Annotated in this window: 129 protein-coding genes, 1 tRNA gene and 2 pseudogenes (2 of these 132 cut by a window edge); 66 read left to right on the top strand and 66 right to left on the bottom strand. The window is 30.6% G+C overall.

Annotated features, from left to right (window positions below; genetic code table 11):
- The 4 genes in view from cas3 to cas2 are tightly spaced (at most 3 nt apart) and all read left to right on the top strand, a layout consistent with a single transcriptional unit that may run on beyond the window.
- Positions 1-1105, top strand: the 3' end of a protein-coding gene (gene cas3, locus ACY3JJ_RS03330; RefSeq protein WP_463092375.1) for a CRISPR-associated helicase Cas3'. 1253 nt of this gene lie to the left of the window's left edge; 1105 of the gene's 2358 nt are visible here — the last part of the coding sequence; its start codon lies beyond the left edge, outside the window; its stop codon occupies positions 1103-1105.
- Positions 1106-1108: 3 nt separating this feature from the next.
- Positions 1109-1600, top strand: a complete 492-nt coding sequence (gene cas4, locus ACY3JJ_RS03325) for a CRISPR-associated protein Cas4 (protein WP_463092374.1) — start codon at positions 1109-1111, stop codon at positions 1598-1600.
- A complete protein-coding gene (gene cas1b, locus ACY3JJ_RS03320; protein ID WP_463092373.1) occupies positions 1597-2592 on the top strand; it encodes a type I-B CRISPR-associated endonuclease Cas1b in 996 nt (331 codons plus the stop codon). The genes cas4 and cas1b overlap by 4 nt, the downstream gene beginning before the upstream one ends.
- Complete coding sequence (cas2, locus tag ACY3JJ_RS03315; RefSeq protein ID WP_463092372.1) at positions 2593-2856, top strand: CRISPR-associated endonuclease Cas2; 264 nt, start codon at positions 2593-2595, stop codon at positions 2854-2856. It begins immediately after the preceding gene.
- On the opposite strand, the gene folK is transcribed toward cas2, so the two are convergent.
- The 4 genes from folK to queD are packed head-to-tail and all read right to left on the bottom strand — an operon-like array spanning position 2851 to position 5611.
- Positions 2851-3306 carry a 2-amino-4-hydroxy-6-hydroxymethyldihydropteridine diphosphokinase gene (folK, locus tag ACY3JJ_RS03310; protein WP_463092371.1) on the bottom strand — a complete coding sequence of 152 codons (456 nt, stop codon included), beginning with the start codon at positions 3304-3306 and terminating at the stop codon, positions 2851-2853. The two genes, cas2 and folK, sit on opposite strands and share 6 nt — an antisense overlap.
- Positions 3288-4478 carry a dihydropteroate synthase gene (gene folP, locus ACY3JJ_RS03305; RefSeq protein ID WP_463092370.1) on the bottom strand — a complete coding sequence of 397 codons (1191 nt, stop codon included), beginning with the start codon at positions 4476-4478 and terminating at the stop codon, positions 3288-3290. The genes folK and folP overlap by 19 nt, the downstream gene beginning before the upstream one ends.
- On the bottom strand, positions 4462-5262 hold the full coding sequence (gene folE2 / locus ACY3JJ_RS03300; protein ID WP_463092369.1) for a GTP cyclohydrolase FolE2: 801 nt from the start codon (positions 5260-5262) through the stop codon (positions 4462-4464). The genes folP and folE2 overlap by 17 nt, the downstream gene beginning before the upstream one ends.
- Positions 5255-5611 (bottom strand): 6-carboxytetrahydropterin synthase QueD, encoded by a 357-nt coding sequence (queD, locus tag ACY3JJ_RS03295; protein ID WP_463092368.1) that lies wholly within the window; start codon positions 5609-5611, stop codon positions 5255-5257. Before queD ends, folE2 begins: the two co-directional genes overlap by 8 nt.
- Before the next feature lie 605 nt (positions 5612-6216).
- On the opposite strand from queD, the gene ACY3JJ_RS03290 reads away from it, so the two are divergent.
- The 11 genes from ACY3JJ_RS03290 (at position 6217) to ACY3JJ_RS03240 (ending at position 16122) form a co-directional block, all read left to right on the top strand.
- A complete protein-coding gene (locus tag ACY3JJ_RS03290; RefSeq protein WP_463092367.1) occupies positions 6217-6588 on the top strand; it encodes a YkvA family protein in 372 nt (123 codons plus the stop codon).
- Positions 6589-6661: 73 nt separating this feature from the next.
- A complete protein-coding gene (gene crn3, locus ACY3JJ_RS03285) occupies positions 6662-6970 on the top strand; it encodes a CRISPR-associated ring nuclease Crn3/Csx3 (protein WP_463092366.1) in 309 nt (102 codons plus the stop codon).
- A 2-nt stretch (positions 6971-6972) separates the two neighbouring features.
- A complete protein-coding gene (gene cas10, locus ACY3JJ_RS03280) occupies positions 6973-9417 on the top strand; it encodes a type III-A CRISPR-associated protein Cas10/Csm1 (RefSeq protein WP_463092365.1) in 2445 nt (814 codons plus the stop codon).
- Positions 9414-9854, top strand: coding sequence for a type III-A CRISPR-associated protein Csm2 (csm2, locus tag ACY3JJ_RS03275; protein WP_463082600.1), 441 nt, complete (start codon positions 9414-9416; stop codon positions 9852-9854). Before cas10 ends, csm2 begins: the two co-directional genes overlap by 4 nt.
- 17 nt (positions 9855-9871) lie before the next feature.
- Complete coding sequence (gene csm3 / locus ACY3JJ_RS03270) at positions 9872-10633, top strand: type III-A CRISPR-associated RAMP protein Csm3 (RefSeq protein ID WP_463092364.1); 762 nt, start codon at positions 9872-9874, stop codon at positions 10631-10633.
- Positions 10623-11648: a type III-A CRISPR-associated RAMP protein Csm4 gene (csm4, locus tag ACY3JJ_RS03265; RefSeq protein WP_463092363.1), complete on the top strand. Its 1026-nt coding sequence runs from the start codon at positions 10623-10625 to the stop codon at positions 11646-11648. The genes csm3 and csm4 overlap by 11 nt, the downstream gene beginning before the upstream one ends.
- A 15-nt stretch (positions 11649-11663) precedes the next feature.
- Entirely contained in the window at positions 11664-12716 is a 1053-nt protein-coding gene (gene csm5, locus ACY3JJ_RS03260) for a type III-A CRISPR-associated RAMP protein Csm5 (RefSeq protein ID WP_463092362.1), read from the top strand.
- On the top strand, positions 12709-13503 hold the full coding sequence (locus ACY3JJ_RS03255; RefSeq protein ID WP_463092361.1) for a hypothetical protein: 795 nt from the start codon (positions 12709-12711) through the stop codon (positions 13501-13503). Before csm5 ends, ACY3JJ_RS03255 begins: the two co-directional genes overlap by 8 nt.
- A 9-nt stretch (positions 13504-13512) precedes the next feature.
- A complete protein-coding gene (locus tag ACY3JJ_RS03250) occupies positions 13513-14010 on the top strand; it encodes a TM1812 family CRISPR-associated protein (protein ID WP_463092360.1) in 498 nt (165 codons plus the stop codon).
- A 4-nt stretch (positions 14011-14014) separates the two neighbouring features.
- Complete coding sequence (csx2, locus tag ACY3JJ_RS03245) at positions 14015-15193, top strand: TIGR02221 family CRISPR-associated protein (protein WP_463092359.1); 1179 nt, start codon at positions 14015-14017, stop codon at positions 15191-15193.
- Positions 15194-15252: 59 nt separating this feature from the next.
- A complete protein-coding gene (locus ACY3JJ_RS03240; protein ID WP_463092358.1) occupies positions 15253-16122 on the top strand; it encodes a damage-control phosphatase ARMT1 family protein in 870 nt (289 codons plus the stop codon).
- On the opposite strand, the gene ACY3JJ_RS03235 is transcribed toward ACY3JJ_RS03240, so the two are convergent.
- On the bottom strand, positions 16106-16693 hold the full coding sequence (locus ACY3JJ_RS03235) for a hypothetical protein (RefSeq protein ID WP_463092357.1): 588 nt from the start codon (positions 16691-16693) through the stop codon (positions 16106-16108). The two genes, ACY3JJ_RS03240 and ACY3JJ_RS03235, sit on opposite strands and share 17 nt — an antisense overlap.
- A 96-nt stretch (positions 16694-16789) precedes the next feature.
- Here ACY3JJ_RS03235 and ACY3JJ_RS03230 point away from each other — a divergent pair, with 96 nt between their 5' ends.
- The 3 genes from ACY3JJ_RS03230 to ACY3JJ_RS03220 all read left to right on the top strand — a co-directional run bounded on the left by ACY3JJ_RS03230 (position 16790) and on the right by ACY3JJ_RS03220 (position 21584).
- Positions 16790-19870 (top strand): M6 family metalloprotease domain-containing protein, encoded by a 3081-nt coding sequence (locus ACY3JJ_RS03230; RefSeq protein WP_463092356.1) that lies wholly within the window; start codon positions 16790-16792, stop codon positions 19868-19870.
- A 40-nt stretch (positions 19871-19910) separates the two neighbouring features.
- Positions 19911-20780 carry a PorV/PorQ family protein gene (locus ACY3JJ_RS03225; RefSeq protein WP_463092355.1) on the top strand — a complete coding sequence of 290 codons (870 nt, stop codon included), beginning with the start codon at positions 19911-19913 and terminating at the stop codon, positions 20778-20780.
- Positions 20781-20885: 105 nt separating this feature from the next.
- Positions 20886-21584 (top strand): SOS response-associated peptidase, encoded by a 699-nt coding sequence (locus tag ACY3JJ_RS03220; protein ID WP_463092354.1) that lies wholly within the window; start codon positions 20886-20888, stop codon positions 21582-21584.
- Here ACY3JJ_RS03220 and ACY3JJ_RS03215 read toward each other — a convergent pair.
- From ACY3JJ_RS03215 to ACY3JJ_RS03205, 3 genes are read right to left on the bottom strand one after another with little or no spacing between them, the layout of a single operon-like run.
- A complete protein-coding gene (locus tag ACY3JJ_RS03215) occupies positions 21581-22342 on the bottom strand; it encodes an alpha/beta hydrolase (protein ID WP_463092353.1) in 762 nt (253 codons plus the stop codon). The two genes, ACY3JJ_RS03220 and ACY3JJ_RS03215, sit on opposite strands and share 4 nt — an antisense overlap.
- 28 nt (positions 22343-22370) lie before the next feature.
- Entirely contained in the window at positions 22371-25295 is a 2925-nt protein-coding gene (locus tag ACY3JJ_RS03210) for an SLBB domain-containing protein (protein WP_463092352.1), read from the bottom strand.
- 11 nt (positions 25296-25306) lie between these two features.
- Entirely contained in the window at positions 25307-26740 is a 1434-nt protein-coding gene (locus ACY3JJ_RS03205; protein ID WP_463092351.1) for an SLBB domain-containing protein, read from the bottom strand.
- A gap of 710 nt (positions 26741-27450) precedes the next feature.
- Between ACY3JJ_RS03205 and ACY3JJ_RS03200 the strand changes: the two genes are divergently transcribed.
- Together ACY3JJ_RS03200 and hepT (ACY3JJ_RS03195) are read left to right on the top strand one after the other, a co-directional pair.
- Positions 27451-27891, top strand: coding sequence for a nucleotidyltransferase domain-containing protein (locus tag ACY3JJ_RS03200; protein WP_463092350.1), 441 nt, complete (start codon positions 27451-27453; stop codon positions 27889-27891).
- Positions 27888-28313, top strand: a complete 426-nt coding sequence (gene hepT, locus ACY3JJ_RS03195; protein WP_463092349.1) for a type VII toxin-antitoxin system HepT family RNase toxin — start codon at positions 27888-27890, stop codon at positions 28311-28313. The genes ACY3JJ_RS03200 and hepT (ACY3JJ_RS03195) overlap by 4 nt, the downstream gene beginning before the upstream one ends.
- 160 nt (positions 28314-28473) lie before the next feature.
- Here the strand turns inward: hepT (ACY3JJ_RS03195) and ACY3JJ_RS03190 are convergent, their stop codons facing one another.
- The 5 genes from ACY3JJ_RS03190 to ACY3JJ_RS03170 all read right to left on the bottom strand — a co-directional run bounded on the left by ACY3JJ_RS03190 (position 28474) and on the right by ACY3JJ_RS03170 (position 30138).
- Positions 28474-28704 carry a toxin-antitoxin system TumE family protein gene (locus ACY3JJ_RS03190; protein WP_463092348.1) on the bottom strand — a complete coding sequence of 77 codons (231 nt, stop codon included), beginning with the start codon at positions 28702-28704 and terminating at the stop codon, positions 28474-28476.
- Positions 28685-28825, bottom strand: coding sequence for a hypothetical protein (locus ACY3JJ_RS03185; protein WP_463092347.1), 141 nt, complete (start codon positions 28823-28825; stop codon positions 28685-28687). The genes ACY3JJ_RS03190 and ACY3JJ_RS03185 overlap by 20 nt, the downstream gene beginning before the upstream one ends.
- Before the next feature lie 60 nt (positions 28826-28885).
- Positions 28886-29188 carry a hypothetical protein gene (locus ACY3JJ_RS03180; RefSeq protein ID WP_463092346.1) on the bottom strand — a complete coding sequence of 101 codons (303 nt, stop codon included), beginning with the start codon at positions 29186-29188 and terminating at the stop codon, positions 28886-28888.
- A 351-nt stretch (positions 29189-29539) separates the two neighbouring features.
- Entirely contained in the window at positions 29540-29878 is a 339-nt protein-coding gene (locus ACY3JJ_RS03175) for a hypothetical protein (RefSeq protein WP_463082620.1), read from the bottom strand.
- Positions 29875-30138, bottom strand: coding sequence for a hypothetical protein (locus ACY3JJ_RS03170; protein ID WP_463082621.1), 264 nt, complete (start codon positions 30136-30138; stop codon positions 29875-29877). The genes ACY3JJ_RS03175 and ACY3JJ_RS03170 overlap by 4 nt, the downstream gene beginning before the upstream one ends.
- A 423-nt stretch (positions 30139-30561) precedes the next feature.
- On the opposite strand from ACY3JJ_RS03170, the pseudogene ACY3JJ_RS03165 reads away from it, so the two are divergent.
- Together ACY3JJ_RS03165 and ACY3JJ_RS03160 are read left to right on the top strand one after the other, a co-directional pair.
- Positions 30562-31011, top strand: a pseudogene (locus tag ACY3JJ_RS03165) (DUF4143 domain-containing protein); the annotation flags it as partial.
- Between the two features lie 25 nt (positions 31012-31036).
- A complete protein-coding gene (locus ACY3JJ_RS03160) occupies positions 31037-31159 on the top strand; it encodes a hypothetical protein (protein ID WP_463092345.1) in 123 nt (40 codons plus the stop codon).
- A 3-nt stretch (positions 31160-31162) separates the two neighbouring features.
- Here the strand turns inward: ACY3JJ_RS03160 and ACY3JJ_RS03155 are convergent, their stop codons facing one another.
- The 16 genes from ACY3JJ_RS03155 to ACY3JJ_RS03080 form a co-directional block, all read right to left on the bottom strand.
- Positions 31163-31300 carry a DegT/DnrJ/EryC1/StrS family aminotransferase gene (locus ACY3JJ_RS03155; protein ID WP_463092344.1) on the bottom strand — a complete coding sequence of 46 codons (138 nt, stop codon included), beginning with the start codon at positions 31298-31300 and terminating at the stop codon, positions 31163-31165.
- Between the two features lie 3 nt (positions 31301-31303).
- The gene (locus tag ACY3JJ_RS03150) at positions 31304-31900 is read right to left on the bottom strand and encodes a sugar transferase (protein ID WP_463082628.1); all 597 of its coding nucleotides are present in this window, start codon (positions 31898-31900) and stop codon (positions 31304-31306) included.
- Entirely contained in the window at positions 31897-33054 is a 1158-nt protein-coding gene (locus ACY3JJ_RS03145) for a DegT/DnrJ/EryC1/StrS family aminotransferase (RefSeq protein ID WP_463092343.1), read from the bottom strand. The genes ACY3JJ_RS03150 and ACY3JJ_RS03145 overlap by 4 nt, the downstream gene beginning before the upstream one ends.
- A gap of 41 nt (positions 33055-33095) precedes the next feature.
- The gene (locus ACY3JJ_RS03140) at positions 33096-33320 is read right to left on the bottom strand and encodes a hypothetical protein (protein WP_463092342.1); all 225 of its coding nucleotides are present in this window, start codon (positions 33318-33320) and stop codon (positions 33096-33098) included.
- 263 nt (positions 33321-33583) lie between these two features.
- Positions 33584-34819 (bottom strand): glycosyltransferase family 4 protein, encoded by a 1236-nt coding sequence (locus ACY3JJ_RS03135; RefSeq protein ID WP_463092341.1) that lies wholly within the window; start codon positions 34817-34819, stop codon positions 33584-33586.
- A 123-nt stretch (positions 34820-34942) separates the two neighbouring features.
- Complete coding sequence (locus ACY3JJ_RS03130; RefSeq protein ID WP_463092340.1) at positions 34943-36082, bottom strand: glycosyltransferase family 4 protein; 1140 nt, start codon at positions 36080-36082, stop codon at positions 34943-34945.
- Positions 36036-37418: an O-antigen ligase family protein gene (locus ACY3JJ_RS03125; RefSeq protein WP_463092339.1), complete on the bottom strand. Its 1383-nt coding sequence runs from the start codon at positions 37416-37418 to the stop codon at positions 36036-36038. The genes ACY3JJ_RS03130 and ACY3JJ_RS03125 overlap by 47 nt, the downstream gene beginning before the upstream one ends.
- Before the next feature lie 14 nt (positions 37419-37432).
- Positions 37433-38020: an acyltransferase gene (locus ACY3JJ_RS03120; protein ID WP_463092338.1), complete on the bottom strand. Its 588-nt coding sequence runs from the start codon at positions 38018-38020 to the stop codon at positions 37433-37435.
- A gap of 17 nt (positions 38021-38037) precedes the next feature.
- Positions 38038-39015 carry a Gfo/Idh/MocA family protein gene (locus ACY3JJ_RS03115; protein WP_463092337.1) on the bottom strand — a complete coding sequence of 326 codons (978 nt, stop codon included), beginning with the start codon at positions 39013-39015 and terminating at the stop codon, positions 38038-38040.
- 15 nt (positions 39016-39030) lie between these two features.
- Complete coding sequence (locus ACY3JJ_RS03110; protein WP_463092336.1) at positions 39031-39300, bottom strand: hypothetical protein; 270 nt, start codon at positions 39298-39300, stop codon at positions 39031-39033.
- Positions 39301-39460: 160 nt separating this feature from the next.
- Entirely contained in the window at positions 39461-39586 is a 126-nt protein-coding gene (locus ACY3JJ_RS03105; protein ID WP_463092335.1) for a hypothetical protein, read from the bottom strand.
- A 30-nt stretch (positions 39587-39616) separates the two neighbouring features.
- Entirely contained in the window at positions 39617-40909 is a 1293-nt protein-coding gene (locus tag ACY3JJ_RS03100; protein WP_463092334.1) for a nucleotide sugar dehydrogenase, read from the bottom strand.
- Positions 40910-40938: 29 nt separating this feature from the next.
- Positions 40939-41322 carry a type VII toxin-antitoxin system HepT family RNase toxin gene (gene hepT, locus ACY3JJ_RS03095; RefSeq protein WP_463092333.1) on the bottom strand — a complete coding sequence of 128 codons (384 nt, stop codon included), beginning with the start codon at positions 41320-41322 and terminating at the stop codon, positions 40939-40941.
- Positions 41304-41759 (bottom strand): type VII toxin-antitoxin system MntA family adenylyltransferase antitoxin, encoded by a 456-nt coding sequence (gene mntA / locus ACY3JJ_RS03090; RefSeq protein WP_463092332.1) that lies wholly within the window; start codon positions 41757-41759, stop codon positions 41304-41306. The genes hepT (ACY3JJ_RS03095) and mntA (ACY3JJ_RS03090) overlap by 19 nt, the downstream gene beginning before the upstream one ends.
- A 9-nt stretch (positions 41760-41768) precedes the next feature.
- Positions 41769-42842, bottom strand: coding sequence for a non-hydrolyzing UDP-N-acetylglucosamine 2-epimerase (gene wecB / locus ACY3JJ_RS03085; protein ID WP_463092331.1), 1074 nt, complete (start codon positions 42840-42842; stop codon positions 41769-41771).
- A 228-nt stretch (positions 42843-43070) separates the two neighbouring features.
- Positions 43071-44783, bottom strand: a complete 1713-nt coding sequence (locus ACY3JJ_RS03080) for a polysaccharide biosynthesis protein (RefSeq protein WP_463092330.1) — start codon at positions 44781-44783, stop codon at positions 43071-43073.
- A gap of 367 nt (positions 44784-45150) precedes the next feature.
- On the opposite strand from ACY3JJ_RS03080, the gene ACY3JJ_RS03075 reads away from it, so the two are divergent.
- Entirely contained in the window at positions 45151-45828 is a 678-nt protein-coding gene (locus ACY3JJ_RS03075) for a peroxiredoxin (RefSeq protein ID WP_463092329.1), read from the top strand.
- Between the two features lie 43 nt (positions 45829-45871).
- On the opposite strand, the gene ACY3JJ_RS03070 is transcribed toward ACY3JJ_RS03075, so the two are convergent.
- A complete protein-coding gene (locus ACY3JJ_RS03070) occupies positions 45872-47041 on the bottom strand; it encodes an MFS transporter (protein ID WP_463092328.1) in 1170 nt (389 codons plus the stop codon).
- 78 nt (positions 47042-47119) lie between these two features.
- Here ACY3JJ_RS03070 and ACY3JJ_RS03065 point away from each other — a divergent pair, with 78 nt between their 5' ends.
- The gene (locus tag ACY3JJ_RS03065; RefSeq protein ID WP_463082647.1) at positions 47120-47584 is read left to right on the top strand and encodes a DinB family protein; all 465 of its coding nucleotides are present in this window, start codon (positions 47120-47122) and stop codon (positions 47582-47584) included.
- A gap of 224 nt (positions 47585-47808) precedes the next feature.
- Here the strand turns inward: ACY3JJ_RS03065 and ACY3JJ_RS03060 are convergent, their stop codons facing one another.
- From ACY3JJ_RS03060 to murJ, 4 genes are all read right to left on the bottom strand, one after another.
- Positions 47809-49605 carry an ABC transporter ATP-binding protein gene (locus ACY3JJ_RS03060; RefSeq protein WP_463092327.1) on the bottom strand — a complete coding sequence of 599 codons (1797 nt, stop codon included), beginning with the start codon at positions 49603-49605 and terminating at the stop codon, positions 47809-47811.
- A 2-nt stretch (positions 49606-49607) separates the two neighbouring features.
- Positions 49608-51338, bottom strand: a complete 1731-nt coding sequence (locus ACY3JJ_RS03055; RefSeq protein WP_463092326.1) for an ABC transporter ATP-binding protein — start codon at positions 51336-51338, stop codon at positions 49608-49610.
- 149 nt (positions 51339-51487) lie between these two features.
- Positions 51488-52888: a metallophosphoesterase family protein gene (locus ACY3JJ_RS03050; RefSeq protein WP_463092325.1), complete on the bottom strand. Its 1401-nt coding sequence runs from the start codon at positions 52886-52888 to the stop codon at positions 51488-51490.
- Between the two features lie 120 nt (positions 52889-53008).
- Positions 53009-54616, bottom strand: coding sequence for a murein biosynthesis integral membrane protein MurJ (murJ, locus tag ACY3JJ_RS03045; RefSeq protein WP_463092324.1), 1608 nt, complete (start codon positions 54614-54616; stop codon positions 53009-53011).
- A 129-nt stretch (positions 54617-54745) separates the two neighbouring features.
- Here murJ and ACY3JJ_RS03040 point away from each other — a divergent pair, with 129 nt between their 5' ends.
- The 3 genes from ACY3JJ_RS03040 to ACY3JJ_RS03030 are packed head-to-tail and all read left to right on the top strand — an operon-like array spanning position 54746 to position 56950.
- Positions 54746-55660, top strand: a complete 915-nt coding sequence (locus ACY3JJ_RS03040) for an ABC transporter substrate-binding protein (protein ID WP_463092323.1) — start codon at positions 54746-54748, stop codon at positions 55658-55660.
- Positions 55638-56375, top strand: a complete 738-nt coding sequence (locus ACY3JJ_RS03035) for an ABC transporter permease (protein ID WP_463092322.1) — start codon at positions 55638-55640, stop codon at positions 56373-56375. Before ACY3JJ_RS03040 ends, ACY3JJ_RS03035 begins: the two co-directional genes overlap by 23 nt.
- Positions 56372-56950 (top strand): ATP-binding cassette domain-containing protein, encoded by a 579-nt coding sequence (locus ACY3JJ_RS03030; protein ID WP_463092321.1) that lies wholly within the window; start codon positions 56372-56374, stop codon positions 56948-56950. Before ACY3JJ_RS03035 ends, ACY3JJ_RS03030 begins: the two co-directional genes overlap by 4 nt.
- Here the strand turns inward: ACY3JJ_RS03030 and ACY3JJ_RS03025 are convergent.
- The 6 genes from ACY3JJ_RS03025 to ACY3JJ_RS03000 are packed head-to-tail and all read right to left on the bottom strand — an operon-like array spanning position 56937 to position 64689.
- On the bottom strand, positions 56937-57590 hold the full coding sequence (locus tag ACY3JJ_RS03025; RefSeq protein WP_463092320.1) for a redox-sensing transcriptional repressor Rex: 654 nt from the start codon (positions 57588-57590) through the stop codon (positions 56937-56939). The genes ACY3JJ_RS03030 and ACY3JJ_RS03025 overlap by 14 nt on opposite strands.
- Positions 57574-59547, bottom strand: a complete 1974-nt coding sequence (locus ACY3JJ_RS03020; protein ID WP_463092319.1) for a [Fe-Fe] hydrogenase large subunit C-terminal domain-containing protein — start codon at positions 59545-59547, stop codon at positions 57574-57576. Before ACY3JJ_RS03020 ends, ACY3JJ_RS03025 begins: the two co-directional genes overlap by 17 nt.
- 14 nt (positions 59548-59561) lie before the next feature.
- Positions 59562-61436, bottom strand: coding sequence for an NADH-ubiquinone oxidoreductase-F iron-sulfur binding region domain-containing protein (locus ACY3JJ_RS03015; RefSeq protein WP_463092318.1), 1875 nt, complete (start codon positions 61434-61436; stop codon positions 59562-59564).
- 1 nt (position 61437) lies between these two features.
- Positions 61438-61914 carry an NADH-quinone oxidoreductase subunit NuoE gene (nuoE, locus tag ACY3JJ_RS03010; protein WP_463092317.1) on the bottom strand — a complete coding sequence of 159 codons (477 nt, stop codon included), beginning with the start codon at positions 61912-61914 and terminating at the stop codon, positions 61438-61440.
- Between the two features lie 14 nt (positions 61915-61928).
- The gene (locus ACY3JJ_RS03005; RefSeq protein ID WP_463092316.1) at positions 61929-63068 is read right to left on the bottom strand and encodes a SpoIIE family protein phosphatase; all 1140 of its coding nucleotides are present in this window, start codon (positions 63066-63068) and stop codon (positions 61929-61931) included.
- Entirely contained in the window at positions 63055-64689 is a 1635-nt protein-coding gene (locus ACY3JJ_RS03000; protein ID WP_463092315.1) for a [Fe-Fe] hydrogenase large subunit C-terminal domain-containing protein, read from the bottom strand. The genes ACY3JJ_RS03005 and ACY3JJ_RS03000 overlap by 14 nt, the downstream gene beginning before the upstream one ends.
- Before the next feature lie 296 nt (positions 64690-64985).
- On the opposite strand from ACY3JJ_RS03000, the gene ACY3JJ_RS02995 reads away from it, so the two are divergent.
- Complete coding sequence (locus ACY3JJ_RS02995) at positions 64986-65573, top strand: carbohydrate binding domain-containing protein (RefSeq protein WP_463092314.1); 588 nt, start codon at positions 64986-64988, stop codon at positions 65571-65573.
- 38 nt (positions 65574-65611) lie between these two features.
- On the opposite strand, the gene ACY3JJ_RS02990 is transcribed toward ACY3JJ_RS02995, so the two are convergent.
- Genes ACY3JJ_RS02990 through ACY3JJ_RS02980 form a run of 3 tightly spaced genes read right to left on the bottom strand, consistent with a single transcriptional unit; the run spans position 65612 to position 69299 of the window.
- Positions 65612-66604 carry an aldo/keto reductase gene (locus ACY3JJ_RS02990; RefSeq protein ID WP_463092313.1) on the bottom strand — a complete coding sequence of 331 codons (993 nt, stop codon included), beginning with the start codon at positions 66602-66604 and terminating at the stop codon, positions 65612-65614.
- Between the two features lie 21 nt (positions 66605-66625).
- On the bottom strand, positions 66626-67936 hold the full coding sequence (locus tag ACY3JJ_RS02985; protein WP_463092312.1) for a TldD/PmbA family protein: 1311 nt from the start codon (positions 67934-67936) through the stop codon (positions 66626-66628).
- 1 nt (position 67937) lies between these two features.
- Positions 67938-69299 (bottom strand): TldD/PmbA family protein, encoded by a 1362-nt coding sequence (locus tag ACY3JJ_RS02980; protein WP_463092311.1) that lies wholly within the window; start codon positions 69297-69299, stop codon positions 67938-67940.
- A gap of 314 nt (positions 69300-69613) precedes the next feature.
- Between ACY3JJ_RS02980 and ACY3JJ_RS02975 the strand changes: the two genes are divergently transcribed.
- A complete protein-coding gene (locus ACY3JJ_RS02975) occupies positions 69614-71218 on the top strand; it encodes a PQQ-binding-like beta-propeller repeat protein (RefSeq protein ID WP_463092310.1) in 1605 nt (534 codons plus the stop codon).
- Positions 71219-71514: 296 nt separating this feature from the next.
- Here ACY3JJ_RS02975 and ACY3JJ_RS02970 read toward each other — a convergent pair whose 3' ends face one another.
- On the bottom strand, positions 71515-71733 hold the full coding sequence (locus ACY3JJ_RS02970; RefSeq protein ID WP_463092309.1) for a hypothetical protein: 219 nt from the start codon (positions 71731-71733) through the stop codon (positions 71515-71517).
- Between the two features lie 87 nt (positions 71734-71820).
- Complete coding sequence (locus tag ACY3JJ_RS02965) at positions 71821-72972, bottom strand: ABC transporter ATP-binding protein (protein ID WP_463092308.1); 1152 nt, start codon at positions 72970-72972, stop codon at positions 71821-71823.
- 301 nt (positions 72973-73273) lie between these two features.
- On the opposite strand from ACY3JJ_RS02965, the gene ACY3JJ_RS02960 reads away from it, so the two are divergent.
- From ACY3JJ_RS02960 to ACY3JJ_RS02920, 9 genes are all read left to right on the top strand, one after another.
- Positions 73274-73462, top strand: coding sequence for a hypothetical protein (locus tag ACY3JJ_RS02960; RefSeq protein WP_463092307.1), 189 nt, complete (start codon positions 73274-73276; stop codon positions 73460-73462).
- Positions 73463-73728: 266 nt separating this feature from the next.
- A complete protein-coding gene (locus ACY3JJ_RS02955; RefSeq protein ID WP_463092306.1) occupies positions 73729-74118 on the top strand; it encodes a hypothetical protein in 390 nt (129 codons plus the stop codon).
- 182 nt (positions 74119-74300) lie between these two features.
- Positions 74301-74825 (top strand): hypothetical protein, encoded by a 525-nt coding sequence (locus ACY3JJ_RS02950; RefSeq protein ID WP_463092305.1) that lies wholly within the window; start codon positions 74301-74303, stop codon positions 74823-74825.
- Entirely contained in the window at positions 74816-75193 is a 378-nt protein-coding gene (locus ACY3JJ_RS02945) for a hypothetical protein (RefSeq protein ID WP_463092304.1), read from the top strand. The genes ACY3JJ_RS02950 and ACY3JJ_RS02945 overlap by 10 nt, the downstream gene beginning before the upstream one ends.
- 2 nt (positions 75194-75195) lie before the next feature.
- Complete coding sequence (locus ACY3JJ_RS02940; protein WP_463092303.1) at positions 75196-76440, top strand: radical SAM protein; 1245 nt, start codon at positions 75196-75198, stop codon at positions 76438-76440.
- Positions 76441-76446: 6 nt separating this feature from the next.
- On the top strand, positions 76447-77382 hold the full coding sequence (locus tag ACY3JJ_RS02935; RefSeq protein WP_463092302.1) for an ABC transporter ATP-binding protein: 936 nt from the start codon (positions 76447-76449) through the stop codon (positions 77380-77382).
- 1 nt (position 77383) lies between these two features.
- On the top strand, positions 77384-78115 hold the full coding sequence (locus tag ACY3JJ_RS02930) for a hypothetical protein (protein ID WP_463092301.1): 732 nt from the start codon (positions 77384-77386) through the stop codon (positions 78113-78115).
- A gap of 9 nt (positions 78116-78124) precedes the next feature.
- The gene (locus tag ACY3JJ_RS02925; protein ID WP_463092300.1) at positions 78125-78370 is read left to right on the top strand and encodes an ABC transporter transmembrane domain-containing protein; all 246 of its coding nucleotides are present in this window, start codon (positions 78125-78127) and stop codon (positions 78368-78370) included.
- A complete protein-coding gene (locus ACY3JJ_RS02920; protein WP_463092299.1) occupies positions 78363-79976 on the top strand; it encodes a hypothetical protein in 1614 nt (537 codons plus the stop codon). Before ACY3JJ_RS02925 ends, ACY3JJ_RS02920 begins: the two co-directional genes overlap by 8 nt.
- Here the strand turns inward: ACY3JJ_RS02920 and ACY3JJ_RS02915 are convergent.
- Together ACY3JJ_RS02915 and ACY3JJ_RS02910 are read right to left on the bottom strand one after the other, a co-directional pair.
- Positions 79960-81681 carry an ABC transporter ATP-binding protein gene (locus tag ACY3JJ_RS02915; RefSeq protein WP_463092298.1) on the bottom strand — a complete coding sequence of 574 codons (1722 nt, stop codon included), beginning with the start codon at positions 81679-81681 and terminating at the stop codon, positions 79960-79962. The two genes, ACY3JJ_RS02920 and ACY3JJ_RS02915, sit on opposite strands and share 17 nt — an antisense overlap.
- A gap of 562 nt (positions 81682-82243) precedes the next feature.
- A complete protein-coding gene (locus ACY3JJ_RS02910; protein WP_463092297.1) occupies positions 82244-83602 on the bottom strand; it encodes an FAD-dependent oxidoreductase in 1359 nt (452 codons plus the stop codon).
- 177 nt (positions 83603-83779) lie between these two features.
- Between ACY3JJ_RS02910 and ACY3JJ_RS02905 the strand changes: the two genes are divergently transcribed.
- Both ACY3JJ_RS02905 and ACY3JJ_RS02900 read left to right on the top strand, forming a co-directional pair.
- Entirely contained in the window at positions 83780-84262 is a 483-nt protein-coding gene (locus ACY3JJ_RS02905; protein WP_463092296.1) for an AEC family transporter, read from the top strand.
- A gap of 134 nt (positions 84263-84396) precedes the next feature.
- Positions 84397-84720: a hypothetical protein gene (locus ACY3JJ_RS02900; RefSeq protein ID WP_463092295.1), complete on the top strand. Its 324-nt coding sequence runs from the start codon at positions 84397-84399 to the stop codon at positions 84718-84720.
- 60 nt (positions 84721-84780) lie between these two features.
- Here ACY3JJ_RS02900 and ACY3JJ_RS02895 read toward each other — a convergent pair whose 3' ends face one another.
- The 14 genes from ACY3JJ_RS02895 to ACY3JJ_RS02830 form a co-directional block, all read right to left on the bottom strand.
- Entirely contained in the window at positions 84781-85023 is a 243-nt protein-coding gene (locus ACY3JJ_RS02895) for a HepT-like ribonuclease domain-containing protein (RefSeq protein WP_463092294.1), read from the bottom strand.
- A complete protein-coding gene (mntA, locus tag ACY3JJ_RS02890; RefSeq protein ID WP_463092293.1) occupies positions 84953-85399 on the bottom strand; it encodes a type VII toxin-antitoxin system MntA family adenylyltransferase antitoxin in 447 nt (148 codons plus the stop codon). Before mntA (ACY3JJ_RS02890) ends, ACY3JJ_RS02895 begins: the two co-directional genes overlap by 71 nt.
- 3 nt (positions 85400-85402) lie before the next feature.
- The gene (locus ACY3JJ_RS02885) at positions 85403-85849 is read right to left on the bottom strand and encodes an arsenate reductase ArsC (protein WP_463092292.1); all 447 of its coding nucleotides are present in this window, start codon (positions 85847-85849) and stop codon (positions 85403-85405) included.
- 4 nt (positions 85850-85853) lie between these two features.
- Entirely contained in the window at positions 85854-86114 is a 261-nt protein-coding gene (locus ACY3JJ_RS02880; RefSeq protein WP_463092291.1) for a hypothetical protein, read from the bottom strand.
- Positions 86111-86620 carry an MBL fold metallo-hydrolase gene (locus ACY3JJ_RS02875; RefSeq protein ID WP_463092290.1) on the bottom strand — a complete coding sequence of 170 codons (510 nt, stop codon included), beginning with the start codon at positions 86618-86620 and terminating at the stop codon, positions 86111-86113. The genes ACY3JJ_RS02880 and ACY3JJ_RS02875 overlap by 4 nt, the downstream gene beginning before the upstream one ends.
- A complete protein-coding gene (locus ACY3JJ_RS02870; RefSeq protein WP_463083292.1) occupies positions 86598-86969 on the bottom strand; it encodes a NifB/NifX family molybdenum-iron cluster-binding protein in 372 nt (123 codons plus the stop codon). Before ACY3JJ_RS02870 ends, ACY3JJ_RS02875 begins: the two co-directional genes overlap by 23 nt.
- Before the next feature lie 5 nt (positions 86970-86974).
- Positions 86975-87799, bottom strand: coding sequence for an Mrp/NBP35 family ATP-binding protein (locus tag ACY3JJ_RS02865; protein WP_463092289.1), 825 nt, complete (start codon positions 87797-87799; stop codon positions 86975-86977).
- Positions 87789-87992, bottom strand: coding sequence for a ferredoxin (locus ACY3JJ_RS02860; RefSeq protein WP_463092288.1), 204 nt, complete (start codon positions 87990-87992; stop codon positions 87789-87791). The genes ACY3JJ_RS02865 and ACY3JJ_RS02860 overlap by 11 nt, the downstream gene beginning before the upstream one ends.
- A gap of 160 nt (positions 87993-88152) precedes the next feature.
- Positions 88153-88371: a DUF5320 family protein gene (locus ACY3JJ_RS02855; protein ID WP_463092287.1), complete on the bottom strand. Its 219-nt coding sequence runs from the start codon at positions 88369-88371 to the stop codon at positions 88153-88155.
- A 3-nt stretch (positions 88372-88374) separates the two neighbouring features.
- Positions 88375-88755, bottom strand: coding sequence for a PadR family transcriptional regulator (locus ACY3JJ_RS02850; protein WP_463092286.1), 381 nt, complete (start codon positions 88753-88755; stop codon positions 88375-88377).
- A 135-nt stretch (positions 88756-88890) separates the two neighbouring features.
- Complete coding sequence (locus ACY3JJ_RS02845) at positions 88891-89355, bottom strand: peroxiredoxin (RefSeq protein WP_463092575.1); 465 nt, start codon at positions 89353-89355, stop codon at positions 88891-88893.
- 69 nt (positions 89356-89424) lie between these two features.
- Entirely contained in the window at positions 89425-89829 is a 405-nt protein-coding gene (locus ACY3JJ_RS02840; protein WP_463092285.1) for a HepT-like ribonuclease domain-containing protein, read from the bottom strand.
- A 13-nt stretch (positions 89830-89842) separates the two neighbouring features.
- Positions 89843-90181, bottom strand: a complete 339-nt coding sequence (locus ACY3JJ_RS02835) for a DUF4388 domain-containing protein (protein WP_463092284.1) — start codon at positions 90179-90181, stop codon at positions 89843-89845.
- A gap of 60 nt (positions 90182-90241) precedes the next feature.
- Positions 90242-91858, bottom strand: coding sequence for an alkaline phosphatase (locus ACY3JJ_RS02830; protein ID WP_463092283.1), 1617 nt, complete (start codon positions 91856-91858; stop codon positions 90242-90244).
- A 137-nt stretch (positions 91859-91995) separates the two neighbouring features.
- On the opposite strand from ACY3JJ_RS02830, the gene ACY3JJ_RS02825 reads away from it, so the two are divergent.
- Positions 91996-93126 carry a glycoside hydrolase family 18 protein gene (locus tag ACY3JJ_RS02825; RefSeq protein WP_463092282.1) on the top strand — a complete coding sequence of 377 codons (1131 nt, stop codon included), beginning with the start codon at positions 91996-91998 and terminating at the stop codon, positions 93124-93126.
- Positions 93127-93129: 3 nt separating this feature from the next.
- On the top strand, positions 93130-94284 hold the full coding sequence (locus ACY3JJ_RS02820; protein ID WP_463092281.1) for a GNAT family N-acetyltransferase: 1155 nt from the start codon (positions 93130-93132) through the stop codon (positions 94282-94284).
- Here ACY3JJ_RS02820 and ACY3JJ_RS02815 read toward each other — a convergent pair.
- Together ACY3JJ_RS02815 and ACY3JJ_RS02810 are read right to left on the bottom strand one after the other, a co-directional pair.
- Positions 94281-95612 carry a glycoside hydrolase family 28 protein gene (locus ACY3JJ_RS02815; RefSeq protein ID WP_463092280.1) on the bottom strand — a complete coding sequence of 444 codons (1332 nt, stop codon included), beginning with the start codon at positions 95610-95612 and terminating at the stop codon, positions 94281-94283. The two genes, ACY3JJ_RS02820 and ACY3JJ_RS02815, sit on opposite strands and share 4 nt — an antisense overlap.
- 442 nt (positions 95613-96054) lie before the next feature.
- A complete protein-coding gene (locus ACY3JJ_RS02810; RefSeq protein ID WP_463092279.1) occupies positions 96055-96255 on the bottom strand; it encodes a hypothetical protein in 201 nt (66 codons plus the stop codon).
- A 90-nt stretch (positions 96256-96345) separates the two neighbouring features.
- On the opposite strand from ACY3JJ_RS02810, the gene ACY3JJ_RS02805 reads away from it, so the two are divergent.
- From ACY3JJ_RS02805 to ACY3JJ_RS02765, 9 genes are all read left to right on the top strand, one after another.
- A complete protein-coding gene (locus ACY3JJ_RS02805; RefSeq protein ID WP_463092278.1) occupies positions 96346-97002 on the top strand; it encodes an HAD family hydrolase in 657 nt (218 codons plus the stop codon).
- Positions 97003-97172: 170 nt separating this feature from the next.
- Complete coding sequence (locus tag ACY3JJ_RS02800) at positions 97173-97322, top strand: hypothetical protein (RefSeq protein WP_463092277.1); 150 nt, start codon at positions 97173-97175, stop codon at positions 97320-97322.
- Between the two features lie 59 nt (positions 97323-97381).
- Complete coding sequence (locus tag ACY3JJ_RS02795) at positions 97382-97777, top strand: ArsR/SmtB family transcription factor (RefSeq protein WP_463092276.1); 396 nt, start codon at positions 97382-97384, stop codon at positions 97775-97777.
- A gap of 56 nt (positions 97778-97833) precedes the next feature.
- Positions 97834-98070 carry a 4Fe-4S dicluster domain-containing protein gene (locus ACY3JJ_RS02790; protein WP_463092275.1) on the top strand — a complete coding sequence of 79 codons (237 nt, stop codon included), beginning with the start codon at positions 97834-97836 and terminating at the stop codon, positions 98068-98070.
- The gene (locus ACY3JJ_RS02785; protein ID WP_463092274.1) at positions 98067-98420 is read left to right on the top strand and encodes a heterodisulfide reductase subunit A-like protein; all 354 of its coding nucleotides are present in this window, start codon (positions 98067-98069) and stop codon (positions 98418-98420) included. Before ACY3JJ_RS02790 ends, ACY3JJ_RS02785 begins: the two co-directional genes overlap by 4 nt.
- Positions 98421-98553: 133 nt before the next feature.
- Complete coding sequence (locus ACY3JJ_RS02780; RefSeq protein ID WP_463092273.1) at positions 98554-99039, top strand: flavodoxin; 486 nt, start codon at positions 98554-98556, stop codon at positions 99037-99039.
- A gap of 18 nt (positions 99040-99057) precedes the next feature.
- On the top strand, positions 99058-99453 hold the full coding sequence (locus ACY3JJ_RS02775; RefSeq protein ID WP_463092272.1) for a MerR family transcriptional regulator: 396 nt from the start codon (positions 99058-99060) through the stop codon (positions 99451-99453).
- Between the two features lie 19 nt (positions 99454-99472).
- A complete protein-coding gene (locus tag ACY3JJ_RS02770; protein ID WP_463092271.1) occupies positions 99473-99856 on the top strand; it encodes an aldo/keto reductase in 384 nt (127 codons plus the stop codon).
- Positions 99820-100422, top strand: a complete 603-nt coding sequence (locus ACY3JJ_RS02765) for an aldo/keto reductase (protein ID WP_463092574.1) — start codon at positions 99820-99822, stop codon at positions 100420-100422. Before ACY3JJ_RS02770 ends, ACY3JJ_RS02765 begins: the two co-directional genes overlap by 37 nt.
- 132 nt (positions 100423-100554) lie before the next feature.
- Here the strand turns inward: ACY3JJ_RS02765 and ACY3JJ_RS02760 are convergent, their stop codons facing one another.
- Positions 100555-100986 (bottom strand): hypothetical protein, encoded by a 432-nt coding sequence (locus ACY3JJ_RS02760; protein ID WP_463092270.1) that lies wholly within the window; start codon positions 100984-100986, stop codon positions 100555-100557.
- A 181-nt stretch (positions 100987-101167) separates the two neighbouring features.
- Between ACY3JJ_RS02760 and ACY3JJ_RS02755 the strand changes: the two are divergent.
- The 5 genes and pseudogenes from ACY3JJ_RS02755 (at position 101168) to ACY3JJ_RS02735 (ending at position 104816) form a co-directional block, all read left to right on the top strand.
- A pseudogene (locus ACY3JJ_RS02755) lies at positions 101168-102118 on the top strand (AEC family transporter).
- 33 nt (positions 102119-102151) lie between these two features.
- Positions 102152-102238 (top strand) — tRNA-Leu (locus ACY3JJ_RS02750).
- A gap of 21 nt (positions 102239-102259) precedes the next feature.
- Positions 102260-102466 carry a hypothetical protein gene (locus tag ACY3JJ_RS02745; RefSeq protein ID WP_463092269.1) on the top strand — a complete coding sequence of 69 codons (207 nt, stop codon included), beginning with the start codon at positions 102260-102262 and terminating at the stop codon, positions 102464-102466.
- 12 nt (positions 102467-102478) lie between these two features.
- On the top strand, positions 102479-102805 hold the full coding sequence (locus ACY3JJ_RS02740) for a YbjQ family protein (RefSeq protein ID WP_463092268.1): 327 nt from the start codon (positions 102479-102481) through the stop codon (positions 102803-102805).
- Positions 102806-102947: 142 nt separating this feature from the next.
- Positions 102948-104816, top strand: a complete 1869-nt coding sequence (locus ACY3JJ_RS02735; protein ID WP_463092267.1) for a family 16 glycosylhydrolase — start codon at positions 102948-102950, stop codon at positions 104814-104816.
- 38 nt (positions 104817-104854) lie between these two features.
- Here the strand turns inward: ACY3JJ_RS02735 and ACY3JJ_RS02730 are convergent, their stop codons facing one another.
- On the bottom strand, positions 104855-105559 hold the full coding sequence (locus ACY3JJ_RS02730; RefSeq protein WP_463092266.1) for a polysaccharide deacetylase family protein: 705 nt from the start codon (positions 105557-105559) through the stop codon (positions 104855-104857).
- A 92-nt stretch (positions 105560-105651) separates the two neighbouring features.
- Positions 105652-106389 (bottom strand): MBL fold metallo-hydrolase, encoded by a 738-nt coding sequence (locus tag ACY3JJ_RS02725; protein WP_463092265.1) that lies wholly within the window; start codon positions 106387-106389, stop codon positions 105652-105654.
- 130 nt (positions 106390-106519) lie between these two features.
- On the opposite strand from ACY3JJ_RS02725, the gene ACY3JJ_RS02720 reads away from it, so the two are divergent.
- From ACY3JJ_RS02720 to ACY3JJ_RS02675, 10 genes are all read left to right on the top strand, one after another.
- A complete protein-coding gene (locus ACY3JJ_RS02720) occupies positions 106520-108439 on the top strand; it encodes an ABC transporter substrate-binding protein (RefSeq protein ID WP_463092264.1) in 1920 nt (639 codons plus the stop codon).
- Positions 108440-108571: 132 nt separating this feature from the next.
- Complete coding sequence (locus tag ACY3JJ_RS02715; protein ID WP_463092263.1) at positions 108572-108856, top strand: autorepressor SdpR family transcription factor; 285 nt, start codon at positions 108572-108574, stop codon at positions 108854-108856.
- Positions 108849-109520 (top strand): SdpI family protein, encoded by a 672-nt coding sequence (locus ACY3JJ_RS02710; RefSeq protein WP_463092262.1) that lies wholly within the window; start codon positions 108849-108851, stop codon positions 109518-109520. The genes ACY3JJ_RS02715 and ACY3JJ_RS02710 overlap by 8 nt, the downstream gene beginning before the upstream one ends.
- Position 109521: 1 nt before the next feature.
- Positions 109522-109725, top strand: a complete 204-nt coding sequence (locus ACY3JJ_RS02705) for a PLDc N-terminal domain-containing protein (RefSeq protein WP_463092261.1) — start codon at positions 109522-109524, stop codon at positions 109723-109725.
- Positions 109722-110615, top strand: a complete 894-nt coding sequence (locus tag ACY3JJ_RS02700) for an ABC transporter ATP-binding protein (protein ID WP_463092260.1) — start codon at positions 109722-109724, stop codon at positions 110613-110615. Before ACY3JJ_RS02705 ends, ACY3JJ_RS02700 begins: the two co-directional genes overlap by 4 nt.
- A complete protein-coding gene (locus ACY3JJ_RS02695; protein WP_463092259.1) occupies positions 110612-111382 on the top strand; it encodes an ABC transporter permease in 771 nt (256 codons plus the stop codon). The genes ACY3JJ_RS02700 and ACY3JJ_RS02695 overlap by 4 nt, the downstream gene beginning before the upstream one ends.
- Positions 111383-111402: 20 nt before the next feature.
- Positions 111403-112572 carry a glycosyltransferase gene (locus tag ACY3JJ_RS02690; RefSeq protein WP_463092258.1) on the top strand — a complete coding sequence of 390 codons (1170 nt, stop codon included), beginning with the start codon at positions 111403-111405 and terminating at the stop codon, positions 112570-112572.
- 370 nt (positions 112573-112942) lie between these two features.
- Entirely contained in the window at positions 112943-113911 is a 969-nt protein-coding gene (locus ACY3JJ_RS02685) for a tripartite tricarboxylate transporter substrate binding protein (protein WP_463092257.1), read from the top strand.
- A 60-nt stretch (positions 113912-113971) separates the two neighbouring features.
- Positions 113972-114424 carry a tripartite tricarboxylate transporter TctB family protein gene (locus ACY3JJ_RS02680; RefSeq protein ID WP_463092256.1) on the top strand — a complete coding sequence of 151 codons (453 nt, stop codon included), beginning with the start codon at positions 113972-113974 and terminating at the stop codon, positions 114422-114424.
- 17 nt (positions 114425-114441) lie between these two features.
- Positions 114442-114762, top strand: the 5' end (the start) of a protein-coding gene (locus ACY3JJ_RS02675) for a tripartite tricarboxylate transporter permease (RefSeq protein ID WP_463092255.1). 1158 nt of this gene lie beyond the right edge of the window; the window shows 321 of its 1479 coding nt (coding positions 1-321); its start codon is at positions 114442-114444; its stop codon lies beyond the right edge, outside the window.

Here is a 114762-nt window from a genome sequence, read left to right as displayed (position 1 = left end):
TCCTATTAAATACTGGTACCTTTTAAGGGAAATATTTAAAGAACTTGTAGAAAAATTTAATACCTATATTATTTTCTCTACAGCAACTCAACCCCTTATATTTAAAAACGACGAAACCTTTAACTTAATAAACGCTGAGCACTACTTTACAAAATTAAATCGTACAATATTAATTCCTCGTATTAATGAATCTCTTTTATTAGAGGAATTCATTGAAAACATTGAACTTAAACCTAATAAATCTTACATGTTTATCTTTAATACAATAAACTCAGCCCAAAAATTTTACAGTCTTTTAAAAGAAAAAACTAAGGAAGATATAGTTTTTCTTTCAAGCCACATAATACCAAAGGATCGTTTAGAAAGAATTGAGAGTATAAAAAAAGGAGAAAAAAGAATAGTGGTTACAACTCAATTAGTAGAAGCAGGCGTTGATATTGATTTAGATATTGTTTATAGAGATATTGCACCCTTGGATTCTATAAACCAATCAGCAGGAAGATGTAATAGAAACTGGCTAAAAGATATAGGAGAGGTATATCTATATTCATTACAAGATGAAAATACAAGAAGATATGCTTCATACATATATGACAAAATTCTTTTGGACGTTACTAACAGTATACTTAAAAAAGATGAAAAAATAGAAGAAATAAAATTTCTTAACTATATACAAAATTATTTTTATGAGATTAATGAAAGAAAGGCCAAAGACATATCTAAAAACTTCTTAGATGCAATATATTCATTAAGATATTCAGGATATACAGAAAATGAAAATGATAAATACATAGGTATTGAGGATTTCAAACTTATTGAAGAAGATCAACCCAAGATTGACGTATTTATAGAATTAAATGAAGAAGCAGAAAATCTATGGAATCAATATATAAAACTTAAAGAAATAAAAGATATTTATGAAAGAAGAATAGAATTCCTAAAAATAAAAAGTAATTTCTATAAATATGTAATATCAATCCCTGCAAGAGCAGAAAACATACCAGTTATTGAATATGGCTTTGGATATATATCTAAGGATAATTTAGAAGATTTCTATGACAAAGAAACAGGATACAAAACTAAAAGTGGTCTTTTACTCTGGTGAAATATGATTACAGGAAGTTTAATTGAGAGTTTCTTAATATGCGAAAGACAAGCATGGCTTATGGCTCATCAAATAACTCCAGACCAAGACCATCCATACTTAGAGCTTGGCAGATTAATTGATGAACAAAGTTTTACAGAAGAAAAGAAAAAGATAAGCTTAGAAAACATGATTATAGATCTTATAAAAACTGAAAATAAAACATTAATTGTAGGAGAGATAAAAAAGAGTTCAAAAGTGCAAGAAGTCGCCAAAATTCAACTCGCTTTTTACCTATATTCCCTTAAAAATAACTATGGCATAAAAGCTGATGGATTACTTATATTTCCCAAAGAAAAAAGAAGAGTTAGAGTAGTATTAGACAAAGAATTGGAAGAGAAAATTGAGGACACTATTAAAAGGATCGAGATTGTCATATATAAGGGAAAACCCCCGTTACCCCAAAAAATTCCTCATTGCAAACTCTGTGCATATAAGGAGTTTTGCTGGTCATGAGTGAAAGTATATATATCTTTACCAGTGGAGAATTAAAAAGGAAGCACAATACTATATACTTCGAAACTTCTGATGGTCAGAAAAAATATTTACCAATAGAAAATGTGAGAGACTTACATATATTTGGTGAAGTAACTTTAAACAAAGAAATTTTAGAATATTTATCTCAAAAAGAAATAATCCTTCATTTTTACAATTACTATGAATATTATGTGGGAAGCTTTTATCCAAGAGAGCATTATAACTCAGGTTATATGATCCTAAAACAGGCAGAATACTATTTGGATTCTGAAAAAAGATTAGAATTAGCAAAATGTTTTGTAAAAGGAGCTATTGATAATATAAAAAAGGTTTTAAACTATTATACAAATAGAGGTAAGGATTTATTAAAATCTAAAATACAATCCATTGAAGATTTGGCTGAAGGTATTGAAGGTTGTAAAAAAGTAGATGAAATCATGGGAATAGAAGGTAACATAAGAGATATTTATTATTCTTGTTTCAATGATATTACAGAAAATAAGGATTTCTTCATTGAGGAAAGGACCAAAAGACCACCTTCTAATTATATGAACGCCCTTATAAGTTTTGGTAATTCCCTACTCTATACAGCAATTCTCTCTGAAATATATAAGACTCATTTAGATCCAAGAATAGGATATCTACATACTACAAACTTCAGAAGATTTTCCCTTAATTTAGATATAGCAGAGATATTTAAACCAATAATTGTGGATAGAATTATCTTTTCTATGGTAAATAAAAAAGAGATAACACCTAAAGATTTTGAGGAAAAATTGGAAGGTGTATACCTTAAAGAAAAAGGCATGAAACTCTTTGTGCAAAACTTTGAAGAAAAAATGAAAACTACTATTCAATATAAAGATTTAGGAAAAATCTCTTACAGAAGATTAATAAGATTAGAACTCTATAAACTTGAGAAACATTTATTAGGAGAAGAAAAATATTCTCCTTACATATCTCCTTGGTAAATGTATATAATAATGGTTTATGATGTAAATCAGAAAAGAGTTAATAAAGTACTAAATACAGCAAGAAAGTATTTAGAATGGATACAAAATTCTGTTCTTGAAGGAGAAATCACAGAAGCAAAATTTGAAAGACTAAAAAGAGAAATAGAATTAATAATAGATGAGGAAGAAGATTCTGTTATTTTCTACATTATGAGAACCACAAAATATTCGGAAAGACAGATAATAGGAATAGAGAAAAATAAAAGAGAGCAGATACTATAAAAGACTTTTATATATATCTAGCACTTTTCTTTTTAAAACTGGATGTATAAAGTCTGGCTCAAGCTCAGAGATAGGTCCCATAACAAAGATCCTATTATGGGCATCAGGATGAGGTATTATTAATTCTTCCGTTTCAATTATTAAATCATCATAAAATATAATATCCAAATCAATATTTCTCGGACCCCATTTAAAAATCCTTTTTCTTCCCATCTCTTCTTCAATTTTTAGTAGAACTTTTAATAAGGAAAATGGATCAAGATCTGTCTCTACCAAACAAACAGCATTTAAAAAACTGTCCTGATCTTTATATCCATAAGGTTCTGTTTCTATTATAGAAGACATTTTTAAAATATTAATTCCTATTTCTTTAATCTTTTCTATAGCTATTTCTATATTTTTTCTTTTATCACCTAAATTACTCCCTAATGCTATGAAGACCTTATGCATTTTATAGCCTCTATAACATCAATTACTCTCTTATTTTCCTTTACATCGTGAACTCTAACAATATCAACATCCTTAAGTGCACAAAGAGCTGTAACTCCAAGAGTACCCTCTAATCTTTCCTCAGGAGGAATATCTCCTAAAGCTTTTCCTATAAAACTTTTTCTTGAAGCTCCTATTAAAATAGGTTTTTTCAAACTTTTAAATTCAGTTATTCTGGCTAATATTTCTAAATTATCCTCATATCTCTTTCCAAAGCCTATACCCGGATCAATAATTACCTTATCCAAATCAACCCTATATCCCTCTGCATAATTTAATCTTTCTAAGAAAAACTCATATATTTCTTTAATTACATCATCATAATATGGATTTATTTGCATATCCTTAGGTGTACCTTTCATGTGCATTAAAACATAAGGAATTTTATATTCAGAAATAACTTTGACAAGATTATCGTCAAATCTAAACCCACTGATATCATTTATCATATCTGCTCCTAATTCTATTGCCTTTTTAGCTACGCTGGCTCTATAAGTATCCACTGAAATAAAAATATTTGAAAAATTTTCCCTAATTATCTTTACAGCAGGAATAACCCTATTAATTTCTTCCTCTTCATCTACAGGATCAGATCCAGGTCTTGTTGATTGCCCCCCTATATCAATAATATCTACCTTGTTTTCTATCATATATTTAGCAGTATTTAAAATCTCTTCTAAATTTATCTTACGAGAATTGGCATAAAAAGAATCTGGGGTCACATTTATTATTCCCATTATTAAAGTTCTATCAAAAATTATTTTTCTCTTCCAAGGAGATTCAATATAAGATACTTTATCCTTCTCAAAAAAGTTCTTTAAAAGATTATAAACCTTAGAAATATCAAAATAATTGATATTTTCCAATTTTTTAATAAGAATATCATAATGTTTTTTTGTCCCAAGAAGAATTACATCATTTTTATTTATTCCACAATTAATAACATTTTTATGAACTACAACATCTCCTCCAATAGAAAGCATCTCCTGCTTCAAAATATTGGCAGTAGGAGAAGTAATGTCAAAAATCTTTAATGGAATAATTCTACTTTTTCTTAGAAAAATTGAAAAAGAATCAAAATGAGCTCCTACTTTTTCCATCTCTTTAATTAAAAAATCAAGTGTTAACTCCATTATCATTCTTTAGCCACCCCTTCTCTACACATGCAAAAGCTTCATGATTATGAATACTTTCAAAACTTATTACTTCCACCCTATACCACTCTATTCTTTTATCCTTATCCAAAATAAAAACTATATCTCTTACTACATCTTCTACAAATTTTGGATTATCATATGCCATTTCTGTAATATATTTTTCATCTGGACGTTTTAAAAGAGAATAAATCGGGGCACTTGCAGAACTCTCTGCTATTTCAACTAAATCCTCAAACCAAATAAGTTTTTTCGACTTAACTTCTATATTTGCTATAGCTCTTTGATTATGAGCTCCAAATTCGCTTATCTCCTTAGAACAGGGACAAAGAGTATGAATAGGAACTTTTACCCCTACAATCATTTCCAAATCTTTAAATAGTTCAGCCTCAATTATACATTCTATTTTATTAGGAGACTCCATTTGCGAAATTGGAGCTTTTTTCCATATAAAATAAGGGAAAGTAAGTTTTATATGGCTACTTTCTGCTTTTAACTTTGTCTTAACCTTCTGCAAAATTCTTTCTAAATTTTCAGGTCTAATTACATCAATTTCATTCAACACTTCTACAAACCTACTCATATGTGTACCTCTTAAATCGTGTCTAAGATCCACAGAAAGATCTATTTTTGCTATCGTATATTGGTGTCCTCTCCTTTGATCAAAAACCTTTATAGGATAATAAAAATTCTTAATCCCTACTTTTTTCAGGGATATACCTCTCTCATCTTTTTCATTTTGTACATCTTTTAAATTATCCACCTCTATATATCACTCCACTATCTGATGTTTCCCATATTTGTACTTCATAAAGAGAAAAATTTTTACTTCTTAATATGCCTTCTAATTTATTCCAAACCCATATAGCTATATTCTCAGCTGTAGGTTGTGAGATTATATCATTTATATAACTATGATCCAGTACATCAATAATTTCCTTTTTCACGATATCCTTTAATTCTACAAAGTCCATAATCATACCTTCCTCATCAGGCTTACCTTCCAAAACTATTACTAATTCATAAGTATGTCCATGTAATCTCTCACACTTTCCTTTATAGCTTACTAAATTATGAGCCGCATCAAATTTAAATTTTTTAATTAGAAACATTTTTTTTACCTTACTCCTTACTTGATTTATATAAACCTCTTAATAAATCTCTATAGATTATACCATTTAAGTCAAAAATTTATAACTTCTCTATATCATCGTAAGTCTAAATTTTTGTTACATAAAAATCTCAATCAAATTAGGCTTATTCATATTTTTTTGAGATTGACAGAAAATGTAATAATTAAGGATAACCTTCTTTTATTGCACAACTTGATTCTTATTAATTTCTTAATGATTTTTTATCTCAAATATTTTCCAAAATAGTTCTTTACTTCATTAGAAAATATTTTAGCTTATTCTTAAAAACTATTTTCACAGTCTACCCCCGATAACCCCAAAACCCTGGGGGATCGACAGAAATATAAATTTTCACATCAAAACCTATTTACATCTAATTTTTCTCATGCTATACTACCAACAAAATTGTAGCGTACCTATAAGGGATTGAAACAACACTCTATACTGCAAAATCTTGCGACATCTGCATGTTTGTAGCGTACCTATAAGGGATTGAAACATGAAGGTAATGACATCTCCTTTTGCTCCGCATCCGAGTTTGTAGCGTACCTATAAGGGATTGAAAATGGGCTATTGTACATAAAATGAAAGATAAAGCTAAATATTTAAAGAAAAAAGTTCCAGCGATATTCTTAGCCCTAAAAAGAAAAGACACTCCTTTTATAGCTAAACTATTTGCACTAATTACTATTACTTATGCTCTCTCTCCTATAGATTTTATTCCTGATTTTATTCCTATAATAGGCTATTTAGATGATTTAGTTATTCTTCCCTTATTAATTTCTCTAACTATAAAGGTAATTCCTAAAAATATAATAGAAGAATGTGAAAAAGACATAGAAAAAAAAGAAAATCTCCGCTTAAAAAAGAAATGGTATTTTAGTATTCCAATTATATTTCTATGGAGTGTAATCTTTTTAATAATAATCAAAAAGATATTTCAAAAATGGAAGTAAAATTAACATAAAAATCAATAAGATTTTTGTAAATATTTGTCATTAATGAATAAAAATATGTTAAAATAAAAACATGGGGGAAAGAGTAATTATAAAAACCAAAGAAGATAAAGAATTTACAATTCTCTCTTTTACCCTCAGTGAGAATATAGAACCGTCAATACTTAGAGAAATTGCTCCTCCCAAAATTAATTCAAGAAAAGGTTTAATAATAAGTGGAAGAGGTCCTATATGGCTTTATGGCTTTTTAATTCATTATTATCACTCTACTCCATTTATTGCTGTATACGATCCAAGATTAGGGGCTGTTGTTATAGAAACTCACGTACCTTCAATAAAAGTGGGGGATGTTTTAGATATCTATATTGATGGGGAGGGATAAACTTGGATGATAAAAAAATTCTGCTTTCCTCTTTATTTCACGATATAGGAAAAGTCTTAGAAAGGACTAAAAAATTTGAAAAACAAGAATTACCCCCAGAATTTCAGAAAATTTCTTATGGACACCCAAGATATTCTGCCTTATTAGTAAGAGTCATAAGAGAAAATTCAGACAAAAATTTTCCCAAGTTTTTAGTTGAAAACCTAACAGAAGAAGTAGAAGATATAGTTTTAAATCATCATAATCCTACTAATGAATACGGACTTATAGTACAAATTGCAGATTGGCTTTCTTCTTCAGAAAGAGAGGAAAAAGAAGAACAAAAAGGAGAGTACACAAATATACCATTATCAGCCCCCTTCAAAAGAATAGACGAAAATGCTGATGATCTTTTTTACCCGTTAACAACTTTAGAAAATATATTCCCTAAAAAAGAAGTAAAAATAGATCCATATGAATATGACAAACTCTTTAATGAATTTCTAAATAAACTCAAATATGTGGAAGATTTTGAACAACTTTTACTTCTTTATGAATATTACTTCTCCAATGTACCTGCTCAAACTGTAGGTTTTGAACCTGATATATCCATATATGATCATTCCAGAATTACAACAGCTCTTTCTCACATTTTATACAAAAATTATACAAATGGAATATTAACAAGAGAAGATTTAGAAAAAATAAAAAAAGGACTGCAATCACAAAAAAGAGATAATACTCAAGACAATATATTTGATAAAAAATTATTTACTTTTATAAACGGAGACCTTTCTGGAATCCAAAGTTTCCTTTTTAACGTCTCTTCAGAAAGGGCTGGCAGAATGTTAAAAGGAAAATCCATATTTTTAGATCTATTAACAAGATATTCGGCAAAATACATTCTTGAAAATACAGGATTTTCTCAGGTAAATGCTATATACATTGGAGGAGGTAATTTTGAACTTTTATTATCATACATTCCTGAAGATATCTTAAAAAAACTTAGATCTTTTATTATAGAAAATTTGTGGAAACTTATTGAAGAAGACTTATATCTTGGTATTGAATGGAGTTACCTTTCTATAAACGACTTATTTAACTTTATTGAGAAAAAAAGAGAACTTAAAGATAAATTAGAGATAAGAAAAAAGAGTAGATTTAAAGAAATTGAAAATTTTTATGATCTAATCATCAGTCCCAAAAACGAAGATATTAAAGAAAGAGAACACTGTACAGTATGCGGTAAAAGAAAAATAGAAGATGCAAGTCCACAAGAAAGATGGTGTAGCACATGTAAATCTTTTATAGAGTTAGCCAATAAAGCCATAGAATCAGAATATCTCATAGAAGAAAAAATAGAAATAAATAAAAACTATCCTGAATCAGTATTTGATTTTTTTGAAACACTTGGCTATTCTTTATCTTTTTCCAAAGATCCTTTTAAATCTAAAAACACAAGAATATATAAACTTGAAGACATATCTGTAGACAAAAATTTCATTCCTCATGGATTTCTTTTAGGTAGTTATCGAATAGAAATTACTGACTTTGAAAAAATAGCAAAAAGTAACATAAAAAAGATAGATAGTGAGGAATATGGTGATAAAAAACTTGCCTACTTAAAAATGGATGCAGACAACATGGGCTCTATATTCAAAGAACTTTCTGAAAAAGAAAAAGAACGAATCAAGAACAAAGAAACAACTATCTCCCTAACAAGATATGGTATATTGAGTAGAAGGATAGAATTATTTTTTGAAAAAGAAGTACTCAATTTAATAAAAGAATGTCAAAAACAAAAAGAAAATCAGACATCAGAAAAGGACAAAAAAGGATACATATATCCAGTATTTATAGGAGGAGATGATCTATTCATTATTGGTACATATGATGAAATAAATGAACTTGCATTAAAAATACACTCAAAATACAAAGAATATACAGGTTCTAAAAATGTATTCACAATATCAGGAAGTATATACTACTTGCCAGATAATTTCCCCATAATAAGAGGAGCATCGTTAATAGAAGAAGGTTTAGAAAAGGCTAAAAGTTTTAAATATCCTGAAGAAGAAAAGCCTCAAAAAGGAAAGATATGTATAGAGGAAGACATATTAACCTATAGGGAATTTGAAGAAGCCTTGAAAATTTCTGAAAAATTAACAGAAGGAATTTTAAAAATGAGTAAAGAAAAATACTCAAGAGCTGTTATTTCAAAAATTCAAAGATCTATAAAAGGCTTTAATCCTCTTCTCGAAGCAAGCTTAAAAGGTAAGATAAGCCCTCCTGCAATATGGAGATTTATGTATTATTTAAGAGATTATAAAGATTTAGCAGAGAACTTATCTAAGATTCTTCTCACTAATCTCTTTGAAAGGGGGGAAGAAAAGATAAGAAATCCAAGATTAATAATAGTTGCTACTAAAATAGCCAAAATGAAAACAAGAAGGGGGCGTGAACAATGAATAACAATCCAATAAAAGAGAATAAATCTCTTGAATCTATATGGAAAGAAAACGTAACAAAAAAATTAGAGCAAAGTTTTTCAAACAAAATTTTAAACTTCGATAACTTGGAATTAGAAGAATTTAAAAAATTCAATAAACAAATACAAGATTATATGCAAGAAAGAGCCTCTAATATCACATCATCAAAGTTAAGAAAAATCTTTGAAATTATTAAAAAAGCCAAGTCTGTTACAGATCTTGTAATGGCTCTACCTTATTTAGCCTACTTAGTAGGAAGAGAAGATAGTAAATCCAAAAAAGAGGCTCTAGGTGAGATCTATATACTATTAAAAGAACCAATAATGCAGGCTACAGATGACAAAACCCATGTTAAAAATATTCAAAAATTTATGGAAACCCTTGTAGCATACCAGAAATTCTATGGTAAAGATTAATTTAAGGGGGGAGAATAATGAATAAATTCATAGGTAAATTATTTATAGAAGGTGAGATAACCTTAGTTACAGGCTTACATATAGGTGGATCTAAAGAAACAGGAGAAATTGGTGGACTTGATAACCCTGTAATCAAAACAGTCAAAGGTGTTCCTTACATACCTGGTTCTTCTCTAAAAGGTAAAATTAGATGTCTTCTTGAAAGAAAACATCTAAATTTAGAGAATGGCGATCCATGCGGTTGTGGTAAAGAAAATTGTGTAATTTGCAATCTTTTTGGTTCTCACTCAGCAAGAAATAAAACCTTAACCCGTTTAATTGTCAGAGATTCCTTCTTAGATGAAGAACATTTTAGAAAGGAATTTGGAGAGATATTAGAGGGTGAGTATACAGAAGAAAAAACTGAAAATATTATAGATAGAATAAGGGGTACAGCTTTACATCCAAGAACTATGGAGAGAGTTCCCGCAGGAGCAAGATTTAAATTCTCAAGTGCAATAAGTTTTTACGAAAAAGACAACATAAAAGAGTTAACTACTACCTTTATTGAAGGTTTAAGATTATTAGAGGACGATTACCTTGGCGGAAGCGGAACAAGAGGTTATGGACAAATAAAATTTGAAAACCTTAATTTTTATGTAAAAAATGTTAACTCTTATATTGGAGATAATAAAAAACATCCTATCAACACAAACATAAAATCTTTAAGTGATATAGATATTAGCAAATTAATTGAAGAATTAGAAAGACAAATGAAGGTGAAAAAGAATGAGAGTTGAAATTTATAAGCTTTTTAGAGAAGGACCTATCGTATTACATATAGGGCTTAGAAGAATGGATAGAACCTCTCATTTAATTCACTCAGATACCCTTTTTTCTGCTCTTAGTAATTCATTATTTAAAATATTTGATGAGAATAAATTTAATGAATTTGAAGAGAAATTAATCATCTCATCGGTATTTCCAGGACTCAGAGGACTATCAAAAGATATACTTTTCTTACCAATGCCCAATATACCAATAAAACCAGCAGAAGATAAAGATCACAAAAAGTTTAAGAGATTTCAATGGATTTCTTGGAATGGGCTAAAAGAATTACTTAAAAATTACGATAAAGACAATGAAATAATCTATTTAAAGACAATAGAAAACTTAAAACCTATGAACTCAAAATTCTTAATCTCTAAAGAAGAATACGAAGAACTAAAAGAATTTAAGGAAAAAGATGAAAATATTATATTTATGGAAACAAATTTGGAGCCTAAAGTTTCTATACCAAGAGTTCCAACAATATCTGAAGAAAGAACACAAGGACTATATTTTCAAGAAAATCTAGAATTTTTTACTATCACTACTTCTACAGGAAAGAAAATTAAACCTTTTCTATATTTTCTAAAAACTAAAGATGATTCATTAAATGAAATATTTATCCCCGCCTTAAATCTTTTCATAGAGGAAGGTATTGGTGGGGAAAGAAGTACTGGAAAAGGACAATTTGACTTCTATGAAAAAGATGAATTAGATCTTCCAGATGATGGGGATCTTGAAATTACATTATCTCTAAGCTCGCCAAGAAAGGAAGAAGTAAACAATATTATATATTTTAATTTGGTAAAAAGGGATGGATTTATATATTATCAAAAACCAACAGGATATAGAAAAAAGACCCACTTCAAAATAGGAGAAGGATCCCTGGTAAGGACACCTTACAGAGGAGAAAATATAGATGTATCGCCAATAAAAGATATGAGAGTTATCTCCTATGGGAAATCTATTGGCTGGAAATTTTCATGAGGAAGGGGATTAAATATGAAGGTTAAAATAAAAACTATAACCCCTACTTTAATAAGAAGTGGTGAAGAGCTTTCCAATGTAACAGATTGTGTTATACAAGAAAATGAAATAAAAATAATAGATAAGGAAAAACTCTTAAATATATTTAAAGGAAAAGACCCCAAATCTTTTGTAGTTGAGCTTTCAAATACTATAATTAACGAAAAAAGAACTATCTACGATTTTCTAAATAACAAAAAAATTAGCATAGATCAAGTAACAAAGTATACTCTTAAAGTTAAAAGCAAAATAGATCCTTTTGAGAGAAGAAGCATATATATGCCAATAACCACTGGAAATAAAGCATACATTCCAGGAAGTACTTTGAAAGGAATCATAAGAAGTGCTTTACTATTTTACTATTTTAAGAATCTAAGCAAAGAACAAAAACAACTTGATATAACCCAAAAAGAAATTGATAAGGCTTTAAGAGATGATCCATATGATCCATCTACAGACATAATGAAGTATATAATAGTAAAAGACACATCTAGTATTCCAATTACAGACTTAGAAGTCTATAAAATAGAAAGATTACCCCATAAAAAACTTTCTCAATACATCTTAGCAATACCAGGATCAAAAGAGTTTTATACAGAGATAAAGTTTAATATCTATAATAAAAATCTTCCTAATTTTTGGAATAAATTTTTTGAGAATAAAGATGATAACCTTTGGAAAGCTTTACAAAATTATTCCCTATTATTAGTTAAAAAGGAAATAGAAATCTTAGAAAGATTAAAAAACAAAACTCAAGAAAATAAGGACCTATTTAATAACCTTATAGAACATTATAAAAAAATAGAAGAAAGATTGGAGAACAATAAAGTTGTTTATATTCCTATAGGATTCGGTAAAACTTATTATTTTAATTCCTTAGGATACTTTTTACCGGAAAGTGTTTTGAAAGATAAAGTAACAACAAAAAGAAATATATTACCAAAATTTTTCCCTTCCACAAGATGGGCTTTAAAGTTAGGAGAAAAATATTACCCCTTAGGATGGTGTGTATTAGTAAGAGATGAGTAAATTAATATGTGCTCTTGTACCCAAGGGTGGAAACGAATATATTTATCATTTTAATGATAATAAAACCTCCAACAAAAAATCCTTTAAAGGGAATTCTACTATTGGAGCAATAACACAATATCTTATCTCTCAAAATGAAGAATTTAAAATTCTCCTTTTAAGACCTGAATCAATTGATAAAGAGGAAGAAGAAAAGTTAATATCAGAACTTTTACAATATCATGTTCCTAAGGAAAATATTAAATGTGTTGAAGTTCCTGTAAAAGGAAATTATGAAAGTAAAAAATTCAAACTGAATAATCATATCATTACCGCAGACATTGCTTTTTTAGCAATGCAAGATAGCACCGATGATAAAATAAGAGAAATAATTTTGGATGTATCAAGAGGACTAAATTTTCAGATTTTAGTTATTGTGGATGCATATAGAAGATTTCTTGTAGCTCAGCAAGCCAAAAACTATATTGATAAAGCTAAATGCCCAAAATTTTATTATGTATATCTTACTCCAGTAAATCTAAAGGAACAAGAGTATGAAGTAACCTTCGAAGAAGCAAAAACACCTTTTTTCGTAGATTATTTTAAAAATGTAAACAAACTTCCTTTTAATTTTGACACAGATTACTACCCAGAATCCATTCACCTTTATCAAGAATTTAACTTCATTAAAGAAATAATTTCTTGTGTTAATGAATGTATATCTGCCATAAAAAAGGGATTTGCATTAGCCTTTCTTACCATAATAAATTGGAATAATATTGAAAAATTACTGAACCTATCCTATTAAAAAATTACTTTGAAAAGAATAAAAGAATTAATTGAGACCTTCTCAATAGAAAAAGACAATACTAAAGAAATAAAATTATGTATGGAATACTCTTTGGGAAATTTGTGGATCTACATTTATCTTCTTGAAACCTTTTATAAAATATATAAGGAATACGAGAACAAAATAGATATAGAAGAACATAGAAAATGGGTAAAAATAGAAACACTAAGAGACTTTAATGAAAAAATAATCAGAAATCATTTTAAAGAAACCAGTGCATATACATTACTAGATAATGAATTGGAAAATTTCAAAAAGATATTTGAAAAAGGCGAAAAAGAAAGAAAATACCCTTCTTCAAATTTAGAAAGAAATTTTAATGCTCATGCTGGACTACTATACGAATTTATAGATCAAGATTATAAAAATTTAAGATTATCTTACAAATTAGGAGAAATTCTTGACAAAGATCATAAGAAAAAAATAGAAGATTACATAAAAGACTTTTTAAAAGTTTACACATAAAAAAATGAAAAACATACTTCTTTCTATCATAGGAATTGGTAGAAATCAAAGTGGAAAAGGGTACATAAAGACAAAATATAAATTTGAGAATGGACAAACCTTCGAGACTGCTTTTTTTGGATCTGCTCTTTATCGATACTTATTTAATGAGAAGAATATAGATAAGTGGTATATCCTTGGAACAGACAAATCGTCGTGGTCTGAAATTATCGATACTATAGATGAAGATTATAAAAATAATCTAGAAGAACTATATTATAAAGTATGGGATGAAGAAAGATCTGGAATATCGAAAAACACTCTAAACGAGTGGCAAGAAAAACTTTCTAACTATATACCAGGTATAGAGCTAATAAATATAGATCCTTTAGATTACAAATTTTATGTAGAATTTTTAATAAAAAATCTCCCTGATGACGGGCTTTACATAATATTGGATATTACCCATGGTTATAGATTTATGCCATTTATCCTTAGTTTCTCTATAATGTACATAAAAAATTTTAAAAAGATCGTGGACTTAGATATATATTATGGAGCCCTGGAAATGAAAGGAGACGAAGCACCTGTCATAAAAATAGATTTTATAAATGAATTATTCAAATTGACCACATCTTACGAAATTTATAAATATTCAGGCTATTTTCCAGAAATCCTTAAAAATCTTGGTATTCAAAATACGGAAAATACATATTTTCAAATAGAGATGAACTGGAGACCCCAAAAAGAATTGAAAGAAATTATCGCAAAGTTGAATAATATTAAAGACAGCTATAAAATGTTATGCGCAGAGAATATAAAGAAAGAACTACAGCCTCTTCTTGAAAAAGAACTATTAGAAGATCGAATGATAGAAAGAGCAAAATATTTTTTTGAGAAAAATCAATATCTGAAAAGTCTCATTTTGATATATGAAGCTATAACTATACGCATGCTAAAAAGATTAGGGATTACTAAAATTCATGATATACCCAACAGAAAAGAATTCTTAAGAGATAAAATTCCACAAATAATAAAAGAAAAATGGATGCAAGATAATTTTAAAATTTTAGAAGGAGTAAGAAATAGTGCTGTACATGGAAATATAAGAGACTCCTCTTTATATCAACATATAAAAGATAAAGAAAAATTTTCTGAACTTTTCAAATCATCATTAATTCTTTATGAAAAACTTAAAAAATAATCTTCTTTAAAATTACTTTAATTGACTTTTATCTCATAATTAAGTAAAAAATAAATGCTATGTGGACAAAATTAGATTGTTATCCATGTTTTCTAAAACAAGCTCTTTCTGCATTAAAAAGATCCAATTTATCTGAAGAAAAAAAGACCGAAATAATAAGAAAAGCTGCTGAGTATATATCTACTTTATCTCCTACAGAATCACCAGCCTATAACACTTATCTTACATTTAAAAAAATCTATGAGATGGCAGATCTTAAAGACCCCTATTATGAGGAAAAGAAACATTATAATAACTTAGCCCTTAAGCTATATGATACTCTAAAAAATATTGTAGAAACTTCTGAAGATCCTCTTTATACAGCTATAAAGGTTGCTATAGCAGGAAATATTATTGATCTTGGCATTCTTGATATATCCAAATTAAATTTAAGGGAATATATTAAAGATATCATAAATACACCTCTTGCTATAGATCATTATCATTACTTCAAACAAGAATTGGAAAAAATAGACGAGATTCTTTACCTTTTGGACAACGCTGGTGAAATAGTGTTTGATAGAATTCTAATAGAGGAGTTATCTAAAACAAAAATTATCATAAGTGTGGTAAATGAATATCCTATAATAAATGATGCCATACTTGAAGATGCATTAGAGGTTGGACTTAATAAGTACTCTAAAGTAATTACCACAGGATCAGGATCTGTAGGAAAGCCACCTGAGCTTGGATCCAATGAATATCAAGATATCTTTTATAATGCAAAATTAATCATATCAAAAGGACAAGCAAACTATGAAAGTTTAGAAGGAAGAGGTTATAACATTTTCTTCCTTCTTAAGGCAAAATGTGAAATTGTAGCAAAGAATTTAGGTGTAGATGAAGGTGATTCAGTATTTTTATACGAAAAGGCTAATCAAAAGAGATAATAGCAAGAGATCTATCTAAAACTAAATTATATACTTTATTTCCCACAAAGACCTTTACAAAATAACAATTATTTTTTTCTTCCACCTCTAGTTGAATATCTTCTTCCTTTATTATTCCTTTAACCTTCAAATAATCTTTAACTATATCCTTGATATTATCCTTCGAAACCTCGCCCACCCTTTCCACTTCTCTTATTACATAGCCTGATCCTCTTTCATCTCCTACAAGCTCTATGGTAGCATAAATAAGATCTAAAGGTCTCAAGTAGTAACATAAAAGTAGATTTCTATTTTCATGAAGAAACAAAACTTTAGGATCTATATTTTTCAAAGAATAGGGAACAGCTAAAATCAAGTCTCCTTTCTTAACAAAATTTTTATACCCTTCTACTGATCTACTTTCTAATACTTCCAACACTAACTCTACATATGGAAATTTACCTAAGATTACACTTTTTACTCTTGCCAAAATCAAACTTTTATTTTCAATAATCGGCATACTTTGGGCAAAGGTATATTCCCAAAGAAAAAAGACACTCAAAATCATAACTAAGAATCTTGTTGTATTCATTTCTTCATACCCCCTTAATTTCACAAGCCCAAAAACCATAATTTTATTATATAATAATTAACGTTGGAATTTTAAAATAAATGAGGGAGGTTCAAGATGCGAAGGGGTATATCAATTCTATTAACAACTATCATCTTCTTATTACTCTTATTTACATTTACCTTTGCCCACTCTTTCCCAATCACCAAAATACACATAATGCCACCTCATGAAAAACTTTTAGAAAAGAAAGTTGAGATACCAAAACTTCCTGAAGTAACACCCGAAAGTATTCCACAAGGAACAAGAATTTATGGAACTATCGAAAAGGCTCAAGGTATAGGGAAGGCTATTGTTATCCCAGTAGAATTTACAGATAAGCCTAAACAACCAGACGATGTTATTCCTTCAAACTACTTTAATATCCTTTTTAATAGCGAAGGTGCAGATTGGAGTACTATCAATCCATATAATGTAGGAAGCGTAAAAGAGTTTTATTTAGAAAATTCATATAACCAATTTAATATAACAGCCACCGTACTTCCATGGTATACAGCAAAATATACCTACACCACATATATAAATGATGAAAATAATGGTTTTAACGGAGGAGTCTTTGTATTAGTTCAGGAAGTTTTACAACATACAGTGGATAGTGGTTATGATTTGAGAAACTACGATGTAATCTTTATTATCCATTCTGGACAAGGAGCTGAATGGTCAGGAGATCCCAACGATATATGGTCTCATGCCTCTGCAGTATACGTAACTATAAATGGGCAAAGAGTTCCGGTAAGATATACCATTCAGCCAGAATATATGTTAGATTATGACTCTCTTGGAAATCCCGTCATAGTCCCTCAAACAGTAGGAGTATTCGTTCATGAAATGGGGCATGCATTTGGTAAACTTCCAGATCTATATGATAGAGATTACTCTTCACTGGGACTCGGAAGATGGAGTCTTATGGCAGGAGGATCATGGAATGGTCCAGTAGGACCTGGGGGATTTACCCTTGGTGGTGGACCCTCTCACTTTGATGCATGGAGTAAAATCCAGCTTGGATGGGTTACACCAATTGTACCAAAAGATAATTTGACTAATGTTACAATTCCACCTGTTGAAAAAGAACCAGTAGTATATAAACTTTGGACTGATGGAGAAGAAGGTCCTCAATATTTCTTATTGGAAAATAGACAAGCCATAGGATTTGATCGTTTCTTAAGAGGCTTTGGACTTCTTATTTACCATGTTGATGAAAAAATGAGAAATTATCAAAATGATGTTGAGTGGTATCCAGGACTTGATCCTACATTACATTATCTTGTAGCTCTTGAACAGGCAAATGGCTTATGGCAGCTTGAAAAAAGAGCATCTTCTGGAAATTCTGGACATCCATATCCTGGATCTACAGGAAATACAACCTTTGACGCTAATAGCACACCAAACAGCAATGCTTATGGAGAAATTCCCACAGGAGTCGCTGTAAGAAATATCTCAGTTTCAGGAGAAAATATTATTTGTGATATAGCTGTTAAGCAAGAGGCTGTACCATCTGCACCAACATTTATATCCCATTTTGCTTGGCTAAATGAGAATCCAAACACTTTAAGACCACTCTTTAAATGGGTAGCTCCAAATAGTACAGAAAGCCAACTTCAAGTAGCAGAAGATCCAAACTTTGAAAAGATAATTATTGATATAACTACAGACAAAACTGAATACAGACCAACCCTTGAGGAAACCTTATATCCAGGAACCACTTATTATGTAAGGGTAAGATCTAAAAACTCTATAGGTTACTCTCCATGGACAACTAAATCCTTCACAACCCCAACAACTCTTGAAGCCTTACTAGTATCCGATGACGGAGGAGAATATGGTATAGCTCCATATATTGAGAAAAGTTTAATAGACGCGAATATAAACTACTTTATAATAGATGTATTTAATGATAATGCCGTACCATCAGCAGATGATATGGCATTATTCAATTTTGTAGTATGGGCTGGAGATTGGGGAGCCATATACGATCCCTCTATACAAGAGGAAATAATGAGATATTTAGATAATGGAGGAAAATTACTTATATCAAGTCAAGATCTTGGATGGGGATACTATGCAGGTTATATTGATCCTAAATTCTATAATCAATATTTAAAAGCAGAATTTGTACAAGATGATGTGGGTATATATTCTGTAAAAGGTTTAAGTAATACTCCATTTTCAAATATCTCTTTTAATATTAATACAAGAGACTCTGCTATGAACCAAGTATATCTTGATGAAATTGACCCATTAGAAGGAGCAGTACCTATTTTTATGTACGATCCTAATATTTCACCATCACCTATAATGCCTGAAATTAAAATACCAGAGAAAATAAAGGTTAAGAAATCACCATCCATTGTTAACAAGGTTACAGCCTCATCAGGTACAGCAGGCTTATATTATATAGATCCAGATAAACATTTCGGAGTAGTGTATTTAGCCTTTGGTTTAGAAGGAGTTGATCCATCAGTATCTGGAACAATAATGAAAAAAGTTAAAGATTTACTTACAAATCCTCCAAGCATAACTGCTACAGCAACTTCCGTATTTGATCCTTCAAAGAATGAAAATTGCAATATAAATATAACAGTATCAGATGAAATAGGCTATTCCTACTTAACAATAAAAGTTTACAGTACAATTAATGGCCAAAAGAATATGTTAATTAAGACCTTAGAAAACAATACAAAGGTTATAAACGGTACCTATCAATATACATGGGACGGAAAAGATGAAAGTGGAGCTATTCAACCATACGGAAGATATTTAATAGAAATAATTGCTAAGGATGAGCTAAATAACACTACTAAAATAAGTTCTTACACAACTATACCTTCCTCTTTACCTTTATCTATCTTAAATGTCACAAAATTCACTAAATCCTTCAACCCTAAAGAAGGTCCTGCTGAAATTTTCTTTAATATAACCCAAAATGCTAATGTAAAATTTATAGTTTACGATCTTTCTGGCGTTAAACTTTATGAAAGAGATTTAGGATACTTGCCAGCTGGCAATTATAGCATCTTGTGGGATGGAGTAAATTGGAAAGGTCAAACGTTAAAGAATGGTCTATATCTATTCCAAATTGTGGCAAAATCAGATCAGGGTGAAGTAAGAATAAACAGATTTATAGGTATATTGAAATAATCTTGTCTAATTTGATAGGATATAAGGGAGGACAAAGGTTATGAAAAAAATAATTTTAATAAGTATAATTGGATTGTTTCTCTTATCTTATGCCTTTGCAAGTAGTACAGGGGGAGCTTTCTCCCCCATTATTCTTAATGCAAGATCAGCTGGTATAGGTGAAACCTATGTAGCTATTTCAGATGACTTAGGCGGTTTAGTTTATAATCCTGCTGGACTTACAAATATAGATATAGTAACAATTGGATTTAGCCACTTACAAATACCACAAGGATATACAAGAGTAGAATTTATTGGAGCAGGATTGAATATAAATGGGACAATAGTAGGAGCTGGTTTAGAAAGCAAAGGAATTACAAATGAGGAAGAACTCCTTTTCCCATTTCAAGAAAATGCAATAAGCTTAAATATTGCAAGAAAAATTCTTCCCAACTTAAGCCTAGGCTTTAGAGGACATTTTTATTCAGCTACCCTTGATACTGCCAAAGCTACAGGTTTTGGATTTGATTTTGGAGCCATATATGAAGTTAATAATATGTTAAAAGTAGGTGCTTGTTGGTACAATCCCATAAGCTATCTTAAGTGGAGTACTGGAACAATAGAATCGGTAGGAAAGGAAGACTTAGTTTTAGGTACTGCTTTAATTTTAGACCTTAAATCGGTACTATTAACCCTCGCATTGGATGTATCTCTATATGAGAAAATGTACTTTTATCAAAGATTGCACATAGGATCAGAAATAAAAATACCTGGAATACCTGTACTTTTCAGAACAGGATATAATGGCGAGAAAAACACCTTCAGTATAGGGATAGGACTTAATCTTAATAAAATCCAGTTTGATTACGCCTTCTTGTATTCAAAAGACCTTTCTAACCAACATATTTTCGGGCTCTCATTAAAATATTAAAACTTTTAATAATAGATAAAGAAAAGGCCTCCCATAAAGGGGAGGCCTTTTTATTTTATATAAATATGCTACAATTTTTATAAAAAGATCATAAGGAGATAATTTATGTGTGGTAGATTTACCCTTATACAAGTAGAAAAAATACCTGAGAGATTTGATGTAAAAGTTTTAGGTGAAATTAATTTAAGAAAAAGATATAATATTTCACCTGATCAACCCGTACCAATAGTTTTTCAAGAAAGTCCTAATAAATTAGAAGAAATGACATGGGGATTTATAACTCACTGGGCAAAAGAAATACCAAAAGAAAGACCTATAAATGCAAGAGCAGAATCCCTTCTTGAAAAGGCCATGTTTAAAGATTCCTTTTTAAAGAGACGTTGCTTAGTACCTTCTGACGGATTTTATGAATGGAAAAAAGTGGGCAAAGAAAAAATACCTTATTACATAAAAATGAAAGATAAATCTCTTTTTGCCTTTGCAGGGATCTATGATATTTGGATTAGTCCAGAAGGAAAGCCAATTAAAACATTCACCATAATAACAACAGAACCAAACGAACTGATTAAAGAAATTCATGAAAGAATGCCCGTAATACTAAGTAAAGAGGATGAGAAAATATGGGTAAATAAAGAAGAAAAAGATGTCAATAAACTTCTTTCTCTTCTAAAACCTTATCCTGCAGATGAAATGGAAGCATATCCTGTATCTAAAAAAGTTAACAATCCTCAAAATGACTCTGAGGACCTTATAAACCCTGTAAAAATCTTTTACTTTGGAAGGCAAAATAAGCTTGATCTTTAATTATGTTTCTCTATCCAGTCATAGATAGCATTATAAAATCTATCTTTATATTCCTCATCCTCAAAAAGTTCATGATATCCACCTGGAAATTCTATTAAATTCTTATCATCTATGGTAAGTTTTTTGAAAAATTCTCTTGCCCCATCTGGATCCACGTATCTATCCTCAGTAGGGACAAGAATTAAAGTTGGCACTTTTATATCCTTAGCCTTTTCATGAGCTAAACTGATATTCTCAATCATACTTAATCCAAGCCTAAAAGATATTTTACTATGCATAAGAGGATCGTTTGCAACTTTATTAATTACTTCTTTATTCCTGGATAAATACTCGGGATCTAATTTATTATTTATAGTAATATGTGGGAAAAGCCTACCAATACTTCTTGCCACAAAATTTGTCAATGGATCTACCTTAATTCCTAAGGCAGGAGCAGATACTACAAGACTTTTAATTCTATCTTGCCTTTCTTGAGCATATCTTACAGCAATAAGTCCCCCAAGACTATGTCCAAAAATATGAAACTTTGGAATACCAAAAGTAACCTCATCAATTACACTTAAAATCTCTTCAATTGTAGCATCTCCCCTTTTTCCATCACTTCTACCATGCCCCGGATGATCAAAGGTAACAACTCCATACCCCATATTTACAAAATCTTCTACCATTTTTCTATATCTTCCACTGTGCTCTCCAAGACCATGTACAATAACCACCCATCCCTTCTTTGGATTTCCCTCCTTTAATGAATAAATCATTTTTAAAAGCCCCCTTTATCTTGACAATTTACCACCCCACAAAAGGCTTTACTATAGTATAGACATAGAAAATTCCAGAAATAATAGAAACAATATCTTGCCAACCTTTTATAAATACTTCAGGTACAAATATGATATCATTCTCCTTTATTTCAATATCCAAATCACTTCTTCCTTTATTAATAATTTCATTCATGTTAATAGGAATAACTTGAGTTTTACCATCTATCTCCCTTACCACCGCTATTCTTTCAAGATCTGCTCTATCTTTTAAACCTCCTGCTATACCGATATATTCAGTTAGCCTACGTCCTTCCCTATATTCATAAGCAGCAGGATTGCTGACCTGTCCTAATACATAAACTAATCTTCTTTGCTCTGGTATATAGATAGTATCTCCATCTTCAAGTTCTAAATTATCTTTTTCAATTCCCTTTACAGCATTATCTACTCTAAACTCATAAATCACTTTTTTACCATTTTCTACTCTCTCTAATTGACCCTTCTCTCTTGATGCCTTTTCTGTAATTCCTCCTGCTTTTAACAAAATATCCCTTATTCTATCCCCAGCAACAATCTCATATATACCTGGATTCCTTACTTGCCCTACTATCTTTACACTCTTTGTTATAGGTGGTACGTATATCACATCCCCTGGATTCACCTTTATATCTTCTTCACTCTTCTCCCCTAATACAAGTACCCTATATAAGTCTACTACTACTTTGTTGTCCTCTCTTCCTCCTTTCCTTATCTCTATATTCCTTGTACTTCCATTCGGCAATACCCCTCCTGCTCTCCTTATTATCTCACTTACCTTCGCTCCCATTATCGCTTCTCCTACTACCTCCCCTCCCTCTTCTCCCTCCGCTACCATCTTCGCCTCTTCTACAAGTTGTATCGGCCCTGGCTTTCTTACAAATCCCAAAACATACACCCTCTTTTGTTCCCTTAGTACGGTTATCGCATCTCCATCCCTTAGCTCTATATTCGCCTCTTCTCTCTCCTTCTCATCTCCATATATCAATTTATATAAATTAAGCTCTATCCTCTCCCCACTTACCCTATCTAATACCGCATCATATAATGATGCACTCGCCGTTAATCCTCCCGCCATATCTATTAAATCCTTTAATCTCTCTCCTCCTTTTATCTCATATATACCTGGATTCCTTACTTGCCCTACTATCTTTACACTCTTTGTTATAGGTGGTACGTATATCACATCCCCTGGATTCACCTTTATATCTTCTTCACTCTTCTCCCCTAATACAAGTACCCTATATAAGTCCACTACTACTTTATCCCCTTCCTTTCCTCTCTTCCTTATCTCTATGTTCCTTGTACTTCCATTCGGCAATACCCCTCCTGCTCTCCTTATTATCTCACTTACCTTCGCTCCCATTATCGCTTCTCCTACTACCTCCCCTCCCTCTTCTCCCTCCGCTACCATCTTCGCCTCTTCTACAAGTTGTATCGGCCCTGGCTTCCTTACAAATCCCAAAACATACACCCTCTTTTGCTCCCTTAGTACGGTTATCGCATCTCCATCCCTTAGCTCTATATTCGCCTCTTCTCTCTCCTTCTCATCTCCATATATCAATTTATATAAATTAAGCTCTATCCTCTCCCCACTTACCCTATCTAATACCGCATCATATAATGATGCACTCGCTGTTAATCCTCCCGCCATATCTATTAAATCCTTTAATCTCTCTCCTCCTTTTATCTCATATATACCTGGATTCCTTACTTGCCCTACTATCTTTACACTCTTTGTTATAGGTGGTACATATACCACATCCCCTGGATTCACCTTTATATCTTCTTCACTCTCCTCCCCTAATACAAGTACCCTATATAAGTCCACTACTACTTTATCCCCTTCCTTTCCTCTCTTCCTTATCTCTATGTTCCTTGTACTTCCATTCGGCAATACCCCTCCTGCTCTCCTTATTATCTCACTTACCTTCGCTCCCATTATCGCTTCTCCTACTACCTCCCCTCCCTCTTCTCCCTCCGCTACCATCTTCGCCTCTTCTACAAGTTGTATCGGCCCTGGCTTCCTTACAAATCCCAAAACATACACCCTCTTTTGCTCCCTTAGTACGGTTATCGCATCTCCATCCCTTAGCTCTATATTCGCCTCTTCTCTCTCCTTCTCATCTCCATATATCAATTTATATAAATTAAGCTCTATCCTCTCCCCACTTACCCTATCTAATACCGCATCATATAATGATGCACTCGCCGTTAATCCTCCTGCCATATCTATTAAATCCTTTAATCTCTCTCCCCCTTTTATCTCATATATACCTGGATTCCTTACTTGCCCTACTATCTTTACACTCTTCCCAATTAGCGGAATATAAATAAAGTCTCCCTCTTCTATATATGGATTTTGTTCCAAATCTCCATATTTCAGAAATCTCATATAGTCTATATTAATTACTTTATCCCCTCTTTTTATCTGTATATTTCTCATAGATGCTGAAGACTTTAAACCTCCAGCAACCTTTATCACATCATCAAGAGTACTTATAGCAAGCACTCTGTATGCACCTGGATTTACTACTTCTCCTGTTATAACAATATTTATCTTTTTTATATTAATAATATCCACTATAATGTTAGACCTTGGATAAAATCTCATCAGTTGTTTTGCTATTTCTCGAGTCGCTTCCGCTAAGGTTACGTTCAATATTTTTATATTTCCTACAAGAGGAATTAATATATGCCCTGTTGGCGAAACAGCCAAGTTAAAACTCATAGTCTCGTTTGTTTCCCTTATTATGTATACCCTAAGAATATCTCCAGGCCCCAATAGATATTTCTCTGGATCAATAACCTTTCCAGAATATATACCTTCTACTCCAATTGCTCCTTCTTGGGCATAAGATAGTAAAAATATAACTAAAAAGAATAATACTAAAAAATAGACTTTCTTTCTCATCTTCTTCCCCCTTAATCACTCTTCACAGGAATATTTATTACATCTCCATCTTCAAGAAGAATATTAACACTCTCATCTTTATCTTTATAATATTTAGAAAGATCTAAATTAATTATTCGCTTTTTCTCTGTTATGTACCTTTCAATTATGATATTCTTAATATCAGCCCTTACTGTAAATCCTCCTGCCATCTCTATTAAATCCACAATCCTCTCCCCTGTCTTTATTTCATACATACCGGGCACCTTAACTTCTCCAAGCACTCTTACAGTCTTCTCTTTTAATGGTACATAGATGATATCTCCAGGCACTATCTTTATATTTTCTTCTTCTGTATCTCCTTTTATCAAAACTTTAAAAAGATCTATCTCTTTTATCAACTTATTATCCCTTATTACTTGAATCTTTCTTTGGCTTCCTACAGTAAGTATTCCTCCTGCCATTCTTATTAACTCACTCACTTTTGTATTTTCACTAATCTCTTCTAGAATTTGAGAAGTATAAGTTGCTCTTTCAGAAGTACCTTCTCTAATTATAAAAGATTTAGGATTTTGAACATAACCAAGTACATAAACCCTATTTGCTCTTTCTGGAACTACCAATGTATCTCCCTCATTTAAAACAATATTTTCTTTTTCATCTTTTTCATAAATCAATTTGTATAAATTAACTGAAATAATCTCCTTTTTATCTTTTCCCTGTCTCTCCACATAAGCTGAAAATAGATCTGCATTAGGGGTAAATCCACCAACTATATTTATTATATCCCTTAACATCTCACCCTCTTCTATTTCTACCATCCCCGGATTTTGTACTTCTCCAAAAACCTTTACTATTTTTTTAACAATAGGTACATATATTATATCTCCCTCTTTAATATCAGGATTTTCCTTTTCATCCCCAAATTTTACATATTTCAAATAATCTATTGAAATAATATTATTTCCTCTTTTTATCTGTATATTTCTCGTAGAAGCAGAAGATTTCAAACCTCCAGCAACCTTTATCACATCATCAAGAGTACTCATAGCAGAAACAAAATATGAACCAGGACTTACTACCTCACCAGTTACAGATATTTTTACATATCTTGGTAATATAAGCTCAAGTTCTACTCTACTTCTTGGATAATAAGCTAAAATCTTTCTTGAAACCTCTTTAGTTGCTTCTACCAGAGTTAAACCAGCAACTTTGATACTTCCAGCCACAAGGAGATTTATAGATCCAGTTGGAGAAACAAAAAGCTCATATATTTCTGGCTCTCCTGTCTCTTTCAGAATATAAACTCTTAATTTATCTCCAACCCCAAGAACATATTTATCAGGGTTTATGGGTCTTCCAAAGAATACATCTGAAGATAACCTTGAGGTTGTATAGGTTTGGGCTAAGGTAATTGAAAGTAAATAAAACATTCCCAGTATAATCAAAATAAATATTTTCCTCATCTTTATCCCCCAACTATTATATTTTCTCTTTATTTTAACATAAAAAATCAAATAAATTTAGAGAACAAAATGCATTACAAAAAACATACTTGAAAATTTTGAAATAAAAGGAAGGATTTTTTTAAAATGAAAGAAATCAATAAAATTAGAAGCTAACATCATGACTATTAATCTCAAAGAAAGAAAGCCTGTAATTAGAGAAAGTTATAAAGATATCTAAAAAAGAAAGCACTCTTATTTTTAATGAATTTACTACTTTTGTCTTAAGAAATCATTCCAAGACTTTTGTCTCTAAAGCTAAAGGGAAAATTATAGCATTTAGAGTAGAAGTAAAAAGATATTTTGGCTATACACTAAATATAACAGATATGAGCTATGCCATGTAGGAAGCACAAGCTTGGGTATTTATTACCTTAAAAGAGATTAGAGAAAAATTACTTTTCCTTCTCTTGATATTATGGGAGAAAAAGGAATTAGAAATTCTATAGCAAAAGTTTCTTGGAAAAGGAGAAATTTAAGAATAAGTTAATGAAAAAGCATAAAAATTTAAAGCCAGCAGTGATAAAAAGAGGGATGAAAAGAGATTGGATAAAATTTATATTCATATAGAATATTATGTGAGGCAACAGGGAGAAACTAAATCTTCCTTTTAATCCTCTCAATTCAACAAGGTCCGTTTATGATATAATCTAATTGAGGAGAATATTATTATGGATAAACTTCAAGAGCTTATAAAGATTTGTAAAAAATATAATATTGCCCTTTGCTATCTTTTTGGAAGTCAGAAAGATAATGCATTAAAGATTTTAAAAAATGAAGAGGTAAAAATAAAAGATCCATTGGCAGATATAGATGTAGGAATAGTATTTAATAAAAATATTGATGATATACCAGAAAGATACAAACTGTATTCAAATATATATAATGAAATGGAAGATATATTTAAACCCTACAAATTGGATTTAGCTTTTCTTCAGGAATGCCATTCAGTTTTCCAGTTTGAAGCTATAAAGGGAATATGTGTATACAGCATCTCTGAGGATTTTAAAGAAAATTATGAAACGATGATACTGAGAAAATCAGCAGATTTTAAATATGTGTTAGATAAATTCTATGAGGAAGCATTAGAAAAATACAAGGTTAAAAAATGATAAATAAGAATTTTATAAATGAAAGATTATTAATGATAAACTCATTTCTAAAAGAACTATATAAATTAGCTGAATTAGATGAGGAAACTTTTTTATCTCAAAATCTTTATACTGCAGCTTGTGAAAGTTTCCTAAGAAGAACTTTAGAAGCCATTTTTGATATAGGACGGCATATCTTATCAAAAAGTGGATATATAGATCTTTCCTCAGAATATAAATCTATTGCTAAAGGATTAGTAGAAATAGGAGTAATAGACAAAAAGTTAGGAGAAAAACTAATTCAAATGGCAGGATATAGAAATAGATTAGTCCATATGTATCATTTAGTTAGCGATAAAGAGCTATATCAAATAATAAAATCAGATCTTAAAGATATAGAAAATTTTGTTCTCTCTGTTAAGGAGTATTTACCTAAATTTTAAAGTTAAGCTTCCTAAGTTAAAGATATCCAATTTTTCTTTTCCATTTATAAGGCTTCTCTCAAAATAATCTGTCTCTTATTTTGTGTGAATATTTATTTTTTATCTTTTCTTCTAAAAACAATCTTTAACATCTTCTTTATTATCTTTGAAACGAAATATCCTAATCTTTCTTTTCTGAAATATTCCCATAATCAATACCTAAATCATTCTTTTTCAGTATCTTATCTCTTATAAAATTTAAAAAATCCCTAATTGCCTCCTCAGGATCATCTGAAATATAGCTCTCAATTACATCTTCCTCTGAACCATTATGAAAATGTTTTGGGAAAGTCTTTATTTTCTCCCAATTTCTATGAGGTGCATTATCATGCCTAATATATAGAATTATCAATAAACCTTCTCTCCCAATGATATGAATATCTTCCCACTAACTTAAGAGAAAACCATATATCCAATAAACTACTATCTATTAAGAAAACTCTTGTCTCATTTATATCAGGTAAATGATACATACTCTACAATGTCACTATATTCTGTTTCTATGATATCTCTGAGTTTTTCAGTATCTATAATCACTTTAATTCTTTCAAGATTTTATCTATCTCTTCTTTTTTAAATTCTAAATGATCTAGCCTTTTAAAATCTTCAAAAGAGTCTTTTTCCTCTATTTTCACTTTTTCATAAAGCCTTTCAAAATCCTCAATTGATGAAATCATATACTTATTCATAATCTTACAAATTTCTGCCTTTATCTCTTTTAATTTTCTTTCTAAAAAAGTTACCAAACTTTGTTTCATCAATTCATCTTCAGATAAACCAAGTTCTTTTGCTATAACCTTAATTTTTTCATTACTTAAAGGGAGTATAGAAGTCATTAATTTCTCCTCCTATATTATCCTTCTTTTTTCTGCAAGAAAGCTTTTAGACTTTCCTTAATCATTAGCTATCTTCTTTTACCCTCAATTTAAATTATAGCACATTACATCTGATAACTTGTATGCTAAGCTGGGGGTTTTACAGAAAAGAAATGAGAAGGTATGTAGAAGAGGAAGAAGTATGAGGGAGATGTTTAACAGAAGCATGAATTCTAAAGTATCCTACTTCCAATCTAAAAGGTCTAAAAACTTTATAGCATCACTAATTTAAAATATAATTTTGGCAGATAAGTTTAAAAGTATAGAAATATAGTTTCCTATCTTTTCTATTAGTAATTCTTTATTAAGTATTCACAATAAACCTAAATTCTCTAAAATATCTATACTCTTTATTATAAAATCTTCAATGGATACCTCAGACTCATGAGGGATATGAAGCTCAGGACTTTCTATTGGATGTTCATGCATAAATCCACCTTCTCTATCTATTCCATAAATCCTATTATCTTTTACTACTAAAGCCAAATTAACTTTGTTTTTTCTAATATTCACATAAATCTGAATAAAAATATCATAAGAAAATCCTAATCTACATAAAAGTGTTATATCAGTATAATCTAAGAAGAGAAGATTTAAATCATATTTAACTTTCAAGCTATATATATTTTTTAATATTTCATCAATTGTCATTCAGATGTTAATTCTTTTATCTTTTCTTGTATATATCTAATTCCCTCAATAGCGTGTTCCCATTCCATAGCATCATTTTCTACATCCCAAGAGTACCCCTTTTCTTTCACTATACCCATCCTCTCAAATTCTTCAAATGACATATTATATTTCTTTTTCATTTTCTCATCTACAATTTTATACAAGCGAAATCTTCTCTTATACTCTCTAAGAAGAATAGCTTTTAGTTCTTCTTTTGGAATCTTTTTTAATATACTCATTATTTCACTCCTTTTATTCTATTCCAAAAAACTAAAATTATTTTAATTCATCTCAATTTAAATTATAGCACATCACATCTAATATTTATACAATAATAATTTACGAATGAAAATCATTCAGATTATGAATTAAAATACAATACCTTACTCTTAAAGAAATTTCTGAAAGTCTTACAGAAAGAACTATTTACTTTGAGATATTCCCTATGACATATCTATAAATTAAAGATCTTGTATAAATAAATCTTTTAATTTATGTTAAGAAAACATTACCAAAGAAGAGACTTTAGAAAGAGTTAATCCTATACCCTTTATCTTAAAAGGTTTCATGCTACCATTATTATATATAAATGATTTAGAATCTATCCTTGTATGGTGTGAAGGATATATAAAAAACATAATTTATAAAGAAATCTTAAAGCTCTCTCTCAAATAGATAACCTTATTGATTTTAGAAAACTTATATCAGCTTTAGCTCTAAGAAGTGGAAATATAATTAATCAAACGGAAATAGCAAGAGAAATAGGAATAAGTCAACCTACTGTTCATAGATATATAAAACTTATGGAAATCTTAAATATAATTAGAAAAGTCCCTGCAAATTTTTCCAACAGACTAAAAAGAATTATAAAATCACTAAAAATATTCTTTATAGATCCTGCTTTTTGTGCTTACCTATCATAATATCACAACAAAGAAAGCTTGAAAATTGCTTGTGAGTCTGGGATTTTCTTTGAGACTATGCTCTTTCTTAATCTTCAAGCATATTCAGAACTTATTATTCCAAAAGGAAAACTATATTATTACAGATCCATATCTGGCAAAAAAGTAGATTTCATCATTGAATGGGGAAGAAAAATCCTTTGCTTTTGAGATTAAACTTACAGAAAACCCTACTATGAAAGATATTAAGAATCTTTTAGACTTTATTAAAGAAAGCCCAAATTCTGTAAGAGGAGTGCTTATTTACAATGGAGATTCAATAAAATATCTTCACTCAAAAGTAATTGCTATTCCTTAGTGGTTATAATAATATATTAGTTTTTCTTTCCATAACTCTTGCCAAAGTTGACACAATTTCTTCTATTTCTTCCTCTTTTAAATTGTTATGGAAAGGTAATGCTAATGTTCTTTTTGAAATATTTTCTGTAATTGGAAGCATATATTATTCAAAAATTCTAAAAAATGTCTTAATTATTATTAAAAAATCACTGCAACAAGTAGCTTTTTCGGCATATTCAAGATTAAGCCTTATCTTTTCTGGCATTACTTGTTCAATATATACTTTTTCAGGATCATCTGCTTGTGCCAAAATTTCATTTTCATTTACATACTTAATAGATGCTGGATCAGTCATACCAGGAATAAGATTTAATACCTCTCTTTGCTCAGAATTATATAACATTACATATTTCTCAACTTCTGGCCTTGGGCCTACAAGACTCATCTCTCCTTTTAAAACGTTAAATAACTGAGGAAATTCATCAAGCTTAAATTTTCTTAGATAATATCCAATTCTTGTTATTCTTGGATCTTTACCAACAGTAATTAGACCTCCCTTTTTCTCTGCATCAATAACCATCGTCCTAAATTTCCACATATAGAAAGCTTTCCCTTTATAACCAATTCTCTTTTGCACAAAAAACACAGGACCCCCATCTTCTATCTTTATCAACAAAGCAACTATCACAAAGAGAGGAAACAAAAATGGTAATCCTAATATTGTAAAAAATAGATCAAAAAATCTTTTGCATTTCCTCATTTTTTATAAATTCTAACTATATCTAAGACAGCTTCTATTACATCATAAACATCTTGATCTGTCATTCTAGGATATAAAGGTAAACTAATAATTCTTTGGTAATTTGTATATGCAACCGGAAAATCTTCTGGTTTATATCCATATTTTTCTCTATAATAAGGATGTATATGAATTGGTATAAAATGAACAGATGTTCCAATATTTCTCTTATGTAATTCTTCTATGAATTGATCCCTGTCTATCTTTAAAGCTTGAAGATTTAATCTAAGAACATAAAGATGCCATGCATGCTCTACATAAGGTCGTTCTACAGGAATTTCTAATGCTTCTTCTTTTGAAAAAGCATCATTATACATTTTCACAATTTCTCTTCTTCTTTTTTGAAATCTTTCTATTTTTTTTAGTTGCCATAATCCTATACTTGCTTGTATATCTGTCATATTATATTTAAATCCTGGATAAATTACTTCATAATACCAACTTCCTTCTTTAGAATATCTTTTCCACGCATCTTTACTCATCCCATGAAGACTTATTATCCTTGCCCTCTCAATAAAATCTGGATCTCCAGTAAGCATACCTCCCTCAGCAGTCGTTATATTCTTTGTAGCATAAAAACTAAAACATACAGGATTATTGGTAGAACCAACATATCTTGCCTTATATTTTGCCGAAACAGCATGAGCAGCATCTTCTATGACAAATAAATTATATTTTTTCGCTATATCATAGATATAGTCCAATTCTACAGGATGTCCAGAATAATGCACTGGTAAAATTGCTTTTGTCTTTGAAGTTATAGCAGGTTCTATTTTATTTGGATCAATATTTAGAGTATCTGGTTCTACATCAACCAATATTGGACGAGCCCCTACATGCTCAATAACATTCACTGAAGCACAGAAAGTCATAGGTGTTGTAATTACCTCATCTCCAGGGCCAATTCCTAATGTAACTAAAGCTATATGAAGAGCAGCTGTGCAAGAGCTAAGAGCTAAAGCAGAGGGTGCGTTAAAATAATTTTTAAATTCTTCTTCAAACCTTTTTGTTTTAGGACCAGTAGTTATCCAATCTGATTTTAAAGTTTCTATAACCTCATTTATTTCCTCTTCTTCAATAAGAGGAGGGGAAAAGGGAAGAAATGTGTTTCTCATTTTTTTGATACTCCTTTCTTTAAATATCAAAAATTTCATCCCTAAAGTAGATTACAAAATATTTTATAAAGATATATAATTCTCAAAATATAATTTAAAAATATTCCTAACCCTCCTGTTTTTGTAATAGGCACATTATGAATCTTTACAGAAGACGGATTGTCTATAATTCTTATCTTTTGACCTATAAGTAGAGAAAGATATGCAGTTATAAGGGAAAAATAAAAAGTATTATATATTTCATTATCTATTCTCTTTCTTATCAACTCCAACTATATATAAAATATTTTTGATTCATAATATTTTTCATATTTATCTTAATGTTATTTTACAATAACATTATAAAAATAATTATAACTAAATCAAGTAATTTCTAAGCAAAAAACTAAAAAATTCAAAAAAGTTTCATAAAACACTCTATAATAGGAACCAAACAAAACAATTCCTAAATTTATTTACTTTAAATAAAATATAAACCACCACTTCATGCTTAATACCCAATATAAATATAAAGTTCTGTAAATACTTTTTAAATTTTATCACTTATTGCCTCCAGGAATTTTTGAGCTAAAACTTTATAATCATGATTTTTAATAACATATTCTCTCCCCCTCATTCCCATTTCCTCCCTTTCACCAGGAGCCATAGACAATAGTTTCTTAACAGCTTCTGCAATTGCAACAGGATCCTCCGGCGGAATGGATATCCCACAACCAACCTCTTTTACTAAATCACTTCCTGCCTCAACAGCATGTATAACAGGTTTTCCTGACATCATATAATCAAAAAGTTTGTTAGGACTCATCCCATAACGATATAATCTATTTTTTCTCCAACCTATATATAGAGCATCCATTTCATTCAATAAAAAAGGAATTGAACCTTTAGCTATAGAAGTTAGAAATACAACATTATCAAGCTTATTTAACTCTACATACTTTTGGAGTTTTTCTCTTTCAGGGCCTTGCCCTACAAGGATAAGAGATACAGGTAATTCCTTAAGATATATTGCAGACTCTATAAAATAATCAAGAGCATTTGCTACACCAAAAGAACCCACATAACCCACAAGAAATTTCTCTTCTTTTTTTAATTTCTCAATAACCTCCTTACATTTCTCAGGCAATTGATCATTAAAAGATTGCCATTCTTCTGTATCAATACCATTAGGAATATGTACAAATTTATTAGCATCCATACCTCTACTAACCATATAATCCAAAGCTTTTGGTAAAATAGATATAACTTTATCTGCATGTTTATATGCAAAATCTTCAGCAATTTGCATTATTACAATAAATGGATGCCATTTAGGCAAACCGCCAAGTTCTATAGGAGTTAAAGGCCACAAATCATGAACTTCAAAAATTAATTTAGCTTTTGAAAAACGAGAAATAAGATATGCTGGAAATATATCTAAAGGATAAGTAGATGAAGCAATAACTAAATCTGGTTTAAAATATGATGATAGTTTTTTACTTAAAAATACAAGCTTAAAAACAAAAGTCAGCATATTTAGTATTCTTTTAAAACCATTACCTTTATAATTTGGGGCTTTTATCCATATATATTTAATACCCTCAATTATTTCTTCACTTATATTTCCTTTTACTGTGGGCTGTTTTATTCTTAAATGAGAGAAAGATGCTGAAATTATAACCACTCTATGTCCCATTCTAACCCATTCTCTTGCTAAGTAATAGGGACGATATTCCATACCATATTGAGGCGAACCTGCATAGTGATTAATAAGTAAAATATTCATCTCATTCCTCCCCATTATATTTTACTACTCACTAAAACAATTCTTTTCAAAAATCAAAATGCCTTGTTCCTCCAGGAAGATCTGGATTTATTGCATAATGATTAAATATCCAGATATTTTTCTTCATTTTGACATCTCCTCATATAATTTTAATAACTTTTCACTTTCTTTTTCCCAATTGTACTTCTCTAAAACCGCTCTTCTTCCATTTTCTCCCATTTCCTTAGCTTTATCAGGATGATCTATTAAATATTTTATAGCACCTGCGATCTCTTCTGGATCAAGAGGGTTTACACAAATACCACAATTATTACCTTCAACAATTTCCTTCCATAGAGGAAAATTTGAAGCAATAACAGGAAGACCAGCTACCATATATTCAAAAAGCTTAGTCGGAATACTTTCAACATAATTAGGATCCGGATGTAAAATAGCTATCCCTATTTGACTATTAGAGAGAAAATTAAATACTTTATCGTGGGAGACTTCCCCATAAATCTCTATATTATTCATAATCTCATACTCCTTTGCTAAATTAATTACTTCATTTAATAAATGAGTAGGATAAAAAGGACCAATCAACTTTAACATGACATTGTAATGTTCTTCTTTATTCAAAATCCTAAGCGTTTCAATTGCTTCAAAAATACCCCTTAACTTTGTTATTCCACCAACATATATTATGTTCCATTTTTTAACCCAAAATTTAGCTTTATCATTAACATTATTAATATGTACCAACAAAGGATAATTTCTTATTTTTTCAATCTTTTTAATATTACCATAATTTTCAATATAAGAATCCTCTGCAATAATTATAAAATCAATAAAAAATAAGCAAATTTTTTCTATAACACTATATATTAAGGAGACAAATTTATTACTTTTTAAAGGGATCCAAGATTTATTCAAAATTTGTTTTGGAACATTTTCATGTACATCATAAATCACTTTTTTTCCAGTAAATATTTTTAATAATACTCCTACCGGTAACAGCTCAGGATCATGGAAATGATAAACATCCATCTTTAATTTCATTGCCTTAAAAAATGCTTTAATAGGTAATATTAAGACCCTCCTTATTCTACTATTTGTCTTTGATAGTGATATTATATTTATTCCATCCACCTTTTCATCTTTATCATGTTGAGCTATAAGATAAACCTCATAACCTGCTTTAGCAAGAGTTTTACACTCTTTATGAAAAATACGTACATCAAATGGTGGATGAACCGTTGTTATGTGACAAATTTTCTTTATCATTTTTTATAATCCTCCTAAAGGCATATATAGACCCCAAAAATGTAAATAGAAGGCGATTGTCATTTATATCCCCTGAAAACTGAGAATTTAAAAACATAAAAATAAAATTAAGTAAAACCCCCAAATTTAAATAATAATTAACATTATTAGCTCCTTTAATATTACTTGATACAACTCTTAGCGAAAATAAGATAATGAAAGTAAATAAAAACATTCCTAAAATGCCCAGTTCAGATAAAATCTCCAAAAAAATATTATGAGGATATATTCTCATATCCGATCTATTATATATATAACTAAATCCACCTATACCTACACCTATCATATTTTGAGGAAAATTATATATAGATATTAAAGCGGTTCTATACATAGAAATCCTTGTTTCTACAGACCTTCCCTCTAAATTTTCTAAAAGAATTAATCTATAAAACGTAGTTACTAAAAAATCTTTACAAAAGATAATTAATAAAAAACTTATAAAAATCAATAAAAACATTACTAGAATTATATTTAAATAATTTTTTTTAACCCTTATGTCTCTTCTTAAAAGTTTAAAAGAATGTAAGACCAAATACATAAACAAAATTAAAATACTAATAGCCAAACTCAATAGTGGACCTCTTCCTCCAGCTATTAAAATATTAAAAATAGGAACTAAAATTATCAAAAAAAGGAAAATTTTTAGGATTTTTTTCTTTAACACAAAAATTAAGGTAATTATAGATAATACAGCAATTCCGCTTATTCTTCCAACAGCCAAGTAATTTGCACCTAAAGCACCATAAAAGCTAAATTCTCCAGGTTTTAAACCACCAGTTATTATATCAAATCCCATAATTAAAGTTAACATTATAAGTACAATCAAAAAACGTACATATGAATCTTTATCTTTAAAAATAAGCAAAGGAAAAATAAAACTCATAGATGTTATAAATAAAAATCTAAATAATTTTTCAGAACCATATAATGGTGAAGGAGTATATAACAAGCTCAAAATAGCCATAAATAACAATAAAAGATATGTCATGAAGATTTGTTTTGGGGGTAAAAATAACTTTATTTTCTTTAAAAGGATATTATGATAAACACTTAAAATAGTTAGAATCTCAAAAAAAATAGTAAGATCTAAATATCTCGATATCAAATATAACCTCGCATCTGCTTTATATACACCTGCTGTAAGAAAAAGTGCAAAATAAATTTCAGGATATTTAAAAAATATATCTATAAATTTTATCAAGCTAACAATTAATCTTACAATAATATTTTGAAAAAAAATTAAAATATTATTCAATTTCATCATATTCTTATTATGGAGTATACTTATGAACTTCATAATACATTTTTATTTTATTTTATTTTTAACACTAATCTTCCCTCCTCCAATTTATATTCACTCCCACAACTTTTACAAATTGCTTCATTATTCTCATTAAACTCCAATCTTACTCCACATTTACATACCCAGCCAATCTGTCTTGCTGGAACTCCTACTACAAGAGCATATGGCGGTACATCTTTTGTCACTACTGCTCCCGCACCTACAAAGGCATATTCTCCTATTGTTACTCCACATACTATGGTAGCATTTGCTCCTATTGTTGTACCTCTTTTTACCAATGTCTTCCTAAACTCATGTTTTCTCTCAATAAATGCCCTTGGGTTTATCACATTGGTAAATACACAAGAGGGTCCACAAAATACATCATCTTCTATTTCTACTCCTTCATAAACACTCACATTATTCTGTATTTTCACATTATTCCCTATTTTTACATTTGGTCCCACCATTACATTTTGTCCAAGCACACAATTTTTACCTATTTTACTTCCACTTAATATATGACAAAAATGCCAAATTTTAGTGCCTTCTCCTATTTCAACCCCATCATCCACATAAGAGCTTTCATGAACAAAATATGATTTATTACTTGACATATACCCCTCCATCATATTTAATTTAAGCTACTCTCACCTTTATCAACCAACTTCATTGCTCTTTCAAGAACAGTTAATACTCTTAATCCTTCATAACCATCTGTTATGGGTCTTTTTCTTTCTTTAACACATTCTATAAAATGAAGAAGCTCTAATTTTAATGGTTCATTATTTTCGACAGCAATAACTTGCAGTTCTTCCTTCTTAGCTATAGGGTATCCATTATTAAATTCTACTTTATGAGAGTATAAAAACAACTTTTCTTTAGTGGTATCATCAAATACAATCATACCTTTTGTACCTATTACTACTAATTTTTGTTCTTTAAAAGGATGCCACCAACTTACAAATATATGTCCTTTAATTCCATTACTAAACTCAAGAGATGCCAATACTCCATCTTCAACCCCTTTTGTTATAAATCCAAACCCTTGAGAATATATATTAATAGGCATATCACCTACTATACTAAGAATCAAAGATATATCATGAGGGGCAAGACTCCACCATGCATTCTCATCCTTTCTAACCTTCCCTATATTTAACCTATGAGAATAAATATAAATAATACTACCTATAGCACCATTTTTTATCAGTTCCTTCAACTTATTTACAGCTGGATGATACTGCAAAATATGCCCTACCATAAGAATTTTTCCCTTCTCTTCTGCCAACTTAACTATCTCTTCCCCTTCTCTTACAGATATAGCCATAGGTTTTTCTACAAATACATCCTTATTATTCAATAGAGCTTTTTTGACCAATTCATAATGAGTTATTGCAGGAGTTGCTATAGCTACAGAAGTTATCTCTGGATTTTGAAAAATATCTTCTACTTTTTGAGTGTAATTTACATCTGGAAAATCTTTTTTTCTTTCTTCAATAACCTTTTCATCAAAGTCACATGCTGTATGAAGAACATTAAGTTCATACAAATTCCTTAATATGTTTTTACCCCAATATCCGAGCCCTATAAGTCCTATAAATTTATCCATTTTAATTATTATCTATTATTCATTACCCACTTTTTCATATATCTCTATTTGAACTCCATATCCAAGTTTTTCTAAAAAATTTTTACAATCCTCCCATGCAAGACCAAAGGCTGGAACATTAGATAATCCAATATAACTTAAAATATCTCTTATTAAATCAAAATAATCTTCTTCAAAGTCTTCTTCTATTAAACATCTTTCAGCCCAATCCACAAGCTCATCTAAAGAAATTCTACTATAAAGATAATCTATAATTTTTTTGGCTAAATCTCTTCTTGTTATCATAAAAATACTAAAAACCTCCTAATTTTAATTAATTTACATCATTTTTATTAACTTTTCTATGGCCAAGATCTTCAGGATATTTTTTGTGAACCTCTATTAATTACCCCTTATCATTATAAATCTCTTGATAAAACTTTATAGTATTCTCATCAATATCCACTTATTTTACGTATTTAGCCCTCCATCCAGCCTTTCCTTTAACTTCATACCAATACTTTCTACCCCATGAATACTCTTCCCAATTTTTAAATTTCTTTTCGTTAAGTTTTCTCTTATTATATCCCATCCCACATCTTCAGATCATCAACATCTTCTCTTACAAAATTATTACTCTTTCATCTATGTTAATTCCTCTTTTTCTCAATGCATTTCTTGTATCAACAATTCTTTTCGCATTATTATATATAGTATTATAATCTATATTATCATGATCTGTAACAATTAATATACAATCAGTTTTTTTAACTTTTTCTTCTGTTAATTCACACGACCTATATACTTTATCGTTACCATTTGCATTTATTTTTATCTCTGATATATAGGGATCATAATACTCCACTTCTCCACCAAGTCTTTCAAGTTCTGGAATAATCTTTAATGCTGGGGATTCTCTAGGATCCGCAATATTAGGTTTGTAAGATACTCCTATAATAAGTATCTTTGATCCGTTAACTGATTTCTTATCCTTATTAAGTGCTTCCATAACAAGTTGTACTACATATTTAGGCATACTATCATTAATTTCTCCAGCAAGCTCTATAAATCTCACCTCAAAATCATACTCTTTGGCCTTCCATGAGAGATAAAAGGGATCTATCGGAATGCAGTGACCTCCCAGTCCTGGTCCAGGATAAAAGGGCATAAAACCGTATGGTTTTGTTGATGCAGCTTGGATAACCTCCCATATATCAATACCCATCTTATTACACAATATTGCAAGCTCGTTTATGAAAGATATATTTACAAGTCGAAATATATTTTCAAGAAGTTTCTCCATTTCTGCCACTTTAGGCGAAGAAACCTTAAATACTTGTGAAACTATTAGGGAGTAGAGTTCTGCTGCTTTATCAGTAGAAACCTGATTTATTCCTCCAACTACTTTTGGTATATCTTTTGTAGTAAACTTTTTATTTCCGGGATCTACCCTCTCAGGAGAAAAAGCAACATAGAAATCTTCTCCTGCTTTCAGTCCACTTTTCTCTAATATTGGTACCAAAACTTCTTCTGTAGTACCAGGATAAGTAGTACTTTCTAAGACAACTAACTGGCCCTTTTTTAATTCTTTGGATATCTCAGTCGCAACATTAACTATGTATGAAATATCAGGTTCTTTGTGAGGACCAAGAGGAGTTGGTACACATATAATTACTGCATCAGAATCTTTAACAGGTTCAAAATCAACATAAGCTTTTAAATTACCACTTCTTACAACTTGTAATAAATCCTCACTTTTCACATCATCAATATATGATTTACCTTTATTTACCATTTCTACTTTCTTGGGATTTTGCTCAATCCCATACACTATAACTCCAGCTCTTGCAAATTCCAAGGCTAATGGAAGTCCTACATAACCCAAGCCTACTACAGATATTTTTTTAAAGCTCATTTTTCAGTCCTCCAGTTCTTTATTTAATTCTATATAATAGATGAATTCTCTAAATCACCTACATTATTTAAAAATTCATACAAACGAGATAAGTCAATTTTCATATATTCATGTACAAGTAGGTTCCTCAAACCTATCATATTAATCAATCTTTTACCTAAATCTTCAGGTATATATCCATTTTTTATTAAAATCTCTATACATTCTCTATAATTTTTAGGACTTCCTAAATTATTACTACTTACTAAAGCACAAGATATATCTACTACTTCTTGAATACACTCTAAAATTCCATATCTTAAAGCCCACTCTTTAACCTTATCTTTCAGAAGATCCTCTAAGGACGTTTTGTTTTTAAAATCTTCCAATATTACTAATTTATCCTCTAACCTTCTTATTCTTTCTTTAAGCATTCCTTTATCCCAAACTTTCTATTCTTTATTCTTTCTTTTAAATCTCTATCCATCATTTTTCTCAAATACTCTGTATCCATATATTCTATAAATGTCCTATATTTAAATTCAACAAATTTTTCCTTATTTATTACATAAATAGGCATTCCTTTTGAAATTATCTCAAAAGCCATAACAGGATCCATTTTGTAGAGATTATTTAGTATCACAATATCTACATTCTTCTCCAATTTAGTTTCTAATCGAGAAACTATATCTCCAATCTCCAAAAGTTCTAAATCTCTTTGTAAATGAATTGCAATATCAATATCGCTATCTTCTCTAAAATTTCCTTTAACTAAGGATCCAAATATTATTACAAAACCAACTGGATAGTCTATTATAATCTCTTTAAGCTCTTCCTTTGTTTTTTCAATAATTTCTTTTTTTATAACCATCAAAGTAATTTATGAAATTTCCTTTATTACAATCTCTTTCATCTTTGGAGTAGAATAATAATCACTAAAATCTACATAATCTCCTTCTTTAATATTTCTCTCTGCCTCTAATATCTTTTCTATATCTGCTCCCACTAATCTATTCCATCCATAATTTACAGTTTCAATCCATTCTGTTTCATCTCTTAAAGTAATACATGGTAATCTTAGCCAAAAGGCCTCTTTTTGTACACCACCAGAATCTGTAAATATGGCAATAGCATTCTTTTCCAAACTTATCATATCCAAGTATCCAACAGGATCAATTAATAATATATTCTCATTATCTAAATAATTCTCTAAATTAAACTCTTTGATTCTGTTTCTTGTTCTGGGATGAATTGGAAATACAACTTTTTTTCTAAATTGAGCAACTGCGAAAAGTATATTTTTTAATCTATCATAATTATCTGTATTTTCAGCTCTATGAATAGTAAGAAGATAATATTCTTTAGGATTTAGCTTCATGTTTTCTAATATTTTAATTTTTTCTTCACTTATCCTTGAAAAATACATAAGAGCATCAAACATTATATCTCCTACCAAATAAACTCCTTTTGTTATACCTTCTTTTTCCAAATTTTTAACTGCTGTCTCTGTAGGACAAAACAGTACATCAGAGAGATGATCTGTCACGATTCTATTTATCTCCTCAGGCATCATTTTATTAAAACTTCTTAGACCTGCCTCAACATGAGCTAATTTTATATGAAGCTTAGATGAAGCCAAAGCTCCTGCCAAAGTAGAATTTGTATCTCCATAGACTATAACCAAATCTGGCTTTCTCTTCATAAGTACCTCTTCTATGGCTATTAACATTTTGCCTGTCTGCTCACCATGAGAACCTGATCCAATACCAAGATTGTAATCAGGCTCTGGAATTTCAAGTTCTTTAAAGAATATATCACTCATATTATCATCGTAATGCTGACCTGTATGTACAATTGTCTCTTTAAAACCTTCCTCTCTTAAGACTTTTGAAAGAGGAGCAAGCTTGATAAATTGCGGTCTTGCACCTACAATGGAGACTATATTAAGTCCCATCTAAATTCTCTTCCTTTCTTTATATAAACTTACCTCTTATCATAAAAGAAACATCATAATTTCTTTAATAATCTATATAATCTATCAAAATCTCTATTTCAATTTCACTTTACAGGACACAAAAATATATAAATCTAAATTATCATCAGACATAGCCAAAAATCTTTACTACTAATAATAAAATCCCTTTCTAACAGTCTCTAATCCTTATGTTTTGAAATGTATAATCTATGATACTCCACTTTCTTTCATGACTTTTTTTGTTAAATTCATATCCTTTTTATATGTAGTAATTAATCCTATAATTGCTTTTTCAATTTCTTCTTTTTCTCTCTTCTTTGCAGATTCCAGTAGTTCTTGTAGTTTTCTATTAAAAGTATTCCTATCAATACCCATACTTGAAACTATCTTATATATCTTAGGATGAGAGGTTTTTTCAATTTTTTCTTCCTTTTCCCAAAGTTCTTCTTTTAATTTTTCTCCAGGTCTAAGCCCAATTATCTTTATTCCTATATCATCAACCGAATGCCCAGAAAGTTCAATAAAGTTTTTAGCAAGATCCAAAATCTTTACTGGCTTTCCCATATCAAGCACAAAAATATCTCCAGATGTTCCTATACTTCCTGCCTGAAGCACAAGTCCTACAGCCTCCGGAATAGTCATAAAATATCTTTCCATCTCAGGATCTGTAATAGTAATAGGGCCACCACTTTCAAGTTGTTTCTTAAAAACCTCCAGTACACTTCCTCTACTTCCTAAAACATTTCCAAATCTTACCGCAATAAAATTGGTCTTAGAATTACTATTATAGAATTTAACCAACATTTCTCCAATTCTTTTTGTCGCTCCCATAATGTTAGCAGGATATACCGCTTTGTCAGTAGATATAAAGATGAATTTTTCGGCCTCCACATGTATACTTGCATCCATAACATTAATAGTACCAAATACATTATTAAATACTGCTTCATCAGGATTTTCCTCCATAAGAGGCACATGTTTATGAGCAGCTGAATGAAATATTATCTGAGGCCTCTCCTTTTCAAAGACATAAAAAATTCTATCTCTATCCTTTATATCTGCTATATATGATTTTATAGAAAGATCTGGATAATATTTTTTTAATTCCATTTCTATATTAAAAATACTATTTTCTCCTCTTCCAAGAAGAATGAGTTTTTCTGGCTCATATTTTGTCACTTGCCTACATATTTCAGAACCTATGGAACCTCCTGCACCAGTTACAAGAATCTTCTTACTTTTTATATATTCCCTTATTTTCTCCGAATCTAAGTTTATTACATCCCTTTCAAGCAGGTCCTCAATTCTTACATTTCTTATCTTGTTAATACTTACTCTGCCATCTATAAGCTCCCAAATACCAGGAAGCGTCTTTACAGGAATTTTCAATTTAGAAGCCATACTAACTATATCCCTTATTAAAGATGAGGGAGCTGAAGGTATAGCAATGAGTATCTCATGTACAGAATTATTCTTTGCAATCTGATGCAGAGAGGATATAGGTCCTAAAACCTTTACTCCATGAATTATTTTTCCAATTTTATTCTTATCATCATCAAGAAAGCCAACAACGTTATAATTTAACTCCTTATGGGTTTTAATCTCCCTTAATATTTTCTCTCCCGCATCACCAGCCCCAATGATAATTACATTTTTGTAATGATTATTTAGAGGTTTTGTATGTTTAAAAGTTTCATAAAACCATCTTATAAAAGCCCTTAATGAAAAAAGCATTATAAGAGACAAAACATAGGAGATTACAAATATAGAACGAGGATAACCCTCTAATGGAAATATCATACCTAAAAGATAAAAATTAAGCTTTTCAAAAGTAAGTGCAAGGGTTAAATCCTTTAATGCGTCTAAACTAAAATATTCCCAGAGAGTTCTATATATTTTAAATACTAAGAAATAAAACATAAAAAATATGATAATTTCCCTTAAAAGAGCGTACATTATAATTGGGATATACTTTTGAGGAATTGAAAATTCAAATCTTAGAAAAAAAGCAAGAAATATAGAAATTATAAAAAAAACCCAGTCTAATAAGATACGCACCCAAGTTTTTTTAATTATTCTAACCAATTCAACCCCCAACATATTTTATCTTTCTTAATCTACATTTGTTTATTTATTATATCATAAAGAATGTAATTTAAAAGTGATTTTCGTCACTACTGACAATCTCCATAAATTTATTTTTAAATCATCTCATATTGCAAAAATTTTTCACTTGTGATAATATAAAATTGAAAATAATAATTATTTTTAAAAAGGAGGTGTAATAATGGAGAATCTTGAAAGAAAAGGGCTTCCACTTCTTGGTGAACCTTTCCCAGAAATGAAAGTTTTAACCACTCATGGTGAGAAAGTACTTCCTAATGACTATAAAGGTAAATGGTTTGTACTTTTTAGTCATCCTGCCGATTTTACTCCAGTATGTACGACTGAGTTTGTGGCTTTTCAAAAAAGATATGAAAAATTTAGAGCTCTCAATACAGAATTAATAGGTTTAAGTATTGACCAAGTCTTCAGTCACATAAAATGGGTTGAATGGATAAAAGAAAAGTTAGGTGTTGATATTGAATTCCCAATTATTGCAGATGATACAGGAAAGGTAGCAGAAAAGCTTGGTTTAATCCATCCAGGAAAAGGAACAAATACTGTAAGAGCAGTATTTGTCGTTGATGATAAAGGAATAATCAGATTGATACTTTACTATCCACAGGAAGTAGGAAGAAACATGGATGAAATTTTAAGAGTGGTAGAAGCATTACAGGTATCTGATAAATATGGAGTAGCTATTCCCGCTCACTGGCCAGATAGTGAAGTTGTTGGTAAAGACCATGTAATAATCCCTCCTGCAAAGGATATAAAAACAGCCAAGGAAAGACTCGAATCTGCTAAAAAAGGAGAAATTGAATGCTTTGATTGGTGGCTCTGCCACAAGAAATTAACAAGATAATAAAAAACTAAAAACTAATAGTAGAAATTAAATAAGGTATCCCCTAAACAGGGGATACCTTATTTTTTGATTCCTCTATATATTTTATTGCAATTAAAGTAGAAAGCAAAGAAACAAAGGTTAGAAAACGATACATACCTTTCAATCCAGAAATATCAGCTACAAATCCTGAGATTATAGGTCCAATTGTTGAAGATAAGGACATACCCATGCTCAATAAACCTTGAGCAGTAGCCCTTTCTTCTGGATTAACTAAATCATTCATATAAACAATAGGGATCGTACCTATAACAGCAAAGGTTAAAGAGTGTAATAATTGAATTAAGATTATATGCCACGGATTAGTAGTTAATGTATAAAGAAAGATCCTTATAGGAAGAACAATAGAGGTAAATACTAATAAAGGTTTTCTCCCTACCTTATCAGATAAATGTCCCCAGATAAGCATAAAAGGAATTTCAGAAAAGGAACTTGCTGAATAAGCAAAACTTATATGTTTACTTTCACCCCCTAAGGATCGAATCAAAAGATTCACATTAGAAGATGCTCCAAGAAGAGCTACGTAGTAAATAATGTAAAATAAAAGAAAATTTCTAACATCAGATCTTAAAATTAATCTCTTAATATTCCTAAAGTCAACCTTAGATACGCTAATCTTAGAAGAAGGTTCTTTCACAATAAGACTTATCGTTAAGCCTAACATATATATTAAACCAATCATAACAAACATAATCTTAGGCTCAACCAGTTTAGGATAAAAACCTGTAACAAGCATAAGTAATAAAAAACCTATACTTCCCCATATTCTTATAGAGGCATAATGGGTACCAGTATTTTCGGATATAGCATAGTCCATAACAAGTACATTAGCCATAGTAGTTATAGTACTTACAAAAACCCCTAAAAGAAAATAAACAAATATAAAAGTCCAAAAACTATTCAATTTAGGAAAAACAAGAGAGTAAAGAATAATAAGCATAATAAAGCTTAAAATAATAAATGGCTTTCTCTTCCCTATCTTATCTGATAAATAACCTATATATACCTGAAAAATAGTCCCAGAAAGAGATGAGATAGCAGATAAAAGCCCTATCATTCCAATAGAAAAACCTTTTATTTCTCTTAAATAAACAGGTACAAAGGAGAAGATAAATACCCAAGCAGAAAAGTATATAAAAAAGAATATCTTTAATAAAAAAATCTCTTTTTTCATAAGTTTTATTTTACATTTATGATAAACTATAAACAAGACCATCAAATCCACAAATATACCTTTTAGGAGGTGTCCATCATGAGAGATCGCTTAGAAAGGATAATAAAATACATGAATGATGCATTCCAAAAAGACAAAGGATTATGGTCTCACTCTGTAATGGATGTTCTTGAAAATGCCACTTCAAAAGAGGCAGTTTTTAAAAAGGAAAATACCCATAGTATTTGGGAGATAACAAATCATTTAATTTTTGGGAAAGAATATCTCTTAAGTATCCTTGAAGGAAAAGATCTTCCTTCCGAAGATGACTTTAAAACTCCCACTGATACCTCTGAAGAGGCTTGGAAAAATACAGTTAAAAGACTTGAAGACGCACATAATAAGCTTATAGAAATATTAAAAACCAAGAATGATGATGACCTTGATAAAAATATTGGAGAATATGGTACATTAGAAGACAATCTATATGGTATAATAAGTCATGATTGTTATCATGCTGGGCAGATAGTTTTTATTCTACAACTTATGGGAATTGAGTTATAGATGTTAACAAATTTTTAAAATAATTAATATAACTTTAACCCTTCTTGGTTGACACCATATTAAATATTTGATACCTTATTTAACGAAAGTTGATGTTATTAAAAAAGTTTAGGAATAAAAAGTAAGGTTAGTAAGTCTAAAAAAGTAAAAATAGTAAGTTAGAGAAGACACCTCCCCCTCTCACCCCCTCCCCCTGAGTCCCCCCTCTCAGGGGGTTTATTTTTTTATGAGACAATTTCACTATTTCTTTCCTCCCAATAATTAAATTGGGACATAAACATATGATAATAAATTCCTTTCTTTTTCATAAGTTCCTCATGATTGCCTATCTCTAAAATCCTTCCGTTTTCAATAACTATAATTTTGTCAACATTTTGCACAGTAGATAGTCTATGAGCAATAATAATAGAAGTTCTTCCCTTAAGAAGGATCTCAATTCCCATTTGAAGTAATCTCTCAGTATAGGTATCCACGCTTGCAGTTGCTTCGTCAAGTAGTATAATTTTAGGATTTGCAATAAGGGTTCTTGCCAAAGAAATTATTTGCCTTTGTCCTGAAGAAAGCCTCATTCCTCGCTCATTAATATTTGTATCATAACCCCTCTCCATATTAGAGATAAAATCATGGGCATAAACCTTCTTTACTGTCTCAACTACTTCATCATAAGTAGCATCAAGTCTTCCATATTTTATATTTTCAAGAATAGTACCCGAGAATAAAAATGTATCCTGAAACATTACTGCGATCTGTTTTCTTAAGCTCTCTAATTTAATCTTTTTAATATTTATCCCATCAATAAGAAGCTCTCCTTCTTGTGGATCATAAAATCTACATAACAGATTAACAATAGTACTTTTACCTGCACCTGTATGTCCAACAAGGGCCACTTTCTCACCAGGTTTTATTTTAAAACTTACATTATCCAAAACCTTTCTCTTTCCATCATAAGAAAAGGAGACATTTCTAAATTCTATTTCTCCCTTTATATCAATATCTATTGCATCTTCTTCCTCCTTTATATTTGGCTTTATATCCATTATTTCAAATATTCTCTCCGCACTTGCCATGCCTATAACAAAATTGTTATATAAATTTGAAAGGTTCATTATAGGTCTCCAAAACATGCCTATATAGCTTGCAAATGCAATAAGAAGGCCTACAGAAATATCACCTGCCTTAATCATTTTTACTCCAAAATAGAAGGTTATAACAGTACCTATTCCCCAAGAAAACTCCACCATCGGCCAAAATAAATCATTTATCCTTACTGCTCTAACAAAAGCCTGCCTTACATCCCATGCAAGATCAGAAAATATATTGGCTCTATATTTTTCTGCTGTAAAATATTTAACAACTCTTATTCCAGAAAAGTTTTCATGAGTAAAAGCATTAAGGGTAGATCCCTTTTTCCTCACTATTTGCCATCTTTTTCTGCTTATAGTTTGTATTGAAAAAAGAACTATAAATAAAAGAGGTAACGTAGACATAGCATACAAAGCAAGTCTTGAATTAAGATAAAACATTATTAACAAAGTAGCAATTATAGTAACAGAATCAGGTATAAGATTGGTAATACTCATATTAAAAAGATTTGCTAAAGAGTTTACGTCACTTATTATTCTTGCCAAAATTTTTCCTACTGGTCTTTCATCAAAAAAAGCAAAAGAAAGCTGTTGAATATGACTATATAAATCTTGCCTAATATTTAATAATACTCCATGGGTAATCTTTGCCATTCTTTGAGTTCTCTTTTTTGCAGATATCATAGATATGAGATTTAAGACGGTCATTAAAACGCCAACAAGAATTAATCCTTTACTATCTTTATCTTTAATAAAACTATCAATAGCAAATTTAATAAAATAGGGATTTAGTAAATCGACCACCATAACTACAAAAATGAAAAATAATACAACAAATACTTCATTTTTAAACGGCTTCAAATATTTAAAGAGTCTTTTTAGGATATCTAAACTTACCTTCTCTTCTAATTTTTCATCTTCTCTTAATGCATAGGGCATTTTTAAACTAAGTCCTCCTCTATAAAGGCAAATTTTCCATATTGTTCCTGATAAATTTCATAATATCTACCTCTTTTCCTTAAAAGCTCTTCATGAGTTCCTCTTTCTATAATCTCCCCTTTATCAAGTACTATTATTTCATTAGCGTCCTTCACCGCAGAAACTCTATGAGCAATAATAATTTTTGTTATTCCCTTATATTTCTCTAAAGATTTTTGAATATAAAGCTCTGTTTCTAAATCAAGAGCAGAAGTAGGATCATCAAGAATCAAAATCTTAGTAGATCTTACCAAGGCACGAGCAATAGTAAGCCTTTGTTTCTGACCTCCTGAAAGCCCAAGACCTCTTTCCCCTATAACTGTGTCAAGCTTTTCTGGTAGACTCATTACAAAATGATAGGATCTTGTATCCTTTAACGCCTGAATTATCCTTTCATCATTTATATCCTTACCAAGCTTTATATTCTCCCTCACAGTATCTGAGAAAAGAAATATATCCTGAGGGACATACGAAAGATGCTCTCTCAAAACCTGTAAATCAATTTTTCTTATATCAATCCCATCTATTAATATTTCACCTTCCCAAGGTTCATAATATCTTCCCAATAAGTTTACAAGGGTAGTTTTTCCTGAACCCGTAATCCCCATAATACCAAGTGTCTGCCCAGGTTTTATATGAAAACTGATATTCTTTAATACATACTCATCTTTATATTTAAAAGAGACATTCCTAAACTCTATCTCCCCCTTTACTTCCTTAATCTCTATTCTTTCCCCTATGTAAGATGTCTCTGATTTCTCTTTAAATAACTTATCTATCTTCTTTAAAGAAGCCAAACATTGAGCTAACATGTTGACAATCCATCCCCCTAATCTTACAGGCCATACAATCATAGAAACATACCATGAATAAGAAACTAATGTACCAATTGACATTTTTTCTGCAATCACTAAAAGTCCTCCAATAGTAATTGATAGAGCTATTGAAAAATTAGTTAAAAATTCCATCCAAGGAAAATACTTTGCAAAAATTTTTGCCTGCTTCACATTTAACTCATAATTTCTCATGTTTTCTTTAAAAAACTTCTCTATCTCATACTTCTCCCTACCAAAGGACTTTACAACTCTTATTCCAGCTATATCTTCTTGAGCAGTAGTATTCATCCTGACCCCTTGATCTGATATCTCTCCATATACCTCATCATTTTCTTTCTCAAGTTTATAAGCTGTATAACCAATAAAAGGAATAACAAGTAGCACTATTAGAGTTAGTCTGGTTTCTATAGAGAAAAGGATTATACTGGCAATAATAAAATAAAAAAGTTGTTCAATAAAAAAAACCAATCCAAAACCGAAAGTAAACCAAATATTTTCAATGTCTTCTCTGATACGGGACATAAGTTCACCAGTATTTATGCCATCAAAAAAAGAAAGAGGCAAAGTTTGAAGATGTTCGAAAAGATCTTTCCTCAACTCATAAGCAAGTCTTGATCCACCCAAATCCATAAAATACTCTTTAAAATATCCAAGAAATACTCTGGAAACTGTTATTAAAGTAAGAGATAGAAGTAATCGCGATAAAAGACTTTTATCCTTGCCTATAATTACTTTGTCTACAAGTATCCCAACAATTTTAGGATTAAACATATCAAGGGATAAGGCCAAAATAGCACAAAAAATAGCTGATAAAAAAAAGTGTAAGTTATTCTTTATATATTTCTTTAATCTCATCATATTAAATTACACCTTTATGAAATTTTATTTTCCAGTTATTTAGTAAGCCAAGTTTATATTATATCCCTCCCCCTACAAAAATAAAACCCCTTTCGCCTCATTCATGACGAAAGGGGGAATTAGAAAAATAAGATTTTTACTAAGGTTATTTATTTAACAACATTAAGATTCAAGTCTATTACAGTGTCATTGTCATCAGGGGGAAGATCAGAAAAATAAGAAATCAAAATTTTTCCTATTAAGATTTCATTATCATCCTCAGAATGTGCTAAATTATCAAAGAATTCTAATACTAATTTACTAATTTTCTCGTCTCCTTTGTAATGAGAGATAATAGCATCAGGCAAAATATCAATGATCTTGGAATTTGGAGCTATATCCGAGGGTAAATCAATAGATAAAAGATTACTGGCCTTTAACATTGCCTCTACCCTTGATAAACCTTTCTTCATTAAATAACCCGCAAAATATTGTGGGATAATATTTTTTATCCCTGTCTTTAAAAAGTCATAAGCATAGTCTTGAAAAGAAATACCTTTTATATCGAAATCAATCTTTTCTACCTTTTTATTACCGACAATTAGTTTTTTATCCTCTGTTAATGTTATCATTCTGTAAGGACACGGATATGTAACAAGAGAACCTGTCTCTATATCTAAGAGAAAATTACCATTTTGAAAATCCTTTCTCACTATATCTTGGGCGTGGAAATGGCCAGTAAATATCACATTTAGTCCTTTTTCTGCAAATAATTTAGCTACCTCCTCATAATTATTTATAATATATTCAGGAAATAACATCTTTTGACCTTCGAAGTGTTCTAAAATACCATGATGCATCATTCCAAAAACAATTTTATTTTCCTTTTTAGCAATTTCAACTTGTTTTAAAATCCAGTCTAAAGTCTCTTTCGATATTTCACCCTCTGTTTTTGAATATGGATTATATTTACATGCATCTATAGCAATTATCCTTACATCTTTTATAGGTTCAACTACATAACTTAAAGAATTATTATCCACAGCTATTGCCTCTTTATATCCAAATTCCCAGTAAATTTTCTTAAACTCTTCTGGTGTCACGCTTTTTACAGCTTCTACCTTATCCCCATCATACTTGTAAGCATGATTATTATTTACATCATGATTACCATTTATAACATAAACTTTTTTACCGTTATCTTTTAGTTCCTTTAAATAACCGGCAAATTCAAGATGAGATATCTCTTCCCCATCTTTTGTCAAATCTCCTGGAATCAAAACAATATCCACATCACTACTTTTAAGATCTTCTATTACCGCCTTTAAAATAGCAGGACTTTCTAAGATCATCTTTCTATCCATCATAATATATTCTTCAAATTTAGGACCTCTTTTAATTAACAAGTTAGGGCTGAAGTAATGAGGATCAGAAAATATTGCTATTTTTGCTTTTACCTTTTCCATATTTGCCATTACAGGATTTAAAAAATTAAATAAAGATAGAAGTAAAAAAACTATAAGTAAACTCCCTATTACTGATCCAACTATTATACTTTTTTTCTTAAACATTAACTTACCCCCTTTTTAAAATTTTTTCATTTTCAAATATAAGGGAAGTACATTAAACATGGGTTTAAATACTCTTAAGAATTCATTGGAAGAGTTCAAAGATTTTTTAAAGGGGAGAGATTATTTAATTCCCAAAATTCCTGATACTAATTTTAAACCTTTATCAATTAGACCCCAAATTTTTCTTGCCTCATCAATTTTCCATCTTTTTCCTAAATATAGATATAACATCACAACAATACCTATAGCAGAAAATAAATTAAAAGCAAGATAGATTTGTTTTGATGGTAAAACACAATCTAAAAATTTATAGATAAAAAACGCAAGCATACCTATAAGAGCTCCAGAAATCATAAATTTCATAATATCTCTTTTGGTCTCTTTTGAAAGAACTTCTCCTATTTTTAATCTAAAGGATCTGTAAAGCAGTACAAAAGAAATAAAAGAAGCTAAAGAAGTAGCAAGAGCAAGACCTCTATGGGCAAGAGGTTTAATAAATATAGTGTTTAATGCTATATTTGAAAGGAGAGCTAAAATAGAGTTAATAGTAGGTGTTTTTGTATCATGAAGGGCATAAAATCCTCTCACCATAATTAAATTAATACTCATAAATACTAATCCAATAGAATAGAAGGTTAATGATTCTGATGTCCTTTGGGTAGCAATAACATCAAAAGCTCCTCTTTGAAAAGCAAGCTGGACTATAGGGGTTGAAAGAAATATGAGTCCAAAAGTGGCTGGAATAATAAAAAACAACAGCGCTCTTATGATTTTTTCTATAGATAGTTTGAATTTTTCTAAATCATCATTTTGAGCACTAAAAGCAAGGTCAGTATATATGGCTGTAGCAAGAGCATTTACAAACAAATTCATAGGAAGTTGATAAATTCTACTCGCATAATTCAAGGCTGATATACTACCTTCAGAAAGATAAGATCCAAAAATTCTATCTACTGCCATATTCAAGATTCCTACACTTTGTCCCAAAAATATAGGCCCTATAAGAATAAGTGCTTTTTTTAAACCCTCATATTTTAGATTAAACTCCCACCTTAAATTTACACCAATTCTTTTAAGAGCTGGGATAAGAAGAATATATTGGACAAATACATTAGCAAGATAGCCCCATGGAAGTATGTAAGCCCCAAATATTTTATGAAAGAAAAATATAGATATAATGAAAATAACACTTCCAAGTACTCCTGCCAGATTTGGAATAAAAAAACTTTTTTGAGAATTATAAAGTCCAGTAATTAAACCATAAGTGCCCCAAAATATGATAGAAGGAAGCATAATATAGGTAAAAATTAAAGTAAGATTTCTTGTTTCTTGATTAAATCCTGGAGCCAAAATATTAACTATAAAGGGAGCTAAGAAGTACGCAAGAAGTGTAGCACCAATAAGGATTATCAATATATCGGTAAGAAGAATAGAAGTAAACCTTTCTGCTTCTTCTTTTCCTTTCTTTTCTCTCCATTCAGCATAAAGAGGTATAAATACTGCTGATAATGCTCCTGAAATAAGCCCCGCAAGAACTCCAGGTATAGCTTGTGCCACTATAAAACTATCAGTAAATTTTTTTGCTCCAAAAAAGGCAGCAATCATCATTTCCCTTAAAAAGCCTATTATCCTACTAATAGTTGCAAGGATTGTAATCAGGATTGCTGCCTGAGTGACGTTTTGTCTAAATATTAAATTTTTAAACTTTTTCTTTAAACCACTATCCATAAACAGATGTAATTATACCTCAAAAATAGAGAGTTTAAAAAGATCACGATTAATAATTTTTAATATTTCTTAAATATTTCTTTGATATAATCATTCGTGAAAAAATTAACAATTTGAGGAGGTGATAGCTTGAAAAATATATCTAAACTAATCTTCACACTAACCATTCTTCTCTTTATTTTTTCGACAAACATCTTTTCCCAAATTCAAGAGATAAATGTTTTAATACCTTTTGGACCATCTATAATTCCATTTGCTCCTTTAATGTCAAGCAATGATCAAGTAGATATAAAGTTTAACTTTGTTATTTGGAGAACAATTGATGAACTGGCAATAAAAGTTAAAGATGGGAATTTTGATATATTGATTTCTCCTTTTGTAACCCTTGTAAATCTTCAAAACAAAGGAATTATTAAAGCAAGACATTTAGCCACATTTAACTGGGCTTCTTTTTATCTTGTCACTAATAAAAATAAGAAAGATCTTGTAGGAGAAAATATATATATCGCTCAAAAAGGATCAACCCAAGATATTATATTTTCTATTTATCTACAAGAAAAGAATTTAAAAGACAATGTCCATATCTACTATTCTACACCTCAAGAAATAACTACACTTTTTATAGCTAAAAAGATAAATTATGCCCTACTTCCAGAACCCTATGTTTCCATGTGCCTTTCTGTTGGAGGATCTATAATCCTCGATATCCAAAGAGTATATAGAGACTTTAATAAAGCCTATCTTCCTATAACATCTATAGGTGTTAATGAGAAAATAAGGAAAGATTTAGTAATAAAAATAGATAGAATTTTTAGGGATAATTTCAAGAAACTTAATGATAATCCAGATCCTTTTATAGAAAAAGCATCCAGTATATTGAAGATAGATAAAAATATAATAAATTTATCCCTTAAGAGACTTTCCTTTAGATATCAAGGAAACTCAGCTAAAAAAGATTTAATAACATTTTTAAACTTCATTTTAGAAAAATCACCTCAAGTAATAGATAATAAAATACCTAATGAAGAATTCTTTAAGATTTAAAATAACATTTTGGACTATATTTTTTATATTTTGGTACCTTATGGGGTTAAGGGTTAATTCCCCTGCCATATTCCCTTATCCCCATAAGGTAATCTTAAAGACTATTTCTTTACTTAGTGACACAGAATTTTTATATCATCTCAGTTTAACTATTATTAGATCATTAGTAGGCCTTTTTTTAGCCTTCTTTATAGGATTTATATTAGGAAACATAAAAAATGAAAAATTCTATGTGGGAATAAGGAATATAATAGATATTTTTCAGAGTAATCCTTTAATTATATGGATTACCTTAGCCTTACTATGGTTTGGTTTTGGAAGCAGAACTGTCATTTTTACTACCTTTATTATGCTATTTCCTAATCTTTATCTTTCCGTCTATTATGCTATTAAAAATGTCCCTAATGAATATATAGAGCTTTTCAAAATATATCCCATCTCTAAAAAGGATTATATTACTAAATTCCTAATCCCTTATATTAAACCATTTATACTTCCAGCATTAGCAAATTCAACCATTTCATCCTTCAAAATATCAGCCATGTCTGAATTTTTTGCTACTAATAATGGAATAGGCTTTCTCTTAAGCTATGCAAAAACCTTTCTCAATACTGAATATATCTATGCCATATCCATATATCTCTTTATTATAAGTAAACTCTTAGAATACATATTTAGAAAAATGAATATCTTAAAGGAGGATCTCAAATCGTGACTGCAATTAATATTATAAACCTGAAAAAAAGTTTTGATGACAAAAAAGTATTAAATGGAATATTTTTAAAAGTAGAAGAAGGAGAAAAAATTGTAATAAAAGGCCCAAATGGCTGTGGTAAAACTACTCTTCTTAAAATTATTGCAGGCCTAATAAAGCCTGATGAAGGCATTGTAGAAATAGGACCAGGCATTAAAATATCCTTTATGTTTCAAAATCCTATCTTTTTGCCCTGGTTAAATATGGAAGAAAACCTTAATTTAACTTGTAAAGATTCAATAAAATTAAAAGAAATAATAAATTATTTTAACTTGAAAAATTATCTGAATCTATTTCCTCACCAACTTAGTGGAGGTTACCTGCAGATATTTTCTTTTGTAAGGACTTTTACTATTCCCCATAATTTATTACTCCTTGATGAACCTTTCAAATCTCTGGATACAAATCTGAAAGAAAAAGCTAAAGCTTTTCTTAAGTATCATTTAGATAATAAAAAAACATCCCTCCTGATGGTTAGCCACCAGGAGGATAGAGAAGATAAAGAGATCGCAGATAAAATATTTAATCTTTTTTAATTTTTTGGTCTTTAACTTCTAACATGTGTTTTAAAGATAAAAGTCCAGAGGTTATATCCTCATTTCTCACAATTACATCCTCAGGTACCTTTATAAAAGTAGGTGCAAAATTCCAGATAGCCTTTATTCCATTCTCTACCAAAATATTGGCTACCTCTTGAGCAGACTCCTTAGGTACACATATTACACCTATCTCTACATCAAACTTTTTTATGACTCTTTCTAAATAATCCATAGGAAGAACTACTAAATCTCCAATTCTCTTTCCAATTTTATTGGGATCATTATCAAAGATACCAACAATCTCAATATTATAGTTAGCAAATCCGGGATAGTTTGTAATAGCAGTACCCAAATTTCCCGCTCCAACGATTATAACCTTAGTTGATTTTCCAATACCAAATAACCGATTTAATTCCTCCAGTAGTTCCTTTACATTATAACCTACCTTAGGCTTCCCTTTGTACTCAAGATATGATAAATCTTTTCTTACTTGCTCCGGAAGAATGCCAAGTCTTTCTCCTATCTCTTCAGAAGAAATATATTCTTTTTTCTCCTCAGAAAGAAGTCTATGATATAATTTAAGCCTCTCTAAAGTAGCTTTTGGAAACATTATGAATTCTTTATTCTCCTTTAACATACCTTTTTAACATCTCCTTTATCTTATCAGTATTAACCTCACTAATAAGTATATCATTTATCATAACATTGGGAGATTTGTCACAATTTTCTGTACAGAAAGTACCCACAACTTCAACATTTTTTGCCCAATTTTCTTTTCTTACCATTTCTATAAGATCAGAAAGAATTTTATATGATCCTTTCACATAACAAGAAGTCCCAAGACAAACCCTAACCTTTATTTTTTCTTCGTCAGGCAAAGGAAGAGTTAAGATTTCAATATCTTCTTCAGGAACTCTTCGTTTAGGCGAATAAGTGGTATGCAATAGATGATGAGTTTCGTGGCTTAAAGGATGCTTTAAGTATTTATTATATAGATCCATAAGGTATGGATTTTCTTGAGGAGTTTTTATTGGATTTACACTTACCATATCCTTTAGAATCTTAGCTCTATTTTTTCTTACTATAGTATCATTAGGATAAGGTTGTCCACCTCCACCTATACATCCATAACCACAAGCCATAACCTCTATAATATCTACTTGTAAAATTCCATCCTTTATATCTTTCATAACCTTTTTAGCATTACCTAAATTAAATACTGCCATAGCCTTTACTTTCTTACCATCTCCAAGAGTTATATTGAAAAGTCTTATCCCCTTTTCTATTTCTTCCTCTTTGAATTCCTTAATCTTAACCTTATCATTTATTACAGAGAGTACAGTACCTAATACTCCTCCTGTTTTGCCAAAATCAAGTCCTCCTTGAGAATATAAATTAAAGGGCTTATCAAAGGCTTCAGGATTAAGATCCGATAATTTTATACCACTTGCTTTTATCATCTGTATAAGTTCCTTAGTTGTTAAAACTACATCCACTATTCCATTATGTTCTGGTCTTTCTGCTTCATACTTCTTAGCTGTACATGGCATGATGGATACTAAAAATATATCTTCTTTGGGTACCCCGATCTCCTTAGAGTATATCTCTTTTATGACAGTACCCAAGGCTTGTTGTGGGGATTTAACTGTTGATAAGTTATCTATATAGGCTGGAAAAAACTCTTCCACATATTTTACCCATGCAGGACAGCAAGATGTAAGCTGAGGAAGTCTTTCTCCATTCTCTAATCTATCTAAGAATTCGTGTGCCTCTTCATAGGCCACGAGATCAGCCCCAAAAGGTACTTCAAAAACCTTTACAAAACCTAACATCTTTAAAAATGAACTTACCCTTCCTGCTACAAAGAGATCTTTTTCCATTCCAAATTCTTCCTGAATAGCTGTCCTAACAGCAGGTGCTATCATACCAATTACAACTTTATTCTTCTTTAATGCATTATAAACCTTATCTATATCGTTCCTTACATAAAGAGCTCCTGTAGGACAATATGCAACACATTGACCACAATAAACACATTCAACATCTGCTAAACTATGCTCAAAGGCTGGTGTAACTTTTGATACAAAACCCCTTCCCGCAATATCTATGGCGGCAACCCCTTGAATTTCTTCACAAACTCTAACACAGTCTCCACAAAGTATACATTTTGTATTATCCCTTACTACAGAAGAGAGCTTATCTACACCGCCATTTTTTCTTACATTATCAAACCTTATTTCTCTTATACCAAAAGCTTCTGCATAATCTTGAAGTTTACAACTTCCATTTCTTTCACATGTGGTACAATCTCTATTATGGGATGCTAAAAGAAGTTCTAATATACCTTTTCTTATCTCATATATTTCTGGAGTATTAGTTCTTATTATCATTCCTTCTTCTGGCTTTAAGTTACAAGATGTAACAATATTCTTCCCATTTACCTCAACTAAGCAAAGTCTGCAGGCTCCATAAATAGATGCTTCTGACAAATAACATAGATTAGGTATCTCAATTCCCACCTTCTTTAGAGCTTCAAGAAGGTTTCTCTCATTATCTCCTATTATTACTTCCCTTCCATCCACATATATCTTCATAATTATCTGCCTCCTTATCTGATCTCTATAGCTTTAAATTTACATTTTTCAAAACAAAGTCCACACTTTACACATTTATCTTGATCAATTGTATAAGGCCTCCCTCTCTCTCCAGAAATAGCCCCCTGAGGACAAGATCTAGCACACAGTCCACAACCCTTACATAGCTCCGGATTAATAACATATTTCTTAAGGGCAGTACACATTCCACTAAGACATATTCCTTCAATGTGAGAAACATATTCATTTCTAAATAATCTTAAAGTACTTAGGATAGGGTTTGGAGCAGTTTGTCCAAGCCCACATGCAGAGGCTGTCTTTATAAGATTGGCAAGAAATTCTAAATTTTCCAAATCTTGCCATGTACCTTTTCCTCGGGTAAACCTTTCAAGTATTCTATATGATTGCATCAATCCCTCTCTACACGGAATACATTTTCCACAAGATTCTCTCTTTGTAAAATCAAGGAAAAATCTTGCTACTTCTACCATACATGTTTTTTTAGAAAGTACTACAATACCACCAGAACCCACCATAGCACCAGCAGATTTTAAAGAGTCATAATCTAAAGGAAGGTCTAAATAAGCATCTGATAGGCAAGCTCCAGATGGCCCTCCTATTTGTACTGCCTTAAACTCTTCACCCTCAGACAATCCCCCACATATATCAAAAAGAATCTGTCTTAATGTAGTGCCAAATTCTACCTCAATAATACCAGTAAGTTTCACAGGTCCAGTTACAGAGAACATTTTAGTTCCAGGAGAATTAGGCACTCCTCTTTTTCTATAATTTTCTACCCCGTCTCTTATAATCTTGGGAACATTGGCGTAAGTTTCTACATTGTTAATAAGAGTAGGATATCCCCAAAGCCCAGCTTGAGCAGGATACGGAGGCCTTGATCTTGGCACTCCTCTTTTTCCTTCAATAGAGGCTAATAGAGCTGTTTCTTCTCCACATACAAAAGCTCCAGCACCTTCTTTTATCTCTATATCAAAAGAAAAATCTGTACCAAGAATATTATCTCCAATTAATCCCAATCTTTTAGCATCCTCTATTGCCTTTCTAAACATAGAAACCGCTACTGGATATTCAGCCCTAATATAAGCATAACCTTTTTGAGCCCCTATAGTGTATGCTGCAATAAGCATTCCTTCTAATACCGCATGAGGATCTCTTTCAAGTAGAGTCCTATTCATGAATGCACCTGGATCTCCCTCATCTCCATTACACACCACAAATTTTTTATCTCCCTTATTATTTTTTGTTATTTCCCATTTAACTCCAGTAGGAAAACCTGCTCCTCCTCTTCCACGAAGACCAGAATCCTTAATCATCTGCACTACTTTATCTGGACTTTCTTCTTTTAATACTTTTAAGAAAGATAGATATCCTCCTCTACCCATATAGGCGTTTATGTTATCGCATTCACACTTTCCTATTTCTTCCATAATATAGAAGGATTGGGCTTTGAAAAATTTTGCATCCTCAAGGCTAAATACCTTTTCAGAAGTAGCAGGATCAGTAAAAAGGAGTCTTTCAACAGGTCTACCCTTTAATATAGTTTCCTCAAATATTTCTTTTACATCTTCTATTTTTACCTTTGAATAGAAATATCCATAAGGCATTACAATTACCCAAGGTCCATCAGAACATCTTCCACAGCATCCTGTCCTTTTAACATAAGATTCCTCTTCCTCCAATTTTTGGAGTTTTGCATTAATATTGTTCTTTTCAAAAAGTTCTTTTAATGCAAAAAAAATTTTTAAAGCTCCTTTTGCTGCACAACCTGTACCTACACATACAAATACATTGAGACTTTCTAATCTTTTCTTTCTTTCTATTTTTTGCTGTTCAATATAACTTAAAGCCTCATCAATTGTCCTAAGCATTTTACCTCTCCCTTTCTTTCAAATTTCTTATTATCTCTTTAACCTTTTCATAAGTAAGATTTCCGAAAACTTCTTCATTAATAACCATAGCAGGAGCAAGAGCACACGCCCCTAAGCATCCTACCTGATCAAGACTAAACAAAAGATCTTCTGTAACCTCTCCAGGTCCAATACCTGTCTCTTCCTTTATTGCTTCTATCAACGATGTGGAGCCTGCCATATGACATGCCGTACCATCACACACTAAGATGGTATATTTACCTTTTGGTTTTAAGGAGAACTGAGAATAAAAAGTAGCAACACCATATATTTTTGCAGGTGGTATATCAAGGGCTACACCAATATAATTGACCACATCTTCTGGTATATATCTATATTCTTTTTGTACATCCAAAAGAATTTTTATAAGATTGTCTTTGCGATACTCATGCTTTTTAAGAATCTCCTCTACTTTTGCAAAATTTCTTTTTAGTTTCATAAAAACCCTCCTAATTAGTAGTATTCAATACTTACAATCTTTCCTTTACTTTGCAAAATTTGTGCTATATCTTGAACAATCCTAACTTTTAATGATATGTCATAGCTAAATAAAGGATTTTGATAAGCAGGATTTATAGCTCCTCCCACTAAAAAATGTATGCTATCAGCCTTTTCCAATAAATCTATAATTAAACTAGCACCATAGCCCACATCTCTAATCTGCCCCGATAGATACCTGAAAACTTGCGTTAAAGTAATAATACCCTCCGTAACAAGATCAACTCCTCCCATATAACCTATAGGAGGAGAATTCTCAGATATAGTTTTTAAATCCAATTTCACCTCCTTACCAGTAATTTTGCTAACCACTTGAGCAGTAGTACCCCCACATATAATCTTATTTCCCTGTAAACTTAAAAATCTTTCCACTACTTCTTTATCACGATTAGGATTGGATGGAGGACCTACCATGATATTTACTTTACTGAATACTCTAAAATGTAAAGCTGCAGCTAAAGCATCATCTCCCTTGATCCCCTTATCTAATCTCTTTGCTTTATCTATAAGGTGATAAACTATCTCTTTAGAAGACAATCTATAATGCATCAGATTTAAGATTTCTCGCTTTATATTATCAATTCCAAAACCCAAAGGATATAATTCAGTGCCTAATCCAGCCTGAGAAATACCGTCTGTCATAATAAATAGGAAATCTCCCTCTTGCGGATGAAGGGTGCTTTCAAATATTTCTCTTCCTTCTATCAAAACCTTCTTTTTAGAAAGCTCAAAGAAAATACCATTTCTAACAAAAAGTACTACAGGGAATTCATATTCAGCTATATAGAGTTGATTAATATCAGCTCTATACAATGTACTGCAAAAATTGGCATAGCTTATTCCTCTCACTTTACATTTTGGAAGTGTTGCTAAAATACTTCTCACAACATCATCCAATCCCATATCATTAAAAAGCATAGTTGTTGCCATTGATGCAGTTAATGTGGAAAGAATACTTGCTTTTATTCCACTACCGAGACCATCAGAAACGGTAACAGCAACCCTATCTTCACCTTTTTTTATTTTTATAGTGTCTCCACAAACCTCTTCTCCTTCTTTATTTTTAAAGGCATAAGAAATATCACAGGTCAGCATTTTCTTTTTTCAAAAACTCCTTAAATTTAGCAAAATAACTTTTAGTCTCTGCTATAGATTCACCAAGAAGACTAGCAATTTCTTGAGCAAGAAGCATTTGTCTGTTAATTACTTCTTCGATCTTCTCCATACTTTCCTTTTTAAGGAGGTTTAATTCTTCTTCCTTTTCCTTTTCACCTGTAATATCAATAAGTAAAGATACCTTTCCTGACTGATCAGGAAGTATAAAAGTTTTTATAAAGAAAACATATCTCTTATCATCAATTAATATTTCTAACGGATTTTTACCCGATTCGATCTCCTCAAGGACGTAATCTAAAAGAGGTGATTTATCCTCAAAGAATTTCTCCCCAAATGGATTTAGATAAAGTAAAGTGTTATCTTCATATATAATTACAATACTCGGAAAATTTTCTATAATAGCATTACTTACAGAGCTTACTTTATCTAAAAGATAGGTAATACACATCTCCTTTTCAGCTTTCCCCAAAATAACTGCTATAGCCTTATCCCTACATGTAGCATATCCACAAGCCCCACAATTGAGTTCCTTCTTAGGATTATCCTTCCCCATCTCTCTTAAAACTGCCTTTATCTTTTCCTCAGGAATATCTATAACTTTCTTTTGGGGTTCAAATCTATTTCTTATATTTAGGTCTATATTTTCCCAATTAATTACTTCTCCTTCTAAACTTTTCATCCTTTCAGTATAAGATATGATCCTTCTTCTCTTTTCAAAAAGAGTTAGATCTTTCCTAATAGCAGGTCCATTAATACACCCACCAAAACAGGCTGATGTCTCAACAAAAAATCCTTCTCCATAATTATTAATCTTCTCAAAAAGCCTAATAATGTTATCTAATCCCTCAACTACTAAATGATTTTCCCAATTACCTTCAAGAGTTGAATTAATACCCCCACTTATTGGATATATTCGGGCTCTTTCAGGGAATGGAGCATTAGGAAATGATTCTTCAAAAGAATCTATATCAATATTATTTTTCTTAATAAAAATATCTAATTCTTCAAAGGTTAATATAAGATCCACATAATTTTCCCCATCTTTCTTTTTTGCTATACAAGGTCCTAAATATATCACAGGAAAATCACCAAAATACTTTTTCATATATAGAGCATGTACATTCATGGGAGATAAGAAGGGTAAAAGATAAGGTATAACCTCAGGATAATATTTCTCTGCTAATTCATATACCACAGGACAGGCTGTACTTATAGAAGTTTTACCTTTTCTTAAATTGACATATTTTTTATAGTAAAAGGAAACCATATCCGCACCAAAGGAAGTCTCTTGTATATATGTTGCTCCTAATTTTCTTAAAAAGGTAATAACTTTAAAAGGTTGATCAAAATGGGCAAAGAATGATGGAGCTATGGATATAAGAAAAGGTTTATCAATATATTTTTCTAAATCTTCTACATCAGTTCTAAAGACCCTGGCATGTTGTGGACATATCTCAATACATGTACCACAGTATACACAATCATCATCTATAACTGATGATTTACCTTTATTAAACCTTATGGCTTTTACAGGACAATTCCTGAGACATTTATAACAATATTGACAATTGATCTCTTGTGTTAAGATAAGCTTATCCATATTCTACTCCTATATTGTTCATTTTTTAACGTTATTTTTTTCACAATATATTTTATTAACCTCGAAAATCTATGTCAAATTAAAAAAATATTAAGGGCTTTTAATTGTTATTAGTTACACTTTAAATTTTATAAACAACACAATTAATCAATAACTTGATAAGAGAGGAGAAAAGTATTATACTATGTACAAATTAAAAGCTTAAGAGGAAAGGGAGGTGTAAAAGAAAAGAGAAAATTTTTATTTTTTTAAACTCCTTTGTAACCTTTTACATTTTTTAAAAGGGGGTTTATACTATGAAAAAGTTTTATGTGCTATTACTAATTTTAGCTTTTACTTTATTTGTTGCTGGATGTGCAGGTGCCCCGACAACATCAAAAGAGACTGAACAAGCAGTTACTGAAGTAAAGACCCCAGAAGGTACAGCAAAAGTTGTAAATGTAACAAAATTAGGCATCTTTGATGAATCTATCACGTTTTCTACACCATCTAATTGGTATATTGTAGTACAAGGAACAGCAGAAGTAGAAGAATATGGTGCTAAAAATGGAGTATTTTATGTAAAGATCAAGAATCCCGGTGATGCTTTCTGGCATATACAATTTGGAACTCATGTACCACTTTCTGCTAATAAGAAGTATAAAATTACTTTTGAAGCAAAGGCCGATAATCCGAGAGATCTACAGATAAGAGCTATTCAAGATCAAACATGGGAAATAGTAGAACAAAAAGTTTTTGACCTTACCACTGAGATGCAAAAGTTTGAATGGGAATTTACCCCCAAAAAAGATGCCCACATAATAGTTTTTGATATGGGCAAAATAAGTGAAAAAAGTATTGCAACTACAATTTATCTGGATAACGTAGAATTAGAAGAAAATTAAAAGTAAAAGGGGGGAGGGAAATATATTTCCTCCCCCTTTTATCCCTTTAATATTTCATCTATCTTTCTTAATTCATCATCAGAAAAATCTAAATTCTTTATACTATTAACATTTTCTTCTATCTGAGACGGTTTACTTGCACCTATGATAACAGAAGTTACTACCTTTTTTCTTAACCCCCATGCTAAGGCAAGTTGAGCAACACTTTGTCCTCTTTCTTTGGCTATCTCTGATAGTTTTTTAACCTTTTCAATCCTTTCAGGAGTAATATCACTTTCTTTTAAAAACACACCTGATTTTTTAACCCTCGAGTCATCAGGAATACCCCATAAGTATTTTTCAGTAAGAAGTCCTTGTGCCAATGGAGAAAAAATAGTAGCCCCTATTCCCAGGTCTTCCATTACAGGAAACAATTTTTCCTCTGGATATCTAAAGAACATGTTATACAAAATCTGATTCACAATTATCTTTACTCCCATTTTTGAAAGGGTTTCATAAGCTAATTTTGTTTCTTCAGGTCCATAATTTGATATGCCTACATAAAGAGCTTTGCCCTGTCTTACAATTTGATAAAGAGCCTCCATAGTCTCTTCTATAGGTGTCTCTGGATCTGGTCTGTGATGATAAAAAATGTCTATATAATCTAAATTCATTCTCTTTAAACTTTGATCAAGACTTGCTATAAGATACTTTTTACTTCCCCAATCTCCATATGGTCCATTCCACATCTTATATCCAGCCTTTGTGGAAATCACAACTTCATCTCTATAACCTTTTAGATCAATTTTTAAAATTCTTCCAAAATTTTCTTCTGCAGATCCAGGAGGTGGCCCATAGTTATTAGCAAGATCAAAATGGGTAATACCAAGATCAAAAGCCTTCTTTACCATCTCTCTCATATTTTCAAAAGAATCATTATAACCAAAATTATGCCAGAAACCCAAAGATATCACAGGTAATTTTAAACCACTCTTTCCGCACCTTCTATAAATCATATTCTCATATCTACTTGGATTTGCTAAGTAAATCATAAAATACCCCCATTAAAATTACTATTTTATCGCCACACTTACATTATCAAAGAGAACTGATGGAAAAACTCCCATGCTGTATACATATGCCCTGTTTTCTATACCTACCACATTTTTCATAACCTCATAAATATTTCCAGCTACCATAGAATCTTTCACATGTCCTAAAATCTCTCCATTTTCCACATATAATCCAGGAGAAAGTCCTATAGAGAAATCTCCATTAGGGATATTTCCACTGTGGGCACCTAAAGCTCCTGCCACTATAATGCCTTTATCTATTAATTTTATAAGATCATAGAAGTTTTTATCTCCTGTTTGCATATAGAGATGCTCTAAAGAAGGAGAAGGTCTTACTCTTATACTTTCTTGTCCCCAGTCTCCTGCTCTATAACCATGTCCTGTAGAATTTGTATTCATCTTTCCAGCATAATAAAGATCATAATAGAAATTTCTTAGAATTCCATTTTCAACAATAGGCAATACTTTACATTCAACTCCTTCATCATCAAAGCTTCTTGCATTTGGTAAAAGATCATTCAAAGGATCATCATATATGGTTATTGAAGTATCAAAGATTTGCTCTCCAATTTTTCCTAATAAAGGCGTAGTTTTTTCATAGACATTCTTACCATTAGTAGCAAAAATTAGTCTCCACATTAGTACATACATGGTACTTGGTAAGAATAATACCTTCATTTTTCCACCCTTTGGTCTTACCTCTTTTTTAGAACTATTGTATAAAAAGGCAATATAATCAATGTCTTCTTGAGAAAATTCTCTAAACTTTTTATCTACAACTAACCTAACTATAGCAGAGTAGGAGCCTGGATACATAGCTGCTACATGACAATAATATACAGAAGCCTTAACAGAATAATCTACTCCTTTGCTATTCAATATCCTTAAATTTGTAACTGCTTTATGAAGACTTACATTTATCTGAGTACCAGTTTTATGAGATAATATCTCAGAAATTCTTTTTCCTTCCTCCACCATCTGAGTATTTGTAAGGTTTTCTATCTCTGGATCATAAGTATTCAAACTTTTAATACCTCTTCTTTCTGGAAAATGGAACTCTACTTTTACATCTCCCTTTAAAGAGTGGATTGCATTTTGTATAAGGAGTTCTGGATCTATGAGATTTTTTGTATAAGAAAAACCCAATTTTCCATCTTTTATAATTCTAAGAGATATTCCTGATTGCATACTACTTTCTATATCTTTTAAACTACCATTTTCAAAAGATATATTTGAAACAGAATAATCTATATAATATATTTCCACCTCATCTGAATATTTTTGAGTCATATCCATCAATCTATCTAACATTTTATACACCTCCTATGACCACATTATTAACAAGAATATGGGGACCACCATGACAAGATCTTATATTTAATTGGCCTTTTCCACATCCTCCAACTTCTCCAAGCTCAAAATCATTACCCACTCCCACAATGTCTTTTAAGGTTTGATATAGATTACCTGAAATATTAATATCTCTTATCATCTTCCCTATCTTTCCATTTTTTACTTCAAAGCCATATTGAGCTCCAAAAGTAAAGTTTTCTCCAGAAGTTTGGCCACCCTTTGCATCCAGAATATAAAGACCATCTCCTAACTTTTCCAGTAGCTCTTCAAAGGTCATATCCTTAGGCTCTATAAATATATTTCCCATCCTTACTATAGGAGCATATCTATAATCTTCTGCTACACAATGTCCTGTTACAGGTTCACCAAATTCAGCAGAGGTCCTTCTTGAATGAAGTCTTCCTGAAAGAATACCATCTTTCAAAAGATATGTCCTCCTTGCCCTTACCCCCTCATCATCATATTTATAAAAACCTAATTGTCCAAGCATGGTAGGATCATCAATTATGGTTAAGATCTCATTTCCAAGCTTAGCTCCAATCTTCATTTTTTCTCTCATAGATGGATTATCCTCTATAAGATCTGCTTCTGAAAAATGCCCAAAAGCTTCGTGAGTAAAAACTCCTGCCATATTAGGATTAAGAATCACATTGTATACACCTGCTTTTACTGGCTCTGCCTTTAAAAGATCAAGTACAATCTTTGTTTTCTTCTCAAAAACATCTTCTCTATTTCTTAGTTTATGAAATCCTGTGCTTCCACCTATTCCTACCCTTACATTTTGTACAAGAGATCCTTCAAAGCTTATCAAGGAACCTCTTATTTCACATGTAATAAGATCTTCTCTTATCTCTGTTCCCTCAGAACTAACAAAATACTTCTCCCTTATTACTTCCCAATAATGTAGATTTGTGGTTATATTATCAAACTTCAAAGGAATTTCATTATAGTGCTTTAGAAGTTCTAGTTTTTCATCTATAGATATCTTTCTTGGATCTTCATCAAGAGGTGGAATAAAAATATCTTTGACTACTTCAACCTCTGCTAATTTAACTTTTTTCTTTGAATTCTTTGAAATTAAAATAGCATTCTCTAAAGCAATTTTTAAAACCTTTTCAGCATCTTCTAACTTTGTAAAAGCAATAGAGGAAAATCCTCCATCTTTCAATACTCTTACTACATACCCATCACCAGAATTTTCTCCGAGTTGATATATCTCCCTCTTATTCATAACAATCTTTGTTTCCCACACCTTCTCATATCTTATATCCACATAATCTGCTGAAACTTTTGAAATAATCCCCCTTAGTATATCAAACATTCACTTTTCCCTCCTTTTTTCTTGAAAAATTATCTTCAAACCTATTCTTAAAGAGTATATCAGACTTATAAATAAAAAACATTAAAATCTTAAAATTTTTTCTTATTTATCTTATTTATATTGACACAAAAATTCCAAGTTTTCTCAATATATTAATTAATTTTTAAAAATTTTAATCATAAGAAAATTAGCTGATGTATTAAATTTCATTTCCAACTACAGAAAATTTTTCCTTAAATTCTTTAAAATTCATGCTTGAAGATTATTAAGAGATTTAATAAACTTTTATAAAAAAACAAAATGGGTAAATTAACATGGCTAAAAAATTAATCGTTACAGTTATTATATTATCTATACTAATAATATCTGGATGTGCAAAAACGGAAATTTCTCAGAAAAAAGAGCCGTTATTAAAAATCTTGGAAGAAAATAAAATTAATATTCCTTTACAAAAAATTCTTAAGGACATCTATACCACATTGAACTACTCTTGGAAAATGACAAAATCCGATGAAGGGGCTACTTTATCAACTCCTTCTGAATTACCAAGAATTGCCATAAAATCTCTTGAATTAAAAACTTTTGGATCTTTTACACCTCTTGTTGAAGGAGAAAAAATATTTTTGGCAGATAGAGGTGGAAAGGTTTATGCAATAAATGATTACACAGGAGAAATAATATGGGGAGTAGAAGTATATGATGATAGAACTAACTTAGGACCAAAATGGAAGGCATTAGGACTTTTCAGATTTGTAGAAGCATATGGGTTAGGTAAATATCTTTATGTTGGAACCTCATCCTCTCCCTCTGGAGAAAAGAGCGGTTTCCTTATTGCTTTTGATAAAAACACAGGGAAAATTATCTGGAAGACACCTTTAGAGGCAGAAGATAAAACAACATCAGATCTATCCGTATCTTCAAACCTTCTTGTAGTAAATGAAAAAATATTATTAGGTTCTTCAGGACCAGAAGGATATGTTTTTTGTTTCAATGATAGTGGAAAATTGTTATGGAAAGATAAAATAGGTGGAATTGTGAGAGGTCTTGCCTACGGCGATGGGGTAGTCTATGCAGTTTCAGAGCCAAAAACAGAAATATACGCCTTTGATATAGAAACCGGCAAAAAAATTTGGACTTATAAACATGAGAATATGGTAGGAACTCCTATTTATAAGAACAGCAAATTAATCCTTATTGACTCCTCGGGAAATCTAATAATTTTATCATCTGAAGGAAAATTATTATTGAAAAAATTTTTAGGTTTAGGAGGAGATGTTAATAGTAATTCTTATTTAGCTTGTGGAGATTATATCTATACCCCCAGAACCTTAGGAGAGAGACCATTACATCTTTATGTTATTGACTTTAATGGAAATATTATTGGGAAATTTAAGTTAGAAGAAAATGAGAATGCAGGAGCCCCAGTTATCTCAAGAAAGATGGTTTTATTGCCAGTAGTGGGAAAAGATTATTCTAAAATTTACTTCTTATGGAATGGAATACACAAAATTGATGAATATAAGTTTAAATGTGAGGAAACATACATGCCAAAATTATGTGTTGCATATGGGAAAATATATACAATATTTAATTATGACAGAGCAAATCGCATATTAATAAAATTTGAGGACAAAGAAAAGCCAGAAATTTTAAAAGTAGAAGAAATAAAACAAAATGGAAATATTGAAATTAAAGTTTTAGCAAAAGACAATCAAAGTGGAATAAACAGAGTTTTAGTTTTTTATAAGAAGGACTCAGATTGGAACTACAAAGAGATGGAACTTGCAAGAAAATATTTTATAGAACCTATAGGAGGATACGGTTTTAATGAGGAAGAATATAAGGCAAAAATTCCAGATGTAGAATATTTAATTATTGTAATAGATAATATAGGAAACTTTACTATTTATCAAAAATAAGATTAATTGTTAAGTAACATATTCGCCTATATCTTTTATTTTTATTTTTTCGAAAAGAAAACCTTAAGAAAATATATTCCAGGGTTTATTAAATAAAATAAAAGAATTTGTCATCTCTAAAATTAGACCCTACTGATCTTTTTTGACTCCTTTCTTTCATTGCCCTCAAAACCTTTCTTTAAATTTATCTGCAAAAAAGAAAAAAACATGAAATATAATTAACATACTCCAATACTCAAAAATAATTATACTCCCCAAATACCAATATAAACCTCATAAAAAGCACTTCCACGTGTCTATACAACACAGGAGCTTACAGTACCATACGAGCAATTAGAAGGCCTTGCACTAACAAACATACTCGCAGAAGATAGAACATGAGCACTTACAGATATAACTTTACCAGTGCTATAATCATAATAAAAACTACCAAGAAGAGTTAATGTCCTACTAAACATCCAATATCCTGCATTATTACGATATTCCTTATAATCATATAAACTACCATATCTCATCCCTGAAGAAACATTATATTAGTAATATTTTTTAGCTTTGGTTTATAACTTTTCCATTTAATGAAATTATTATTTTCTTTTCTTTTCCTAAAACTTTTGCAGCATAATATGGGATATGATTATGCATGTCTTATCTCTCATAAACTTCTCTATATATTCATAAATCTTTCTCTCAACTGTCATATCAACTTCCGATGTGGCTTCATCAAGTATTAAAACATGTGGCTTCTTTAGTACAGCCCTTAAAAAGGCTATTATTTTCTTTTGTCCACCTGATATCTTTGCTCCTCTCTCTCCTATTATCGTGTTAAGCCCATCTTTAAATCCTTCCATAAAAATATCATAAAGCTCTGCTGTCTTTAAAAGATTAATGATTTCTTCATCCTTCACTTGTGGTATCGCATAGGCTACATTGTTTCTCACAGTTTCGTTAAATAAAAATACATTTTGAGAAACAATACCAATTTTTTCTCTAAGAGATGACAGTTTTATGTCCTTTATATCTATTCCGTCTATTATAATTTCTCCCTCTAAAGGGTCATACATCCCTAAAAGTAACTTTATTAAGGTACTTTTTCCAGATCCATTGGGTCCTAAAATCACTACCTTCTCCCCTGGTTTTATGTGTAAATCTATCCCTTCTAAAACTCTCCTCTCTCCATCGTAAGAAAAAGAAATATTCTTAAATTGTATGTCTCCTATTAAATTTTTAAGCTCTATATCCCCTTCCTTCTCTCTCTCCGCTTCTAATATCTCTGATACTCTTTGAAGAGAAACAAAAGCTGGATACAAAGATAAACTAAATGTAGCCATACTTTGAATTGGACCATAAAGCTTTTGCAGGTATCCTACAAAAGCTAAATAGCTTCCAATCGTAAAAGAACCCTTTATTATATCCATCCCTCCTACCCATAAAATTAAAAGACCACCTAAAGCGATAATAACAAAATTTAACTCACCAAAAATGGTAAAAAATATACTTTGTAATAAATTCTTCCTGGCAAGACCTTTAAATTCCTTTTTTACCTCTTCAGCTTCCCTTTCCTCAGTCCCAAATAGCCTCACAACCTCTACTCCTGAAACTCTTTCTTGTATCTTTCCCATAACATTTGCTGATCCCTCAAGAACATCCTTTGTCGCTAATACTAATCCCATAGAAAATACCTTTATAACTAAATAATAAGCTGGAAGTATGGAGATTGCATAAAAAGTTAATTTTAAATTAAGATACATTAACATTAAAAGGGCAAATATAAACTCAAAAAATCTTATCATCTGATTTATCACTGTAGATGAAAAGAAAAGACCAAGACCTTACACGGTTTTCACTCTCTTATTTACACTATTTCGTGTAAAAAATATTTTTGATAAATTTTTAGGGATAAATGAAAATTTATGAAAAGGGATATAAATATAGTTTTTATATTTAAGATAAAGACTATACTGGGGAAAATGAAAAATTGGAAAGTCATGTTGATGAATATAAAATTTTATAGCAAAAAGGATTAAAAAGAGTAGCTTTTAGAAGGGGGAGTGAAAAATGGAAGTTATAGTTAAAAATCAAGAGATTAATTCTGTGAGTAGGTGGTGTGTATTTTTATGTGGAGCAGGATGCGGAGGTGGATGTGCAATAGGTTGTATGGGAGATACTCCAGGAATACCAATTGCTGATGTTATTGCTTCGCTAAGAGTTAGTTATTTTTCTTATAATTTAGCACAAAGATTTTAGGGATTGTTTGTTTAAATACCACTGTATAATAACACGAAAGGAGGGTCCTTATGGAAATAATTAAAAGCAATACAGAAAAAGGATTTTGGAGATGCTTTGTAATATGTATGAGTGTTTGTGGGGTAGGATGTGCATTAGTGTTTATTAGATTCTGCATCACCAGTTTCTGATTTAGTAGTGTCCCAAAGAGCATCTCAAACAGGGACTACTGTTGGAGCTACTTCAAAGTAGTTTTAAAGAGTTTAATAAAACAGGGGAAAGGGATAATGGATTCACTGAGGTTTATTGAGTTTTCTACAGAGAATTGTGAGTATATTTATGATGATGTATTGGGAATCATTTTTCCTAAAGATAAGTACGAACATTTAGTAAAGGAATTAAATAATTATTTAGGTAATTGTCTTGACAATGGAGATTCGAAATATAAATATTTCGAAGAGTACTATGGTAAAAATGATATTTTTATAATTGAAGAAATAAAAGATTTTCTAAAACGAGATGGTTTTAGACAACTAATTTTAAATGTAACTGATGACTGTAACATGAAATGTAGATATTGTTATTATCATTCTGGATTTTATGATTATGCCCCTGTAGTAGAACATAGATCTATGAATATTGGGATTGCAATTAGAGCTGTTGATTTTTTTAAATAATATTGAAATTTACAGAAGGTATAATCCTTTCAGAAAGCCAGCAATAACTTTTTATGGTGGAGAACCGTTGTTAGAATTTGAGTTGATAAAAAAATATAATAGAATATATTAAAAGTAAATATCATAATGTCGATGTCTTATATAATATGACTACAAATGGTATTTTGTTAAAAAAAGATATTGTGAAATTCATGGTAGAAAATAATGTTAATATAGCTGTTAGTCTTGATGGATATAAAGAGAATCATGACAGAAATAGAGTTTTTGTAAATGGAGATGGAACCTTTGATATAATAATGGCTAATTTATCGGAAATACGGGAAAACTATCCTAATTATTTTTATAATAATCTTTCTATTTTAGTTTGCTATGATTGGAAAACAGATTTATTTAAAATGGAAGAATTTTTTACGATTCATAAGAATGAATTACCTCCCCTTGGAAGAATTTCATTAGTATCTCCCTTTTTTACCAATTATTACGTTAGAAATTTTAGCAAAGGAGATTTTGAATCATATAAGAAACAATTAAGTGGGATCAAGAAAAAATACTTTAATCTAATAATAGATAGAAAAATATCACCATTTTTAGAAATATTTATAGGTAGTAGTTATAGACAATTATTACTAATTGAAAAAATTACAAGATCAAGGCCTGTATTCTATTATACACATCAACATGTATACCTGGTTCCAAATTGTGTGTAGATGTGAATGGAGAGTTTCATGTTTGTGAAAAAGTTAATTATAGTTTTCCAATAGGTGATGTATATAGGGGGATAGATTATAACAGTATTGTAAAGATGTTAAGGGAGTATAAAAAATGTATAATGGATAGTTGTAAAAATTGTCCTATAACCCGTTTATGTTCTATGTGTTTTGCTACTTTTATGAAAGATAGAACTTTTGATAAAGACCCTCCAGAAATTTGTGATAGATTGATTGACGAAGTAAAAAAAGAGTTGTCAGAATTATATAAGATTTTAGAGGAAAACCCAAGTTTCAATGTTGTTCTAAGTAATTTAAATAAGAAGCATTGGAAGAATATGTTTACTTTTATAGATTGTGAGTTGTAATTATGATTAATAATTACTATTTGAAGCTAAAACCAGAAATACATTATGTTAAGGGAATAAGAAAAGGAACTTTATATGATCTTATCAAGGGTAGGTTAATAAGTCTTGACGAAAAAAAGAGTAAATTTATCGAGTTACTTGAAAAGAATTATAGTTTATCAAAAATAATAGAAATGGGAAATTTTGCTGAATCTGAAGTTGTTAATTTATTAGATTTCCTTTTTAGGGAAGATATAATAATAAAATGTGATAGTAAAACATACATAGACAAATATACTTATGGATTTCCTAAATTTTTGTTGGGCCAACCTTTGTTAAAAGTTCCTACGTTAGCCACAGCATATATTGAAGTATGCAATATTTGTAATTTAGAATGTTATTTTTGTAATGCTCCTAAATACTATGGATGTTTAGCTTGTACCAAATCAAATACTGATGACAATGTTTTAAAAGATAATATCTTTGAAATATTGTCATATTTAAATGATTTAAATTGTAAAAATATCGTTCTATTTGGTGGTAACCCTTTCTTGGATATAGAAAGCTTAAAAAATATTTGCCTTTTACTTATGAAATTTAATTTCCCAAAAATTATTGTATTGACAAATGGTTTTGAATTAAATAATAAGGAGGTTATTGATCTGATAAGATATTATAATTTACATATTTTCATTACTATTTTTTATCCTTTTAATATTTATGAAAGACTCTCAAAAGGTAAATATAGATTTAGAGAACTATTAAAGAATATATTGAAATTAGATGAAACAGGAATAAATTACAATATAAGTTTAGTTTTGACTAAGAGTGTAAACGTTTCTGACATATTAGAACAATTAAAAGAAGATTTTGCAAGAAAAGATATCAATGCAATTCCTATATACTGTTATGATTTTTCATTGAGTAAAGATTTATTAAATCCTCCTTCAATTGCCGAATATGAATTAATGAAAATTTATAATCCATGTTTATATGGTAAAATAACTATAACTTACGATTGTAAATATCTTTTATGTCCTCTAATTAAAGACTATGTTTTGGGAAATATCAAAAATAAAGAGCTAATTGATATTTTAGAGGATTTAGAAAAATATTATAAAATCACAAAAGATAAAATAGAACCTTGCAAATACTGTGAATTTAGATATGCATGTTTGGATTGTAGGGCATATGAAGTTTTGAGAGGGAACTCATTATATAAGACAAATTATTGCAATTATAATCCTTTATTAGGAGAATGGAGGTAGTTGGAAATGCATAATTATGTTGTCTACTGTGAAGGTTTAACCAAAAAATATAAAAGTAAGAATAGTGAAGTATTAGCTCTTAGCAGGGTTAGTTTTCACATAAAAGAAGGAGAGATATTTGGATATATAGGGCCAAATGGTGCAGGAAAAACTACTACTGTAAAGATACTTTTAGGACTGCTAAATTATGAAGGGGTAGCTAAGCTTTTTGGAACAGAGGTTGTTAATTTAGGGAAGCAAAAAGTAAAGATAGGTTTTATGTTGGAAGAGAGAGGATTATATGATTGGTTTACTGGCTATGATATGTTAGAATTTTATGCTCTTCTTTATGATATTCCAAAGTGTATAAGGATAAAAAAAATAAAAGAAGTATTAGAGATAGTGGGTTTATCAGATAAGGCAAAAGATAAAATTAATACTTATTCTTTGGGTATGAGACAGCGATTATGTTTTGCAAGAGCTTTATTGAATGATCCTTATGTGCTTATCTTAGATGAACCTACCTTGGGTTTAGATGTTGATTATCAGAAATTGATAAAGTCTTATATTAAAGATTTAGCAAAAGAAAAAGGAGTTACTATATTTATTACATCCCATAATCTATATGATATATCTCAGCTTTGCGATAAGATCGCTATTATAAACAAGGGTAAAATTGTAGCATATGGTTCCTATGAAGAAATGCAAGATATATTTGGTAAAAAAGAGGTGTTGTTAAGGATAGATAAAAGATTGAATGAGGTAGAGAGAGATTTGAAAAATTTAGATTTTATTGTAGATCTAAAAGAGAGTAATGGTGGTATAAGAATATCTATTTCTAATAAAGAAAAAATACCTATATTAATAAATTTTCTAACAGAGAAAGGTATTAAGATTTTTGGTATAGAAGAGGTAAAAACTCCTTTAGAAGATATATATTTAGCCTTAACAAAGGAGGAATGATATGAAAGCTATATTATATAAAAATTTGAAGAATGGAATTTTTAGGAGATCATTTATATTAGCCTTAATGCCCTTTGCACTATTAATACCAATTTTAATTGAAGATAAGTATTCTATCTTATTCTCTCCCGAATTTAAAAACATGGCTATAGTTCTATGGGAGAAAATGATTTTTTATATACCATTTTTGTTTGCAATATCTTTTGGTAGCTATCTAATATGGGCAAATATATTTTCAGATTATTATTCTAAAAATATCTCAGTTTTTTTGGCAACCCCATTAAGACCTATAGAGTGGTGGTTAGGAGAGGTTTTATCTATATCTATTATAGTTTACTTAGGAAGTTTAATTAGTAGTTGTTTACAATATATTTTATTTTTGATTAATGGGGTTTCTCTATCTATTAACATCTTTACAGTTATATACTTTACCATCATAGTTCCTGTGTTTATATTAGGAATTAATTCATTTATGGGTTGTTTAAGTATAATGTTTGGGGGTTTTCTATTCATGAGATCCATAATATCTTACTTGTTTATTATTCCAATGACTTTCTTTTTATGGTTTTTAAATAATTATGTATTCAATTTTGAGAACCTTAATAATGCTAAGTTGAGTTTTATACCTCAGATGAGTCTAATTTTCTTTATTGTGGGAGTAATTCTTATTGTCATTTCATATATGCTTATAAGAAAAATAGATAATGAGAAGATAGTAACTAAAACAGTCTAAAAATAAGCAGTGAGAACTGAAATATTACCTTTTTTTATCTTTGGTTATCTTGTAGTAATTTCTGCGATATTACACATAGGAAGGACCATTTTTTCAGGGATATCAAGTTATTATTTTGCAAAGGTAAGCCAAGAAGTATTAACAAGTCTAAAGAGTGATTTATTTAGAAAGATTTTAAAGCTACCTTTTAGATTTTATGATGAGGCTCAGACAGGATATATATTGGCAAGAATAGGAGAAGTGGAAAATGAATAGAAAGATCCCTATCGTAGTAGACATAATCTCTAAATATGGTTCTTTTTCCTTGCCTTTTCTTTATTTTTTCCTTGAACATGAGAAAATAACATCTCCTTGTAAATATTATCTCCTTACCCTTAAACATATCTGGAATGGAAAATACCAAAAAGCTCTCTCTACAGTAGAAAGGGGATTAACCCTCTGCAAGAATAATAAAACTCTCTATTTCCTTCTTCTATCTCAAAAACTTCTTATCTTAAAAAAAACTAGCAAAAATAAAGAGGCAGATAATTTGTTTTTAAATCTTAAAAGAAATTTTACCAAAATCCCTAAGCATGCAAGAAAAATTGTTGCTACAACTCTTCTTAATTACTTTGCTTCATATATTCCTTACTCTAAGTTCTCTAAATTCCGTATCTTTGGAAAAATATATGAAGAAGATAATTCTGCAAAAACCTTTATTCTTATGGGAAAAGCAAAGGTGGAAATTAAAAAGAATAATCTTAGAAAAGGTGTAACTTTATATCTCGAAGCTTACAAAATTGCAAATCTAATACCTCATCCTACAGGCATCATTAATACTTTAAATGATTCTTCATGGTATCTTAAAGATTTACATCCTAAAATCTCTTCATATCTTTCCAATAAACTTGCCTATTTCCTTGGATTTTACAAAGAAGATTTACACAGATTTTTATATGTCCTCGATACAATATTTAAAGTACAATACAGAAATTCAGACCTTAATATTTTTGAAACCTCTGATATTCTCGTATCTCTTGAAAAATCTTTAAATAAGCTATACCTCTCTGATGACAAATTAAAATATTATAAAGGTACCATTGAGAGTGCTAAAAATTTTAAATTCTCTTCTAATAATCCATCTTACAATAAATATCAACTTTTTAATACAGCTCTTTTACAAGACTTATTTAAAACTAAATCAGAAAGAATAAAAAGCTCTACTATAAGAAAATTTCTTAAAAATAAGGACTACAATATGATTGACTTTGAAAATTCTTTTCCTATAATCCTTGAATATAAAAAGTTAAAAATAGATGAAGATTTTTACAATATATATAACCTTTTCTATGAACTTTCAGATGAAACTAAAATTATTTTGTTCATCTCATCCTTTATGTCACTTTTTAATAGAAAGAAAATTTTTCCATATCTTACCAAAAATGTTTTAATACTCTTTGAACTTTTTTCAAAAAGTTGGAAAAACTTCTTCTCAGAATTTAAAAATAAATGGGAAATTAAAAGATTTATCTCTTTTATGGGAAAAGACATTCATCCTTTCCTCTTAGCAAGAAGAACCCTTGCTGAAAGTTTCCTTAATAACCTTTCTCCCAAAAATAGAAGTAAATTTATTAATTTCTACTTATCCCTCCCTGAGAAAGATAGAGAAATTATTGATATCTTTGTAAGAAATTATGTTAGATACAATAGAAAATGGGAATTGGATATTCCACTAATATCAAATGGTTTGAATAACTTCATCGAAACTTATAAACTACAGAAAATTCCTTCCTTTCTCTCTTTCTTTTCTTTTGATAAAAAGAAAAGAAAAAAATTTCAAAAAATAATTATTAAGATGAACAAAATTAGCAATTTTTGTTGATTAACTCCACTTTAATTATTCTCCCCTTCTCAAGATAAACCACTTTATCAATTATTTCCCAAGGTATCTCTCTATGGGATATGATTATGCATGTCTTATCTCTCATAAACTTCTCTATATATTCATAAATCTTTCTCTCAACTGTCATATCAACTTCCGATGTGGCTTCATCAAGTATTAAAACATGTGGCTTCTTTAGTACAGCCCTTAAAAAGGCTATTATTTTCTTTTGTCCACCTGATATCTTTGCTCCTCTCTCTCCTATTATCGTGTTAAGCCCATCTTTAAATCCTTCCATAAAAATATCATAAAGCTCTGCTGTCTTTAAAAGATTAATGATTTCTTCATCCTTCACTTGTGGTATCGCATAGGCTACATTGTTTCTCACAGTTTCGTTAAATAAAAATACATTTTGAGAAACAATACCAATTTTTTCTCTAAGAGATGACAGTTTTATGTCCTTTATATCTATTCCGTCTATTATAATTTCTCCCTCTAAAGGGTCATACATCCCTAAAAGTAACTTTATTAAGGTACTTTTTCCAGATCCATTGGGTCCTAAAATCACTACCTTCTCCCCTGGTTTTATGTGTAAATCTATCCCTTCTAAAACTCTCCTCTCTCCATCGTAAGAAAAAGAAATATTCTTAAATTGTATGTCTCCTATTAAATTTTTAAGCTCTATATCCCCTTCCTTCTCTCTCTCCGCTTCTAATATCTCTGATACTCTTTGAAGAGAAACAAAAGCTGGATACAAAGATAAACTAAATGTAGCCATACTTTGAATTGGACCATAAAGCTTTTGCAGGTATCCTACAAAAGCTAAATAGCTTCCAATCGTAAAAGAACCCTTTATTATATCCATCCCTCCTACCCATAAAATTAAAAGACCACCTAAAGCGATAATAACAAAATTTAACTCACCAAAAATGGTAAAAAATATACTTTGTAATAAATTCTTCCTGGCAAGACCTTTAAATTCCTTTTTTACCTCTTCAGCTTCCCTTTCCTCAGTCCCAAATAGCCTCACAACCTCTACTCCTGAAACTCTTTCTTGTATCTTTCCCATAACATTTGCTGATCCCTCAAGAACATCCTTTGTCGCTGATACTAATCCCATAGAAAATACCTTTATAACTAAATAATAAGCTGGAAGTATGGAGATTGCATAAAAAGTTAATTTTAAATTAAGATACATTAACATTAAAAGGGCAAATATAAACTCAAAAAATCTTATCATCTGATTTATCACCGTAGATGAAAAGAAAAGACCAAGACCTTCCACTTCTCCTATTCTTGCCAATATATATCCTGTCTGAGCCTCATCATAAAATCTAAAAGGTAGTTTTAAAACCTTTCTAAATAAATCACTCTTTAGACTTGTTAATACTTCTTGGCTTACCTTTGCAAAATAATAACTTGATATCCCTGAAAAAATGGTCCTTCCTATGTGTAATATCGCAGAAATTACTACAAGATAACCAAAAAATCTAATATCTTTATTTCCTAAGAATACATTGTCAAAAATAATTTTAGAAATATATGGAATGGGAGTCGCAATTAAAGATGTAATTAAAAGAAACAAACTTGCAATAATAAAAGTTCTTATATGCTCCTTAATGTATGGAAAAAGGATCTTAAGCTTTGAGTAATTTATCTTTTCCTGAGATAAAAAAGGAATATCTGAATCCTTTTTATTCATCATTACACCCCTCTTACATTGATACTAACACAATTAATGTGTACTTATTTATGAATATTATACCAAGAAATATATGACTTTTAGATTTTATATGGGTGAAAAAGATTACTTTTATTACTTATAAAGATATAGTTCATTACAAAAAATAAAATTAAGATTACGATTATGTTAAAGAAATTTAACAGATTTTTCTGCAGAAATAACTACGATACTCCCTTAAAAACATAATTATCTTTCCAGCATCTTTCATTACTCTTCTTGCTTCTTTTATCACCTCATTTGGATTTTCTGCAAAACAAATAGTAATGATTAAAAATATATAACCAAATTTCTAATCAGAAAAGGTTAAACTCTCCCCCCTCCCCACAAAAGCTTTATTTCCTTCCTTTTTTCAATACTTAGCATATTTTCAGATGGGTCTATCCCATATTTATACTCAAGAATTCTGCAAATCTTCCTGTTCCAACTCCTATTTCAAACCCTTTTTTTGCCTTCTGCAATAACCTTCTTTAAAACTTCTATCTCCAAAAGGAAGAATCACTTATTATCTTTATACCATATATAACTACTTGGATAGAAGTATCTTATTTATCGCTTCTTGAGCAGCCATAACCACATGGTACACAGTGGGAGCACAAGTTAAATATGGATGAGTTGCCATCTGTAGCGTCTCAAGTTCAGAGGCTGTCATTCTTTGCTGAATAGCAACACCTATCAGATTAGTTAACTCAGCAAAAGATTTTCCGCCAGCCACTTGTCCACCTAAAATTATTCCAGAATGTTTTGAAAAGATAAGCTTAACCTTCGTTTTATTAACACCAGGAAGTGTTCCTGGATGCTTATCGATACCATCCACCGAACCTACCACCACCTCAAATCCCTCTCTTTTGGCACTGCTCTCAGTAAGTCCAGCAGAAGCTAATACTAAGCCATCTATATAAGTTGAATAAACAGCAATAGTACCTTTATTTTCCCTTATCAATTTTATTTGATATAAATTAGCTCCTGCTATCCTTGCCTCTGCAGTAGCAGTTGAAGCAAGCATCACAGGTGTATTTCTACGGGTATAGAAGTCTCTTTTTAAAGCACAATCACCTATGGCAAAAACATCAGGATCTGAAGTTCTCATATATTCATCTACCCAGATAGCTCCATTATTTATAGTCTCTAAGCCCATCTCTTTTGCTAATGTGGAGTTAGGTCGTGCACCTATTCCAAGAATTACAACATCTACCTCAATCTCTCTTTCATCTTCAAGTTTTACCTTTCTTACTTTTTCATCACCAAGAAATTCAATCACCTTAGCATTAGTAAGAACATTTACCCTCTTGGACTTTAATTTTTCCTCAGCTAATATTGAAAATTCTTCATCAAAGGATTGAGCTAAAAGATGTGGGAGTAATTCAACCAAATATACATTAATTCCTTCTAATTTAGATATCTCATCAGCTATTTCCACACCTATAAATCCACCACCAACTATAAGTACATTCTTTGCTTTTCTTACCTCTTCAACTACTACTTTTAGATAGTCTAAATCTTTATAAATAGGAAATATATTTTTCTTCTCAATACCAGGAATTTTTGGAGTAATAGGAAGAGACCCTGTAGCAAGCACTAATTTTTCATAATAATATTTATCACCATTTTTTGTCTCCACATATTTCCCTTCTCTATCAGCCTTTACTACCTCATCTACAATTACTTCTATTCCAGCATTTTCAAGAGATGTAAACCCCATTTTATTATCTTCTGGATTTTTCAAACTATAAAACATATAGGGAATACCGCATGGAACTACACTGTTCTTAACATTTTTTATAATTTTAATCTGCTTATCAGGATAGTATTTTTTAGCAGTAGAAGCACATACAATACCTGCAGGACCACCACCAATTATTAATACATCTGTTCTTTTTTCCATAACTTTAACCTCCATCCCATATTATTTTTTAAATAGTTTACCATAAATATAATTATTTGCTAAATAAATTAATTTTGCAATAAAAATTATATCTAATATTAAACATTTATGTTAAAATATGCTAAAATAAAATTCAAGATGAAAATCTTATAAAAATATATAAAAAGGAGCTTTACCATGCTTTTATCAATAATTAGCAAAATATTTCCTGTATTAATTTTATTTACCCTTGGACAATATATTAAAAGAAGTGGATACTTAAGTCCTAATACATTAAGAGAAATTAAAACGTTAGTTGTTAACTTATTTTTACCCTCTTTAATTTTTCTCTCTTTTTCCCAAACAAATGTGGAATATAAGCATCTTTTAATTGCATTTACTATATTTGTTACATGTGGGGTTCTTCTTTTTATGGGTTATGGGATTAAAAGGGTTCTTAATATTAATTCAAAGTATTATCCTCTATTATTTACAGGATTTGAGGTAGGAATGCTTGGTTACTCAATTTTTACATTATTCTATGGCTCAGAAAATGTATTCAAATTTGCCTTTATAGACTTGGGACAAGTTACCTTTGTATTTTTTGTTATGGTTGGTATACTTACAAGCTTTAAAGATACTCAAAAACAAAGTTTTAAGAACATGCTCTCTTTTTTATAAAAACACCTGTAATAATTGCTATTATCTTAGGAATTATATTTCAAAAAACTGGATTAACAAATATTTTTCAAGAAAATATACTTCTCTCTTCGTTCATAGAAACTTTAAGGCTTTTATCAAATATTACAGTACCTATGATTGCTTTAGTAATAGGATATGAGCTAGGATTCAAAAAGAAAAATCTCACCCTTACCATCTCTACAGTAGTATTAAGGCATATCATACTTTTGATCTTAGCCTTTATTCTTAATGAGATACTTATAATAAGACTCCTTCACTTGGATAAAATTTTTCAATCTGCCTTATTTACTATGTTTATATTACCAGCTCCCTTTATAATTCCATTATATATGAGAGATGAGGATAAAGAAGATGCAGAATTTATAGCAGGTGTTTTAGCTCTTAATACAATTATCTCAATAATCTTGTTTGTATTTGTTAACTACCTTCTAACATGATTTCAAGGTCTTTAATAAAATTCTCAATTTCTCCTTTCTCATATTTTATAAATTTTTCAATTAACTCCCATCTAAGATCAAGATATTAAATATGCTAATATATTTCTCATCTTTGTGATATCTGAGAGAGTAACAAAATTTATATTTTTTAAAAAACTCTATCTCTTTTAGAGAAAGAATTATCTCCCTGTAGGTATCTGGAAGGGTAATGTTAAATCCAGAAAGAATTATTTTATTTATATCTATTAATGCATTGGCAATATTTTCTATAATTCTCTCTATTATCCTTCTTATATCTTTCATTTTCTCTTCTCATTTTGTACAGATCTAAAATAAATTCCTTTAAGTCTATAGCTTCAGATGATAGCTCTAATATATAATCAACATAAAAATCATAATCTTTTATTATTATTTTTTCTCCTCTGATAGCCTCAAAGGCAACAAGAGATTTTGCTATATTCAATACAATAAGGTCTATATCTTTTTTTAATAAATCCTCAAGTTCATTCCATATTTTTTCTACTTCTTTTATGTTGTATTCTTTTAAATAAATAGCAATATCTATATCAGAATGTCTATGAACCTTTCCCTTGGATAAAGACCCAAAAAGAAAAGCCATAATTACATTCTCTTTTTTATTAAAATAATCTTTTAGTTTTTGTAAAATTTCTTCTTTCATAATTTAAGGTAAGAAAAATTGCTCTTTCTCTTCTTTATTTTCTATAAAAAATTCCTTTATCCAGTTTAATATTTCATCCCTTACCTTTCTAAAGGCTGAAAGCTTCTCTTCATATGTACCTTCTACACTTGCTGGATCCATAAAACCTCTGTGAACATATTTTTTTCCACCAGGAAAATAGGGACAATTTTCCTTTGCATTATCACAAACTGTAACTACATAATCAAAGTTTTCTCCTTTAAATTCATCTATACTTTTGCTTTTATGATGAGAAATATCTACTCCTATCTCCTTTAGTACTTCTATAGCCAGAGGATTTACCTTAGAGGGATTAGTTCCTGCAGAAAAAGCTTGAAACCTATCTCCATACAAAGCATTCATAATACCTTCTGCCATCTGTGATCTTGCGGAGTTATGGGTACATATAAAAAGAACACGCTTTTTATCCATTGAATCACCTCTTGTTCAAGATTTTTATAGCCTCCTCTCCCGTACAATGATATGGGATTATATTCTCAATGTCAAATTTTTGAAGGCTATTTATTACTTTTTCTATTTTAGGAAAGGTAGATTTATAAAGGTGAAAACCTCCCATAAGAATCTTTATTCTCTTATTAAATTTCTTTATTGCATATTCTACTATATTAACAATTCCCCTATGAGCACATCCAGTAATCAGTATTAAACCATCCCCTTCATCAATTACTAAGTTCAATTCTTCTTCAAAAAATCCCTCTCTTTTTTGTCTCCTTTTAACACATAAAAATAAGGGTCTGGTTCTTCAAAATTATTTCTAAAAGGTACAGGACCAAATACAAAAACATTATCAAAAATCTCCATAACTTCATCTTTAACGATAACAAAATCTAAAAATTCTTTTAAATTTTCCCAATTTATTCCCGTAAATCTATCATTACTATATTTTGGGAAAAAAGCTTCTTCTCTAAGAATAACTTTATATTTCTTATTAAAAGGCAAAAGATGTTTTAGGCCCTCTGAATGGCCATAATGCCCATGACTTATAACTATACTTTCAACTTTTGATAAGTCTTTCCCTAATATATTTGCATTCCTAATAAATATATCACTTGCACCTGTATCAAAAAGGAGGGCTTTCCCCTCCCATTCAATTAATACGGAGAATCCATGCTCTGAAAAGAGAGGAGAAGAAAGCCTATCATCACATAAGACTGTTATTTTAGTCAAGGAGCTCTGAAACATTTCTAAGTTGACCCTTTAAATAGAGCTCTATAGCTTTATCTACATCAGTCTCATCAGTCACATAAACTTCTATTCCAGCAGAAGTTAAATCATCATAAAGTCTTCTACCCATTCCATGAGATATTACAGCTTTACAATCTCTTAAATTTTCAATAATAGCTACATGAGTGTCATATTGATGATGAAGTCCCCTTTCACGTAAACCTCTTGCATGTCCAGTAAAAGTATTTGGAATATATTCTCTGCTTTTTACCTCACCATTTTCTATCTCAAAAATCACAAAACCCCTTGTTCTACCAAAATGAGAGGAAATAGTCTTTCCATCGTCGGAAGCAACTGCAATCTTCATAATATCTACCTCCCTTTTAAAAAATTTTCAATCTTATCAGTAATATCCAAAAATATCCTTGTAATTTCAGAATTTTTATCTTCTAAAATAAAAGGCATTCCTTTATCACCACTCTCACTAATCCTTGGATCTAAAGGTATCTTACCCAAAAAAGGGACTTTTAAATCTCTTGCAATTTTCTCTCCAGCCCCACTTCCAAGAATATCCACCCTTGTTCCACAATGAGGACAGACAAAACCACTCATATTCTCTACTATTCCTATTACTGGCAAATTAAGAGCCTTTGCAAAGTTTACTGATCTTCTAACTACCCTTTCTGAAACCCCTGAAGGTATGGTTACAATAATAGCACCATCTAGATCTGGAAGTTCTTGAGCTATACTTAATGGTTCATCTCCTGTACCTGGGGGAAGATCAATTATCAAATATTCAAGTTCTCCCCAGATAATATCTGATAAAAATTGCCTAATTAGTTGAGCTTTTAATGGTCCTCTCCAGATAATTGGAGAATCTTCATCTTGCACTACAAATCCAGCAGAAGCTACTTTAATCCCTAAGGGGCCTTCCACAGGAAGAATTCCTTCATTAGCTTGATATAATCTCTCTGCTGTAATATTAAATAATTTTGGGATACTGTATCCGTGTATATCAGCATCTAATACTCCCACTTTTCCTTCATATCCCTTCATAGCAAAAGCTATAGAGAGATTTGCAGAAAATGTACTTTTTCCTACCCCACCTTTCCCACTCATTATTACAATTTTATGTTGAATTTTACTCATTTTTTCTCTCATCTTTTCTTTTTCTTTAATAAAATATTCACTTCTCACTTGCCTTTCTCCTTTCCTTTACTAATCTATGATGATAAGAGCCTTCCCTTAGAAGGGCAGATCCACAATTGGGACATCTCTCATCTCTGCAGGGAATCCCCTGGGTATGTATCTTTCTATACCCGCATTTAGGACATATATAAAAACCCTCAGAACCTAAGCCACTATGATCATGTATATGCTCTTCATGCATAAATCACCTCTCTTCATTTTAGATTTACAAAATATTCAACTATGAAGAAATAAAGCAATTATAAGATATATATCCCCAACATCCATTTCTAAACTCCTCCTTAAATAAGTTAAATGTTTTTTACCTTTTATAAGGGGCGGGATAATCCCCGCCCTTTCTTTTACTTAAGTTCTTCCAAGCGTCTCTTTATATCTTCAAGATCCGCCTCAAGATCCTTTTTCCAAGCTTCCAAAAGTTCCTTTTCTTCCTCCTTGGTAAGCCCAGAGTAAGGATAATATCCAGCACCTCTCCACCATCTACGACCCCAAAAAGACCATGGACACCAAGGAGCTCCATAACCACCAAAACCCCATCCATGACCTCTCCCCCATCTCCACATAATTTACACCTCCTTTCCCTCAGCAAATTCTAAAAATTTATCAATTCTATCTCTCATTTCCTTTATGTAATTTATTAATTCTTTTCTTAAAATCTGTCCTTCAGGTGTGATTGAATAAACTCTTTTAGCAGGACCCTCTCCAGTCTCCCAACGAGATCTTATAAGTCCTTCCATCTCCAGAATTCTAAGAATTCTATATCCAGTACCCATACCAGAAGGTCCTCTACAAAAACAAAACTCCGGAAAATATTCATCAAGCATATTTAAAAGTTCATACCCATGAAGATCCTTCTTAGATAGAGCAGAAAGCACAAAGACTCTGAGCCAAAATCCTGGGGCAAAACCCACATCTCTTTTTCCCATTCCTTGTCTAAATCCTTTCAAATATATTCACCTCCATATATATGCTATATACATATATAAACCTAAAAAATATAAATGTCAATAGTTAAAAATTAAAATTGGAAATATAGATGGTGGGGGTAGATTTAATTACCTTTTAATGAGGCTAAATCAAAATTAATCTTTTAAAAAAAGAAATATTTCTTCTATATCAGGAAGCTCTCTAATAGGATATATTTTAAAAAAGATAATCTCTCCATCCTCATCTACAACTACATTCGCTCTTTCCGAAAATCCATATTCTTCTATGAATATGTTATATTTTTTGGCTACTTCCCCGTGCGGCCAAAAATCCGATAATATTCTCAACTTTTTTATTCCCAAACTGTCAGCCCAAGCCTTTTTAGATGGTACAGGATCCACGCTTATACCTACTGGTATTACATTAAGTTCAAGAAATCTGACATAATTCTCTTCAAGGGTCTGCATTTGTTTTGCACATACAGAAGTCCATGCCAAAGGATGAAAAGAAAGAAGTACCTTTTGCCCCCTAAAATTAGATAATTTAAATTCCTTTTCTTCTTGATCTCTTAATGAAAAATCTGGAGATACTTCACCTATTTTGAGACCTTTTTCTTTCATCATGATACTCTCCCCCTTTAAATTACAATTTATAGTATTTTAGCATGAATTCTATATTAGTAGTAGATATTAAACTCTTACTCCTATTTTAACCCTATCTATAAATTCTTTAATAAGATCTAACCTTTCTAAGAGGGAGTAAAGCTTAAGAATATCTATTTCTATATATGGTCGTTTCAGAAGATCCCTATACTTCATAAGTTCCATAAGTTTTTCAACTATAATTCTATCCAATATTTTCATTTCTCCTAACATGGCAATACATTCTTTAAAATTTGAAACACTTTCAATACCTTTCTCATTTAAATATGCACAGGCAATTTCACCTATTCCAGTAATACTTAAATATATTCCGTACTTTAAAGCATATTGTTTAATTTTATCCAATTTTAATTCATTTATATCAAAGTTTTTCTTCATGTATTCTAAAACTTCTAAGGTTTCATTCAACTTTTTAATTCTTTCTTTTATCATAAAGAATACCCTCCTATACATTTACAGAGTATAATTCTAAGGCTTTTCTTTCGTCATAATCTTTAAGTAGTTCTAAAATAATCTTTTCAGAGCTATCCCATATTTTTCTTTCCACCTTATAATTTCCTTCGATAAAGCAAAAATCTATATATTCATAAAGTACTATCTCAAAAAGAGCGTCTTTCCCCCATCTTTTATTATAATACACATTATAAACTTCTCCATTATATATGAAAATTAATCCCTCATTATGGTTTATAGAAATCTCTAATATTCCTGTTTTATTAGAGTAGGTAAGAAATGAAATTAGGGTTATAAAATCAAGGGCTTCCAATTTACCTTCTAAAAACATAGCTTACTTACCCCCTTTTAATCTCATGGGGGGATAGATACTCTATCCCCCCTAAATTTTTTACTTTGATATAGATACAGAAAGTTCTTTACTTTCAGATGATAGAATATATTCTTTGAAAGGATCTATACCAATCAAACTGCAAAGCTTTTTATATAAATCTGTGTTATCATAATATCCTCTAAATATATGAGAACCAGCACCTATTGCATATACGGGTACAGGAGCTCCAGTATGGGAATAAGATGTAAAACCAATACCCGCTTTTTGATTCAAAATACGTGTAACCACAACTGTCAATGGATCATATCCTCCATATAATATATATGATCTATAGTCCTTAGGTCTTTTTTGAGAATCCATCATAGATACACTAAAGGCTTTTCTGATTTCTTCTATTTCATAATCATTAAGGGATAGTTGAAGCTTAATTTTTGCCTCCTTATCTCCTGACTTTGCCTTTTCTTCTAAAGCCTTCTTAGTGCTCTCATCAAGAATGGAAAGTCCATAATATTTTTCAATAAGTGGCAACAAATCTTCCAATTTAGCTTGATCTCCTGCTTTTACTCTGTAGTCTTGTACTATTTTTGAAAATTCGTCATAGGAGATTTTTTGATAAGAAAGAAGTTCTGGAAATACTTCATATTTTGTACCTGCAAAACCAATACTCATACCTCCAGTTTCATGATCTGCAGTAACTATGATAACAGTCTCAAAAGGATGCTTCTTGTAGAAATCTAAAGCAACTTTTATGGCCTCATTGAAATCTAAAACATCATATATAACACTCGCAGCATCATTAGCATGAGCTGCCCAGTCAATCTTTCCACCCTCAACCATCATAAAAAAGCCTTTTGGATTATCTAATACCTCAATAGCCTTTCTTGTAAAGTCAGCAAGAGAAAGTCCTATATTTGCTCCTCTAAGTCTATTTATTGCAAAAGGTAAAGCTTTGCTATTATCCAATATAGGATTAATAGCTATAACCTTATCATCCCCTTTTCCAATTAATCTGATATTTTCAATATTATCAACGATTTTATATCCTTTTTCCTTAGCTATTTCATATATATCCTTTTGTTTTCCATCTTTTCCTTTAGGCTGTAAGAATCCTCCACCCGCAAAATAATTAAAATTACTGTCCAAAAGTTCCAAAGCTATCTCATAATAATTGTTTCTGCTGGGTTGGTGAGCATACATACCAGCAGGAGTTGCGTGATCTATAGATACACTTGTCAAAACTCCTACTTTATATCCCATATCTCTTGCCATTTCTGCAATAGACTTATATTTTGTCTTGAGGGATGGATCCATATTTAATACACCATCGTAAGTTTTCTTTCCAGTAGCCATTGCAGTAATAGCAGAAGCAGAATCAGTGATATAACTGTCTGCAGCATAAGTAGTCATCCATCCTATATTAGGAAATCTGGTAAAATCAAGATTTTTAATAGATGGCTCTTTACTTTCTCTTTCTAAAAACATTTCTGTAGCATAAACATGATTCATTCCCATACCATCCCCAATAAACCAAAAAACATACTTAACTGGCCTCCCTGAATAAAGGGTAACACTGTTGGACAAGGCATCTACCACATTAGAAGAAAAGAACAGAAAAGTAAAAAGAAAAAAGGAAAATAGCAGAATCTTTGAGAGAATCCTATCCATTTTACTCATATGAAGCACCCCCTTATTTAAAAATTTCTCAGTTTATAATTTAAATCACTGGTTTTAAATATTAGTTAAGGAATTATAAAATATTGATAACTATGTGTTAAAATAAAATTAACATATTTTATTAAGGGGGTTTACTAATGCATAAGAAAATAATAGTAGGATACTTCCCTGAATGGAAAGTAAAAGAGGAATATTTAAATTACTCTATAGAAGAACTTCCCTGGAACCTACTTACTCATATAAATTATGCCTTCATGAAAATAAAAGATGGAAGGGTCTCTCCCATCGATGAAAATCTATTCGCAAAAAACATGAAAACATTTAAAGAGTTGAAAGAAAAGCATAAAAATGTAAAAGTTTTAATATCCATAGGAGGATGGACTGATTCAGGAGAATTTTCAGATGTAGCCCTTACTCGTGAGAGCAGATTAAATTTTGCTAAAAGTGCATTAGAAATTATAAGAGAATTCAGCTTGGATGGTATTGACATAGATTGGGAATTTCCAGTAGAAGGAGGCTTACCTACCAATAAGACAAGACCTGAGGATAAACAAAATTTTACATACCTTCTTAAAGATATAAGAGAGGAACTTTTAAAAGCAGAAGAAAAAGATAATAAACATTATTTATTAACCATAGCAGCCCCTGCAAGTTTTCAAATAATTCATAACACAGAACCAGATAAATATCATATCTATTTAGACTTTATAAATTTAATGACTTACGATTTCCATGGTGTTTGGGATAAATATACCAATCATCACTCCCCCTTGTTTTCCAATCCTAAGGATCCTGATCCTTTAAGTAGAGAAAAAGCTAATTGCGATTTTGCAGTTAAAGAATATTTTAAATATGGTGTACCATCGGAAAAAATAATTCTTGGGGTTCCATTCTATGGGAAGGGATGGATATGTGAAGATGACGGAGATAATGGATTATTTGCAAAAGTTATAGGGATACCTATAGGTATTTATGACTCTGAAGATCATCCTTCAGGTAGCAATCCTTTCTTCTTCATAAAAGGAGTCTTAGAAAACAATCCTAATTATCTCAAGTTTAGAGATGAATATGCAAGGGTACCTTGGCTTTGGAATCCAAAGGAAAAAATCTTTTATACTTATGATGATGAAATATCTATAAAAGAAAAATGCAAATATGTTTTAAAAAATGGTCTGGGAGGAATTATGATATGGGAGATAACTGAGGATTACCCATATAAAGGTAATACTTTATTAAAGATCATACATGAAAACTTTAAGGGGGAATAAATTATGGAAATAGTAAGATTAAATTCTTCATATATAGATGAACTCATCGAGCTTTGGAGTCAATCCTTTATACTTCCTTATGAACAGGTAAGCACTTGGGTAAATGAAAAAAACATCAGAAATTGCATAGGCGCTATCGAAAACGGGAAGTTAGTATCTGCATTAAGCATAAATGCATTAGAAGGTTATATTAGAAATGAAATTTTTTCTTTTTCAGGTATAGGTGGTGTCGCTACATTTCCAGAAAAAAGAGGAAAAAAACATGTTCATTGTTTATTAAAAGAAGCAATAAGAATATCAAAAGATGAGAAAAAGATTTTCTCTTCTTTATACCCCTTTTCTTTCGAATTTTACAGAAATTTTGGATGGGAACTTGGAGGATTTAAAAAAAGATATAAAATAAAAACTTCTCTCATACCAAGATACCAAGAAATAGAGAAAGTCAAAAGAATACCACTAAGTGAATGGAAGATAATAAAACCTATTTATGAAACCTATGCTAAGGGCTTTTCTGGAGCAATAAAAAGATCCGATGAACGATGGGAAAGTATTATCTTTAGGACAAAGAACCTTACCTACCTTTATATATATGAAGATCAAAAAATAGAAGGATATCTACTATATAATGTTGAAAAAACCAATATAAATAAAATTATAGTTAGAGAAATGATCTGTTTAAATAATTCCGCATATAAGGGATTTCTATCACTATTCTCAAGACAAGCTATGAATATAGAGGAAATAGAGATCACAACCCCATTAAACGATATACTTCCCTTTATTCTTCCTAATCCAAGCGTAGAATGTAATATTGAGCCTACCTTTATGATAAGAATTATTGATGTAGAAAAAGCCTTGTCAAAAATAAAATATAATGTGAAAGATAAGATTTCCATAAAGGTTAAAGATGAATATGCAGAATGGAATAACGGCATATGGGAAATAGAGATCAATGATGAGGTAAAAGTTTTGAAAAAAGAAGATTCAAATTATGACTTATCCTTAAGTATTAATACTCTTTCCCAAATAATCTCAGGCATTTTATCACCAAAAACTGCCTATGAGTTAGGTCTTATAGAAATAAAAAATATTCCTATCCTTGAAAAGATGGAAATCCTATTTCCCGAACATCCTACCTTTTGCTGGGATTACTTTTAAAGAGTACTTTTACTAACCACATTAAAAATAGACAACTCTTTTATATCTTCTAAAATTCCTTCGGTATTAACCTTATTTTCTAAATCTTTTGAAATTCCATAAGTAATATTTTCAATTTTTAAAGAAAAGACATCTTTTCCAATTATCCAGGGTACTTTTCTCATATAATCTGGAAATGGTATATTAGCACTTGGAGATAGATCTAAATACTTACCAAAGATTTCTCTGTTTTTACCTAAATTAATACTTATATCTATATCTTTTAAAACCACATTTTTTATATTCTTATTCTTGCCATATATCAATATACCATTTTCTGATCGAGATTTTATATTACTTATACTCACATCCTCTATAGTATTACCATATTCAGGAGCTAATATTGCAATGGGTTCTCCTTTACCCCACCAAGTTCCTGCGAAGATCTTGGTTTCCATAATTATATTATTTATTATGATAGAACTTACATAACCAGATCTACCATTTGCAAAAATTCCTATCCCCCTATTTGAATTCCTTATGATTGAATTAGACAAAATAACATTCCTCACTTTACTATCAAGATGACCAATTCTTATTCCTGCTGATCTTGTTTCCATAAAACAATTACTCACTATTACATTCTCACAAGGTATATCCCAATTAGTAATTCCAGTTATAGCTATACAGTCATCACCGCATACAAAATTGCTATTTGAGACCTTTATATTTCTTGATGAGCAAAAATGTAAACCATCACTATTAGGCACCCTCAAATTATTTACTATCTGTATACCATCCACTCTTATATCTTCTGATGAATTTATTGATACTGTCCAACAAGGAGAATCTTTTATAACAATATCTCTTATAGTAATGTTCTTACAATTATAAAAGAAAATAGGTTGTTTTGGACGATCTTTTGTTTTACATTCCGTTTCTTCAATCTGTTCCTCATTCAATAAGGACAATTCAGGGAAATTATTATGAGTTTTTGAAAAATCCATGAAACTTTCACCAGAAAGATCTATAATCCCCTTTCCTTCTACAGATATGTTTTTCTCTGATAAAGCATATATAAATGATGTAACTTCACCCCATTCATTATGATAATAACCTATATTGTAATAATCATTAATATTTGATGAAGCCTTTAAAATAGAACCTTCCTCCAAATAAAGAGTTACATTGGATCTTAACCTCAAGGGTTTACATAAGTATATACCTTTAGGAATTATAACTTTTCCCCCTCCATTATCATAACAATAATCTATTGCCTCTTGAATTATCTTCGTATTATCTGTTTTTCCATCTCCTTTAGCACCTATTCTTGAAATATTTACTTCCATCAATAAAACCCCCAAACAAAGAAAAATAGAAATATATAAAGAGTACATAAAAAGGTGCCACAGGCTCAACGGACCCCTCAGTACTTCCCATCTGCACTTTACTGAGAACTTTCAGTCTCAGGCTTTAGCTCCAGGTTTCATGAGAGTACCAGGCTTTACCAATACCCTCATTACTCTCTGGCACCACCTGAGTACTCGGTAAGGAGGCTTTCTCCAAACCTTTCCCCAGCCCCTGAGACTTACTCCGTCCCAGCCAAGCGCATCTTGGGATTCCCTACGGACCCCTTGATGCCTGTGGCAATTATAATTTTAACACAATTTTAAATTTTGTCAATATGTTTTTAAAAATTTTATTCTTGGTCTAAATTCTTCTCTCCTTCTCCCTTTATTTTTAATTACTTGCCTCATATCATCAATATCTTGTATCTTATTATTCTTACCCTTAAAACTCAAAAGTTTTAATAAAGAAAGAAAACCTTCTTAGATCTGTCTTTGTATCTATTCTTCCATCCTTCCAATCATCACATATTGCATGGGAAATTCCATAAAATCCTGCTACAGAATCAAGCCTAGGACATTTATAACGATCTTCTCTTTCTTTCCTTGTTAGACTCTTTGTACTCTGAGATATATAATCCTTCACATTAAAATCATCCTTCTTTAAATATAATTTTAAAAAATTGGAAATAAAATATATACATGTTTTATTCTACTATAAAAAGGAGATGATAAGATGAAGATTTCAGCAGTTATCTTTGATATGGATGGAATAATTTTTAACACAGAAAGATTGTACTACCAATTTTGGAAAACTGTTTTAAATAACTATGGATATGACCTAACAGAAGAAATTTATAAAGAGACTATAGGAGTAAATATTAGAGAAACAGAAAAAATCCTTAAAAAATATTATGGCAATAATCTACCTTTTACAGACATCTATCAAAAAGTTTTAGCATTAACCCAAGATCACATAGAAAATAATGGTGTACCAATTAAAGAGGGACTATTTGAATTAATATCTTTGTTAGAAGAAAGAAAAATCCCAAAAGGTATCGCCACATCTACCGAAAAGGCTAAAGCCTTTTATCTACTAAAAAAAGCAAGTATTATAGAAAAATTTGACACCATAATTTGTGGTGATGAGATAACAAAAAGTAAACCAGAACCTGATATCTTTCTAGAAGTTGCTAAAAAACTTAATGTAAATCCTTCTGAATGTATAGTTTTAGAAGATTCAGAAAATGGCATTTTAGGAGCTTACAGAGCTAATATGATCCCCTTTTTAGTATTGGATTTTAAGCACCCCAAAAAAGAAATTATGAATCTTGCTTACAAGGTTTTTAACTCCTTAATAGAAGTCAGAGAATATCTAAAAGAAATTCTATAAAATAATCTCATTTATTTATTTATTTAACATAATCTTAACTTGCATTTTAATTTTTCATATGCTAATATGGGCAAATGGGAAAATCAAGGAGGTGAAACAATGATAAATACAACTGATAGGACTATCGAAGAGTTTAAAAGAATTCTTTCTGAAAATAATAAAAAAGGAGCTTGAATAAGAATATATTGGGTAGATCTTCTTACTGTGGAGGATCTCTCATACTTGAGATTATAGAAGAAGGAGAGTTAGAAGATAAAGTTATAGAAAAAGATGGAATAAAGATTTTCATAAACCAAGATTTATATGAAGATCTATCTTAAGTGATTATTGACTATAATGAAAGCTTCTTTATTGAAACTAAACAAGGTGAATTGCTCCTATGGAAAGATACGAAAGAATTTTTAAGGTCCTTTCTGATAATAAAAGGCTAAAGGTTTTTACCCTTCTTTTAAAGATGGGAAAAGAATATTATGTTTGTGAAATAGCAGATGCTCTTGAAGAATCCCATTACAATATTTCTAAATATTTGAATGAACTTAAAAGAGAAGGTTTAGTTAAGGAAAGGAGAATTGGAAGAGGAGTCTTATATTCTGTAAAAGAGGCAGAAGACGAATTCATGAAAAATATATATAAGGCTATATTAAGTATTCCCGATTCTTTTTTACTAAGAAATATGGAACTTCTAAACTTGAGAGTTTCTCTAAGACAAGAAAATAAATGTGTAATAGGAGTTAATGATCCCCGCTGGCTCGAAATAGTAAAAGGATTGAAATAAAAATAGAGAAAGAGACCACATTAGAGATTAATAAAGAAAGATGGAGGTAAAAAAGTATGTCCAAAATTTGGTATCCTGTAATTGATTATGAAAAATGTATTGAATGTCTCGCTTGTGTAAATTTCTGTCCTCATGGGGTGTATGAAGAAAAAGATGGAAAACCATATGTAGTACACCCAGAAGAGTGCGTAGACTTTTGCAAGGGTTGTTTAAAAGGAGCCTGTCCAGTTGGAGCTATTAGCTTTATAGGTGATAAAGTAAAAATCATACTTGATGGAGGTGAAATAAAATGAAAGGATTACTTCTTTGTGTATGTCAAGGTACTTGTCCATCCTTCAAAAATATGAACATTTTTGAAATTCTAAATACTATAAGAAGAGAGGGAATTGTAGATTTTGTAGCCATACATCCTCAACTTTGTGCAGATGATGGAGATAATTTTCTATCCACTCTTACTAAAATTAATGGGAATATTGAGAAACTTTATGTGGCAGGTTGCGATCCAAAGATGCAAACAAAAATGTTTAGGGATGCTTTTGAAAGAGCAGGATTTGATAGGACAAAACATATAGCAGTAGATATAAGAAACATGAACACAGAACAAGCCCTTGAGACTATAAGAAAACTAATAAATGAATCATAAAATATTATTTTTTTGAAAATCTTTTAAAACCCTCCCTTAAAAGGGAGGGTTTTATTTTTATATCATTCCTCTTTACTTAGAGTTTGCACTAATGTTTATAATTAAATCAAACTTAAAAAGGAGAAGTGATAATATGAATCAAAAAATTCTTATTGTATATTACAGCTGGTCTGGAAATACTCGTAAGATAGCTGAGATTATACATAAATATGTAGATGGCACTCTAATTGAGATCATCCCAGAGAAACCCTATCCAAAGTCCTACAATGATACAGTTCACCAGGCTAAAAAAGAAATCAGAGAAGAATATAAACCTCCTATAAAAAATAAAATTGATAATATAGACGATTATAATATTATATTTGTGGGTACACCTAATTGGTGGAGTACTATTGCACCTCCTATTGCAACTTTTTTATCACAATATGATCTTTCGGATAAAACTATTGTACCATTTTGTACTCATGGTGGGGGTGGAAAAGGAAGAATTGTAGACGATATATCTAAACTTTGTAATAATGCTAAAATTTTAGAATGTTTCTCAATATATGGAAGTGGATCAAAAGATTTAGAGAATAAATTAGTAGAATGGCTTAAAAATATTGGATTATTAAAATAAAGTTAGGAGGGATTTTTTATGAAAATAAAAGAAGTAAGTGAGAAATATGGAATGTCTAAAGATACATTAAGATACTACGAGAAGATAGGATTAATTCCTCGTGTAAAACGTAATAAAAATGGAGTTAGAGAATATACAGAAGCAGACTGCAAATTAATTGAACTTATCAAATGTATGAGAAGTGCAGGTGTAGAAATAGAAGCTCTCATAGAATATGTAAAGCTTCTTCAAGAAGGTGATTCTACTTTAGAAGCAAGAAAGAAAATCCTGATAGAGCAAAGAGAAAAGCTTATAGCAAATCTTGAGGCAATTCAAAAGGCAATAGACAAACTTAATTTTAAGATTGAATATTACGAGAGTCTTCTTTTATCCTTAGAAAGAAAGTTTAAGAAAGTAAAAATAACAGCAAGGTAAAAAAAGGAGGACTTGGTAAATGAAGCTTAGAAGACTTGGAAGAACAAATATTAAGGTCTTCCCTATAGCCTTTGGAGGAATGCCTATCCAGAGAGTAAATGAAGAAACTGCTGTGAAAATTGTAAAAAGAGCCATAGAATTTGGAATTAATTTAACTGACACTGCAAGAAGTTATACCGAGAGCGAAATAAAGATTGGAAAGGCCCTAAAAGGTGTAGATAAAAAAGTATATTTATCATCAAAATCTGCTAATAGAACTGAAGATGGCATATATGAAGATGTAAAAATAAGTCTTAAAAATTTAGGGATAAACAAAATAGATATTTATCATATCCATGGTGTTAATGATTGGGAGACTTTTAAAAAATATTTGAACCAGGTGGGGCCTATTCTGGACTATTAAAGGCGAAAGAGGAAGGATTAATTGACTTCATAGCGATATCAAGTCATAGCAACGATATATTAGCAGAATTGATAAAGACAGATAAATTTGATGTTATACAAGTTAGTTATAATTTTATAGAAATAGAAACCGAAGAGAAAATATTTCCTTTAGCTCTTGAAAAAGATATAGGAATAATAGCCATGAAGCCTATGGCAGGAGGAGTACTCCCGAATCCTCGCCTATCATTGAAATTTGTACTCCAAAAAGAATTTATATTACCAGATCCAGGAATAGAATCTATAGAAGAGTTAGAAGAAGATGTAGAAGTAGCATTAAATCTTACACCTTTAACTCACGAGGAATGGGAAGAAATAGAGAGAACAAGAAAAGAGATGGGAACAACTTTTTGTAGAAAATTCGATTATTGTCAGCCATGGCCTCAAGGAATCCCTATTTCTACAATCATAAGATCTGAGTCTTTTTTAAAAAGACTTCCTGAATCTACTATAAGGCAAGGATCGTTTTATGATGCTTATTTAAAAGCTCAAAATTGTACAAAATGTGGAATATGTACTACAAGATGACCTTATAACCTTCCTATTCCTGATCTTATAGAAAAGAATGTAGCATTAGTAAAAAAATATTTAGGAGAATAAAAAAGGAGGAAGCCAGAAATGGCTTTCTCCTTATCCATATCTTATTAATACCGAACTTTATTAGTTAGTCTTAAGATTTAAACAAGGACAATTTTGATAATTTTGGAATCCTCTTCTACCACCTCTAACAATATTATTCCAAGGAGAATTTTGTAAATTTAGTACTTCTTTTCCATCAACACTCGCTTTTACTGCTTTAAACACATTAGTAACTGGAGATACAAAACCTTCCACTTCTATTTTACTTCCTACTTTCAAATCGTTAATTTGCAGCCAAGCAGGACCTAAAACTACTTCTTTGTCTCCAGACACTGTTTTTATCGTTACTGTAAGCGCTGGAGTATTTGTAATTTTGCTTACTGTACCATATATCTTTGTAAGTTGAATATTTACATTAGCCATATAACCACCAAACTTTGGTCCATATGCATAAGCTAATGAAAAAACACTATGAATCACTAAACTTAGAATTACTAAACCTTTGAATTTCATAATACTGCACCTCCATTTTTTATTTTTTTTCTCAAGGTTATCCTTGAGACTGAAAATAATTTTAAAAGTACAAACTTAGACAAAAATTAGAAAAAACTTAAAAATTGCTTAGAAAATTTTCACTTTATTTAAAAATTTTTCTGTGATAAGTTATTTAAAACAAAAGAAAGAAGGACGAATTATGAGGACATTTTTATTAGCAATACGAGGAGTTTTAGAAATAGTCATAATCTTAATAGTTGGATATTTCTTATCTAAAAAGAGCTGGTTTGATATAAATACTGCAGACCTTTTCGCTAAACTGGTCTTGAACTTATCACTACCACTAAATATGATTGTTAACCTTACTACTTTTTTTAAAAGAGAAGATTTGATCCATTCTGCTAAGTGACTCATTATTCCATTTTTATCTATTGTTACTTCTTATATTATAGGATATATATTAGCCTTCATATTTAAAACCAATAAATATAGAAGAGGACTATTAGCAGGAATGTTTTCTCTTTCTAATTCCATATTTATAGGCCTTCCTATGTCTCAGGCTCTTTTTGGAGAAATAGCCACTCCTTATACCCTTCTCTACTATATGGCAAATACAACTATATGGTGGACTATAGGCGTTTATGGCATTATATTAGATACTCAAGAAAAAATAGATAAAGGAATTTTTAATATGGAAACATTAAAAAGAGTATTTAATCCACCTTTTCTTGGTTTTCTTATAGGTGTAATTCTTATCTTTTCCAATTTAAAAATACCTTCTTTTATCTTTAATAGGTTTAAAATGATAGGAAATCTTACTACTACGTTATCTCTCTTTTACGTAAGTATTATTATTTATCAAATGGGTTTTAAAAAATTTAATCTTGATAAAGATACCATCATCACATTCATAGGAAGATTTATAGTAACACCCTTATTAGTAATAATATTAAACCACTTTATTCCTCTTCCAAAAATCATGAGAGATGTTTTTGTCATAATGTCTGCCATGCCTGTAATGGTAAATTCTGCCATAGTCTCAAGAATATATGGAGGAGACTATGAATTTGCTGTAGCCATGATAACCTATACCACCCTTCTAAGTATCGTAATCATGCCATTTTACATGGTCTTAATTAAAATCATTTAGAGTTTATGATAAAATATAATTACAAAATTTTGGGCGGATGTGGCGGAATGGCAGACGCGCAAGATTCAGGATCTTGTGGGGAAATGCCCCGTGGGGGTTCAAGTCCCCCCATCCGCACCAAATAAAATAGGAGGTATCAAGATGTTAGAAAAAATATCCTACATTATTCTTTTAATCATAGTTCTCACATATATAATGGCTATAATTTTAGGTTTCATTATGGCTTTTCCTGTTGGCATAATAGGTCTTTTATTTATTTTAGCTATGGGACTTCTATTTATAAAAGTATTAAAAGATAAATTTACAAGTAAAGGCAAAGAAGAAAAATATAAAGATATTAAATGGTAGGAGGTGTATATTATGATTATAACCACCACAGATTTTATTCCTGGATATGAGATCACTGAAATACTTGGAATTGTTAAAGGGAGTTCCGCAAGGGCAAGACATTTAGGAAAAGATATTTTAGCAAGTTTAAGAAATATTGTAGGTGGAGAAGTAGTAGAATATACAAAATTAATCGGAGAAGCAAGAGAACAAGCTATAGATAGAATGAAAGAAGAAGCAAAAAGACTTAATGCAGATGCAATAATTGGAGTTAGATTTGGTACAACTCAAATCATGCAAGGTATTGCAGAAATACTTGCTTATGGTACAGCTGTGAAAATAAAGAAAAAGGAAATATAGTTGACAAAATTATTTTAATATTATAAAATTTCAAAAAGAAACTAAAAATGAGGAGGTGAATTTTAAGATAGTTTAAATAACATAAATAAATTATATTCTTTTTAGTTTCTTTCAAGAAGAAATATTTATGGGGGAAGTAAGTATGAAAAAGCTATTAAAAATTATCTTAAGTATTCTCTTAATGATATTAGTAGCTAGCTGTGCTCCAAAAGCACAAGCCCAACCTCAAGTTGAAAATCTTTTATCAAATGGAGATTTCTCAAATCCTCTAATCTACATATCTGAATCCTACCCTGAACTGCCAGATGGTAATTTTGATACACAAGGAACATGGCTATTTAGAACAGGAGATGGTGCTTCCGCAACTGGCACAGTGAAAAATGGAGTATTAAAAGTAGAAATAATAAATGGAGGGCCAAATTCCTGGTCAGTACAAGTGCTACAATCACCAATAAAGATAGAATATTTAGGAATATATGAGGTAAGCTTTGAGGCATGGGCAAGCAAAAATAGAAGAATAGGTGTTAAAGTAGGAGGAAATGCAAACAGAGGATGGACACCATATAACCCGGGACCATCTGGACAGGTAGACCAATCAGGAGGATATGCTATAAATATAACTACAACCAAAAAGATTTATACTTTCCAATTCAAGATGGTATATGAAACCGATGAAAGAGCAAGATTTGAATTTCAATTAGGTCAAGATGATGGAACAATTTATATTGATAATGTAAGACTTGTCAAAGTTGGCACTGCTGAACCTCCTGCTCCTCCACCAGCATTAGGACAAAAATATTGGTATCAAACAGTATGGGAAGAAAACTTTGATTCTCTTGATGAAAATGTATGGAGCTTTGAAATTGGAAATGGACATGCCCAAGGAATTCCTGGATGGGGTAATGCTGAGCTTGAATACTATAAGAAAGAAAATGCATGGGTAGAAAATGGAGTTTTAATAATAGAAGCGAGAAAAGAAAATATTTCTGATGAGCACGGTACATATAACTATACATCTGCAAGAATGAAGACTCAAGGTAAATTCAATGTCAAATTTGGTAGAGTTGAGTTTAGAGCAAAGCTTCCAAAAGGAAAGGGTATATGGCCTGCTCTTTGGATGCTTGGAGAAGATATTACCCAAGTTGGATGGCCTGCTTGTGGAGAGATAGATGTTATGGAGCTTTTGGGTCATGAACCAAACAAAGTATATGGTACAGTACATGGGCCTGGATACTCTGGAGCAAGTAGTAAAGGAGGAAGCTATACTCTACCAAGTGGAGACTTTACGCAAGATTTCCATACATTTGCAGTTGAATGGGATCCGATAGGAATATCCTGGTATGTTGATGATACTAAATTCTTTACCATAACAAGACCTGAAATAGAACTTTACGGGAATTGGGTATTTGATCATCCTTTCTTTATCATAATGAACGTGGCAATTGGTGGATATTGGCCCGGATATCCAGATGAAACTACAGTATTTCCTCAAAGAATGTATGTAGATTATATAAAAGTATATAAAGGTGTAACAATGGAAGAAATAAATAATGGTGACTTTAGCTTTCCATTTACTAATGATCAAGCAAACTGGCCAGATGACTGGTTCTTATGGTATGGATCACCTTATGGAATGGGAGGTACAGCAACAGCAGATATTGATATTACTAATAAGATTGCCACTGTAAGTGTGGAAGATTACGGATGGGAGTCTTGGCATGTACAATTCAATCAATGGATAGGACTAACAAAAGGAAAAACCTATAAACTTACCTTCAAAGCAAAAGCAGATAATGCAAGAGACATAAATGTAAAATTCCTCCATCCAACAACATATGCCCTTTATGCAAATCAAAGCTTCAATTTAATCAATGATTGGCAAACCTTTGAATTACAATTTACCTTTAATGCTGATTATCCTGTAGCAAATCTATCCTTTGAACTTGGGAAAACTCAAAACCCAGCAACAGGAAATGTATATTTTAAAGATGTCAAATTAGAAGCACAATAAGGTTTCTTAGGGGGAGGATTTTATCCTCCCCCTTTATTTTAAGGTTCCACATAAACCCAAAGTTTATTTTTATACTTAGGATCTTTAGGATTTATACCCTTCCTCCTAAATAATTCACTTAAAGTAACAAACTCATACCCTTGCTTCTTAAGTTCTGGTATTATGATATCAAGGGCTTCTGGAGTTGGATGGGGTTCCGGTTGTACATCGTGAAGAAGAATAATTGCCCCATCTCTTACACCTTTTAAGACATTGTTTGCTATATTCTCTGGAGTTCTATCACATCCAAACCAATCAAATCCAATTACTCCACTTACAAAAGGCATATCTATCACATCAAACATGGTCTTACTAATAGCTAAATTGGGTGGTCTAAAAAATGATGGTTTCTTACCTGTATACTTTTCTATTACTTCATTTGTACGAGCAATTTTATCTATTATTTCTTTTGGATCAGCTTTATCAAGGGGATTATAGTCCCAAGAATGATTCTCATATTCACAACCAAGGGAAAGGGCTCTATCAATTACTGATTTTGTAGTATCATTTATCCTAAATCCTACCACAAAAAAGGTTGCTGGTACTCCATATTTTTCCAGCCTATAAAGTACACGTGGTGTAAGTTTTGTATCAGGTCCATCATCAAAGGTAAGAGCACAAATCTTAATAGTATTTTGTACCGCAGAATTCACAGAAAAGAGACTTAAAGTTATTAAAATTAATGAAATAAATAACTTTTTCATAAACCACCCCTTATTTTATAATAAAACATTTGCATAAACATTTTTCTGAAATTCTATAACAAAACTCTTCTAAAGTCAATTCTTCTTTAATTTTACCTTATGTTATCTGGATTATACACAAGAGTTGCTTTACCGTAAGTAACATAAAAGCCTCCAAAATTACCATAAGGGTATGGTTCACCCTTAAGCTCTCCTGATACAACCTTTTCTACTGCCTTTATCAAATAGAGAAGGTAATCACTGGAATAAGGCGTCATATTACACTGAGAAAGATGCCCATTATATATTTTCTCAAATTCATCAATTCTTTCACGTAATTTATATAAACTCTGAAGATATGAAGTTAATGGCAAACATCCCGGAAGCTGTAGCCAAGTATGTCCTGCTCCCAAAGCATCACCACTAAAAAGAAGTTTATTTTCTTTATCTAATACCACAATTGAACCTGGAGTATGTCCTGGTACTTCAATAACCTCTAATTTTCTATCACCTAATTCCAAGATTTCTCCATCTTTCACATCTTTAATCCTATCTGTCTTGATATTCATGCCAAAAATCTCTAATATTTTTAAGTCTTTATGACTCATGTAAACTTCATCAAATTGATCTATCTGCATAATATGGTCCCAATGAGCATGAGATATAATAACCTTTAATGGATTTTTAGTAATATTTTCCACAAAAAATCTAAGATCACCTTCTCCCATACCTGTGTCAAAAAGTACACTTTCCTTTTCTCCCTCTATTAAGTACATGCTATCATTCCTATAATCCGAAATATGCCAAACTTTTGGTTCAACGAGAGTAGAAATATATTCGTTTTTTTCCATCTTCAAACCTCCTCTTAAGACTTTTTATTTATTATAGATCAACGTTTATTTTTCAATTTGACAGAAAAAATTTTTGGTATAAAATATTATTAAAACGTTTGTATAAGCATTTCAATAAGGGGGGTTATATATGAGGAAAATCCAACGGATTGTACTCCTTTTAATCTTGTTAACCTTACTAAGTAATGGGCCTCTTGCACAGAAAAAATATAACGAATCACCCATCCTTGAATCTCTTGTAAAACAAGGAAAACTTCCACCTGTAGAACAAAGACTTCCCAAAAATCCTGTAGTTATAAAGCCTTACGAGGAAATTGGACAATATGGAGGAACTTGGAGAAGAGCTTGGCTTGGACCTGGAGATAGATGGGGAATAGCAAGATTATCAATATCAGCTGCAAACCTATTAAGATTTAGCTCCGATGGTAAAAAAGTATTACCATGGCTTGTAGATAAATACACTATATCTTCGGATGGAAGAGTATATACTTTCCATATAAGAGAAGGAATTAAATGGTCTGATGGCACCCCATTTACAACTGATGATGTCATATTTTGGTATGAAGATATTATTTGCAATAAAGAATTAACACCAACTATGCCAGCTCAATTTATATCTTCCAAAGGAGAGATTGCAAAATTCGAAAAAATAGATACATATACTTTTAGAATCGTATTTCCAGAACCTAAACCCTTATTCATTTATGATATTCCTGCTCAAGGATGGTATATAGATAATACTTATGGTTCTCTATCATACTATGCTCCTAAGCATTATTTAAAACAATTCCATCCTAAATATACATCTCAAGATGAATTGGATAAGCTTGCAAAAGCTAGTGGTTTTAATAAATGGTATGATCTTTTCAAATTCAAGGCTGACTGGTTACAAAATCCTGATCTTCCGATGACATCTCCATGGAAAGTAGTAAGTAAATCTACCAATGATCCAGTATTTATAATGGAAAGAAACCCATACTACTTTGCTATAGATCCTCAAGGAAATCAATTGCCATATATAGATCGTATAGCACATTATTTAGTGAGTGACGCAGAAATGGTAAACATGAAGGCAGTAGCAGGAGAACTTGACATGATGGACAGACATACCAGACTTTCCAATTATACTTTATTCATGCAGAACAAGGATAAGGGAAATTATAGAATAATTCGTTGGAGATCAGCTGTAGGTGCTGATCCAGCTATATACCTAAATCAAAATGTAAAAGATCCTGTAAAGAGAAAACTTTTCCAAGATGTAAGATTCAGACAAGCCTTATCCCTTGCTATAAACAGGGATGAAATAAACAAAATCCTTTATTTAGGACTTGGAACTCCAATGCAAGCTGCAATACCTAAGGGAGCATCCTATTACGATCCAGGATGGGAAAAAGCCTATGCTCAATACGATCCTCAAAGAGCAAGAAAACTTCTTGATCTTATGGGGCTTAAAGTTGGAAAAGATGGGTTTAGAATAGGGCCAGATGGAAAACCTATAGAATTAATAATAAGCTTTACAACATATCCTGGAAATGCCAATATTAATGTGATGGAATTAATAAAGAGCTACTGGGAAGCTATCGGAATAAAAACTATAATTAAACAAATAGACAGAAGCTTATATACCACTAATTGTAACTCTGGAGATATAGAAATTGGAGTCTGGGTTATGGATAGATGTTCTAACTTCATTCTCAGTCCTGGAAGAATTTTAGGTACTATAACCGATGGTCCCTGGGCACCTCTTTATGCTAGATGGTATTGGACAAAAGGAAAAGAAGGAGAAGAACCAACAGAAGATATAAAGAAACTATATGATTTATGGGACGAAATCAACCAAACCATAGATGCTAAAAAGAGAGATCAACTTATTAGACAGATTGTAAGTCTACATAAGAAGAATATATGGATTATTGGTACTGTTGGGGCTCTCCCACAATTAGTAATAGTTAAAAATAATTTTAGAAATGTACCAGAAGATCTAATCAGTGATGCTCCTCTTTTCACTCCTCTAAATGCATTCCCAGAACAATTTTTCATAAAACAATAGTATCTAAATATATAAAACTTTCATCTTGTAGGGGGACTAAGGTCCCCCTCTTTTTTATCTTTACTTTTCAACTCAAAAGATTTGTGTTAAAATACATTTAGATATTTATCTAAATAATAGAAACATTAAAGTATGAGGTTTGATCTTTTATTCAAGGCCTTGAGTGATGAGACAAGAAGAGAGATATTAAAAATACTCTCCGAAAGAGACATGACTGCAGGAGAGATTGCTGAGAGATTTCAAAAATCATGGCCCACTATTTCCCACCATTTAGAGATATTAAAACAGGCAGAGCTTATTACTGATGAAAAGAGAGGAAAATATATTGTCTATTCCCTAAATACCACTGTGTTTCAAGAGATTATTATTTGGTTTATGAACAATTTCATAAAGGAGGATAAAAAAACAAATGTATAGTTTAAAAGGCTCTATAAAAAAGGATATAGCAATTATTATACTAATTACCCTTATGTTTATTATTGGAATCTTTTTCTATCCTTATTTTCCTGAAAAAATCCCAATGCATTGGAACTTTAAAGGAGAAATAGATAGATATGGCTCAAAATTTGAAGGTCTTTTTGGCATACCTTTAATGAGTCTTGGTTTCTACTTATTATTTTTAGTACTTCCTTATTTAGATCCCAAAAAGGAAAATTATCAAAAATTTGAAAAAGTATATCAGATAATAAAATATGCCTATATCTTTTTTTTATTTACACTACAGATGGCGATCATTATAGTCACCTTAGGAGGTTCTAAAGATTTAATACCTAAAATAACACCAGCCTTAGTTGGACTTCTTTTCATCATATCAGGAAACTACATGCCAAGAATAAAGCCTAATTGGTTCGTAGGAATAAGAACCCCTTGGACCTTATCCAACGAAAAGGTATGGAAAAGAACCCATAGATTTGGAGGATATATATTTATTATTGGTGGAGTACTTATTATATTTTCAGGCTTTCTACCACCACTTATGAATTTGATAATTCTCATATTATCAATACTTCTTATAGTTTTAGGTACCACTCTTTATTCCTTTATCCTTTACCAGAAATTAGAAAGAAAGGAGAAAAACTAAAATGGAATCTTTAACTAGAAATTTTCCCTTATTATTACCTCTTATTATTATACAGATAATCTTTCAGTTTACAGCATTAATTGATTTAATAAAGAAAAACAAAGAAGAAATAAGATGGGAAAATAAGATTCCTTGGATAATCATAATCTTGGCCTTGGGTATATTAGGACCAATTTTATATTTTATCTTTGGGAGAAAATCATGAATATAATTGAAACTTTCAACCTCTGCAAATACTACAAAAACAAAAAGGCATTAGATAATCTTAACTTAGAAGTGCCAGATGGAATAATCTTTGGATACTTAGGACCAAACGGTGCAGGAAAAACAACCACTATAAGGCTGTTATTAAATCTGGCAAAACCGACTAATGGTTACGCAATAATTATGGGAGAAAATATATTAAAAAATAAAAATTATTTAAGAAAAATCGGATTTCTACCAGACGTACCAAATTTTTACAATTACTTTACAGCTAAGGAATATTTGGAAACGTTGTCCGAGATATTAGGAGTAGACAAAAAAAGAGTAGATGAAGTCCTGGAATTGGTTGATTTGAAAAATGAGAAAAAAAGAATTGGTACATTTTCAAGAGGCATGAAGCAACGCCTTGGTATTGCTCAAACATTACTCCATGATCCTAAACTCTTAATATTGGATGAACCTACATCAGCTCTTGATCCACAAGGCAGAAAGGAAATCTTAGATCTTATTAAATCTCTAAAAGGCAGTAAAACCATATTTTTCTCAACACACATTCTCTCAGATGTAGAAAAAATATGCGATAGAGTAGCCATAATAAAGGATGGAAAACTTCTTCTTAATGAGAAGATAGAGGAACTAAAAAAGAGATATGCTAAAAGATTAATCACTATTGAAGTAGATAATAAGGATATACTATTGGAAAAACTTAAAGATAAACCTTGGGTTATAAATATTACAACTCACAATAAAAGCTTATTATTAAGTATCAATAATATATCTATAGCACAGAAAGAAATTCCCAAAATTATTTCTGAGAATAACCTTTCCTTAATACATTTCGAATTTCTTGAACCTACCATTGAAGACATCTTTTTTGAGGTGATATCATGATCTGGAAACTAATGAAAAAGGAGTTAAAGGAGTTTTTAAAAACAGGAAAAATTTATGTTCTTCTTTTTTCCCTCCTATTCTTTGGAATTTCAAGTCCTATAATTGCTAAATTTACACCAGAAATAATAGAAAATCTTGTCAAAAATCAAGAAATGCAAGGTCTCATAATACAAATTCCTCCTTCTACTTGGAAAGATGCTTTTATGCAGTTTTTCAAAAATTTAAATCAGATAGTATTTCTTATTATAGTTTTACTTTTCATAGGAAGTATCTCTGAAGAGAAAAATAAAAATACAGCAAGCATCTTTATTGCTTTAGGTATTGACAGAAAAAAATGGATACTTTCTAAATTCCTTTTTCAAATAATAATAACCTATACCTTTCTACTAATCTCCTTTATAGCTTGTACCTATTATACATATTTCCTTTTTTCAAAATTTCCTATACAAAATTCTCTCTCAGCTATGTTGCTATATTTTATCTATATCTTTTTTATTTTATCACTTATCATCTTCTCAAGCTCCTTAGGCAACAATTTCATTCAATCAGCAGGTATTTTCTTAGGAATATTTATTATTTTTAATCTTCTTTCTATATTCCCCAATATGGACCCATACAACCCTATGTCTCTCTCTTCTTTACAAAATGAATGGATCTTAAAAAGTGTAATATGGAAGGATGCATTAAAAAATATAATTTTCACTCTCATATATTCTTTCATCTTATTAATATCAGGAATAATATCTTTTGAAAGACAGGAACTTTAAATGCTATAATCTATCTTACAATGATAGTAGGATTATTTAATGATTCTTTTCCTCCAGTAATAGATGGAGTAGCTATTACAGTTAAAAACTATGCATATTGGATAAACAAAAAATATGGTTTATCATATGTCATTACCCCTGCATACCCTAAATATAAAGATAATGAAGAATTTGAAGTTATAAGGTATTTTTCATTACCTCTCATATTTAGACCCCCATATAGACTCGGAATTCCTTTTTTAGACATTAATGCAATAAAAAAAATTGAGAAAATTCCTTTTGACATAATACATGCCCATTCTCCTTTCTCCACAGGACTCTTAGGGTTATATATAGCAAGAAAGAAAAAAATACCCATAGTAGCTACCTTTCATACAAAATATTATGATGATTTTAAATCCGCAACAAAATCTGATCTTATAAGCAAAATAGCAGTAAAACTAATAGTAGAATTCTATAACCAAGTAGATGAGGTTTGGACAGTAAATCATTCTACCGCAGAAACTTTAAGATCATATGGTTTCAAAAAGGATATAAAAATAATGCCTAATGGGGCTGATTTTATTCCTCCTGAAAATCCTCAAGAATATAGAGAAAAAATAAATAAAATTCATAATTTAAAAGAAGACGAAATTTTATTTCTTTTTGTAGGACAAATAATAAAGCAAAAAAACATAGAGCTGTTATTGAAATCTTTCAAAATACTAAAAGACAGAGGCTATCACTTTAAAGCCATTCTTATAGGGACAGGAAAGGATGAGAAATATTTCAAAGACTTAACACATAAACTTAATCTTGATGAAATTATAATATTTACTGGAAAAATTTTAGATCGAGAACTTCTAAAAGCATACTATGCAAGAGCAGATTTATTTACATTCCCGTCTCTTTATGATACCTCTGCGATTGTCCTTCAAGAGGCTTCAGCTATCAAATGTCCTTCCTTGGTTATTGAGAATTCAAATATAGCAGAAGAGATTATAGATGGGTATAATGGCTTCTTATCCCAGAATGATCCATATATTTATGCTGAGAAAATTTCCCAAATAATCTCTGACAGAAAAAGATTAAAATCTGTTGGTGAAAATGCCCAAAAAACCCTTTATAAGCCATGGGAAAAGATTGTTGACGAAGCAGTAGAAAGATATAAAAAGATATTAAACCTTCAAAAAGAACATATAAACTCATAGACATAGGAAAATTTTTTAATTACGATTAAAAATAGAAAAAAACCTTTTTAAGGAGAAAATTTTCTACAAATAAGATATAAAGATAATCCCCAAAATATTGTAGTAAATATTTTTTTGTATATTACCCCTAAAAATAAATCAAAAATCTATTGAAATTTTTCTTATTTTTTGCTATAAAAAAACTGAAGGTAGATTAAAATAAGGTAGATTAAAATTATTTTAAAGCCTAAAATTTTATAACATACATTTTTTAAAGAATATAGAAGGAATAGAATTTTTAAATAGCATGAAAAATTAGATTTTAAAATAAGGGGGTGATAACATATCCCAAAATCACGAAACCAAAAACTATAAATGGGGGGTTATATCTATGCGCTTAAAAGTATTTCTTGCTATCTCCTTATTTTTACTTCTTCTTTTAAATATTGGAACCAGCGTAGATTATCCCAGAAGACCAGTACAGATAATTGTTCCATGGTCTGCAGGTGGAGCAACAGACGTGCTTTTCAGAGCTATAGCTTCTGTATTTCCTAAATATGCCAATGGACAGCCATTAGTAGTGAATAATATTCCCGGTGGTGGAGCAGTTCCTGGTACTATGGAGTTCCTACGAGCAAAACCTGATGGCTATACCTTACTCTCCTTCGCAGCTCCTATACTAATAAAATCTCATATGGATCCTGTAAATTTTGATGTAAATTCTTTTGAGGCTGTAATTTTAATCGTCAATGACCCATGCTACATATTAGTAAGAAAAGATACTCCTTGGAAAGATTTAAAAGAGTATGTAGAGTACGCAAAACAGAATCCAGGAAAAATTACCATAGGTAACGGAGGAGCAGGTGGAGGTACACATCTTGCAGCTCTTGCCTTTGAAAGTTTTACAAAGATTAAATTAACCCATGTTCCTTTTGAAGGTGGAAGTCCTGCCGTGACTGCTTTAGTTGGCGGACATATTAACTCTTACATGGGGGCTGCTCCAGAAGGTCTTAACAATGTAGATGCTGGACAATTGAGAATATTAGGCATTTTTGGAGATAAAAGACTTGATAAATATCCTGACGTACCTACTGCAAAAGAACAAGGATTCAATTTTAAATTTGGAATGTGGAGAGGAGTAGCTGTCCAGAAAGGTACCCCAAAAGAGATTGTAGATAGACTCCATACTATCTTCTTGAGATGTATGAAAGATCCAGATTTCATAAAGAAAGCAAAAGAACTTTCCTTAACCTTAGAATATAGAGGACCATCTTCTTTCTCAAAATTCATACAAGATTACAATGCTTATTATGAAAATCTGATTAAAACAAACAAATTAGGAACCAAATATAAATATTAAAAACCTTCCCCCTACCCATAGAGGGTAGGGGGAATTTAAGATTTAGGAGGGTTATCTTTTATGAAATTAAAAATTAAATGGGATACAAGAATTGGATTGGGAATAATTATTTTCGGAATTTTCATTCTTATTAATTCTTTTTCACTTCCAAAATCTCCCTTAGGACTTGGAGCTGGAGATTTTCCTATGATTATATCCTATGGCCTTATTATATGTGGTCTTCTATTATCATATCAAGGAATTAAAAAGACAGAAGAAACAGTAAAGTTATATTCTTTTAAAAGTTTAAAAAAGATATTTTTATTGGCTCTTCTATGTTTTTTATATATTTATCTTGTATCCTATATAGGTTTTCTATATCTTACACCATTTTTAATGATGGCTACACTTTATCTTTTTGGATATAAAAAATGGATATTCGGGGTAATCATTAGTATTGCATTTACCATATTAGTTTATTATGTATTTTTTAGCATATTTAAAGTACCTTTACCAACTCCAAGCTTATTTTGATTAGAGGTGAAAGAAAAATGATTAACTATTGGTTAGAAGGCTTAAAAATTGCTATCCAACCTGGTAATTTAATCCTTATGCTAATTGGAACAGTAGGAGGAATCATAGTCGGCGCCCTCCCTGGTGTTACATCATCTATGGGGATAATATTATTACTTCCATTTACATATTACTTAGATCCTAAATCAGCCCTTTTAATGTTAGCAGGAATGTATTCTGGCTCCATGTTTGGAGGTTCTATCTCAGCAATCCTTCTTGGAGTACCAGGGACTCCCTCCGCAGCAGCTACATTAATTGATGGCTATCCTTTAGGAAGACAAGGTAAAGCAGGGAAAGCT

The organism is Dictyoglomus sp. DH (assembly GCF_055181375.1).
The sequence above is the reverse complement of the archived record's forward strand: the minus strand, read 5'-3'. Positions and strand labels throughout refer to the sequence as shown.

Excerpts from the sequence above, each read along its gene's own strand:
- cas4 (WP_463092374.1), top strand. The coding sequence starts at position 1,109 with ATGATTACAGGAAGTTTAATTGAGAGTTTCTTAATATGCGAAAGACAA.
- cas1b (WP_463092373.1), top strand. The coding sequence starts at position 1,597 with ATGAGTGAAAGTATATATATCTTTACCAGTGGAGAATTAAAAAGGAAG.
- cas2 (WP_463092372.1), top strand. The coding sequence starts at position 2,593 with ATGTATATAATAATGGTTTATGATGTAAATCAGAAAAGAGTTAATAAA.
- folK (WP_463092371.1), bottom strand. The coding sequence starts at position 3,306 with ATGCATAAGGTCTTCATAGCATTAGGGAGTAATTTAGGTGATAAAAGA.
- folP (WP_463092370.1), bottom strand. The coding sequence starts at position 4,478 with ATGGAGTTAACACTTGATTTTTTAATTAAAGAGATGGAAAAAGTAGGA.
- queD (WP_463092368.1), bottom strand. The coding sequence starts at position 5,611 with ATGTTTCTAATTAAAAAATTTAAATTTGATGCGGCTCATAATTTAGTA.
- ACY3JJ_RS03290 (WP_463092367.1), top strand. The coding sequence starts at position 6,217 with ATGAAAGATAAAGCTAAATATTTAAAGAAAAAAGTTCCAGCGATATTC.
- crn3 (WP_463092366.1), top strand. The coding sequence starts at position 6,662 with ATGGGGGAAAGAGTAATTATAAAAACCAAAGAAGATAAAGAATTTACA.
- csm2 (WP_463082600.1), top strand. The coding sequence starts at position 9,414 with ATGAATAACAATCCAATAAAAGAGAATAAATCTCTTGAATCTATATGG.
- csm3 (WP_463092364.1), top strand. The coding sequence starts at position 9,872 with ATGAATAAATTCATAGGTAAATTATTTATAGAAGGTGAGATAACCTTA.
- csm4 (WP_463092363.1), top strand. The coding sequence starts at position 10,623 with ATGAGAGTTGAAATTTATAAGCTTTTTAGAGAAGGACCTATCGTATTA.
- csm5 (WP_463092362.1), top strand. The coding sequence starts at position 11,664 with ATGAAGGTTAAAATAAAAACTATAACCCCTACTTTAATAAGAAGTGGT.
- ACY3JJ_RS03255 (WP_463092361.1), top strand. The coding sequence starts at position 12,709 with ATGAGTAAATTAATATGTGCTCTTGTACCCAAGGGTGGAAACGAATAT.
- csx2 (WP_463092359.1), top strand. The coding sequence starts at position 14,015 with ATGAAAAACATACTTCTTTCTATCATAGGAATTGGTAGAAATCAAAGT.
- ACY3JJ_RS03240 (WP_463092358.1), top strand. The coding sequence starts at position 15,253 with ATGTGGACAAAATTAGATTGTTATCCATGTTTTCTAAAACAAGCTCTT.
- ACY3JJ_RS03235 (WP_463092357.1), bottom strand. The coding sequence starts at position 16,693 with ATGAATACAACAAGATTCTTAGTTATGATTTTGAGTGTCTTTTTTCTT.
- ACY3JJ_RS03230 (WP_463092356.1), top strand. The coding sequence starts at position 16,790 with ATGCGAAGGGGTATATCAATTCTATTAACAACTATCATCTTCTTATTA.
- ACY3JJ_RS03225 (WP_463092355.1), top strand. The coding sequence starts at position 19,911 with ATGAAAAAAATAATTTTAATAAGTATAATTGGATTGTTTCTCTTATCT.
- ACY3JJ_RS03220 (WP_463092354.1), top strand. The coding sequence starts at position 20,886 with ATGTGTGGTAGATTTACCCTTATACAAGTAGAAAAAATACCTGAGAGA.
- ACY3JJ_RS03215 (WP_463092353.1), bottom strand. The coding sequence starts at position 22,342 with ATGATTTATTCATTAAAGGAGGGAAATCCAAAGAAGGGATGGGTGGTT.
- ACY3JJ_RS03210 (WP_463092352.1), bottom strand. The coding sequence starts at position 25,295 with ATGAGAAAGAAAGTCTATTTTTTAGTATTATTCTTTTTAGTTATATTT.
- ACY3JJ_RS03205 (WP_463092351.1), bottom strand. The coding sequence starts at position 26,740 with ATGAGGAAAATATTTATTTTGATTATACTGGGAATGTTTTATTTACTT.
- ACY3JJ_RS03200 (WP_463092350.1), top strand. The coding sequence starts at position 27,451 with ATGGATAAACTTCAAGAGCTTATAAAGATTTGTAAAAAATATAATATT.
- hepT (WP_463092349.1), top strand. The coding sequence starts at position 27,888 with ATGATAAATAAGAATTTTATAAATGAAAGATTATTAATGATAAACTCA.
- ACY3JJ_RS03185 (WP_463092347.1), bottom strand. The coding sequence starts at position 28,825 with ATGTATCATTTACCTGATATAAATGAGACAAGAGTTTTCTTAATAGAT.
- ACY3JJ_RS03180 (WP_463092346.1), bottom strand. The coding sequence starts at position 29,188 with ATGACTTCTATACTCCCTTTAAGTAATGAAAAAATTAAGGTTATAGCA.
- ACY3JJ_RS03175 (WP_463082620.1), bottom strand. The coding sequence starts at position 29,878 with ATGACAATTGATGAAATATTAAAAAATATATATAGCTTGAAAGTTAAA.
- ACY3JJ_RS03170 (WP_463082621.1), bottom strand. The coding sequence starts at position 30,138 with ATGAGTATATTAAAAAAGATTCCAAAAGAAGAACTAAAAGCTATTCTT.
- ACY3JJ_RS03160 (WP_463092345.1), top strand. The coding sequence starts at position 31,037 with ATGAAAGATATTAAGAATCTTTTAGACTTTATTAAAGAAAGCCCAAAT.
- ACY3JJ_RS03155 (WP_463092344.1), bottom strand. The coding sequence starts at position 31,300 with ATGCTTCCAATTACAGAAAATATTTCAAAAAGAACATTAGCATTACCT.
- ACY3JJ_RS03150 (WP_463082628.1), bottom strand. The coding sequence starts at position 31,900 with ATGAGGAAATGCAAAAGATTTTTTGATCTATTTTTTACAATATTAGGA.
- ACY3JJ_RS03145 (WP_463092343.1), bottom strand. The coding sequence starts at position 33,054 with ATGAGAAACACATTTCTTCCCTTTTCCCCTCCTCTTATTGAAGAAGAG.
- ACY3JJ_RS03135 (WP_463092341.1), bottom strand. The coding sequence starts at position 34,819 with ATGAATATTTTACTTATTAATCACTATGCAGGTTCGCCTCAATATGGT.
- ACY3JJ_RS03130 (WP_463092340.1), bottom strand. The coding sequence starts at position 36,082 with ATGATAAAGAAAATTTGTCACATAACAACGGTTCATCCACCATTTGAT.
- ACY3JJ_RS03125 (WP_463092339.1), bottom strand. The coding sequence starts at position 37,418 with ATGAAGTTCATAAGTATACTCCATAATAAGAATATGATGAAATTGAAT.
- ACY3JJ_RS03120 (WP_463092338.1), bottom strand. The coding sequence starts at position 38,020 with ATGTCAAGTAATAAATCATATTTTGTTCATGAAAGCTCTTATGTGGAT.
- ACY3JJ_RS03115 (WP_463092337.1), bottom strand. The coding sequence starts at position 39,015 with ATGGATAAATTTATAGGACTTATAGGGCTCGGATATTGGGGTAAAAAC.
- ACY3JJ_RS03110 (WP_463092336.1), bottom strand. The coding sequence starts at position 39,300 with ATGATAACAAGAAGAGATTTAGCCAAAAAAATTATAGATTATCTTTAT.
- ACY3JJ_RS03105 (WP_463092335.1), bottom strand. The coding sequence starts at position 39,586 with ATGGGATATAATAAGAGAAAACTTAACGAAAAGAAATTTAAAAATTGG.
- ACY3JJ_RS03100 (WP_463092334.1), bottom strand. The coding sequence starts at position 40,909 with ATGAGCTTTAAAAAAATATCTGTAGTAGGCTTGGGTTATGTAGGACTT.
- hepT (WP_463092333.1), bottom strand. The coding sequence starts at position 41,322 with ATGCTTAAAGAAAGAATAAGAAGGTTAGAGGATAAATTAGTAATATTG.
- mntA (WP_463092332.1), bottom strand. The coding sequence starts at position 41,759 with ATGGTTATAAAAAAAGAAATTATTGAAAAAACAAAGGAAGAGCTTAAA.
- wecB (WP_463092331.1), bottom strand. The coding sequence starts at position 42,842 with ATGGGACTTAATATAGTCTCCATTGTAGGTGCAAGACCGCAATTTATC.
- ACY3JJ_RS03080 (WP_463092330.1), bottom strand. The coding sequence starts at position 44,783 with ATGTTTTATTTCTTAGTATTTAAAATATATAGAACTCTCTGGGAATAT.
- ACY3JJ_RS03075 (WP_463092329.1), top strand. The coding sequence starts at position 45,151 with ATGGAGAATCTTGAAAGAAAAGGGCTTCCACTTCTTGGTGAACCTTTC.
- ACY3JJ_RS03070 (WP_463092328.1), bottom strand. The coding sequence starts at position 47,041 with ATGAAAAAAGAGATTTTTTTATTAAAGATATTCTTTTTTATATACTTT.
- ACY3JJ_RS03065 (WP_463082647.1), top strand. The coding sequence starts at position 47,120 with ATGAGAGATCGCTTAGAAAGGATAATAAAATACATGAATGATGCATTC.
- ACY3JJ_RS03060 (WP_463092327.1), bottom strand. The coding sequence starts at position 49,605 with ATGCCCTATGCATTAAGAGAAGATGAAAAATTAGAAGAGAAGGTAAGT.
- ACY3JJ_RS03055 (WP_463092326.1), bottom strand. The coding sequence starts at position 51,338 with ATGATGAGATTAAAGAAATATATAAAGAATAACTTACACTTTTTTTTA.
- ACY3JJ_RS03050 (WP_463092325.1), bottom strand. The coding sequence starts at position 52,888 with ATGTTTAAGAAAAAAAGTATAATAGTTGGATCAGTAATAGGGAGTTTA.
- murJ (WP_463092324.1), bottom strand. The coding sequence starts at position 54,616 with ATGGATAGTGGTTTAAAGAAAAAGTTTAAAAATTTAATATTTAGACAA.
- ACY3JJ_RS03035 (WP_463092322.1), top strand. The coding sequence starts at position 55,638 with ATGAAGAATTCTTTAAGATTTAAAATAACATTTTGGACTATATTTTTT.
- ACY3JJ_RS03025 (WP_463092320.1), bottom strand. The coding sequence starts at position 57,590 with ATGTTAAAGGAGAATAAAGAATTCATAATGTTTCCAAAAGCTACTTTA.
- ACY3JJ_RS03020 (WP_463092319.1), bottom strand. The coding sequence starts at position 59,547 with ATGAAGATATATGTGGATGGAAGGGAAGTAATAATAGGAGATAATGAG.
- ACY3JJ_RS03015 (WP_463092318.1), bottom strand. The coding sequence starts at position 61,436 with ATGCTTAGGACAATTGATGAGGCTTTAAGTTATATTGAACAGCAAAAA.
- nuoE (WP_463092317.1), bottom strand. The coding sequence starts at position 61,914 with ATGAAACTAAAAAGAAATTTTGCAAAAGTAGAGGAGATTCTTAAAAAG.
- ACY3JJ_RS03005 (WP_463092316.1), bottom strand. The coding sequence starts at position 63,068 with ATGCTGACCTGTGATATTTCTTATGCCTTTAAAAATAAAGAAGGAGAA.
- ACY3JJ_RS03000 (WP_463092315.1), bottom strand. The coding sequence starts at position 64,689 with ATGGATAAGCTTATCTTAACACAAGAGATCAATTGTCAATATTGTTAT.
- ACY3JJ_RS02995 (WP_463092314.1), top strand. The coding sequence starts at position 64,986 with ATGAAAAAGTTTTATGTGCTATTACTAATTTTAGCTTTTACTTTATTT.
- ACY3JJ_RS02990 (WP_463092313.1), bottom strand. The coding sequence starts at position 66,604 with ATGATTTACTTAGCAAATCCAAGTAGATATGAGAATATGATTTATAGA.
- ACY3JJ_RS02985 (WP_463092312.1), bottom strand. The coding sequence starts at position 67,936 with ATGTTAGATAGATTGATGGATATGACTCAAAAATATTCAGATGAGGTG.
- ACY3JJ_RS02980 (WP_463092311.1), bottom strand. The coding sequence starts at position 69,299 with ATGTTTGATATACTAAGGGGGATTATTTCAAAAGTTTCAGCAGATTAT.
- ACY3JJ_RS02975 (WP_463092310.1), top strand. The coding sequence starts at position 69,614 with ATGGCTAAAAAATTAATCGTTACAGTTATTATATTATCTATACTAATA.
- ACY3JJ_RS02970 (WP_463092309.1), bottom strand. The coding sequence starts at position 71,733 with ATGAGATATGGTAGTTTATATGATTATAAGGAATATCGTAATAATGCA.
- ACY3JJ_RS02965 (WP_463092308.1), bottom strand. The coding sequence starts at position 72,972 with ATGTTAATGTATCTTAATTTAAAATTAACTTTTTATGCAATCTCCATA.
- ACY3JJ_RS02960 (WP_463092307.1), top strand. The coding sequence starts at position 73,274 with ATGGAAGTTATAGTTAAAAATCAAGAGATTAATTCTGTGAGTAGGTGG.
- ACY3JJ_RS02955 (WP_463092306.1), top strand. The coding sequence starts at position 73,729 with ATGGATTCACTGAGGTTTATTGAGTTTTCTACAGAGAATTGTGAGTAT.
- ACY3JJ_RS02940 (WP_463092303.1), top strand. The coding sequence starts at position 75,196 with ATGATTAATAATTACTATTTGAAGCTAAAACCAGAAATACATTATGTT.
- ACY3JJ_RS02935 (WP_463092302.1), top strand. The coding sequence starts at position 76,447 with ATGCATAATTATGTTGTCTACTGTGAAGGTTTAACCAAAAAATATAAA.
- ACY3JJ_RS02930 (WP_463092301.1), top strand. The coding sequence starts at position 77,384 with ATGAAAGCTATATTATATAAAAATTTGAAGAATGGAATTTTTAGGAGA.
- ACY3JJ_RS02920 (WP_463092299.1), top strand. The coding sequence starts at position 78,363 with ATGAATAGAAAGATCCCTATCGTAGTAGACATAATCTCTAAATATGGT.
- ACY3JJ_RS02915 (WP_463092298.1), bottom strand. The coding sequence starts at position 81,681 with ATGATGAATAAAAAGGATTCAGATATTCCTTTTTTATCTCAGGAAAAG.
- ACY3JJ_RS02910 (WP_463092297.1), bottom strand. The coding sequence starts at position 83,602 with ATGGAAAAAAGAACAGATGTATTAATAATTGGTGGTGGTCCTGCAGGT.
- ACY3JJ_RS02905 (WP_463092296.1), top strand. The coding sequence starts at position 83,780 with ATGCTTTTATCAATAATTAGCAAAATATTTCCTGTATTAATTTTATTT.
- ACY3JJ_RS02900 (WP_463092295.1), top strand. The coding sequence starts at position 84,397 with ATGATTGCTTTAGTAATAGGATATGAGCTAGGATTCAAAAAGAAAAAT.
- ACY3JJ_RS02895 (WP_463092294.1), bottom strand. The coding sequence starts at position 85,023 with ATGAAAGATATAAGAAGGATAATAGAGAGAATTATAGAAAATATTGCC.
- mntA (WP_463092293.1), bottom strand. The coding sequence starts at position 85,399 with ATGAAAGAAGAAATTTTACAAAAACTAAAAGATTATTTTAATAAAAAA.
- ACY3JJ_RS02885 (WP_463092292.1), bottom strand. The coding sequence starts at position 85,849 with ATGGATAAAAAGCGTGTTCTTTTTATATGTACCCATAACTCCGCAAGA.
- ACY3JJ_RS02875 (WP_463092290.1), bottom strand. The coding sequence starts at position 86,620 with ATGTTTCAGAGCTCCTTGACTAAAATAACAGTCTTATGTGATGATAGG.
- ACY3JJ_RS02870 (WP_463083292.1), bottom strand. The coding sequence starts at position 86,969 with ATGAAGATTGCAGTTGCTTCCGACGATGGAAAGACTATTTCCTCTCAT.
- ACY3JJ_RS02860 (WP_463092288.1), bottom strand. The coding sequence starts at position 87,992 with ATGCATGAAGAGCATATACATGATCATAGTGGCTTAGGTTCTGAGGGT.
- ACY3JJ_RS02855 (WP_463092287.1), bottom strand. The coding sequence starts at position 88,371 with ATGTGGAGATGGGGGAGAGGTCATGGATGGGGTTTTGGTGGTTATGGA.
- ACY3JJ_RS02845 (WP_463092575.1), bottom strand. The coding sequence starts at position 89,355 with ATGAAAGAAAAAGGTCTCAAAATAGGTGAAGTATCTCCAGATTTTTCA.
- ACY3JJ_RS02840 (WP_463092285.1), bottom strand. The coding sequence starts at position 89,829 with ATGATAAAAGAAAGAATTAAAAAGTTGAATGAAACCTTAGAAGTTTTA.
- ACY3JJ_RS02835 (WP_463092284.1), bottom strand. The coding sequence starts at position 90,181 with ATGTTTTTAGAAGGTAAATTGGAAGCCCTTGATTTTATAACCCTAATT.
- ACY3JJ_RS02830 (WP_463092283.1), bottom strand. The coding sequence starts at position 91,858 with ATGAGTAAAATGGATAGGATTCTCTCAAAGATTCTGCTATTTTCCTTT.
- ACY3JJ_RS02825 (WP_463092282.1), top strand. The coding sequence starts at position 91,996 with ATGCATAAGAAAATAATAGTAGGATACTTCCCTGAATGGAAAGTAAAA.
- ACY3JJ_RS02820 (WP_463092281.1), top strand. The coding sequence starts at position 93,130 with ATGGAAATAGTAAGATTAAATTCTTCATATATAGATGAACTCATCGAG.
- ACY3JJ_RS02815 (WP_463092280.1), bottom strand. The coding sequence starts at position 95,612 with ATGGAAGTAAATATTTCAAGAATAGGTGCTAAAGGAGATGGAAAAACA.
- ACY3JJ_RS02805 (WP_463092278.1), top strand. The coding sequence starts at position 96,346 with ATGAAGATTTCAGCAGTTATCTTTGATATGGATGGAATAATTTTTAAC.
- ACY3JJ_RS02795 (WP_463092276.1), top strand. The coding sequence starts at position 97,382 with ATGGAAAGATACGAAAGAATTTTTAAGGTCCTTTCTGATAATAAAAGG.
- ACY3JJ_RS02790 (WP_463092275.1), top strand. The coding sequence starts at position 97,834 with ATGTCCAAAATTTGGTATCCTGTAATTGATTATGAAAAATGTATTGAA.
- ACY3JJ_RS02785 (WP_463092274.1), top strand. The coding sequence starts at position 98,067 with ATGAAAGGATTACTTCTTTGTGTATGTCAAGGTACTTGTCCATCCTTC.
- ACY3JJ_RS02780 (WP_463092273.1), top strand. The coding sequence starts at position 98,554 with ATGAATCAAAAAATTCTTATTGTATATTACAGCTGGTCTGGAAATACT.
- ACY3JJ_RS02775 (WP_463092272.1), top strand. The coding sequence starts at position 99,058 with ATGAAAATAAAAGAAGTAAGTGAGAAATATGGAATGTCTAAAGATACA.
- ACY3JJ_RS02770 (WP_463092271.1), top strand. The coding sequence starts at position 99,473 with ATGAAGCTTAGAAGACTTGGAAGAACAAATATTAAGGTCTTCCCTATA.
- ACY3JJ_RS02760 (WP_463092270.1), bottom strand. The coding sequence starts at position 100,986 with ATGAAATTCAAAGGTTTAGTAATTCTAAGTTTAGTGATTCATAGTGTT.
- ACY3JJ_RS02745 (WP_463092269.1), top strand. The coding sequence starts at position 102,260 with ATGTTAGAAAAAATATCCTACATTATTCTTTTAATCATAGTTCTCACA.
- ACY3JJ_RS02740 (WP_463092268.1), top strand. The coding sequence starts at position 102,479 with ATGATTATAACCACCACAGATTTTATTCCTGGATATGAGATCACTGAA.
- ACY3JJ_RS02735 (WP_463092267.1), top strand. The coding sequence starts at position 102,948 with ATGAAAAAGCTATTAAAAATTATCTTAAGTATTCTCTTAATGATATTA.
- ACY3JJ_RS02730 (WP_463092266.1), bottom strand. The coding sequence starts at position 105,559 with ATGAAAAAGTTATTTATTTCATTAATTTTAATAACTTTAAGTCTCTTT.
- ACY3JJ_RS02725 (WP_463092265.1), bottom strand. The coding sequence starts at position 106,389 with ATGGAAAAAAACGAATATATTTCTACTCTCGTTGAACCAAAAGTTTGG.
- ACY3JJ_RS02720 (WP_463092264.1), top strand. The coding sequence starts at position 106,520 with ATGAGGAAAATCCAACGGATTGTACTCCTTTTAATCTTGTTAACCTTA.
- ACY3JJ_RS02715 (WP_463092263.1), top strand. The coding sequence starts at position 108,572 with ATGAGGTTTGATCTTTTATTCAAGGCCTTGAGTGATGAGACAAGAAGA.
- ACY3JJ_RS02710 (WP_463092262.1), top strand. The coding sequence starts at position 108,849 with ATGTATAGTTTAAAAGGCTCTATAAAAAAGGATATAGCAATTATTATA.
- ACY3JJ_RS02705 (WP_463092261.1), top strand. The coding sequence starts at position 109,522 with ATGGAATCTTTAACTAGAAATTTTCCCTTATTATTACCTCTTATTATT.
- ACY3JJ_RS02700 (WP_463092260.1), top strand. The coding sequence starts at position 109,722 with ATGAATATAATTGAAACTTTCAACCTCTGCAAATACTACAAAAACAAA.
- ACY3JJ_RS02695 (WP_463092259.1), top strand. The coding sequence starts at position 110,612 with ATGATCTGGAAACTAATGAAAAAGGAGTTAAAGGAGTTTTTAAAAACA.
- ACY3JJ_RS02690 (WP_463092258.1), top strand. The coding sequence starts at position 111,403 with ATGATAGTAGGATTATTTAATGATTCTTTTCCTCCAGTAATAGATGGA.
- ACY3JJ_RS02685 (WP_463092257.1), top strand. The coding sequence starts at position 112,943 with ATGCGCTTAAAAGTATTTCTTGCTATCTCCTTATTTTTACTTCTTCTT.
- ACY3JJ_RS02680 (WP_463092256.1), top strand. The coding sequence starts at position 113,972 with ATGAAATTAAAAATTAAATGGGATACAAGAATTGGATTGGGAATAATT.